Source organism: Paenibacillus sp. FSL M7-0134 (assembly GCF_038007865.1).
In the GTDB taxonomy this organism is placed as follows: Bacteria; Bacillota; Bacilli; order Paenibacillales; family Paenibacillaceae; genus Paenibacillus; species Paenibacillus polymyxa_B.
Genome location: NZ_JBBOXV010000001.1, coordinates 748,529 through 863,871, shown reverse-complemented (window position 1 = coordinate 863,871; position 115,343 = coordinate 748,529). Strand labels below are relative to the sequence as shown.

General features: G+C 47.3%; 101 protein-coding genes and 1 riboswitch (1 of these 102 cut by a window edge). Of the genes, 64 read left to right on the top strand and 37 right to left on the bottom strand.

Going from position 1 to position 115,343, the window contains the following annotated elements; translation table 11 throughout:
• Positions 1 to 24: 24 nt before the first annotated feature.
• A complete protein-coding gene (locus NSQ58_RS03720; RefSeq protein WP_010347020.1) occupies positions 25 to 138 on the top strand; it encodes a putative holin-like toxin in 114 nt (37 codons plus the stop codon).
• 169 nt (positions 139 to 307) lie between these two features.
• Here the strand turns inward: NSQ58_RS03720 and NSQ58_RS03715 are convergent, their stop codons facing one another.
• The 3 genes from NSQ58_RS03715 to NSQ58_RS03705 all read right to left on the bottom strand — a co-directional run bounded on the left by NSQ58_RS03715 (position 308) and on the right by NSQ58_RS03705 (position 8,623).
• Positions 308 to 3,901, bottom strand: a complete 3,594-nt coding sequence (locus tag NSQ58_RS03715; RefSeq protein WP_341056921.1) for a family 14 glycosylhydrolase — start codon at positions 3,899 to 3,901, stop codon at positions 308 to 310.
• 319 nt (positions 3,902 to 4,220) lie between these two features.
• On the bottom strand, positions 4,221 to 6,389 hold the full coding sequence (locus NSQ58_RS03710; protein ID WP_341056920.1) for an alpha-glucuronidase family glycosyl hydrolase: 2,169 nt from the start codon (positions 6,387 to 6,389) through the stop codon (positions 4,221 to 4,223).
• A 35-nt stretch (positions 6,390 to 6,424) separates the two neighbouring features.
• Entirely contained in the window at positions 6,425 to 8,623 is a 2,199-nt protein-coding gene (locus tag NSQ58_RS03705; RefSeq protein WP_341056919.1) for a glycoside hydrolase family 52 protein, read from the bottom strand.
• Between the two features lie 161 nt (positions 8,624 to 8,784).
• Between NSQ58_RS03705 and NSQ58_RS03700 the strand changes: the two genes are divergently transcribed.
• Both NSQ58_RS03700 and NSQ58_RS03695 read left to right on the top strand, forming a co-directional pair.
• Positions 8,785 to 9,729: a helix-turn-helix domain-containing protein gene (locus tag NSQ58_RS03700; protein ID WP_076264558.1), complete on the top strand. Its 945-nt coding sequence runs from the start codon at positions 8,785 to 8,787 to the stop codon at positions 9,727 to 9,729.
• A gap of 59 nt (positions 9,730 to 9,788) precedes the next feature.
• Positions 9,789 to 10,496 carry an SDR family oxidoreductase gene (locus tag NSQ58_RS03695; protein ID WP_076264557.1) on the top strand — a complete coding sequence of 236 codons (708 nt, stop codon included), beginning with the start codon at positions 9,789 to 9,791 and terminating at the stop codon, positions 10,494 to 10,496.
• Positions 10,497 to 10,597: 101 nt separating this feature from the next.
• Here NSQ58_RS03695 and NSQ58_RS03690 read toward each other — a convergent pair whose 3' ends face one another.
• Positions 10,598 to 11,776 carry an MFS transporter gene (locus NSQ58_RS03690; protein WP_341056918.1) on the bottom strand — a complete coding sequence of 393 codons (1,179 nt, stop codon included), beginning with the start codon at positions 11,774 to 11,776 and terminating at the stop codon, positions 10,598 to 10,600.
• A 156-nt stretch (positions 11,777 to 11,932) separates the two neighbouring features.
• Between NSQ58_RS03690 and NSQ58_RS03685 the strand changes: the two genes are divergently transcribed.
• The gene (locus NSQ58_RS03685) at positions 11,933 to 12,376 is read left to right on the top strand and encodes an Lrp/AsnC family transcriptional regulator (protein WP_028540848.1); all 444 of its coding nucleotides are present in this window, start codon (positions 11,933 to 11,935) and stop codon (positions 12,374 to 12,376) included.
• Here NSQ58_RS03685 and NSQ58_RS03680 read toward each other — a convergent pair.
• Positions 12,362 to 13,543, bottom strand: a complete 1,182-nt coding sequence (locus tag NSQ58_RS03680; RefSeq protein ID WP_341056916.1) for a serine hydrolase domain-containing protein — start codon at positions 13,541 to 13,543, stop codon at positions 12,362 to 12,364. The genes NSQ58_RS03685 and NSQ58_RS03680 overlap by 15 nt on opposite strands.
• Positions 13,544 to 13,800: 257 nt before the next feature.
• Here NSQ58_RS03680 and NSQ58_RS03675 point away from each other — a divergent pair, with 257 nt between their 5' ends.
• From NSQ58_RS03675 to NSQ58_RS03665, 3 genes are all read left to right on the top strand, one after another.
• Complete coding sequence (locus NSQ58_RS03675; protein ID WP_068939110.1) at positions 13,801 to 14,304, top strand: hypothetical protein; 504 nt, start codon at positions 13,801 to 13,803, stop codon at positions 14,302 to 14,304.
• A 484-nt stretch (positions 14,305 to 14,788) separates the two neighbouring features.
• A complete protein-coding gene (locus NSQ58_RS03670) occupies positions 14,789 to 14,962 on the top strand; it encodes a hypothetical protein (protein WP_023990932.1) in 174 nt (57 codons plus the stop codon).
• Positions 14,959 to 15,564 (top strand): zeta toxin family protein, encoded by a 606-nt coding sequence (locus NSQ58_RS03665; protein ID WP_028540845.1) that lies wholly within the window; start codon positions 14,959 to 14,961, stop codon positions 15,562 to 15,564. Before NSQ58_RS03670 ends, NSQ58_RS03665 begins: the two co-directional genes overlap by 4 nt.
• Positions 15,565 to 15,755: 191 nt before the next feature.
• Here NSQ58_RS03665 and NSQ58_RS03660 read toward each other — a convergent pair whose 3' ends face one another.
• The 5 genes from NSQ58_RS03660 to NSQ58_RS03640 all read right to left on the bottom strand — a co-directional run bounded on the left by NSQ58_RS03660 (position 15,756) and on the right by NSQ58_RS03640 (position 19,299).
• Positions 15,756 to 16,658: an AraC family transcriptional regulator gene (locus NSQ58_RS03660; protein ID WP_069081064.1), complete on the bottom strand. Its 903-nt coding sequence runs from the start codon at positions 16,656 to 16,658 to the stop codon at positions 15,756 to 15,758.
• A 131-nt stretch (positions 16,659 to 16,789) separates the two neighbouring features.
• Positions 16,790 to 17,086, bottom strand: coding sequence for a hypothetical protein (locus tag NSQ58_RS03655; protein ID WP_341056915.1), 297 nt, complete (start codon positions 17,084 to 17,086; stop codon positions 16,790 to 16,792).
• Between the two features lie 243 nt (positions 17,087 to 17,329).
• Positions 17,330 to 17,677: a general stress protein gene (locus tag NSQ58_RS03650; protein WP_341056914.1), complete on the bottom strand. Its 348-nt coding sequence runs from the start codon at positions 17,675 to 17,677 to the stop codon at positions 17,330 to 17,332.
• A gap of 123 nt (positions 17,678 to 17,800) precedes the next feature.
• The gene (locus tag NSQ58_RS03645; RefSeq protein WP_023990927.1) at positions 17,801 to 18,562 is read right to left on the bottom strand and encodes an ABC transporter permease; all 762 of its coding nucleotides are present in this window, start codon (positions 18,560 to 18,562) and stop codon (positions 17,801 to 17,803) included.
• Positions 18,559 to 19,299, bottom strand: coding sequence for an ABC transporter ATP-binding protein (locus NSQ58_RS03640; protein WP_023990926.1), 741 nt, complete (start codon positions 19,297 to 19,299; stop codon positions 18,559 to 18,561). Before NSQ58_RS03640 ends, NSQ58_RS03645 begins: the two co-directional genes overlap by 4 nt.
• A gap of 243 nt (positions 19,300 to 19,542) precedes the next feature.
• On the opposite strand from NSQ58_RS03640, the gene NSQ58_RS03635 reads away from it, so the two are divergent.
• Together NSQ58_RS03635 and NSQ58_RS03630 are read left to right on the top strand one after the other, a co-directional pair.
• Entirely contained in the window at positions 19,543 to 20,142 is a 600-nt protein-coding gene (locus NSQ58_RS03635; protein ID WP_053326378.1) for a TetR/AcrR family transcriptional regulator, read from the top strand.
• Positions 20,143 to 20,242: 100 nt separating this feature from the next.
• Entirely contained in the window at positions 20,243 to 20,884 is a 642-nt protein-coding gene (locus tag NSQ58_RS03630; RefSeq protein WP_053326377.1) for an SDR family oxidoreductase, read from the top strand.
• Between the two features lie 91 nt (positions 20,885 to 20,975).
• On the opposite strand, the gene NSQ58_RS03625 is transcribed toward NSQ58_RS03630, so the two are convergent.
• Positions 20,976 to 21,650, bottom strand: coding sequence for an SDR family NAD(P)-dependent oxidoreductase (locus NSQ58_RS03625; RefSeq protein WP_023990923.1), 675 nt, complete (start codon positions 21,648 to 21,650; stop codon positions 20,976 to 20,978).
• Positions 21,651 to 21,803: 153 nt separating this feature from the next.
• Here NSQ58_RS03625 and NSQ58_RS03620 point away from each other — a divergent pair, with 153 nt between their 5' ends.
• The 3 genes from NSQ58_RS03620 to NSQ58_RS03610 all read left to right on the top strand — a co-directional run bounded on the left by NSQ58_RS03620 (position 21,804) and on the right by NSQ58_RS03610 (position 25,126).
• Positions 21,804 to 22,358: a TetR/AcrR family transcriptional regulator gene (locus NSQ58_RS03620; RefSeq protein WP_023990922.1), complete on the top strand. Its 555-nt coding sequence runs from the start codon at positions 21,804 to 21,806 to the stop codon at positions 22,356 to 22,358.
• A 197-nt stretch (positions 22,359 to 22,555) separates the two neighbouring features.
• Complete coding sequence (locus NSQ58_RS03615) at positions 22,556 to 23,266, top strand: MBL fold metallo-hydrolase (protein ID WP_341056913.1); 711 nt, start codon at positions 22,556 to 22,558, stop codon at positions 23,264 to 23,266.
• Between the two features lie 99 nt (positions 23,267 to 23,365).
• Positions 23,366 to 25,126, top strand: a complete 1,761-nt coding sequence (locus tag NSQ58_RS03610; RefSeq protein WP_264454401.1) for a glycosyltransferase 87 family protein — start codon at positions 23,366 to 23,368, stop codon at positions 25,124 to 25,126.
• 131 nt (positions 25,127 to 25,257) lie between these two features.
• On the opposite strand, the gene NSQ58_RS03605 is transcribed toward NSQ58_RS03610, so the two are convergent.
• The 4 genes from NSQ58_RS03605 to NSQ58_RS03590 all read right to left on the bottom strand — a co-directional run bounded on the left by NSQ58_RS03605 (position 25,258) and on the right by NSQ58_RS03590 (position 28,662).
• On the bottom strand, positions 25,258 to 25,962 hold the full coding sequence (locus NSQ58_RS03605; protein ID WP_028540837.1) for a Crp/Fnr family transcriptional regulator: 705 nt from the start codon (positions 25,960 to 25,962) through the stop codon (positions 25,258 to 25,260).
• A 61-nt stretch (positions 25,963 to 26,023) separates the two neighbouring features.
• Positions 26,024 to 26,194 (bottom strand): rubredoxin, encoded by a 171-nt coding sequence (gene rd / locus NSQ58_RS03600; RefSeq protein ID WP_007432984.1) that lies wholly within the window; start codon positions 26,192 to 26,194, stop codon positions 26,024 to 26,026.
• Positions 26,195 to 26,196: 2 nt separating this feature from the next.
• On the bottom strand, positions 26,197 to 27,390 hold the full coding sequence (locus tag NSQ58_RS03595) for an NAD(P)/FAD-dependent oxidoreductase (RefSeq protein WP_264454402.1): 1,194 nt from the start codon (positions 27,388 to 27,390) through the stop codon (positions 26,197 to 26,199).
• Positions 27,391 to 27,426: 36 nt separating this feature from the next.
• Positions 27,427 to 28,662, bottom strand: a complete 1,236-nt coding sequence (locus NSQ58_RS03590) for an FprA family A-type flavoprotein (RefSeq protein ID WP_340981680.1) — start codon at positions 28,660 to 28,662, stop codon at positions 27,427 to 27,429.
• A gap of 224 nt (positions 28,663 to 28,886) precedes the next feature.
• On the opposite strand from NSQ58_RS03590, the gene NSQ58_RS03585 reads away from it, so the two are divergent.
• The 9 genes from NSQ58_RS03585 to NSQ58_RS03545 all read left to right on the top strand — a co-directional run bounded on the left by NSQ58_RS03585 (position 28,887) and on the right by NSQ58_RS03545 (position 41,935).
• Positions 28,887 to 29,228 carry a cupin domain-containing protein gene (locus tag NSQ58_RS03585; RefSeq protein ID WP_076264549.1) on the top strand — a complete coding sequence of 114 codons (342 nt, stop codon included), beginning with the start codon at positions 28,887 to 28,889 and terminating at the stop codon, positions 29,226 to 29,228.
• Between the two features lie 113 nt (positions 29,229 to 29,341).
• Entirely contained in the window at positions 29,342 to 30,115 is a 774-nt protein-coding gene (locus NSQ58_RS03580) for a class I SAM-dependent methyltransferase (protein WP_028540834.1), read from the top strand.
• A gap of 273 nt (positions 30,116 to 30,388) precedes the next feature.
• Entirely contained in the window at positions 30,389 to 32,020 is a 1,632-nt protein-coding gene (locus NSQ58_RS03575; protein ID WP_264454405.1) for a response regulator transcription factor, read from the top strand.
• Positions 32,017 to 33,780 (top strand): sensor histidine kinase, encoded by a 1,764-nt coding sequence (locus tag NSQ58_RS03570; protein WP_264454406.1) that lies wholly within the window; start codon positions 32,017 to 32,019, stop codon positions 33,778 to 33,780. The genes NSQ58_RS03575 and NSQ58_RS03570 overlap by 4 nt, the downstream gene beginning before the upstream one ends.
• A 211-nt stretch (positions 33,781 to 33,991) precedes the next feature.
• Positions 33,992 to 35,659, top strand: coding sequence for an ABC transporter substrate-binding protein (locus tag NSQ58_RS03565; RefSeq protein WP_023990912.1), 1,668 nt, complete (start codon positions 33,992 to 33,994; stop codon positions 35,657 to 35,659).
• Positions 35,660 to 35,673: 14 nt separating this feature from the next.
• Positions 35,674 to 36,654: an ABC transporter permease gene (locus NSQ58_RS03560; RefSeq protein ID WP_023990911.1), complete on the top strand. Its 981-nt coding sequence runs from the start codon at positions 35,674 to 35,676 to the stop codon at positions 36,652 to 36,654.
• 420 nt (positions 36,655 to 37,074) lie between these two features.
• Entirely contained in the window at positions 37,075 to 37,998 is a 924-nt protein-coding gene (locus tag NSQ58_RS03555; RefSeq protein ID WP_028540826.1) for a carbohydrate ABC transporter permease, read from the top strand.
• A 61-nt stretch (positions 37,999 to 38,059) separates the two neighbouring features.
• Positions 38,060 to 40,192: an endo-1,4-beta-xylanase gene (locus NSQ58_RS03550; protein ID WP_076264623.1), complete on the top strand. Its 2,133-nt coding sequence runs from the start codon at positions 38,060 to 38,062 to the stop codon at positions 40,190 to 40,192.
• A gap of 51 nt (positions 40,193 to 40,243) precedes the next feature.
• Complete coding sequence (locus NSQ58_RS03545) at positions 40,244 to 41,935, top strand: glycoside hydrolase family 43 protein (protein WP_028540824.1); 1,692 nt, start codon at positions 40,244 to 40,246, stop codon at positions 41,933 to 41,935.
• A 121-nt stretch (positions 41,936 to 42,056) separates the two neighbouring features.
• On the opposite strand, the gene hxlB is transcribed toward NSQ58_RS03545, so the two are convergent.
• Positions 42,057 to 42,614: a 6-phospho-3-hexuloisomerase gene (hxlB, locus tag NSQ58_RS03540; protein WP_023990908.1), complete on the bottom strand. Its 558-nt coding sequence runs from the start codon at positions 42,612 to 42,614 to the stop codon at positions 42,057 to 42,059.
• Positions 42,615 to 42,619: 5 nt separating this feature from the next.
• On the bottom strand, positions 42,620 to 43,255 hold the full coding sequence (gene hxlA, locus NSQ58_RS03535) for a 3-hexulose-6-phosphate synthase (protein ID WP_013312540.1): 636 nt from the start codon (positions 43,253 to 43,255) through the stop codon (positions 42,620 to 42,622).
• Positions 43,256 to 43,816: 561 nt separating this feature from the next.
• On the opposite strand from hxlA, the gene NSQ58_RS03530 reads away from it, so the two are divergent.
• Complete coding sequence (locus NSQ58_RS03530) at positions 43,817 to 44,692, top strand: DNA-binding protein (protein WP_076264544.1); 876 nt, start codon at positions 43,817 to 43,819, stop codon at positions 44,690 to 44,692.
• A 188-nt stretch (positions 44,693 to 44,880) separates the two neighbouring features.
• Here the strand turns inward: NSQ58_RS03530 and NSQ58_RS03525 are convergent, their stop codons facing one another.
• Together NSQ58_RS03525 and pepT are read right to left on the bottom strand one after the other, a co-directional pair.
• Positions 44,881 to 45,717, bottom strand: coding sequence for a methyl-accepting chemotaxis protein (locus NSQ58_RS03525; RefSeq protein ID WP_023990905.1), 837 nt, complete (start codon positions 45,715 to 45,717; stop codon positions 44,881 to 44,883).
• Positions 45,718 to 45,917: 200 nt separating this feature from the next.
• Positions 45,918 to 47,153 carry a peptidase T gene (gene pepT, locus NSQ58_RS03520; RefSeq protein WP_075154912.1) on the bottom strand — a complete coding sequence of 412 codons (1,236 nt, stop codon included), beginning with the start codon at positions 47,151 to 47,153 and terminating at the stop codon, positions 45,918 to 45,920.
• Between the two features lie 179 nt (positions 47,154 to 47,332).
• On the opposite strand from pepT, the gene NSQ58_RS03515 reads away from it, so the two are divergent.
• From NSQ58_RS03515 to gpmA, 5 genes are all read left to right on the top strand, one after another.
• On the top strand, positions 47,333 to 48,397 hold the full coding sequence (locus NSQ58_RS03515; protein WP_341056910.1) for a LacI family DNA-binding transcriptional regulator: 1,065 nt from the start codon (positions 47,333 to 47,335) through the stop codon (positions 48,395 to 48,397).
• Positions 48,398 to 48,597: 200 nt separating this feature from the next.
• Positions 48,598 to 50,892: a glycoside hydrolase family 2 protein gene (locus tag NSQ58_RS03510; RefSeq protein WP_341056908.1), complete on the top strand. Its 2,295-nt coding sequence runs from the start codon at positions 48,598 to 48,600 to the stop codon at positions 50,890 to 50,892.
• A gap of 243 nt (positions 50,893 to 51,135) precedes the next feature.
• Entirely contained in the window at positions 51,136 to 51,423 is a 288-nt protein-coding gene (locus tag NSQ58_RS03505) for a hypothetical protein (protein WP_023990901.1), read from the top strand.
• A 147-nt stretch (positions 51,424 to 51,570) separates the two neighbouring features.
• Positions 51,571 to 52,311, top strand: a complete 741-nt coding sequence (locus NSQ58_RS03500; RefSeq protein WP_023990900.1) for a Bax inhibitor-1/YccA family protein — start codon at positions 51,571 to 51,573, stop codon at positions 52,309 to 52,311.
• A gap of 134 nt (positions 52,312 to 52,445) precedes the next feature.
• Complete coding sequence (gpmA, locus tag NSQ58_RS03495; RefSeq protein WP_025721385.1) at positions 52,446 to 53,195, top strand: 2,3-diphosphoglycerate-dependent phosphoglycerate mutase; 750 nt, start codon at positions 52,446 to 52,448, stop codon at positions 53,193 to 53,195.
• A gap of 64 nt (positions 53,196 to 53,259) precedes the next feature.
• Here the strand turns inward: gpmA and NSQ58_RS03490 are convergent, their stop codons facing one another.
• Entirely contained in the window at positions 53,260 to 54,753 is a 1,494-nt protein-coding gene (locus NSQ58_RS03490; RefSeq protein WP_023990898.1) for an alpha-amylase, read from the bottom strand.
• A 264-nt stretch (positions 54,754 to 55,017) separates the two neighbouring features.
• Between NSQ58_RS03490 and NSQ58_RS03485 the strand changes: the two genes are divergently transcribed.
• Positions 55,018 to 55,851 (top strand): HNH endonuclease, encoded by an 834-nt coding sequence (locus NSQ58_RS03485; protein WP_068939086.1) that lies wholly within the window; start codon positions 55,018 to 55,020, stop codon positions 55,849 to 55,851.
• 24 nt (positions 55,852 to 55,875) lie between these two features.
• On the opposite strand, the gene NSQ58_RS03480 is transcribed toward NSQ58_RS03485, so the two are convergent.
• Positions 55,876 to 56,271: a rhodanese-like domain-containing protein gene (locus NSQ58_RS03480; RefSeq protein WP_023990896.1), complete on the bottom strand. Its 396-nt coding sequence runs from the start codon at positions 56,269 to 56,271 to the stop codon at positions 55,876 to 55,878.
• 500 nt (positions 56,272 to 56,771) lie between these two features.
• On the opposite strand from NSQ58_RS03480, the gene NSQ58_RS03475 reads away from it, so the two are divergent.
• Together NSQ58_RS03475 and NSQ58_RS03470 are read left to right on the top strand one after the other, a co-directional pair.
• A complete protein-coding gene (locus NSQ58_RS03475; protein WP_013312528.1) occupies positions 56,772 to 57,203 on the top strand; it encodes a DUF1641 domain-containing protein in 432 nt (143 codons plus the stop codon).
• Positions 57,204 to 57,230: 27 nt separating this feature from the next.
• Positions 57,231 to 58,412, top strand: a complete 1,182-nt coding sequence (locus NSQ58_RS03470; RefSeq protein WP_023990895.1) for an NAD(P)/FAD-dependent oxidoreductase — start codon at positions 57,231 to 57,233, stop codon at positions 58,410 to 58,412.
• 104 nt (positions 58,413 to 58,516) lie between these two features.
• Here the strand turns inward: NSQ58_RS03470 and NSQ58_RS03465 are convergent, their stop codons facing one another.
• Positions 58,517 to 61,072 carry a LamG-like jellyroll fold domain-containing protein gene (locus tag NSQ58_RS03465; protein WP_341056906.1) on the bottom strand — a complete coding sequence of 852 codons (2,556 nt, stop codon included), beginning with the start codon at positions 61,070 to 61,072 and terminating at the stop codon, positions 58,517 to 58,519.
• Positions 61,073 to 61,376: 304 nt separating this feature from the next.
• Here NSQ58_RS03465 and NSQ58_RS03460 point away from each other — a divergent pair, with 304 nt between their 5' ends.
• Positions 61,377 to 62,480: a hypothetical protein gene (locus NSQ58_RS03460; RefSeq protein ID WP_075154909.1), complete on the top strand. Its 1,104-nt coding sequence runs from the start codon at positions 61,377 to 61,379 to the stop codon at positions 62,478 to 62,480.
• A 183-nt stretch (positions 62,481 to 62,663) separates the two neighbouring features.
• The gene (locus tag NSQ58_RS03455) at positions 62,664 to 63,461 is read left to right on the top strand and encodes a copper amine oxidase N-terminal domain-containing protein (protein WP_068939081.1); all 798 of its coding nucleotides are present in this window, start codon (positions 62,664 to 62,666) and stop codon (positions 63,459 to 63,461) included.
• Between the two features lie 81 nt (positions 63,462 to 63,542).
• Here the strand turns inward: NSQ58_RS03455 and NSQ58_RS03450 are convergent, their stop codons facing one another.
• Entirely contained in the window at positions 63,543 to 64,589 is a 1,047-nt protein-coding gene (locus tag NSQ58_RS03450) for a stalk domain-containing protein (RefSeq protein ID WP_068939079.1), read from the bottom strand.
• Positions 64,590 to 64,844: 255 nt separating this feature from the next.
• A complete protein-coding gene (locus tag NSQ58_RS03445) occupies positions 64,845 to 65,021 on the bottom strand; it encodes a CsbD family protein (RefSeq protein WP_340857471.1) in 177 nt (58 codons plus the stop codon).
• 156 nt (positions 65,022 to 65,177) lie between these two features.
• Between NSQ58_RS03445 and NSQ58_RS03440 the strand changes: the two genes are divergently transcribed.
• The gene (locus tag NSQ58_RS03440) at positions 65,178 to 65,693 is read left to right on the top strand and encodes a DUF2179 domain-containing protein (protein ID WP_023990890.1); all 516 of its coding nucleotides are present in this window, start codon (positions 65,178 to 65,180) and stop codon (positions 65,691 to 65,693) included.
• Positions 65,694 to 65,812: 119 nt separating this feature from the next.
• The gene (locus NSQ58_RS03435) at positions 65,813 to 66,025 is read left to right on the top strand and encodes a cold-shock protein (protein ID WP_023990889.1); all 213 of its coding nucleotides are present in this window, start codon (positions 65,813 to 65,815) and stop codon (positions 66,023 to 66,025) included.
• Between the two features lie 155 nt (positions 66,026 to 66,180).
• Here NSQ58_RS03435 and NSQ58_RS03430 read toward each other — a convergent pair whose 3' ends face one another.
• From NSQ58_RS03430 to NSQ58_RS03420, 3 genes are all read right to left on the bottom strand, one after another.
• Entirely contained in the window at positions 66,181 to 67,194 is a 1,014-nt protein-coding gene (locus tag NSQ58_RS03430; RefSeq protein ID WP_023990888.1) for a substrate-binding domain-containing protein, read from the bottom strand.
• 247 nt (positions 67,195 to 67,441) lie between these two features.
• Entirely contained in the window at positions 67,442 to 68,641 is a 1,200-nt protein-coding gene (locus NSQ58_RS03425) for a glycoside hydrolase family 130 protein (protein WP_028540814.1), read from the bottom strand.
• Positions 68,638 to 69,813 carry an AGE family epimerase/isomerase gene (locus tag NSQ58_RS03420; protein ID WP_069080706.1) on the bottom strand — a complete coding sequence of 392 codons (1,176 nt, stop codon included), beginning with the start codon at positions 69,811 to 69,813 and terminating at the stop codon, positions 68,638 to 68,640. Before NSQ58_RS03420 ends, NSQ58_RS03425 begins: the two co-directional genes overlap by 4 nt.
• A gap of 235 nt (positions 69,814 to 70,048) precedes the next feature.
• On the opposite strand from NSQ58_RS03420, the gene NSQ58_RS03415 reads away from it, so the two are divergent.
• The 13 genes from NSQ58_RS03415 (at position 70,049) to NSQ58_RS03355 (ending at position 84,011) form a co-directional block, all read left to right on the top strand.
• Entirely contained in the window at positions 70,049 to 71,371 is a 1,323-nt protein-coding gene (locus tag NSQ58_RS03415; protein WP_069080705.1) for an ABC transporter substrate-binding protein, read from the top strand.
• 66 nt (positions 71,372 to 71,437) lie between these two features.
• Positions 71,438 to 72,322: a carbohydrate ABC transporter permease gene (locus NSQ58_RS03410; RefSeq protein ID WP_053326360.1), complete on the top strand. Its 885-nt coding sequence runs from the start codon at positions 71,438 to 71,440 to the stop codon at positions 72,320 to 72,322.
• Between the two features lie 2 nt (positions 72,323 to 72,324).
• Positions 72,325 to 73,158: a carbohydrate ABC transporter permease gene (locus NSQ58_RS03405; RefSeq protein ID WP_028540810.1), complete on the top strand. Its 834-nt coding sequence runs from the start codon at positions 72,325 to 72,327 to the stop codon at positions 73,156 to 73,158.
• Positions 73,159 to 73,218: 60 nt separating this feature from the next.
• A complete protein-coding gene (locus tag NSQ58_RS03400) occupies positions 73,219 to 74,268 on the top strand; it encodes a glycoside hydrolase family 130 protein (protein WP_028540809.1) in 1,050 nt (349 codons plus the stop codon).
• An 11-nt stretch (positions 74,269 to 74,279) separates the two neighbouring features.
• Entirely contained in the window at positions 74,280 to 75,239 is a 960-nt protein-coding gene (locus tag NSQ58_RS03395) for an acetylxylan esterase (protein WP_023990881.1), read from the top strand.
• A gap of 57 nt (positions 75,240 to 75,296) precedes the next feature.
• A riboswitch (purine riboswitch) is annotated at positions 75,297 to 75,396 on the top strand.
• 69 nt (positions 75,397 to 75,465) lie between these two features.
• The gene (locus NSQ58_RS03390) at positions 75,466 to 76,644 is read left to right on the top strand and encodes an MFS transporter (RefSeq protein WP_023990880.1); all 1,179 of its coding nucleotides are present in this window, start codon (positions 75,466 to 75,468) and stop codon (positions 76,642 to 76,644) included.
• Between the two features lie 80 nt (positions 76,645 to 76,724).
• Positions 76,725 to 76,868, top strand: a complete 144-nt coding sequence (locus tag NSQ58_RS03385; RefSeq protein WP_016822706.1) for an RAxF-45 family protein — start codon at positions 76,725 to 76,727, stop codon at positions 76,866 to 76,868.
• Positions 76,869 to 76,971: 103 nt separating this feature from the next.
• Positions 76,972 to 79,047 (top strand): ribosomal protection-like ABC-F family protein, encoded by a 2,076-nt coding sequence (gene abc-f, locus NSQ58_RS03380; protein WP_341056904.1) that lies wholly within the window; start codon positions 76,972 to 76,974, stop codon positions 79,045 to 79,047.
• 344 nt (positions 79,048 to 79,391) lie between these two features.
• Positions 79,392 to 80,120: an ABC transporter ATP-binding protein gene (locus NSQ58_RS03375; protein ID WP_023990878.1), complete on the top strand. Its 729-nt coding sequence runs from the start codon at positions 79,392 to 79,394 to the stop codon at positions 80,118 to 80,120.
• Positions 80,117 to 80,917, top strand: a complete 801-nt coding sequence (locus NSQ58_RS03370; protein WP_341056902.1) for an ABC transporter permease — start codon at positions 80,117 to 80,119, stop codon at positions 80,915 to 80,917. Before NSQ58_RS03375 ends, NSQ58_RS03370 begins: the two co-directional genes overlap by 4 nt.
• A gap of 154 nt (positions 80,918 to 81,071) precedes the next feature.
• On the top strand, positions 81,072 to 82,304 hold the full coding sequence (locus NSQ58_RS03365) for an ABC transporter substrate-binding protein (RefSeq protein WP_023990876.1): 1,233 nt from the start codon (positions 81,072 to 81,074) through the stop codon (positions 82,302 to 82,304).
• Between the two features lie 16 nt (positions 82,305 to 82,320).
• Positions 82,321 to 83,187 carry a carbohydrate ABC transporter permease gene (locus NSQ58_RS03360; protein ID WP_053326352.1) on the top strand — a complete coding sequence of 289 codons (867 nt, stop codon included), beginning with the start codon at positions 82,321 to 82,323 and terminating at the stop codon, positions 83,185 to 83,187.
• Positions 83,187 to 84,011, top strand: coding sequence for a carbohydrate ABC transporter permease (locus NSQ58_RS03355; RefSeq protein ID WP_341056901.1), 825 nt, complete (start codon positions 83,187 to 83,189; stop codon positions 84,009 to 84,011). The genes NSQ58_RS03360 and NSQ58_RS03355 overlap by 1 nt, the downstream gene beginning before the upstream one ends.
• Before the next feature lie 108 nt (positions 84,012 to 84,119).
• Here the strand turns inward: NSQ58_RS03355 and NSQ58_RS03350 are convergent, their stop codons facing one another.
• The 3 genes from NSQ58_RS03350 to NSQ58_RS03340 form a co-directional block, all read right to left on the bottom strand.
• Positions 84,120 to 85,805, bottom strand: coding sequence for a DUF4179 domain-containing protein (locus NSQ58_RS03350; RefSeq protein WP_341056900.1), 1,686 nt, complete (start codon positions 85,803 to 85,805; stop codon positions 84,120 to 84,122).
• Positions 85,765 to 86,325, bottom strand: a complete 561-nt coding sequence (locus NSQ58_RS03345; RefSeq protein WP_341056898.1) for an RNA polymerase sigma factor — start codon at positions 86,323 to 86,325, stop codon at positions 85,765 to 85,767. Before NSQ58_RS03345 ends, NSQ58_RS03350 begins: the two co-directional genes overlap by 41 nt.
• 286 nt (positions 86,326 to 86,611) lie before the next feature.
• Entirely contained in the window at positions 86,612 to 87,619 is a 1,008-nt protein-coding gene (locus NSQ58_RS03340) for an acrylyl-CoA reductase family protein (RefSeq protein ID WP_341056897.1), read from the bottom strand.
• Between the two features lie 357 nt (positions 87,620 to 87,976).
• Here NSQ58_RS03340 and NSQ58_RS03335 point away from each other — a divergent pair, with 357 nt between their 5' ends.
• Positions 87,977 to 89,386, top strand: a complete 1,410-nt coding sequence (locus tag NSQ58_RS03335) for an MATE family efflux transporter (protein WP_053326348.1) — start codon at positions 87,977 to 87,979, stop codon at positions 89,384 to 89,386.
• A gap of 224 nt (positions 89,387 to 89,610) precedes the next feature.
• The gene (locus NSQ58_RS03330) at positions 89,611 to 90,624 is read left to right on the top strand and encodes a LacI family DNA-binding transcriptional regulator (protein ID WP_023990869.1); all 1,014 of its coding nucleotides are present in this window, start codon (positions 89,611 to 89,613) and stop codon (positions 90,622 to 90,624) included.
• A 180-nt stretch (positions 90,625 to 90,804) separates the two neighbouring features.
• On the opposite strand, the gene NSQ58_RS03325 is transcribed toward NSQ58_RS03330, so the two are convergent.
• Positions 90,805 to 91,761, bottom strand: a complete 957-nt coding sequence (locus NSQ58_RS03325; RefSeq protein ID WP_034095119.1) for a sugar kinase — start codon at positions 91,759 to 91,761, stop codon at positions 90,805 to 90,807.
• 340 nt (positions 91,762 to 92,101) lie between these two features.
• On the opposite strand from NSQ58_RS03325, the gene kduI reads away from it, so the two are divergent.
• The 8 genes from kduI to NSQ58_RS03285 all read left to right on the top strand — a co-directional run bounded on the left by kduI (position 92,102) and on the right by NSQ58_RS03285 (position 100,707).
• A complete protein-coding gene (gene kduI, locus NSQ58_RS03320) occupies positions 92,102 to 92,932 on the top strand; it encodes a 5-dehydro-4-deoxy-D-glucuronate isomerase (RefSeq protein WP_023990866.1) in 831 nt (276 codons plus the stop codon).
• Between the two features lie 78 nt (positions 92,933 to 93,010).
• Positions 93,011 to 93,655 (top strand): bifunctional 2-keto-4-hydroxyglutarate aldolase/2-keto-3-deoxy-6-phosphogluconate aldolase, encoded by a 645-nt coding sequence (locus tag NSQ58_RS03315; RefSeq protein WP_023990865.1) that lies wholly within the window; start codon positions 93,011 to 93,013, stop codon positions 93,653 to 93,655.
• Positions 93,656 to 93,704: 49 nt separating this feature from the next.
• Positions 93,705 to 94,481, top strand: a complete 777-nt coding sequence (kduD, locus tag NSQ58_RS03310) for a 2-dehydro-3-deoxy-D-gluconate 5-dehydrogenase KduD (RefSeq protein WP_023990864.1) — start codon at positions 93,705 to 93,707, stop codon at positions 94,479 to 94,481.
• A gap of 247 nt (positions 94,482 to 94,728) precedes the next feature.
• On the top strand, positions 94,729 to 95,967 hold the full coding sequence (locus tag NSQ58_RS03305) for a CynX/NimT family MFS transporter (protein ID WP_023990863.1): 1,239 nt from the start codon (positions 94,729 to 94,731) through the stop codon (positions 95,965 to 95,967).
• Positions 95,948 to 97,099 (top strand): winged helix-turn-helix domain-containing protein, encoded by a 1,152-nt coding sequence (locus tag NSQ58_RS03300; protein ID WP_075154900.1) that lies wholly within the window; start codon positions 95,948 to 95,950, stop codon positions 97,097 to 97,099. Before NSQ58_RS03305 ends, NSQ58_RS03300 begins: the two co-directional genes overlap by 20 nt.
• A gap of 92 nt (positions 97,100 to 97,191) precedes the next feature.
• Complete coding sequence (locus NSQ58_RS03295; RefSeq protein WP_341056893.1) at positions 97,192 to 98,553, top strand: MFS transporter; 1,362 nt, start codon at positions 97,192 to 97,194, stop codon at positions 98,551 to 98,553.
• Positions 98,554 to 98,615: 62 nt separating this feature from the next.
• Entirely contained in the window at positions 98,616 to 99,206 is a 591-nt protein-coding gene (locus tag NSQ58_RS03290) for a GNAT family N-acetyltransferase (RefSeq protein ID WP_034095118.1), read from the top strand.
• A gap of 313 nt (positions 99,207 to 99,519) precedes the next feature.
• A complete protein-coding gene (locus NSQ58_RS03285; RefSeq protein WP_341056892.1) occupies positions 99,520 to 100,707 on the top strand; it encodes a cation:proton antiporter in 1,188 nt (395 codons plus the stop codon).
• Between the two features lie 158 nt (positions 100,708 to 100,865).
• Here NSQ58_RS03285 and NSQ58_RS03280 read toward each other — a convergent pair whose 3' ends face one another.
• Positions 100,866 to 101,501: an NAD(P)-dependent oxidoreductase gene (locus NSQ58_RS03280; protein WP_341056891.1), complete on the bottom strand. Its 636-nt coding sequence runs from the start codon at positions 101,499 to 101,501 to the stop codon at positions 100,866 to 100,868.
• 260 nt (positions 101,502 to 101,761) lie between these two features.
• On the opposite strand from NSQ58_RS03280, the gene NSQ58_RS03275 reads away from it, so the two are divergent.
• Together NSQ58_RS03275 and NSQ58_RS03270 are read left to right on the top strand one after the other, a co-directional pair.
• Entirely contained in the window at positions 101,762 to 102,715 is a 954-nt protein-coding gene (locus tag NSQ58_RS03275) for an alpha/beta hydrolase (protein WP_341056890.1), read from the top strand.
• A 206-nt stretch (positions 102,716 to 102,921) separates the two neighbouring features.
• Positions 102,922 to 103,479: a glycerol-3-phosphate responsive antiterminator gene (locus NSQ58_RS03270; protein WP_028540792.1), complete on the top strand. Its 558-nt coding sequence runs from the start codon at positions 102,922 to 102,924 to the stop codon at positions 103,477 to 103,479.
• Between the two features lie 378 nt (positions 103,480 to 103,857).
• Here NSQ58_RS03270 and NSQ58_RS03265 read toward each other — a convergent pair whose 3' ends face one another.
• Positions 103,858 to 104,604, bottom strand: a complete 747-nt coding sequence (locus tag NSQ58_RS03265) for an SDR family oxidoreductase (protein ID WP_028540791.1) — start codon at positions 104,602 to 104,604, stop codon at positions 103,858 to 103,860.
• Positions 104,605 to 104,816: 212 nt separating this feature from the next.
• Between NSQ58_RS03265 and NSQ58_RS03260 the strand changes: the two genes are divergently transcribed.
• The 3 genes from NSQ58_RS03260 to NSQ58_RS03250 all read left to right on the top strand — a co-directional run bounded on the left by NSQ58_RS03260 (position 104,817) and on the right by NSQ58_RS03250 (position 109,266).
• Entirely contained in the window at positions 104,817 to 105,653 is an 837-nt protein-coding gene (locus NSQ58_RS03260; RefSeq protein ID WP_028540790.1) for a helix-turn-helix transcriptional regulator, read from the top strand.
• A 190-nt stretch (positions 105,654 to 105,843) separates the two neighbouring features.
• Positions 105,844 to 107,334, top strand: coding sequence for a glycerol kinase GlpK (gene glpK, locus NSQ58_RS03255; protein ID WP_068939037.1), 1,491 nt, complete (start codon positions 105,844 to 105,846; stop codon positions 107,332 to 107,334).
• A gap of 228 nt (positions 107,335 to 107,562) precedes the next feature.
• A complete protein-coding gene (locus NSQ58_RS03250) occupies positions 107,563 to 109,266 on the top strand; it encodes a glycerol-3-phosphate dehydrogenase/oxidase (RefSeq protein ID WP_341057739.1) in 1,704 nt (567 codons plus the stop codon).
• Positions 109,267 to 109,381: 115 nt separating this feature from the next.
• On the opposite strand, the gene NSQ58_RS03245 is transcribed toward NSQ58_RS03250, so the two are convergent.
• Entirely contained in the window at positions 109,382 to 110,059 is a 678-nt protein-coding gene (locus NSQ58_RS03245) for a CidB/LrgB family autolysis modulator (RefSeq protein ID WP_341056889.1), read from the bottom strand.
• Positions 110,056 to 110,427 (bottom strand): CidA/LrgA family protein, encoded by a 372-nt coding sequence (locus NSQ58_RS03240; RefSeq protein ID WP_013312485.1) that lies wholly within the window; start codon positions 110,425 to 110,427, stop codon positions 110,056 to 110,058. Before NSQ58_RS03240 ends, NSQ58_RS03245 begins: the two co-directional genes overlap by 4 nt.
• 131 nt (positions 110,428 to 110,558) lie before the next feature.
• Here NSQ58_RS03240 and cidR point away from each other — a divergent pair, with 131 nt between their 5' ends.
• Complete coding sequence (cidR, locus tag NSQ58_RS03235; RefSeq protein ID WP_023990853.1) at positions 110,559 to 111,458, top strand: cidABC operon transcriptional activator CidR; 900 nt, start codon at positions 110,559 to 110,561, stop codon at positions 111,456 to 111,458.
• A gap of 105 nt (positions 111,459 to 111,563) precedes the next feature.
• Here the strand turns inward: cidR and NSQ58_RS03230 are convergent, their stop codons facing one another.
• Both NSQ58_RS03230 and NSQ58_RS03225 read right to left on the bottom strand, forming a co-directional pair.
• On the bottom strand, positions 111,564 to 111,737 hold the full coding sequence (locus tag NSQ58_RS03230; RefSeq protein WP_013312483.1) for an aspartyl-phosphate phosphatase Spo0E family protein: 174 nt from the start codon (positions 111,735 to 111,737) through the stop codon (positions 111,564 to 111,566).
• A 134-nt stretch (positions 111,738 to 111,871) separates the two neighbouring features.
• Positions 111,872 to 112,948, bottom strand: coding sequence for a GGDEF domain-containing protein (locus NSQ58_RS03225; RefSeq protein WP_279833484.1), 1,077 nt, complete (start codon positions 112,946 to 112,948; stop codon positions 111,872 to 111,874).
• Positions 112,949 to 113,116: 168 nt separating this feature from the next.
• Here NSQ58_RS03225 and NSQ58_RS03220 point away from each other — a divergent pair, with 168 nt between their 5' ends.
• Positions 113,117 to 115,343 carry the 5' portion of an ATP-dependent DNA helicase gene (locus NSQ58_RS03220; RefSeq protein ID WP_341057736.1) on the top strand. 146 nt of this gene lie beyond the right edge of the window, so the window shows 2,227 of its 2,373 coding nt (coding positions 1-2,227); it begins with the start codon at positions 113,117 to 113,119; its stop codon lies beyond the right edge, outside the window.

The window sequence follows — 115,343 nt, the reverse complement described above, 5'->3', positions numbered from 1 at the left end:
TCTCCCGGAAGGGAGGTGATGCCTGTGGAGGTTAAGGATGCTCTGACATTAATGATGATGTTCGGCACGCTATTAGTAGCGTTGATCGGATTAATCGTTACGATTGTTATTGCGTTGAACCAAAACAAAAAGAAATAGACCGCCCTGGACAAGGGAAAACGGTCTATTTCTAATAGAGCTAGCCCTGTTCAGCCGACCGCTCTTCAAAGCGGCTGTTGCCAAGAGTAGGGATGTTACCAGCATCCTTGCTCTTTTTTAGTATATCCTTCTATCATTTATTTTAGCACAATTGAATAATCGATGTAACTCATTTGGTGAAAACTTTAACTTCCTTTGGAGCGAGGGTCACGGTGATCGAACCGTTGTTAATCTGAATGGAGTCGTTGCTTAATTGGTTGGTCAGGCGAGTGCCGTTGGACAGATTGTCGAAGTTGCCAATCGTGCGGGTTTGACTGCTCCAGGAGTTGTTGATAAGTACGATGGCCTCGTCTCCATTTTTAGAGCGCTGGAAGCTGTAAAAGGAGTCGTCTACCCACTTTTCCTTTTGGCTCCCGTTTTGCAGGGCAGGGTGGCTGTTGCGCACACGGTTCAGCTTAGCGATGTACTGATACAGATCATGATTGGCGTTAAACACAACGTTTTCCCGGTTGGCAGGATCATCTCCGCCACTAAAGCCTTGCTCGGTGCCTTGATAGATGATAGGAATCCCGCGTGAGGTCAAAGTAAAGCCCAAGGCGGCCTTGAGCTGAGGCCATTTGTCATAGTTAGCACCCGGCTTGCCAGAGGCGTCATTCAGGAAACGTTTTACATCATGATTGTCGATAAATACGCCGTTGGTCTGGGCATCGCGATAGTGACGATCATCTGAGTAGCGTTCCTTGATTTTCCTCATAGATTGATCGTGTCCAAACACATCCTTGATTGTATAATACATCGGAAAATCCAGTGCGGCATCGAGATACCGGGTGTAATCACCCACATAAGCAGGATCGCCACTGTAAATTTCACCGAGAGTGAAGGTATTGGCGGCCTGGTCAAAATCCTTCAAAAACCCTTTGGGTACATGCTTCACAGTGTCCACCCGCAGTCCGTCGACCCCCGACTCGTTCAGCAGCCATTTGATCCAGTTTTTGAGTTCATTCGCTGTATCTGGGTTGTCCTGATTCAGGTCGTCCAATCCGGCAACGTCACCGTTTTCGATTTTCCACTGATTGTTTGAGTTGTAGTCTGCTCCTGTGATGTCGCCATTGTGATGATACCAGTCCGCTTTGTCAAAAGGAGCCTTGGCGATGCCGTTCCCAGGTTGAAAATCGCCAGTGTGATTGGGAACTACGTCCAGCATCACAGCGATATTTTTGTCGTGTGCCTTACCAACCAGCTCTTTGAACTTGTCCATGGTACCAAGATGCCCGTCTACCGCATAAAAATCATACGTATGATAGCCGTGGTAAGCGTATTCGCTCTTTTGCATCGTTACCGGAGTAATCCAGATGGCGGTAAACCCCATATTTTTAATGTAGTCGAGTTGGTTAATAATACCTTGAAAATCGCCACCATGCCACTTGCGCTGATCGTTGTTGTTGGAATTGAAGCCACCGTAATTATCGTTGGATGGATCTCCGTTGCTAAATCGGTCTGTCATGATAAAATAAATGCTCTGTTTGCTCCAGTCTGTGTTGAGGGGAGTGGGCTTGGAGAGGGTACCTAGATCTATAGGAGTGAAGGCGCCCGAAGGCGCCCCCGTTTGAATAGTTACTTCAACTCCGTTAGGGTTGGGTACGTACGTAGAAGTGCCTACGTTTAAGGATGCACCCGAAAGTTCCACTGTTTGGATAGGTCCTGCAACTTCGTTAAGGTTGGTTGTGTAGGTGGAAGTCCCTACGCTGAGGATGCTCCCCGAAGGTGCCCCCGTTCGGATAGTTCCTGCGGCTCCGTTAGAGCCGGGCGTGTAGGTAGAAGTTCCCGTGCTGAAAAGGTAGTTCTTCGTGTTATTGCTGTCCCAGCTGTTATTGCCGTCATTAAAAGCGGCTTCCAGTTGGGAGGCAGACCCGATATCGACGGTAATTTTAGCATAGCCGCTAATCTCGGCATCCTGCATTTTCACACCGGGTACGGCAGTCCAGTTTCCGCCAGCCGGGCGGTAGTGAATGTAAGGCGAGTTAAAGCCTTTTTTGTAGTATACCGTTACCTTATTAGTTGTACCGCCGCCATCCCCGGGAACCGTGCCCGATGGAGCGCCTGATGTGATCGTTCCCGCATTGCCGCTGTTACCGGGCGTGTAAGTAGAAGTGCCCGTGCTGAAGGAGTAGTTTTTGGTGTTGTTGCTGTCCCAGCTGTTATTGCCGTCATTAAAAGCGGCTTCCAATTGGGAGGCAGACCCGATATCGACGGTAATTTTGGCATAGCCGCTAATCTCGGCATCCTGCATTTTCACACCAGGCGCAGCAGTCCAGCTTCCGCCAGCCGGGCGGTAGTGAATGTAAGGTGAGTTGAAGCCTTTTTTGTAGTATATAGTTACTTTGTTGCCTGTACCGCCACCGTTATCGCCGGGCTTGGCCTTGTTTACAATATACTGTTTGAATCCACTCATCTCACCGGTTGGTGAGCCGTCGTTGTTGACGAGATTGTTGAGGCGTAAAAGTGTAAAGCCGTGATAACCGAACTTTGTGATTTTTTCTTCGATTTTTTGAAAGCCGCTACCGCCTGTTGGGAGTGCATTTTCACCATTTAGGCGAACACCCTTGGCATTAGCGATCGAGGAGACAGTATCTACTAATGTGGACGGCAAGGAATAATTCGGTGCTGTACCACTGTCGTTCATCTCCAGAGCAGTAAAGGTCAAATCCAGATCCGCATCTTTGAACTTCTCGATGAGACGGTTGTAATCATAATATCCACCTGCTTGCTCTGTGCTGTGAGGCATGGCAGGATTGTTCATCTGCCAGTGCAGACCGGAAATCTTGGCTCCGATACGGACACCGAACACGGAATCGAAGTTTTTGTGTGCAGCAGCTCCGATGACGCCCAGATGCTTCTCAAGCACGCTTTGGTACCACGACAGAAAATCCTTCCCATACGTGGAAGTATACCCGCCGTTCGTGTAAAATCCGTCCCCGTCGGTCGGTGGATTGATTTGGCCAAGGCTGCTCAGCTTGGTACCCCAGGCTGCATTAATCTTGTCCATTGATCCATACTTTTCATTCATGGCCGTGCGGAACGCATTTTTGGCTGTTTCAGTGTAGGCTTGGAATTTGCCCCGTGCAGGATAACTCCATCCCGCTGCCGGATAGTATGAAGGATATCGCAATTCTCCAGAGGGCCCACCGCTTAAATAAATTTTGGGAATGATGCTTTTGTAGCTAGCAAAGGTTTGAGCAAATGAGGCATATAGCTCGTCATATTGTTTACCAGTCCCGCTCCATAATGGAGAGAGGGCTTCGTTATTGGCAAAACCGCTTTCGTCCTTGAACTGCATTTCATCTGCACTGCCCTTGCTAGACAGCCAGCTTGGTAGCGGGATGTTGCAATCATCCCCCACATTTCCCCCACACTTATGCGTAGAGATAATAGGAACCCACTTCAATCCCACTTCTTTTACGGCATCTGCATAGGTCTTGTAGTAGCTCCAATCGAACTGGTTATCTCCTGCGCTCTCCACATGGCCCCACCAGACGTCGGTGGTAATGGCATACACACCGTTACTTTTCAGCGTTTGCAGTTGCTTTTTGAATGCACCCCAGTCACTGATTTTCGCCAGCGGCCCCATGACAGAAGCCTGAAAATCATCAGCAACCGCTGCGCTTGCCGTATTGGAGGGTGAGCCAATAAAGGCGGTCAGAGATAGCACAATGCTTAATAGCATCAGGCACCCTTTTTTCCATAGACTTCGATACAAGGTCAAACCGATCATCCTCCCCAAAGCATAGTCTAATTCGACAACATTTTGTAAACGTCTACAAAAATAGTATAAAGCAAGCGGTTGCATAAAAAGAAGAATTTATTGCACACTCAGGGTGGACAAATATGACATTTTACGTAAGCAACCGTGTGCTTGAAAGTTTCCAGACAAAAAAATAAGGCATAGGTCTGAGTAAGACGCATGCCTTTTAGTGATGTGCGAGCCAATGCCAGTATAGGAGAAAGTGAACCTAAGCGTATAAAAGCCTTGTTCCAGTCTGTATGAAAGTATTGCCGAGGCAGCTTGTTTAATAGTTGCTTACTTAATAAATAGGGCGATCCTTCTGGTCGGAAATGCCGCTTTTACGGTAGAAATACGTATTGATCCGATCCCGCCATTCTTTGGCATGCTCTGCCTGATGCTCCAGCCGCTCCAGCACCTGTTCATACATGGCAGCATTCAGTTGCCCTCGTAGACTAACCCATGTGTCTCGGAGATGGGCCGCACGTTCTGCACCTTCAAAATGGGTATCATAAATGTGCTGTATGACAGTTTGGCCGGAGTGGAGCAAGTGTGTATAAGGAACATGGTGAAAGAATAAGAGCAGCTCATCCGGGCAGGTGTCCGTAGATTCGTAGATATCAGTATTGGGAGAAAAATATTGTCCTGCATAGCCCGTTCCGGTTGCGGTCGTGCGATCTACCCCGATCCCCCTGCAATCAGCAAAATGGTAGGTGCCCCACATGGAATATTCGTACCCGTCTACATCCGGCCCATAGTGGTGATCGGGACTGACCATCCAGCCGACCCCGAGAGGGGCGGTGTAGGATTCGTAGACATTCCATGAATCGAGCAGCATCTGCTTAAGGGTAGAAATTAAATCTGTGCCGCCGTCGCTATTCCCTTGTCTGCCAAACGTCAGCCGAACCCACTCATCAGCGATTTCGTCTGCGGACAGATCCGGGTCCCATGCCAGCCGACCATAGCCATAAAGATTGGATTGGGCGAGCAAATGTCCGGTCCAATTGGTGTCTGCACCAATATTGGATACAGCGGCTATTCCATAGTTGGTATGCTTGGGAGAATGCAGAGCGCCACTCACGATACGCTTGATGGTGGAGCCTTTTCCTTGGGCGTAGGTGTCAAAATCCAATACTTCCTTCCATTGGGGAACAAGGTAACATAGATGTTTCTGTTGCCCGGTGTACTCTTGCGCAATTTGAAATTCCAGCAGTATCTGAGTGGATTCCAGCGCACCGAACAGGGGGGAGACAGGCTCCCGCACCTGAAAATCCATGGGACCATTTTTGATCTGTAAAATGACATTTTCCCGAAATAATCCATCCAGCGGTTTAAAATGGTCAAAGGCTGCGCAGGCCCGATCCGTCTTGCGATCGCGCCAGTCCTGCTTGCAGTTGTAGACAAAGCAGCGCCAAATCACACGTCCGCCATAGGGCTGCAACGCATCTGCCAGCATATTGGCTCCATCGGCGTGATGGCGCCCGTAGCTGAACGGTCCAGGCCGATTTTCGGAATCGGCTTTGACCACAAAACCACCCAGATCAGGAACGGCGGCGTAAACTTCCTGGGCTTTGGTCTGCCACCATTCAGCTACAGCTGGTTCCAGGGGATCGGCGGTGGTTAACCCACCGAGCTGAATAGGACTGGCATAGTTAATGCTCAAGTAGATCTGTATGCCATAGGCGCGAAATACCGCAGCTACTTTAGCCACATCCGGTAGGAATTTATCTGTAATCAGCTCGGTCTCTACCTGATGGACATTCACGTTGTTAATGGATAGTGCTTGAATGCCTACAGAAGCGAGTAGACGGGCATAGTCTCGCAGGCGCTCCATATTTGTAGTAAAGGCATTATTATCATAGAAAATAGAGCCACCCGCATACCCGCGTTCAATACTACCATCCATGTTATCCCAGTGATTGATCATGCGGATAGGATTAGCAGGGTTGGATAATTGGTCTAGAATGGGGACGTGCACTGATTCGGTGGTGGGCTTCAACTTCCCGTCTAGTCCTCCCTGCAGGTAGCGCAGCAGATGAAAGACTCCGTACAATACGCCTTTGGAGGTCTGCCCCGCGATTGTAACGTACTGTCCCTTGATATCATCGTTACCGTGCGAAGCTGAATATGCCGGATCTGGCATCTCTATCCCGCGAATTCGGTAGCCTTCTGCGCTCACTTCTGCCTGTTCTTTTGCGCTGAATCGTTCTGCGACCAAAGGATGCTCTGGGAACGTACCCAGCGCAATGAATGGCGTATTCACAGGAACGGCGCTGATCTTCGGCTGCTGTCCAAACATGGAGGTCAATCCGTGCTGAAGCTCACTCGCAGCCGATTGAAGCACTTCATCTGTCCCATGGACCACGATGACCCTGCACCAAGCGGGCAGCTTTTCTACCTTACTATTGCGGCTGTAATGCAGCCAAGCCGCATAGCCGCTCTCTTTTGGCATATCCATCAGCTTGCTCATATTGGAACCTCCTTTTGGGCAGGTGAAGATGATCCTCAGACATGCTGTTCCTGATCCTGACTCATATGCTCAGGGAGAGTCAGACGGTTGCCCTTGCCTTCATACATCCACAAAATAGCGGTAACTCCGCGCGGATAATATTTACTGCCGTGAGCAATACCGGAGAGTATCTGATCGCTCCAGCACCAATAGGATTCTTCAGGGTGAAGGAGCCATGAGGCATGGGCAGCGTCTGCGGCCTGCCCAGCTTCTTCCCAAGGCAGCTCCAGCAACTCGCGGGCAATAAACTGTGACAGATAGATTTTGCTCAGCCAGGAGTTGTTACTGGTCGAGGACAGCTTCCAGCCTCCGTCTTCAAACAGGCAAACTCCCGGTACCAGTACAGTTTCCAAATGACGCCGCAGTGCTTGGATATATCCACCGAACCGTCCATCAGGCTTAAGCGCAGCCTCACATCCTGTAAAATAAGGGAAGATCAGCCCCTCAATGGCAGGAATAATCTGCGAGTCATTGCCCTCCTTAATAACTGCAGGAATATAGCCTTTGTCTGTCATATGTGCTGTGATCGCTGCTGCGCATTTGTCCGCCTGTAAGCCAGCCTCCTGTGAGAGGGAGTTAAGCCCTTTTGAGGCAAATATCTTTTCCAGTGCAACATATACTGCCCAGCATTTGCTGCCTAGATAAATGTTGTTGCGAGACTGACCCAGAGATACGTCCAGACTGTCGTAGGTCGTAATTTCCGCGCCTCCCCGGGTTCTAGAGCTGTCCAAGCCCATCAAGCCGTTTCGTTGTGCCGGGTCGGGGTGATCCCGCCGCAGCATGCTTTCGAAGCAGTCACACAAGACAGGCAGCATACGTGTCGTAAATGACTGATCCTGTGTCTGCTCGATATATACCGTGGCGCAGCAAAGCCAGTTCACCAGTTCCTCATGGCTCATGTAAGAGAAGCAGTCGTCAATCCCAGCCAGCTCATAACAGGAGTACCCCTGCCGGGAGAACACGTTTGCGACGCCCATATCATGCGTAAACGTGATACCACCGGTATAGGTCTGTTCCTCTCCTGGAAAGCGTACCTCATCCCGATAGCTGTACCTTTGGACAAACCACTCCAGCTCGTTGCGTACCGTCCATGGATTTAAAATCAATTCATAGTAGAGCTGATCTGCCGTCAAATCGAGTGTATTCATCATCCGATACTCGCCTTCGTTCACAACCCAGATCGGTTCTCCATCCGCTTGGTGACTAAGCAGTTGGGTGCTGCCATAGTAGCTGTGGATCGCCTGAGCGAGCATAAATTCCTGGTCCGGGCTCAAGTCGGCCGACTCCATCCAGCGATTAGCCTGAACACAGGCTGCGGTCAGGTTTGAAAAATGCTTCAACGCATAGCTTCCCACGTCTTCAATATCCTTGAACAGCTGGGTATAGTAATACGACGCTTCAATGCCTGTTGTCACAATGCCGCCGCGATAGAAGCATATGGCGAAAGCATATGTGCGCTTCTCACCTGCGGGAACGTCCATCAGAAGCGCACCCGTCGCGCCCAGGCCAAAGGATAAATTCTCGGCCATGGTCTCCCCAAGCAGCTTCTCCATTGCAAATCCGCTGGCAGGTACCGCTTCACTGCTGTTGGTCACAATGGCTGTGCTGCGTCCTTGGCCGATGCCTGTAAGTCTTTCTTCTAATTGGGTAGAATCAGTAGCGTCCCTGCGCGGATCTTCTCCTATAATGCGTATGCCGCTATACGGATCACTGCCCTGATATCCGAAAAAAGCTCTTCGCGCTGCAGTCCCCAGTGTGTTATCGACGGTTAGCTCGGCGAATACCGCCGGGACCAACGCTGCCCGCAGCTCATCCATACCTGCGGTTCCCGGCTCGGGCACTGGGCGAACAGGAGAGTACAGCCGGAACGTCAAATCGCCAGCCTGCCATGTATCCGTTCCTGCTTTTAGCTCACGGGTAATGTCTGAATCGGCAAAGGCCATAAGCAGCGGTTCCGTTCGTTTACCCTTTTTCTCCACGTCGTAGCGGGCACTTTCATCCTGTGTGGATGTAAAAAAGGGAAGCGCCTCGTATACTCCGCCATCTCTGGATTGCAGCCCGATATATACATTTTCATCGGCAGGCTTGCCCAGCTCCAAACCAAGTCCGCCGCGATTGCCCTTAAACCCAAGCGTAAAGCTGGAAAAAGACCCGATAGGTGCATGCTGTGTGTTATAAAATATATTTTTAGACATATAATGAAACCCCTTTCATAATAAAGTTTAACTTTGACTAACTTCACTTAGAGCCTAGCATGTCATGTGGTGGGGAACCATTGTCAAATCGCTCAACTATTTATCCAAATCGCGCTAAAAGCGATATACTGAGTATATCGATATAAGCCAGGAGGGAAAACATGTCGACACCACGTTTACCGAAGAGCCCCCATCATCCAGACCTTACAGTTGCCGGAGAGGAATTCTTTTTTCCCGATGTGCGAACCACAGTCAATTTGTTTGCTATTCATACACGAAGTGTCGGAAGAGAGTGGAGCTATCCGCTACACGAGCATCCTCAATATGAGATTAACATCGTGCTTGCGGGAGAACAGATCATGGTTGTAGATGGTCGCAGCTATACCCAGCGACAGGGTGATCTGGTGCTGCTGCGACCGGGGATTGTCCACTCCAGTCATAGTAACGGAGAGGGATTTACGTATTTTTGTATGCATTTCGACATTGATGATAAGCTGTTTCTCTCGCTCCTGAGTCGTCTGGAGCAGGTGCTGTTTCCAGCTGAAGGAACAGTGGCAGGGCAGATGGGACCAGCGCTGGGCAAGTTGCTCGATCTTTCAGCGCCGGAAGACATAGGAGTAGGTAGTGATTCGGTGGCAAAGCGAATGCGGATTCAATCTGCTGTGTTTGAACTGTTCGCAACGTTGTGGGAGGCTGTATCCAGTGAAGCGGCCCATCTGCCGGGGCGTGGATATGTGCAGGCAGAGCTTGCCCATCAGATTGCCAGTCGTCTTCAGGGCAGAGTGAATCAGCCTTATGGACAGGCAGGCTCGGTAGAAAAGCAGGATGGGATCGAGGGGATTTCATCCGAGCTAGGTATTAGCGTGTCCCATTGTAATCGTGTATTCCGTAGCGTTTTCGGCGTATCTCCCCGTGTATATCTATCCGGGCTTGTGCTGCATGAGGCCAAGTTGCTGTTGGCTGATCCGCAATGGTCGGTGCAACAAATTGCCGATATGCTCGGCTATGGGGATATTGCGCATTTTAGCAGACAGTTCAAGCGCTGGTCGGGCCAATCGCCGACATCCTATCGCAAAAGCACGGTGCAGGAAAGCCCATTCCAATAAAAATAAGTATGCCTTTAAAATAGTTATGATATAATCCTTATAAAGGAGCTGAGAATAATATGAATTTACATAATCAACGTGTCGTCGTGATTGGCGGCAGTGCAGGTATAGGGCTGGCAACAGCCATAGAAGCAGCAAAGCAAGGGGCAAGCATTGTGATCGCTGGGCGTTCCGCGGAAAAACTGGAGCAGGCGAAGAAGGTCATCCCTGCCGAATCGGTGGAAACCTTCCAACTGAATAATCAGATAGAGGAAGAGGTTCAGGCGTTTTTTGAAAAAGTCGGAGCATTCGACCATCTGTTTACACCGGGTGCCAGCTACACGCGTGGTCCGATCACGATAGACACGGAAAAGGCAAGAACCCCGTTCGAAGGGAAATTCTGGCCGCAATATTTTGCTGCCAAGCATGCGGTACCACATATCTCCAAGGACGGCTCGATCGTCCTCATGTCCGGGGCCTTCAGTCAACGACCGATGGGATTTGGTGCTACATATGGAGCGGCTAACGGCGCGATCGAAAGTTTGGGCAAGGCGTTGGCAGTGGAATTGGCCCCAGTACGGGTTAATGTCGTATCTCCTGGCACGATCTGGAGAGACGGACCTGAGGGTGAGCAGCGGGCACAAGCTTTTGAGGAATACAAGGAAGTAACCCTGCTCCGTCGAGTGGGGTATAATGAGGAAATCGCACATACTGTGTTGTATCTGATGACGAACAAGTTTACCACCGGAAGCGTGCTGTTCCCAGATGGCGGTTATACGCTGATCTAATCCGACAGGCAGGAATCAATTTTTAAACAAAAACCGGTTCAACACCATACAAAGTGTTGAACCGTTTTTTTTATGATAACAGGCTTGCCTCTTGCAACTCTTTAGCTTTGCACATCTAACCCTTTATATTTTCGCAAAATACGTGGGTAAATCACTTTAGACCCGATGCATACCATCGCCAGCATGGCGAACAGCAAACCGCTCCACAGCGTCCCATGAATCCCCGCTCTGACCATAAACCACCCCCCTACCAGCGAGCCCAGTGAGACCCCTAGGTTAATAAACGAGATATAAAGACTGTTGGCAAACGCGGGAGCTTCTTTGGCCTCATCAATCACCCAAATCTGGGCGACAATCAGTCCGCTGGTATGAACGGCCCCCCACACGATAATGATGAAGAGCGTAGGGATAAATGAGGAACTGATCCCGTACAACAGCAAATAGGTGCCTCCCAAGGCTACTGGATGAAAAAGAGCGGTGCGTACCTTATGCAAGCCCATGAGCTTGCCAGCCAACAGATTGCCGAGCATTCCGCCGATGCCGAAAATAATAAGCAGAAAACTGATAACATTGCTGCTCATCCCTGTATTTTGCCCCAAATATTCGGCAGAATAGCTATACACCGAGAACATGGCTGCAAAAATAAAAGTAGCCGCCCCGATATTGAGCCACAGCGATACCTTACGCAAAATGCCAAGCTGCTTCCGATAGGAGGACATTTCGGCTTGTCGTGTATCCGGCAGCATAAATAAAATACCGATCCCTGCAATCCCATTCGCTACCGCAGTAAACCAGAAGGAGGCCTCATATGAAAATTGATTGGCGATATAGGCTGTAATTGGAATACCGAGTACCATTCCCATGCTCGTGCCGAGAAAGGCTTTGGCAGAAGCTTGCGTTGCTTTTTCCGGGGGATACAACGCAGTGGCAGCGACAAAGGCAAGCGAGAAATACACCGGGTGAAACAGAGCCGGAATGATACGTAAAATGACTAGTAGATAAAAGTTGGATGTATAGGCTGACAGCAAGCTTGTTATGGCAAAAACAAACAACGACATTGTCATGATTCGCTTGCGGTTAAACCTGGACATCCATAGCACCATGAAGGGACCGAACAGCGCGATGATCAATGCAAATGAACTGACAAGAAACCCGGCCTGGGCTGCCGTAATATGAAAACGTTCAATGATGACTGGCAAAATGCCAACCACACCGAACTCGATCGTGTATACACCAAATAGGCCAAGCGCAATGAAAAGCAGGGGCTTACTATATTTCATTAGTTTCATTCCTTCTCCACTTCTTCCTGCTTTACGTCCTTGATTTTGCGTGCTAATATTTCATTAAATCATAAAATAATAAGGCAATATTCGGAATAATACATAATAATAATTGTGTTTTTGTAATATTACCTTGGACTTAAGGAGATGGATTTGATGGATCAAGTGGATCATAAAATTTTGTTGTGTCTACAAAACCAGGCGCGTATCTCCATGACCGAGCTGGGTAAGGAGGTTGGGCTTTCCCAGCCTGCCGTAACGGAAAGAGTGCGGCGCATGGAGGATAAAGGTATTATCGCCGGGTATCGTGCCATAGTTTCACATGAGAAAGTTGGAAAGCCGATCATGGCTCACGTGCTCGTGCATACGAATCAATGCAATTCATTTGTTGAGTTTTGCCAATCTGCACCCGAAGTCATTGAATGCCATAGAATCAGCGGTGAGCAAAATTACTTACTGAAAGTCATGGTTGAGTCTATGCTCAAGCTGGAGCAGTTCGGGGATGAGTGTGGAAAGCACGGGCACTCTACCACGTTAATTGTCCTGTCCTCGCCTGTAGACCATAAACATGTAACCCCCACTTTATTAGACCCTATTTGAGCTACCGTAAATGGCTTGGCAAAGCTCAGTTGTAAACGGACCTGACATCCCTTCGAATGCTGTATTGGTAAAGGCGACCACACTAAGTCTTAGTGTGGGATCAACGAACCACGAATGGCCATAAGCTCCTCCGAGTCGCCACGTTCCGGGTGATTCTGCTGTTCCACTTTCGTCGGGATTTTGGAGTACGGTGAATCCTAGTCCAAAGCCCCGCCCCGGCCAGCCTGCCAAGGGAAGGTTCCCGGTCTGGATGGTGCCCATTTCACGGACCCATTCCTCTGAAAGTAACGGATTGCCGCCGTTTCGCAGTGTTTCCAGCAGCCGCATGAAATCTTTTGCGCTGCCAATCATACCCGAGCCACCAGAGTGGAAAGCCGTGGAATCAAAGGCTCGTGCAGGCTGAAAACGAAGTCCTGCGGTGCCTTCAAAAACCTGCGCAACCTCAAGCTCACGCATCCGCCGGGGTTCTGATATATCGTTGACATAAGGAGCCGCAAGCCGTCCAGCATCCGCGACCGCGAAACTGGTGTCGTGCATATCGAGAGGTTCTGTAACGAGCTTTTTAACAGCTGCATCAAGGGTTGTGCCACATACACGGCTAATGATCGCGCCTAGCACATCAGTAGCAATCGAATATCCCCATGCTTTACCCGGTGTATATAACAGAGGCACAGAAGCCAAACGTTGCAAGTTCTCTTCCAGCGTAAGATTTGAAAAATCCATGCCATCTGATACGCCTGCACGATGATAGGAACCGCCGCCTTCTTCCTCTAAAAAGCCATAGGTCAACCCGGCAGTATGTGTCAGCAATTGGCGTACTGTAATGGAGGGTTGCTCACCACTGATTAATCGGGGGCGAAAATCGGGCAACCAGCGTTCAATAGATTCATCGAGCTTAATCAATCCTTGGGCTGCCAAAACCAAAGCCGCAGTAGATACAATCGGTTTGGATACAGAAGAAAGCCGAAATAAAGCCTCCTCATGCATAGGACGTTGTTCTTCTCGATCAGCCAGCCCCGCCGCTCGGACATACACGGGTGAACCATCCATATATATCATGACGACTGCGCCGATCAGGCGCTTCTCGTTAAGGGTTTGATCTATAACTGCATTTACACGTCCGTCCAGATCAGCTTGTATCGCAAAAACTCTATTATCCAAACTCATAAATATCTCATCCTCTCTATGATCCAGCGGTTATCGCTTGATGGAACTTAGTTTACAGGATGGGAAGGCGACATTACATAAGGTAACAAAGGTGTTCAGTGAGTATTAACGTTAAAATAAAATTATATTAAAAGAATGGCTTTGGATTTAAATGAATGGGGTTTTACAAAAAGTTATACCGCGTTTTACAGTGGCTTTTTAAGTTGAGATACGTTGAAAATAGGTGGTAAAATTTACAACAAAGGGGGTTTTATTTATTGAGGCTTGTATCGCGTAATAAGTTGGCTTGCTTGGTTGTCCTCGGAGGGATTTTGACTGTAATTGCTACAGGTTTTGGAGGGGATAAGGAACCTTATAAACTTCCCGATAAGCCCAAAGAGGCTGCTGTCTCGACATTTTCAGAATATATGAACGCTTCTATGAGTCGGGATTACGATAAGATGCTTTCACTGTCTGATGATTATCGCTTTAAAACAGAACAGGCACGGCTTAACTTTCTAAAAGCTCAGGGAACACCGATTGATTATCGTATCGTGTCTGTGGATGATTCTAACCCTTCCAAGATTGTTGTTTCGTCGATAACGAAGTATGAGGATATGGAGTTACCTTCCATTAAGCATGTTCTTGCTTTTGAGGAAGGAAAGTACAAGCTACAAATGAGAAATGTTGTGATCAATATGATTCCTTCATCTTCTGACTACAGAACGGTCGAGTACGAGCCTGACAAAGTAAACGAAAATTTAGAAGGTAATTTCAAGTGAATTTAATTTTTCAATTTTCTAATCATACGGTCCAAAGCGTATCCAATGAGATACCAGAAAACTAGTGTAGTGAAGTAAACAATGGCTATGGGGATGTCTGCCTCTCGCACAAATCGAAATGATTCATACATCCAAACCAACGGACTAATAATAGCTAATAGTATATTATAGTCGTCGTACCCCGTAATATTTACAGTAATAACTAGACATGAGATTAGGACCAGCCAAAAACGAAAAGATTTCATTGCCTATACCTCCGCAAGTGTATTTGTTGTTATAGACGAATCAAAAAGCTGGAAGTAGCATTTATTCCAAATTTATTTATTAAAATGTATTAAAAAGAACGATATTTCGATCCTATTTACTTGTCACGATTTTTAGACGTACGGTATTCGTGTGGTTTTGAGTGACGCTGGATTCTTTCAGACTTTTCGATTTGTGATATACTCTCGATATATGAATTGTATGGGATGGTGATGACTGAATGAATCGTACACACGACCTAGGCAAGCTAATCAAACTAACTGGAGATAGAGCAAAACTGGACGCTAAAGCAAATGGCACATATATTGTCTACAAAACGCCGGATGGTCAATTTGTTAAAGAGTACAGTAATGGTCAAGTCGAACGAATTAAAGAACAGGATATTTTATCATGAGTGAGCCGTTTGCTACTATGTTTGTATTCGCAGGAAACAACGGAAGTGGTAAGAGTACAATTCGTAATCTAATCGTTGATAAACTTGGTGTAAGTGTTAATATCGATCCAGATGCGTTAGCGCGAGGGATTGATCGTGAAAACCCTGATCGACACAAAGTATCGGCAGGAAAGGAAGCGATTAAGCTAGCGCGGGATTGTATAAGAAATAAACGAGATTTTACCGTAGAGACGACACTTGCTGGTGGCAATGTGATTCGACAAATGCGAGTGGCAAAAGAAAAGGGCTTTGAAGTTATTATGTTTTATGTGGGCCTTGGTGATTATCGTCTTAATATCGAGCGAGTTGCTGCACGAGTTCGAAATGGGGGTCACCACATTGATACCGCTGATATTATAAGACGGCATCAGACCTCACTGGACAATCTTCTCTTACATCTTAAACTTATCGATCATTTAATTGTCATTGACAACAGCAGCTCAGATGGCGTGATTGTATTGGAATCAGATAGTGAAACGATAAAACACCATGTGGCGTTGTTACCGGATTGGGTTAAAATCATTGATAGTTACTTGCAAAATAAAAATACTGATCAAGAATAAACCGACAACTGTATGATTCAGTGATCGGTTTATTCTATATTTACATCGTATTGTGTCCACAATGTCAATTCGATGTGTATTGCACCTCAAAATGGGACCCGTTAGTAATAGACTGTTATTATTTTTCAACAGACTTTAGCAAGACGATGAACAGCACCCTGATCGTAGCGGCTTCTTCGGATTCTTTTTCTCTACACTTTTTTCACTGGACGTAACACTGCGTAGCCATATCCTTCTGGGAAATGCCGCTGATAATCCTGCTTCGTTTCCTCATCCCATTCATACCCCAGGCTGCTAGGGTCAAAGTTCCAAGCCTTCTCCTCCACCATTCTCATAACGTCTCCATTGTTTTTTAAATAATTAAAGGGCGGGTGAAAAAACACCAGGTAATCTGATTCGGGGATGTCCCGGCACTTCATTCCTGCGGGAATCTCTCCGGCATAGTCAGCGGCGACCGGTATTCCATAGAGATAGCCCTTCTGACCATCCTGATAGAACCAGCCCGCAGTTTGGCCCAATTGTTCGGGAAGCTTGAGATGAGACATGCTTTCCAATGTTCCGCAAATTTCATCACAATTGTGACCGTTTCTCCAGAAATCACCGTAGTTTCGTGAAGAAGTATCCCAAATTCCAATAAATTTGTGTGCTGGTATACGCTCGATTTTGACTTCAGCTTCTTGCAAATGATCCTTAACCATCTTATCCCGCTCCTTCAAATGGTAATGATAAGGAGAGAACACCTCAACGCGAATGGCTAACGGGATAGGTCGGGGCTCCTTCTGGTATACAGCCGGAGTTACCTCAAACGCTTTTACAAATGCCCGTGTAAAAGCCTCCTGTGAAGAAAACCCATACTTTACTGCAACATCGAGGATGCGGACATTGCTATCCCGGAGTTCCAGTGCAGCACGGCTAATCCGGCGCATCCACACATAATCCCTTAACGTCATTCCTGTAAGAGAATGAAACTGTTTTGTACAGTAGTAAGGGGAGTAGCCTAACTGATTGGACATTCTCAACAACGAAGGTGCTGAAGTAAGATTATTATCAATCCAATCGATCATGAGCTGGACCATTTCGTTCCATTCGTACACGAGGGTTCCCTCCTTTCGGCTCCATCTTAACAGCCGGAATACAGGAATATTTGACTTGAGTTGCATGCACTCTTTTGTATTCATGAAGCTTTAGTCAAGGGCTATGTTAGTCCTTGTTGTCTTGTTCTATTTTACTCCTCTACATAACGGATATATGGGCGTTGAAAGTACCTTTGATCAGACACGAAATAATATTGTTTGCCTATAACCAGAGGAGGGATTACAGACTTTGAGGAAATATATAATTCTTTATATTCACTTCCGTTAGCAGCATCTCTCTGTATGACCAAGTAATCATCTGTAGTTTTAACTAATTTAGCGGTTTCTGCTGAGTGATGACCTGAATAATAATAAATCCAGCTGAAAATCAGTGAAAAAAATATAATTCTTAGAATAGTTGCAGCCGTTTTATTCTTTGTAATCAGCATTCGCGCAAACCTCCGATAATCCATTCTTTCATTTGTAATAAAATATGTATGATTGGTTATTTAACCTGTTTATGTATATTGTAAGGCGTATAATCGGTTGGCGAAAGTAGATTTCACACAAAAAGCCTATCTGCCAAAACAACGGCAGATAGGCTTTTATAACATAAACGTCCACTATACTTCGTGTTTATACGCAGTCTGTGCCTCTACATTACAATTGCACCGACCACATATTCCCTATTATCAGTTATCCCTACGCTGACGTGCGCGGGCTTCGCCGCCTTTACGGCCAGCTTCTTCCCTGCTCATTTTCCCGTCGCTATCACTCTGGTCTGAATTGCCACGGGCTTCACCGCCCTTGCGTCCGATTTCTTGATAGAAGTCCTTGTCATGGTTTTTGGAAGTGGCTTCGCCGCCTTTTTCAACGATTTCCTGGTAGAAGTCCTTGCCATGATTTTTGGAAGTGGCTTCGCCACCTTTTTCGCCAATCTCCTGATAAAATTCTTTGTCGTGATTTTTAGCAGTAGCTTCTCCACCTAAACGTCCTGCTTCTTCGCGACTCAGTTTGCCATTTTGGTTGTTGTTAGCCATGTTCAATCACTCCTCATCGAATTTTAGTAAAGCGTGTTCGTGTATCTATTAACCTTCATGTCAGGAATTAAACATGTCTACTTTTTTATAGGAGATGTAAATAACTGGATATATTCACCTCGATCAGCGTTCCCATGCTTCTGTGTTCAATTGTTGCTGGCGGGTAAATAATGCCGGATAAATGAACAGGCTGAGCAGCACGCTGGTCAAAATAGCAGAGGTCATGGTAGTGAATACGATTAGCAATTGCAAACGCACGGCGGCAATCGGATTGGCACCTGCGATGATTTGTCCGGTCATCATGCCGGGAAGCTGGACAAGCCCCAGCGTTTTTTGCCCCTCGATGGTTGGAATCATACTGGAACGTATGCAATCCTTGAGTATAGGGAAGATGGCTTGTCTAGGCGTGCCGCCTAGCGCCAGAATGAGCATGATTTCAGGCTTGCGCAGCAGAACTTCCGACTTGAGCCGGGACACCAGCAGGCTGGACAAAATCATGGAGCTGCCAATGATCATGCCGCTAATCGGAATCATATATCGGGCTGTCGCCGGAATAATATGCAGGCCAATCAGGAACGCCTGCGTAACGATTTCCACACACAGCAGCGTCAGGAATGACTTCCACATGAGACCGGGGATAAATCGTCCTTTGCGCGCAACATTTTGTGAGGCTACGGTAATCATGAGCAGAATGAATAATACGATAAATCCGTAGCTCTGCATCCCAAAAATTAAATGTAATACATATCCAATCGCCAGCAGTTGAATCGACGCTCTGATTGTGGCGATGATAATGTCTCGGTCCAGACCGAGTTTGAAGGATTTGGACATGACGATGGCGATAAATACAAAACCGAGAGAGAGAATCAAGGCAACAATCGTCATACCCATTCTCCTGCTACAAACCTGCGGGTCTCACTATGCTGCGGAGCATTAAAAAACGTCTCCGTATCCGCTTGTTCTACCAGTCTTCCGTCGATCATCAGCCATGTCTCGTGGCCTACCCTGCGGGCTTGTTCCATATGATGCGTAATCCAGATCATCGTTGTTCCCTCTTCTTTGTTCATTTGCAGCAGCAGTTCCTCAACCTCTTTGACCGAGGCGGGATCCAGTGCAGAAGTAATCTCATCCAGCAGTAAAATATCCGGGCGGTTCGCGAGCGTCCGCGCCAAGGCCAAGCGCTGTCTTTGTCCACCGGACAGTTCCTGCGCCTTTTGTTCCAACAGATCGTGGGTGAGTCCTACGCGTTCCAACAGGCCGGCAGGATCATCCAGCACTGTACCGTGCAGCCGTTCTACGGTTTGGAGATTGTACAGGACAGTTCCCTGAAGCATGGGGGCATCCTGAAAAACCAATGCTACTCTCCGTCTTAGTTCAGGGATCTCCCACTCCGATATCGGTTTGCCGAGGACACGGATGTCCCCTTCATCCGGTGTCATTAGGAGGTTGCACAGTGAAAGCAACGTGCTTTTACCAGACCCCGATGGACCGACCAACGTGGTGATTTTGCCGGGGGAAACTTTTGCCGTAATCCCGTTCAGAACAGCACGTTGCTGTCCAGACCCGGCGAAATATTTGATAATGTGATTGAATTCAATAGCTGGAAGTGGCTTGGATTCCATAGATATAGCTAGCTCCTTTGTAGGGGATCGAGAAAGGGATCAGATCCGTTCTATGATCTTATTTTTTTATTATATCAGTAATCACTGCTATGCTCTTCTATAAAGGTTCAATGCAGGCCGGCTGTTGTAAACGGCATCTTCTTTGTATAAACTAACAGGATTAGTTAAAATAGAATCTGGATCAATTCTGTATAGGTATAAGGAACCGGATTACATAGAAATTCGATGAAAGGAGACAGGATGATGTCACCTAGAAACGGAGTAAAGTTGCAAGATATCCTGCGGGCTGCCGAGGACATTGCCAATGAACAAGGGATGGGGGATGTCACGCTCACCACGCTGGCTCAAAAACTCCACATTCGCCCTCCGTCCTTGTATAACCACGTGAACGGATTGAACGGACTGCGCCAAGTACTGGCATTGCACAGCCTCGAACAGTTGGAGGAAGCTTTGATGAGCGCAGCGGTGGGTAGAGCGGGCGAAGATGCGCTGACCGCTATGGGGAAGGCGTATATGCGGTATGCTCGGGAGCGACCCGGTTTGTATGAAGCGATGCTGTATGCAACAGATCGAAATGATACCGAAATGAGGCAGGCTGCGGATCGCGTGGCCGAGCTGGTCATTACCGTCCTGTCCAGTGGTTATGGCTTCAAGGAAGAAGATTGCATTCATGCAGCGAGGGGATTCCGTAGTCTGCTTCATGGATTCGCCTCGCTTGAACAAAAGGGCGGCTTTGGTTTACCTGTGGAGGTGGACCGGAGTATTGAGGTGATGATGGCTACCTTTTTGGCAGGTCTGCGTGTGCGGCAAAAGCGAGATGTCGAGCTTACCAAAGAAGTCTGATTTCAACCTGATGCAGCTAACATGATTGCGTCGCAGACCCGAAGGGTAGAATACATCTGTATAATGTAGATGAGAGACTGCGAATACAGGAGGGGTATGAGTGAACGTACTGGTGATTGGTGCAAATGGAAAAGTAGGCAGACATCTTATCCGTCTATTGGGGCAAAATGAATCGCATCGCGTAAAGGCGTTGATCCGAAATTCGGATCAGGCCGAAGCGCTTGAACGTTTGGGAGCAGAAACGGTGGTAGCTGACCTCGAAGGGACGGTTGGCGAAATTGCCGCAGCTATAAAAGGCAGCGATGCTGTCGTATTTACAGCAGGCTCCGGTGGGAAAACAGGTGCAGATAAAACGCTGCTTATCGACCTGGATGGAGCGGTCAAGGCGATGGAAGCCGCCGAACAAGCAGGTATCCAACGCTTCGTTATGGTCAGCGCCCTACATGCAGAGAATCGAAAGAAGTGGCCCGAATCCATTAAACCGTATTATGTGGCGAAGCATTACGCTGACCGCCTGTTGGAAGCGAGCAACCTAAACTACACGATTCTTCGCCCGGGTGGCCTGACGGATGATGTGGGCGCCGGCAAAGTTGCTACCGGTGAGGAGCTCACCAGCCAGACCATTTCCCGTGAAGATGTGGCGGCAGCGGTGGTAGCAGCGCTGGAGGAACAGCAGACGTATCATCGTGCAATTAATCTGGTGTCTGGCAGTACGCCTATTGCTGAGGCAATCAGGCTGTAATTACGGATGAAGTTGTTGCACAGAGGACGCTTATAAATGACAAAAAAGCGAGAAGACGGCCATCCATGGTCATCTTCTCGCTTTAATAATTTTACAGCTTGGTTGGATCAATTCCTTTTGGGAATGTTTCTTCAAAGCTATGCTTTTTCTCGTATAAGTTGTACCAAGCTTCTGCGATGATATCTGGATCTCCTGCCGTACCAGCTTGTATGAAAGTGCCGATTGAAAGGTGTCCTACAAAAACTCCTTTTTCTTTCAGTTCATTATGCAGGTTAGTCGCATAGTTTCGAAGGCCGGACATCACGATACCACCATTCCCAAGACTGGGCAAAGGGAACATGGCAGATATGCCCGTTGTAAATAGAATCGCGCCTGAACCATTGCTGATCATGTCAGGCAATACTTCATTGACGGATAGAACTGCAGGAAGCACAATGCTGTTGACTTGTTCCAAGACGCTTGCGGGCGTTGTTTCTAAAATATCTGTGAAATTACTCCATCCTGCATAAGGACTGAATTCGAGTACATCAATACTGCCTAAGTCTTTTTTAGCAGCCAGTAAGGCTTGTTTTAAAGCGTTCAAATCCGTAATATCCGCGACATAAGAGCGCGCTACAATATTCAGGCTTTTTAGTTCATTTGTGATGATTTCCAATTTTTCTGTATTACGAGAAACTAAAGCTACCTTAAACCCTTGCGCCCCGAATTTTTTCGCGATAGATAAACCTAACCCGAGTCCTGCACCAATTATTGCAATAGTTTTCATCTTATATGAACTCCTTATTTGTGGTATATTTTAAAGCAACATATGTTGTTTTAGTAAGTATAAGCCCGCTTAATATATGGAACAACCAACAATTAAATGAGAATGTTGTTATAGAAACAAAAATTGAAATGTGCCAAATAAGGAGGGCAGAACGTGGGGACAAAAGTAAAAAATATGCGAATGACACATACAAAGAGATCGTTGATTAACGCTTTTGTTAATTTAGTGAATGAAAAGGATTTTGAAAAGATAACAATAGCAGATCTAACAAAAGGGGCCCAAGTGAATCGTGCTACATTTTATGCACATTTTAATGATAAGTACGAAATGTTGGATTACATGATTGACGACTCTGCTTCGAACGTCATTGAAAAACGAACATTAGGAGTAGTAGAGTTCGATCAGGACACCATAAATCAACTCGTTCTAGCAGTATGTGACTTTCATCAACAACCGAAAATTCAATGCCGTCGTAGCTATTTAAGTCTTGCGCCTCTGTTGAAAGAAAAAATGTTAATTGAGCTGAAAAAATATTTAGTGAAAAGTTTAGATAACATATGTACAGACTCAGAGAAGAGTTTTTATGTACCTATTTATGCCAATATCATACATGAGGCTGGTTATTTATGGGCATCTGGAAATACTCCGTTTGATAAAGAGGAAATAGCCAAGAAGGCTTCGTTATTAATAACAGGAGGAAAAGGTTAATTCTCGTTTTGAGAGGCATCCCCGGGGGCAGAGCACCGAGGATGCTTTTTTGCTGTTTTCTCAGTATGATCGTCCCCGTAGCAGTTCCAAGCTCCAACTCTGGGTGAATAGCGGCAAAAATATTTGCTTAAAACTAATTATATTATTTATAATACTAATATGATTAGTTTATAATTAAGACAAGGAGATGAGCTAAAATGCGTATTGTTCAGGTGCAGCATGTGTATCAATTGACGTTTATGCCCCGGCTGTTCCCGGTGAACTGTTATTTGGTGGAGGAGAAAGAGGGGCTCACCTTGGTAGATGCCGGATTGCCATACAGTACCCGTGGTATAGAGCAGGCTGCGGCGCGGATCGGGCAGCCGATTATTCGAATTGTACTTACCCATGCCCATGGGGATCATGTGGGTGCGTTGGATAAGCTTAAGGCAAGGTATCCTGACGCGCACGTATTTATTTCAAGACGGGACGCACCGCTGCTACAGGGCGATGTATCGTTGGAGGCAGGAGAACCGGATACTCCTATTCGAGGCGATGTACCGAAGCATATCCTTACCCAGCCTGACGTTTTACTGGAGGATGGGGATCATGTAGGTTCGCTGTTGGCGATCAGCGCACCGGGACATACGCCGGGCTCGATGGCATTTTTGGATACTCGTACCCGTGCGTTGATTGCAGGCGACGCCTTCCAGACCCGAGGTGGTATAGCAGTATCGGGAAGGCTTAAGCCGCTGTTTCCTTTTCCGGCACTGGCTACCTGGAACAAGGGAATTTCGCTGAAAAGCGCCAAAAAGCTGGTGAGTTTCAATCCATCTTTATTAGCTGTCGGTCACGGTAACATGCTGAAGCATCCACAATCTCAGCTGGAAAGGGCGATTATGGAGCTGGAACGACAAACTTCAGTGTGATGATTCGGTATTCAGCCAACATTCAGCCAGAACTCACAAAGTCCTAAGCTAAGGCAGATACAATATGGGAAAATAGAAACAGAGAGAGGTGCATCGGATTTGAACGTTTGGAAAGCGAACGGTCTGAAATATATACTTCTATTTAGTCTCATATTGTGTGCTGTCGCTAGTGTCGTTTCGTTATGGAGTTATTCAGGTAGTTCTGCGTCCCAGTCTGCGGCTGTTAGGCAGGGCCCATCCGGCGGGTTCGGAGGAGGAAGCGGACCTGGTGGAGGTATGGGAGGACCGGGGCAACCTACCAACTCCTCCACTGAGGGAACATCGACATCGGGTGACAAAGGTACAACGGCCGGGAATGATACGTCTTCGGGCGGCAGTGGTGTTGCCAGAGACGGACAGCACAGAGGCCCCGGTGGCATGTCTGGTAACGGATCTGGTATGGGCGGTCCTGGCGGTGGTATGGGTGGTGGACGAAGTGGGAACTCCTCATCTGCTTATGCTACTCCGCTGGCGGTTTTCGCCGCTTTGTTCTTCGGTGCATTCGTGTTTATTGCATACCGTTTTCGGGCTCGTGAATGGAAGCTCGGGGAACGTAATCGGGGACTGATGCTGTGGACAGTGCTGGGTGTGGGGTTCTTTTTAAGAATGGCGATCGCCCCATGGATCTCGGGTCATATGGATTTAATGCTATTCCGGAACTGGGCTACGACAGCAGCGGATAGCTTATCGGGCTTTTACACGAATGGATCAAGTGATTATCCGCCGTTCTATATTTATATTTTATATGTGATCGGTCAAATCGGCTCTACGGATGCTTTCAGTCCCTACATGTCCGTACTGCTGCGGCTTCCCAATATATTAGCCGATATCGTGACAGCGTACATGCTGTACCGGTTGGCAAGCAAACGGGTCGGCTATGGAATAAGCCTTGGATTGGCTATATTCTACGTGTTTAACCCAGCTGTATTTATCAATTCGACCTTCTGGGGGCAGGTGGATTCTTTCTTTACTATGCTGATTGTGGGCATGATTGTGCTGCTTGTGGAAAACCGGGTCGGCTGGTCAGCCGTATTGTTTACGGTAGCCGTATTGATGAAGCCGCAGGGAATTATTTATGGGCCTGTTTTGTTCTTTGAGCTGCTGAGACAACGTAAAATACAGCCTTGGCTGTTGTCCATTGGCGGTGCTGTTGTGACGACCATTCTGGTCATATTACCATTTTCGTGGGGGCAGGAGCCGTTATGGCTACTTGACCTATACAAGGGAACGGTCGGCGAGTATCCGTATGCTTCGGTGAACGCATATAATTTCTTTGCACTGATCGGTGGCAATTATACGCAGGACACTACAACATTGTTCCTGTTCAGTTACCATACATGGGGTATGATCTGCATTGTGCTGGTGACTCTGTTTACGTGGTGGATGTATATCCGCAGTCGCAAACCACAATTTACAGCGGCAGTTGCACTGGTGCTCATTGCAGGTGTATTTACCTTCGCTTCCAGCATGCATGAACGGTACTTGTTCCCTGCGGCCGCGTTAGCTGTACTGGCGTATCTGTATTTACGAGACCGCAGATTTTTGTGGCTTGCGGGTGGATTTAGTCTTACGATTTTCCTAAACACCTTCGATATTTTCTATAGCTCCAACTCTCGGGATCAATACGGTATTATTTTGTGTGTGACATCATTGTTGAATGTGTTGTTGTTTGGGTATTTGGTCAAAGTAGTGTGGGATTGCTCCAAATCGACCACGATTGAGACTGCCCCTCCCAAGGACATGCTTCCATCGGAGTCACCTTCAGGGAAACTTATATGGGGTGCGTCTTCCCCAAGTGTGAACACAACAATTGATAGTTAGTGGAGTATAAAATATGCTAAAAAACCGCCCTTTAACGAAATGGAAGTGGTTGATAGATCAACTGCAATCCATAAGTTAAAGAAGCGGTTTTTTGTTGTCCTCATGTTAGAGTAACATTGTATCTATGTGTCTCAATCCATATATTCGTTCAGTTTCTGTACATCGCAGATGGTAATCTCTCTTGTACCCTTGCTATGAATAATCCCCAGCTGTTCAAATTTTCCGAATTTGCGACTGATGGTTTCGCGGGTAACACCCACATAATTAGCCATTTCCTCGCGTGAAAGGGGGAGGTTTATTTTAATGTAGGAACCATCCGGCTTGCCGTATTTATGTCCAAGCTCAAGAATCATATAGGCGATGCGGATTTCCGGGTCTTTGGTAGCTAGGCTTTGAGCCAGGTTTTCGGTATGTGCCAAGCGTTTAGTAATGGTTTTGAGCAGCTTCAAAGAGATATCGGGATTGTCGCGGATCAACTGCTCCATATCATCCTTGGTGAGCATACAAATATCAGTATCTTTTAAGGCATACGCACTAAAGTTACTCAGCTCATCGCTGTTAAAAATATTCAACTCGCCAAAAAAATCACCAGTTGTCAGAATGTGCAGAATTTGCTCCTTGCCCTGAGGCGTCATCTTCAGCAGCTTGACATGCCCGCTTTTAATAATGTACAGCGTATCGGAAGCCTGCTCCTCCACAATCAAGGCCTCGCCTTTCTGGTATTTTCGGTGTCGGATCATGGAGCTGACCTTACACAAATCTTCGCAGGACAAAGAGGAAAAGATAGGCACTTTGCGGGCACAGGGCTCCTTTTCGCACTGGCAGGGGCAGGACATCTCATTCACATTCATTCACTCCATTCATAAACCGGAAACTACAGGTTATAGCGCATGGTTGTTATTCTGTATCATCTATTGGGGCAAAATGACTTTGATCCTCACCACAGACTGGACAAACCCAGTCTTCTGGAAGATCCTCAAACGCTGTACCGGGCATAACGTCTTCATCGGGGTCACCGATAGCAGGATCATAAATGTATCCACAGGGCTGACATACATATTTTTTCATCTCTAGTTCTCCTTGTCATTCAAAATTTTTGTAAGCTCTGGTACGTCCGGTTTGAGTCCCTGCATGATGGCTGTTTTGTATGGTAGTGAAGCAAGGGCATCTCCAAAGCCAATCACGCCGCAGATAGAGCCGTTTTGTATGAACATACGTGTATAAGAAGCTTGATTTTTAGTAATCAGGCTGGTGTCGCAGACTTGTTCATCTACTAGCCCGATGGAAAAGAGAGGAGATTCATAGCAGTTCGAAAGGGTTACAGGGAGGGGAGGCTGATAGCTGACGGATGCGCCCGCCATATTAGCGCCTGCTATTTTTCCCTGCTCCATTGCGCTTTCCCATAACCCATCTACTCTACTCTGAAATTCGACTGCATCACCTGCTGCATAGATATTGGCGGAGCTGGTCTCCATCTGCGCATTCACCAGAATGCCTTGTCCAATATCAAGGCCGATTTGGCGAGCAAGCTCCGTATTCGGTACAATTCCGATAGAGTACACGACATGCTCGCAAGGGATAACAGAGCCGTCCTGTAGTTCCACACCTTCTACGTGATCTGTGCCTTTAATACGTTTTACGCCTTGCCCAAGGAGTACCTGAGTACCCCGTTCGGTCATCCGATCGGTCAAAATAGCGGAGGCCTTTTCATCTAGCTGACGGGGCATAAGCCGATGCGAAGCTTCCAGTATGGTTACAGCATACCCGGCTTGCTGGAAGGACCAGGCGGTTTCCACGCCTTGAATACCGCCGCCGATGATACATATCCGGTCTCCCTGTCGCAATTCCGCTTTAAGGCGATCCGCATCTTGTCGAAAACGGATATTGTGAACGTTCCTTAGAGAAGCCCCATCTAGCACAAGCTTACGGTTGTGAGCTCCTGTACACAGCAGTAGCTTGTCATAAGCAACGGTTTGTCCATCTATTGTTTTGATAGTACAATCCTCTGGATGTATCTCGGTTATCTTGATGCCGGAATACACATGAATTCGTTGATTGGCAAACCATTTTTCCTTTTTGATCAGGATTTTGTCGCTGTGCAAATCAGTGAATAGTCCCTTGGAAAGTTTGACTCTGTTATACGGAAAGGATGCTTCCTCCCCGTAAATAGAAATTTCGGCCAGATCATCATGATCTCTAATCGCTTTTGCCGCGTTGACGGCGGCGACACTGCCTCCGATAATAATGTAATGTTGGTTACCCATTCAGTATCTCTCCTATTCGCTATACGCTACTGTGTTTTAAATAACACTAAGCAGTAGATCTGAGACAAATTCAGCGGCATTTTTAATTTTTTTCACTTTTTCAACTTCTGTAGGAGAGAAACGAATACGTACCGGGAATTCCACATGGGTCATACCCGTTGATTTGATTACATCTGAAGTGCTTTGAACCTTCATATTAGTACCATTCAAGTAATCCTGTACAACTTCAATGGCTTCCCCGCTCCAGCCGTAGGAACCAAAGGCAGCAGCCAGCTTGCCTTCCAGATTCATCTTTTGCATTTGTTGCAATAGGTCTTCCAATTTGCCTGTCATGTCGGCATATTTGGTAGAGCTACCGACGAAAACAGCATCTGCTGAGGCAATACTCTTCAATATTTCCGTTCCATCCGCTTTATCCACGTCCCATAGCTCCACCTTGATTTGGTTCTCCAAAAAGCAGTCTTTCAGGATGTTTGCCATTTTTTTAGTGTTATTTTTGAGGGTGGCATAGACAATCGCTACTTTTTTATCCTCCTTGGTTTCGGTACTCATAGAGGCGTACAAATCAATAAACTTGGCAATATCATGCCGGATCGCGAAGCCGTGGGAAGGTGCAATCATCTCAATATCCAGATCGGCAACAGCTTCGATTAATGTGCGCACATATCTGCGATGTGGATGAATAATAGCCTGATAGTATCCGATAAAGTCCTCGGTGATATCAAAACCAGCCTCATCAGCAAATAGATGCTCTACAGCCACGTGTGTACTGAAAATATCGCAAGGGAACAAGATTTTATCTTCTATACAATACGTAATCATGGTTTCTTCTGTATGCAGATAAGGAGTTTCTTTGAATAGCAGCGTTTTGCCTCCAATGTCCAGTTGATCCCCATCCTTGATTACGAGGAAGTTGCGATGCTGAAGCTTGTACATTTGTTGAATTTCCGGAACGGCAATCTCAGTGCAGACAATCGTAGCGTTCGTTGCCTTGGAAGCAAGTGCCGCCAATCCGCCCGAGTGATCTGGTTCCGTGTGATTGACGATGATATATTGAATATCCAATGGATCGATCAATTCGGTTACAGCTTCGGCAAATTCTCTACCGAACGCCATATCTACGGTATCCACAATGGTTGGTTTTCCAGTTTTCAATAGATATGCATTATAGGTTGTACCCTTTGATAGTAGAAGACGATGAAAGGGAACCTCACGATTATCAATTTTTCCTACCCAATAAATATCCTTTGCCAGCTTGAATCCAGGCTTCATATGGAATAACCTCCTGCTTGTTTTGTTTATCTAACACAATTTGATTCTAGTTGGATGTGTCGATGAAAAAGATGATTGAAATCAAATTTTTAAATATTTTAAAAGTATTTTTACTTAAATTTAGTTTTGTGATTGCAATCACAAGGCGAGCGAAATAATCCAATACAATAAAGGTATTAATCCATCTTAAGCAAATTTAATTTCAAACAGGAGCGTGAACTAATATGAAAAAATCAAACCTCATTCAATTTCAGGAATATAAAGAAGCTGGGTTTACAAAACGAATTGTGCATAAGGAAGCCGACAATGTAATTTTTATTCTCAACTTTACTCCTAATGCCGAGCTACCAACACATAATCACCCAGGAGCGAATGTATATTTGCTTGTTCTTGAAGGCAGCGGGACTGTAACTGTGAACGGCGAAGCAACGGAAGTTGTCCAAGGGGATATCATTCATGTTACGGGAGATGAGCACTTTTCCTATCGTGGTGGTGCAGAGGTGAATTCCAGCCTGCATGTGGTGTTGACCAAAACGCCAAGTGAAAGCTATGCGCAAAACATATAAAAGAGGACACAGCAGCAACATGCTCATAAAAAAAAAAGAAAATAGTTATTTTTTTTCACTCGTATTGATAATGAATATCATTATCAAATTTTAAGGAGAGGTGTTAATAGCCAATGCAGACAGTAGATTACAAACAGGTGCCAGGGCACTGGATATTAGCAAGTCTCGGTAAGCGCGTGCTTAGGCCCGGAGGGTTAAAAACAACACGTTGGATGATAGAGGGACTTGACGTAACCGGGCAGGATGAGGTTATTGAGTTTGCCCCCGGATTGGGTATAACTGCCCAAATCACACTGCGGCTTAATCCCCGTCGTTATATTGCGATTGAACAGAATGAGAAGGCGGCTTCTATTGTAAAAACGTATGCAAGCGGAGCAAACCGGGAAGTTATTATTGCCGATGCTGAACAGGTTCCGTTGCCGGATGCCTCTGCGACGGTGGTATATGGGGAAGCCATGCTGACGATGCACACAAGAGCCAAGAAAGCGCAGATTATTTCGGAAGCCAGGCGGCTTTTGAAAACGGGCGGGAAGTATGCTATTCATGAGATGTGCCTTGCTTCTAACCATATTGAGCCTGCGCTCAGAAAACAAATTTACAAGGATTTGGCTACAGCCATGAGAGTTAATGCGACACCGTTGACGGTGTCAGAGTGGGAACAGCTGCTGAAAGAGGAAGGCTTTAAGGTCGTTAAAATCTATACGGTTCCCATGCACTTATTGCATCTGCCACGTATCATTCAGGACGAGGGCTGGTTGAGATTTGGAAAAATCGCCTTTAACCTTATGCGTAACCATGCTGCCCGGACAAGGGTTATGGGTATGCGCAAGCAGTTTGTAAAGTACGCCGACCATCTGCAAGCGGTCAGTATCATCGCTGAGCGATAGCCTGAATTCACGAATAAGAGAATAATAAAAGCTTTTTACGCAATAGCAAAAAAGGAGACGAACCCCTATTCAGGGATTCGTCTCCTTTTTGTATATTTACTGCTTTGGCTTGGCTGCTGGAGTGCGCATGCTTTGCACCCCTCTATTCGTCATATAATAGGTATAACGAAAATTTCCAATTTCTGATGTTTTACATTACCATATTGACTGAGATCATTGGAATAGTTAACTAAAATAATAAAATAGGCATACTTCAAAAGGAGGAAGCGTGTTATGAAGCTGCATCGAGCCATTGTGGTGGATGATGAAACCTTTACTCGCAAAGGGCTGCTTCAACTCATGGATTGGCAAGCCTGTGGTTTTGAAATCGTAGGAGAAGCTGATAACGGTGAGGATGCGCTGGAGCTAATCAGCCGTATTCACCCGGACCTGGTCATTACCGATATTCGTATGCCTGTGCTGGACGGATTAGAGCTGATCCGGTCTGTGCTCGAACAGAGTACAGAACATCCCGCGTTTATTATCTTAAGCGGTTATAGTGATTTTGCTTATGCGCAGCAGGCAATCCGCTATGGGGTTCATGATTTTATGCTTAAGCCGATTGATGAGGGTGACTTTTCGGCTACACTGCGCAAGCTGAGTGAAAGACTGCATCGTGAACAACAGAATGCACAACGATATCAGAATCACCATGCAGGTGGGCTGTTAGAGACTGTGATGATGAACCCAGTGGATGATGTAGTGGTGACACAGTGGGAGCAGCAGCTGCGGCTTGGGGAAGCCACGTATATGTACTATGTACTCGTCGAGCTGAATGACCAACATCCCTGGCGCTCCGGTGACGATGGTGTCATGCTATCACTTTTTCAGTTCAGGGAGCTTATAGAGCAAGCGCTTCATCGTTTAATGGATGGCAAGTACCCTCTCTATGTTCATGAGCATCGTAACCGGATTGGTCTTATCGTACCGGACTTCTTTTTGGGGTGTTTTGAAGGCAAGGTCGAAGTTTTTATGAAAGCGCTACAACGAGAGATAGAGGGGATGAAGACACTAAAAGGTCAGCTGGGAAGTCGGGTTTTCGTTTATGCAGGAAAGCCTGTGAATCGGTTGCAGGATATCCAGCAGTCCTACGCCTGTGCAAAGGAAGCAGTGCTCCATAAATACATTTATGACAATAGCGGTATTGTTGTATATCTACGGGAGGGAATGCCACCACTTCACTATAAGACCATCCCTCAGGACGTACTGGATCGCTTGACGGAACAAGTTGAGGAACTGCGGTTGGATGAGCTGCGTGTGGCCGTGGATTATTTATTTAGTAGTTTTCGGGAGGAGTGTTATGCACCTGAGGCTATGAAAATGAGTCTGCATCAATGCTTACTTAGTATCGTTCGGGTCATTCAAAACATGCAGGGAAATGAGCGCTCACTTCAGTCACTAGAACCGATGATGAACTGGCAGGACATGAACCTGTCCCTGGGTGAACTACAGCGATTGTTTACAGCTTTTGCAGAGGAAAGTGGAAGGTATATTGGGGTTCTGCGCAAGGATTGTCAGCAAGGAGGCATCCAGCACATCCGTGCTTACATTGAGCAGCATGCCGCCGAGAATATAAGCCTGAAAAGTATTGCGGCTCGCTTTTACATGAACCCGGTATACCTCGGTCAATTGTTCAGGAAAACGTATGGTGTGTACTTTAACGAATTTCTGCTGAAATTGCGTGTTCAGGAGGCGAAACGCTTGTTGCGGCAGACGGATCTGCGGATTTATGAAATTGCTGAGCGCGTGGGCTTCGGCAGTTCAGACTATTTTGTTACCCAGTTTGAAAAGATGGCGCACGCCACGCCTAGTGAATACCGCAATAGCCTGAGTATTGGCGACGAGCCAGAGAGGGCCAGCGAATGAAGATGCTGAGAACGACTCTTGATCATGTGCGATTGCGGGATAAAATGCTGCTGCTTTATTTTCTCTGTGTTTTCACGCCTGTAGTGCTGACCAATCTTATTTTTTACCATGTCACCTCGCAAAACGTGAAGGAACAGCGTATGCAGGATATTTCGCGCGCACTGGAACAGATTAAAATTGAATTTTACCGTGAATTTGAAGATGCGATGGAAATCTCGTCTATCTTTTATACTGATCATCAGCTCAATGAGGTATTGGAAGAAACATATCCCCACCCTGCTGACTATATCGCCGCTTATGACTCTTATTTACGTCATATCTTGAACAACACTTACAGTCCTGCATACCATTCCGTAGGTGGAATTACGATCTACACCAATAATTCAACGCTGCTGAATTCCGGGGGAATCAGCTTTATAGATGAGGGAGTCAGAAGTTTGCCCTGGTATACCAAAATCTCGCCTGGACGCCAGTCCAAGCCTATATTTGTACGTACCGATGACAGCACAGGTGAACAGATGTACCCTTTTAGCCTGATTCGGCGGATGAACTACTTTTATTCCCAAAATGGTCGTGAAAAAATACTGAAAATAGAACTGCGAATGTCGTCCATTCGGGAGATTTTCAATAACCTGAATTTGCAGGGAAGTCTCTTTCTGCTGAACGAACGAGGGGGAATCGAATATACAACGGACCCCAAAGTGGATATAAACCACAAACATGTAGCCTATAACACTCTCAAGCTGCCCGAGGACACGATGGAGTTCAAGACGAATTATGTGCTTACGAGCAATCTGAATGGCTGGAGCATTGTGGCTGCGGTATCGAGAGATGCAGTGCTGTATGAAATGCAGGAATCTCGCAATTTTGTGCTCTTGTTAACCTGTGTCAATATGCTGCTGCCTACATTAATCATTATTTGGATTACACGTTCGTTGAACGTGAGGATTCATCGTATTTTAAAGCACATGAAGAAGGTGAAAAACCAGCATTTTGAGCTGATTCGCGGTACAGAGTCGCGAGATGAAATCGGGCAATTAACAGGTGAGTTTAATCGGATGACGCTGAAAATAAAGCGACTGATTAACGATGTCTATATGGCCGATATACAGCGAAAAAATCTGGAAATTCAGCGCAGACATGCTCAGTTGAATGCACTTCACAGCCAGATCAACCCGCATTTCCTGTTCAATGCGCTGGAGACGATTCGCATGCGGAGCTTGATGAAGCATGAGGATGAGACAGCGCGCATTATTCATAACATGGCACGGATTTTCCGCAATTCGCTGGTGTGGAACAAGGATCGGGTTACTTTGCGGGAGGAGCTGGAGCTGATCCGTTGTTTTCTGGAAATCCAGCAATATCGCTTTGGTGAGCGAATACAGTACGAAGTGCAAGCGCGCTCTGAAGACCTGGACAATCTGCTTCCCAAAATGGTCGCGCTGACACTGGTTGAAAATGCAAGCATCCACGGCATTGAGCCGCTAAAGCATGGGGGACGCATTGAGATACATTTTGAGCATGAGGAAGGACAACTGATTCTAACGGTTCGGGATGATGGGGTGGGCATGTCTGAGGAACAGGTACAACGCTTATATGGTTACATGCAAAGGCAGGAAGAAATGGGTGAGCGTATAGGTCTACAAAATGTCATCTATCGTCTTAAACTTTACTACGGGAGCCGCTTTGAGCTTGCCATTCGCAGCGCACCCGGCGACGGTACGGAGATTCGAATTAGGATTCCTGCGGATCGGGAGTGAGGGTAGACAGCAACGCCTATTTCGCTTTGAAGGACCTTTACCTATAGTTTTCTAAGTAACACCTTTAGATTGACAGGTGAACGAAAAGAACGGCATTTTATAAAATGAAAGTGCTTACAATTTAGGGCGTACGGGATTCTCAGTGCTTGAGGTACGTGCGCACGATATTCACACACAATCGACAAAAGAGGACGAAAGGGGAGGGGCTGGCATGACAAGCAAAAGGTTCGGAATCATCACTCTGGTAATGGTTATGATGGCGTCTATGATCGCTGCTTGCTCAGGGAGCTCGGGCAAGGAGCCGGCGTCAGGAGATAGCAAGGAGAAGGTCACATTCACGTATTTTAATGCCACTGCGGGGAGGGACATTAATACCAAAGAAACGCGGATCGGCAAAATCCTGGAGGATCAGACGGGGGTAAACTGGAAGCTGGAGCATTTGGTGGGTGATTCCAATACGAAGATCGGTACATTTATTGCCAGTAACGATTACCCGGATGTGATAGTACCGGATGGCACGATCGATAAGCTACTGGATGCCGGGGCTTTTATTCCCCTGAATGATTTGATCGACAAATATGGACCAAATATTAAGCGTGTATATGGACCGTACTACAACTTGATGAAGGCGGAGGATGGGAACATTTACTTTCTGCCGCTCAGTGCGGTGGTAGGCGATTATTTACCTGCACCTAACTTAGAGCAAGGAGCCTTTTGGGTGCAACGCAGGGTATTAAAAGAAGCGGGATATCCAAAAATCAAAACACTTGACGAGTATTTAGCCCTGATTCGTAACTATGCAAAAAAGCATGCAGATGAGGGATTGACTGGGTACCTGGCGTTAACCACGCAGGATAGGTTTTATGCTCTTACGAACGCACCGATGCATCTGGCAGGCTATCCGAATGATGGCGGCACGATTATTGATATGAAAACACACCGGGCCACGGATTATGGAGATATGGAAATCACAAAGCGGTATCTGAAAGAGCTAAATCAACTCAATGTAGAAGGCCTATTTGATAAATCGTCCTTTGTGGACAATTACGATCAATATCTGGCGAAGCTGACTTCGGGTAAGGTGCTGGGCTTTTTCGACTACCGCTGGCAGGCGGGGCAGGCCCTGAATAATCTGCAGGAGGCTTCCAAGCAATCGGGCAATGATGATATGGAGTATATAGGGCTGCCTGTTGTATACGACCAGAATATAAAGGATCAGTACATTGATCCGTCGTCATTCGTTAATAACCGAGGCATAGGAATTACGGTCAGTGCCAAGGACCCGGTACGTATCATCAAATTTTTTGACAACCTGCTGACCGACGAAAACCAGGTGTTATCCAACTGGGGAATCAAGGGAGAAACCTATGATGTAGATAAAAAAGGACGCTTTTACCGGACTGAGGAGCAAATTAAGCAGACTGGTCAGGACGCGTTCCGCGAATCATTCGGGTTCAAATATTTTGAATACAGTTGGCCGCGATACGGTAGCGGTTCTACCCTGCCTGACGGCAACTCCGTTGGTGCCGGACGGCAGCCGGAGGTTGCGCGTATGTCCTACACCGAGGGAGATAAAAAGCTACTAAAAGTCTATGGTGTAGAGTCCTTCTCGCAAATGTTTTCCGCACCAGACGAGCGCCCATGGTATCCGGCCTGGAGTATCCCAATTGCTCAAGGTTCACCTGCGCAGCTCTTCCAGCAAAAGAAGGGGGACCTGCAGCGCAAATATTTCCCGCGTTTGGTGCTGTCTGCACCGGAGCAGTTTGATGCGATTTGGAGTGAATACACTACTGAATTTAACAAGCTGGATGTAAAGGCGTATGAGGAGCTGATCACGAAGGAGGTTGCCAAAAAAATCGAGAATCCCGGTAAAAAATAAAGGAGGAAGCAGCTATGGGCCACTCGTCACCACCAGCAGTCACGATCTCCCCGGATCAGTTGCCGCCCTCGCGGCGAACCGGCTTTAGGGGATTTATGCACAAGCTGAATCAGCAACGGGCACTGGTATGGATGTCCGTCCCTTTTTTAATCTGGCTGTTTATCTTCAAGTATTTGCCCATCTGGGGCTGGACAATTGCCTTTCAGGATTTTAAGCCTGCCCGCAAGTTGCTCGATCAGCAATGGGTCGGATTAAAACATTTCCATTTTCTATTTCAGGATGAACACTTTCTGCGGGTCATGCGCAATACGCTGGCGATGAGCTTTATTAATCTGGTGCTGGGCTTTGTCACCGCTATAACATTAGCGATTTTGCTGAATGAGCTTCGCCAGCTCGTATTTAAGCGGGTGGTACAGACGATCAGCTATCTACCGCATTTTATTTCGTGGGTGGTCGCGGCTAGCATCATCAGTACGGCGCTGTCTGCGGATGGCGGCATCATCAATGAGGTGCTGATGTGGCTGGGGTTGATTAAAGAGCCTATTCTGTGGCTGGGCGAGGGAAGCTATTTTTGGGGCATTCTCGGTGCATCGGAGGTATGGAAAAATGTCGGCTGGAACACCATCATTTATTTGGCCGCGATGACGATGATTGATCCCTCGCAGTATGAAGCGGCCGAGATGGATGGAGCAGGGCGTTTTCAGCGAATTTGGCATGTGACATTACCCGGATTGAAGCCTGTATTTATCATCCTGCTCATTATGAACATCGGCAATCTGCTGGAATCCGGCTTTGAGCCGCAATACTTACTGGGCAACGGCATGAACGTGGATTATTCGGAGAATCTGGATATTTTCGTACTGAAATATGGTATCCAGATGGGTAATTTCTCGCTTTCCATTGCTGCTGGGATGTTCAAAACGGTAGTCAGCTTCATCTTACTGTTTAGTGCCAATCATATTGCGAAGCGGTTAGGGGAGGAGAGATTGTTCTGAGAAAAGAGTGAGTTATGGTGGGGGGACGGCCGCTTCGCGTGCGGATTGTTCTTCCGATCGCTGTTATCCCCGTATTCCTTTTTATCATAAAACATTAGAGGTTGGAATCCGGGGCTAGCTTATGCTTACGATGCGAGCTTTCCTCTGGAAAGCTTTTAGCCGAACGCTCCGCTTCTTCAGAACAATTCCGCCCGCTCCGCTGTTGCCCGCCATAAAGTCACTTTTTTAAGAACTGAGGGTAGTGGCAAGGGGAGAGCTTAAGGAAGACGCGTGACTCGCGCTTCCTTGGGCGTCATGATAGCTGGCTCAGCTTCGCTATCGCCATTAGAGGCTGTTTTTTAGGACTGTGCTATTCGAAGGAGATAGCAGAGGGTGCGCGATCCAAATGCCTAAACTATTTTTTAGAAAGGAGCGGAAGTCATGGGCAAAGGGAAGGCCGTACACGGGCGATTTCGGGCCCCCTCGGATCGAATTTTTGATGCGTGCAATATCGTGTTTATGCTCTGCCTGATGGTGTTCACGCTGTATCCGTTTTTAAATACGCTGGCGGTTTCGTTGAATGAAGCGAATGATTCGATTCGGGGCGGGATCTATTTGTGGCCGCGTGAATTCACGTGGAGTAATTATGAATATGTGTTCAAGGAAGCGACGATTTTCCATGCTACGCTGATTTCTGTATTACGTACGGTTGCGGGTACGGTGACCTCTGTGTTTTGCTGCGCGATGGTGGCGTATACGATCAGCCGGCCGGAATATGTGCTGCGCAAATTTGTTTCGATTGCTTTTATTTTAACAATGTATTTTAGCGGTGGATTGATTCCGAACTTTCTCCTGATTCGTGAGCTTGGGATGCTGGGGACTTTCTGGGTGTATGTCGTGCCGGGATTGATCGGGGTGTTTAATGTGATTGTCATTCGCTCCTTTATTGAGGGATTGCCGGAAGGGATTTTGGAGTCGGCGCGTATTGACGGGGCTGGGGAGTTTGCCACTTTTATGCGCATCGTTTTGCCGCTGTGTGTTCCCGTACTGGCGACGGTGTCGCTGTTTACAGCGGTCGCGCAATGGAATTCCTGGTTCGATGTGTTTTTGTACAATTCGTCATATGAGCAATGGAGCACTCTTCAATATGAGCTGATGAAAATACTGCAAAATTCCAACACGTCTGTTAACACTCAGGACTATGCGAGCCAATTCGCTGGTTCGGAAAATCTGGCGAAGTCGGTCACGCCTACCTCGATTCGGGCCACGATGACGATTGTCGCTTCAGTGCCTATTATTTTAGTTTATCCTTTTTTGCAAAAATACTTTGTGAAGGGTATGACCTTGGGAGGTGTCAAAGGATAGTAACTGAAATCCAATGGTGCCCAATACGAATTCAAAAAATTTGAGTGCGGGAGGGATTGCTTTGCGGCCATGTTGGGTTAAGCCTTTTTGTCTGGTGCTGGCTGGAGCGCTGTTGTTATCGCCTGTTGGTTGGTGGGGAGCGTCTGTAGCGAAGGCAGCTACGTCTATAGAACATTCCCCGCCCGTTGCGGATACGGTGCTGTCAGCGGGTAATATCCATAAAACCATTGGAACGTATGGATTTGAGCAAGGAAACAGCGATGGCTGGAAGCCTCGGGGAACTTATACCCAAATTGCATCCGTCACGGAAGCAGCATATGGCGGCACGCACAGTCTGAAGGCAACCGCCCGCACAGCGGCTTGGAACGGGGCGGAGCTGGATGTGAAGTCGCTGTTGCAGCCGGATGTAGAGTATGAAATTAGTGGCTATGTGAAGCTAGATGGTCATTCTGCGGTTCCGAGCATGGTTAAACTTACAGTGGAGCAGCAGCCGACAGGTGGGACTACGACATGGAAGACGGTAGCGCAGACGGAGACGGCGGATACATCGTGGATCAAACTTCAGGGGAAATATACTTTTACCGGGGGGATGGATGCATTGAAGCTGTATGTGGAAAGCTCGAATCCCGCGCAGGCCTACTATGTGGATGAGGTAGAAATAACACAGGTATCGAAGACGCCAACGGAGCCGGCCAATGGTATCGTATCCGGGTTTGAAGATGGTACGGCTCAAGGATGGGTGTCCCGTATGGGAGCCGAGACCGTGCAGGTTTCGAATGCCGATGCACGAACCGGCTCATACAGTCTGCTGACAACAGGCAGACAAAAGACATATGCCGGCCCCAAGCTGGATGTGACTGCTACGATGCAAAAGGGCAGCCGATATACGGTCAGTGCCTGGGTGAAGCTGGCGCCGGGTGAGCAGCCTGCCAAGGTGAGGCTCAGCATACAGCGTGATCACCAAGGGGATAGTGCGTATGAAACTGTTGTAGGCGACACGGCTACTACGACAGGGGGATGGATGCATTTGTCTGGTACGTATACGCTTGCGCATGATGCAGACACCGTTTCTATGTATTTGGAAACGGCAGAAGGAACGTCTTCCTTTTATATGGATGATTTCGAGCTGTCACTTGTACCGCCGCTGGCTATTGAAAAGGACATTCCTTCTTTGCATGGATTATATGGGGGACAGTTTAGCATTGGCACGGCGATTGAAGCTTTCCAGACCGAAGGGGCTTACGGAGAGTTGGTACAGAAGCATTTTAACAGCGTCGTTGCAGGGAATGCGATGAAGCCAATCTCCTTACAACCGTCCGAGGGACAGTTCCATTGGGAGGAAGCAGACCAAATTGTGCAATTTGCTAGACAGCATGGACTGGAAATTCGCTTCCATACTTTGGTGTGGCATAACCAAACTGGGGATTGGATGTTCAAGGATAAGAATGGACAGCCGATGACGCCGACTGCTGAGAATAAAAAGCTTTTGCTGGATCGGCTGGAGACGCATATTCGCGCTGTTGCAGCCCGATATAAAAATGTCATCACCGATTGGGATGTGGTGAATGAGGTCATTGATCCTGATCAGCCGGATGGCATGCGCCGCAGCAAGTGGTATGAGATTACTGGTACTGATTATATTGAAAAAGCATTCCGTGTCACGAGGGAAGCGGCGGGCCCGAACGCACGACTATTCATTAACGATTACAACACACATGAGCCGAAGAAACGGGATTTTCTGTACAATTTGGTACGTGATCTGCTCGCTAAAGGTGTACCGATTGACGGGGTAGGCCACCAATCGCATATCCGCCTGGAGTTTCCCGCTATTAGCGAGATTGAGCAGTCCATAGAAAAGTTTGCTTCGCTTGGTCTGGACAATCAGATTACCGAGCTGGATATGGGTCTTTATTCCAATGACACAGATCGCTATGAAACGATTCCAGAATCTATGCTGATCCGGCAGGCTCACCGCTATCGGGCGCTGTTCGATATGTTTTCAAGGCAGCAGAATCATATCAGCAATGTGACGATTTGGGGTACGGATGATGGAAATACGTGGCTCAGCACGTTTCCGATAGCCCGGCTGGATAAGCCGCTACTATTCGACGAACGGTTAAAGGCCAAATATGCCTATTGGGCACTTGCTGATTCGTCCAAAGTCCCGCCGTTGCCAGCGGGGAATAACCAATGAATAGTTTGAATGAAACAGAGGAATAGAGCTGTTCAAAAGGAGAGCTGGAGCATGGCTACCTTACGCTATACGAATCCGGTTGTCCCCGGATTTTATCCTGATCCGAGTGTGATACGCGTCGGAGAAGATTATTACATGGCGGCAAGCTCGTTTGAATACATGCCGGGCTTGCCCATTTTTCATAGCCGAAACCTGACCGATTGGCGGCAGATCGGGCATGCGTTGAACCGGCGCAGTCAGATTGATTTGTCCACTCGCAAAAGCTCGGAAGGCATATATGCGCCCACACTGCGCTATCATCAAGGTGTTTTTTATCTGATTACGACAGATGTGATGGGGATAGGTAATTTTTATATCACATCTGTGAACCCCGCTGGGCCTTGGTCAGACCCGATCTGTATTCCTTACGGGAATATAGATCCGTCTCTGCTATTGGATGACGATGGGAAAGTGTATGTGACCGTACAATCCGGGGCAGATGCCGAGTCGCATATTATCCAGTATGAGATTGATATCACTACAGGTCAGGCATTGACAGAGCCTATAGCGATTGCTCACGGGGATGGCGGCGTATGGACCGAAGGGCCGCATCTGTATCACATCGGCAGCCACTATTATTTGCTCTGCGCATGTGGCGGAACGGGGCGTGATCATCGAACACTCGTGTATCGTGCGGAGGGCCCTTACGGTCCGTTCGAGCGTATGACAGAGCCGATGCTCACGCATAACGCTCTCCCTGCACATCCGATTCAGAACACAGGTCATGCCGAATTGGTTGAGGACACTCGCGGGGACTGGTGGGCTTTTTTTCTCGGTGTCCGTCCGGTGGTGGACATCGAGCCTGTGGCTGACCGCTTGGAGGCTGTCGAGCCTCAGGCTGAGGTACCACCTTCGTATAGCGTGCTCGGACGCGAAACCTTTCTGGCCCCCGTCCGCTGGACAACGGACGGATGGCCTACGGCTGACAACAACGCAGGCACGGTGCAATTGCACATGTCTGTAGACCGTCAGCCATTCAGTCTGGCGGAGCAGGCTCGCCCGCCTGCTTCTGCGCCGCTCGCGCCTGCAAAGCGTCATAGCTGGCGCGATGACTTTGGTGGTCAGCGGCTGGACTTCCGTTGGGCTGCTCCGCGCAGGCTGTGTGAAGCCTGCATCAGCCTGGAAGCGTGCCCCGGATGGCTAACGCTCATCGGCAATCGCCACACGCTGCTGGACGAAGCGCCGAGCGTATTCCTCGGCACCCGGCTGCGGCATCATCAGATCGCCGTCCGTAGCCGGCTTTATTTTCAACCACAGCATGAGGGCGAGGAAGCCGGCCTTGCGGTACGACTTAATGAGCACGGTCACTTTACGCTTGGTATTCGTCGGGATGGAGAAGGCAACATGCTTACTGTAGTGGTCTCGGTCGCAGATCAGGGAAAACGAACCGAATGGGTCTCTGTACCGCTGGCGGCTCCTGATATACCAAGCGGTGAAGGTATGGAGCTTCGCATCCTATCCGATGCGTATCATTTCGCCTTATCTTATGCTGTGCGTCCAGGCAACTGGGTACCGCTCGCTACGGTTCCGGCTTTTGTAGTCTCATCTGAAAGCAATGGCGGTTTCACGGGAGCGCTGATTGGCATGTATGCTGTATCGACCGTCGCTGTAGATGAACCGGTATCTGTCGCCGCGACTCCCGCATACTTTCAATATTTCTCCTACGATGGCTTGGACTATATAAGCCATATAAGCCAAACCTGAAGAATAAACGTCCAAACGGTGTAGATAGGAAAGTCGCCTTATACAAGCATAAAAGCAGGCTGTCCTTCACATGTGACATGTAAAGGACGGCCTGCTTTGTTATCGTAAAGGAATTACATTTTTATTCCAAATTGGCGTGTTGGCCAAACATAGATTTGGAGGTCAGCTTGCGCAGCTCCATCGTTCTGAGTACCAATGCGTCACCGTATAACAGCAGGGTTTGCTCAAACAATGAGCCCATAGGCTGAATCGTTTGGTAGTCCTTGTTGGACGGGTCCTTGGCCGCACCAGGCAGCTTGACGATGATATCGGCCAGTTTGCCAATGGTGGAACCCGGGGAAGTGGTTAGAAGCGCCAGAGAGGCCCCAAGTTTCTTTGCTTTTTCTGCCATGGAGGTCAGGCTTTTGGTTTCACCAGAGCCTGAACCAATAATGAGTAGGTCGCCCTCGCCCAAACCAGGAGTTACGGTTTCCCCGACCACGTAAGCTTGAATCCCCATATGCATCAGCCGCATCGCCAGCGAGCGAATCATGAACCCTGAGCGGCCCGCACCTGCCACGAATACCTTATTCGCAGCGGCGATGGAGTGGATCAGCTGCTCCGATTCTGTATCACTGATCAATTGTGGAACCAATTGCAGCTCCTTGAGTACCTCGGATAAATATTGAGAGGTTTCCATTGGGATTAACCTTGTTTGATGAGCTGTTGCATTTGGGAAGCTACAGCCTTTTTGTCGTCCTCGCCAGTGATACCACCGCCGACGATAACCAGATCCGGTTGAGCCTTCACGACCTCAGCCAAGGTGCTCAGTTTAATACCGCCAGCCACGGCAGTTTTGGAGTTTTTCACGACTTTTTTGACGGTTTGCAGTGCTTCGAACGGGCTCTGTCCTTCAGCTTGCAGATCGTAGCCTGTATGCACACAGATGTAGTCAACGCCCAGAGCGTCGATTTCTTTCGCACGTTGCTCCAGGTTTTTAACACCGATCATGTCCACCAGGATTTTTTTGCCGCCTTGTTTTTTCGCTTCTTCTACTGCACCTTTAATTGTTGCATCTTCAGCTACAGCCAAAATCGTAACGATATCTGCACCAGCCTCGGAAGCTTTTAGCACTTCATAGCCCCCTGCATCCATAACCTTCAGGTCAGCCAGCACTTTCAGATTCGGGAATGCTTCTTTCATTGCTTTTACTGCATGAAGTCCTTCATTGATGACAATCGGTGTACCGATTTCTACGATATCAATATACGACTCTACTTCTTTTACCAATGCAATACCTTGCGGGATATCTACTAAGTCTAAAGCCAATTGAAGTTCCATGTTATTAACTTCACTCCTTAAGTGAATTTATATTTTGATGAACAGGTACATGCTCTGTTGAGTATTACTCTATACTTTGGTTTCATGCACAGGTTTGATTGTAAGGCCCCGATATCCGATTGAAAAGTACGCACTAATTCGTAACGTAGTTACCCCGACGATACTATAGCATCATAAAAACCATTCATGAGAGAGCCTGCATTTTGTCTTCTTTAGCATTATTTCTATAAGGGGAGTCGATTATTCGTAACCAAGGATTTTGCAAAAATCCCATAAGCGACTTCCAATGAACAAGATATAGATCGAAATGGTTTAGTTCGTCTATATCTTGCACTTCGGAGCGACTGGAATCGAATTTTGCAAAATCCATAACCATACACAGCAATGTAAGGTTGCAAAAAAAAGAAGGTAGCGATGATTAAATTGACTTCAAGTTAGGTTTTGACTATATTTGTAATATACTGGTATGCAAAAAATGGAGGCTAAGAGCATAACTACCCTGAAGAGTAGCCGCTGTGCTAAGGGGTAATCGCAATTTTCAGGATAGGGAGGCGGGTTTTAGTGGAAGAGGTCCTGAACCAAAGGGAAGCCATTTATTTGTTGTCGGACAGCCACGAACTCGATAAAGCTTGTGAGTTGTTTAGAATCAGCTACACACATAATGATTGGGATGAAGCGAACAAAGTAGCAGATTATCTGCATACGTTGGCTGAAAGCCTGTATCACACCCAACTGAGAAATGCTGCAGACGGCAAGTATGAGACATTGGACACCAAACACCCGCTAGTGTTTTATTATGCTTACAGTTATCTGGCGAAGTCTATTTACTATCAGAATATGGGAAAGTATGAGGAAGCCAGAAACTATATTATGAAGTATAGCGAAATGGGCTGGTTTATGGGGCTGGATCAGAGCGGTCACGAAGAAGTAGAGAGATTCCGTTTCCTCGCCAAGGCCAATTTATTTACGATTGAATTACTTTCGGGGAGAAGGGAACTTTTGCCTGAGTACGTTCAATTTCTTCACGACAATGAAGAGGAGCTACTTCCAGGATTGGTTGGTATTGCCGAAGCGGCTAACTTGAATAATTGGAATATAGACGACCTGCTGAACGATTTTGCTGATGATATTAAGATATTTGAAGGTTATGAAGATAGAGCAAACCGCGTATATTATTTAAAACTGGTCAACCAATTGGCCATTTACCATTTCAAGAAGAAGCAGTACTCCGCTGCCTTAAATTATGTCCTTGATTCTCTGCAATTCTCTGCCAGTGTAGAAGCGGATGCCGATTTCAGGACATTGGTTGCTCTGTTTGAAACTTATCGAGATTTGGCAACACCATCACAGCAAGAGCAATACCAAACCATTTTATTAAGGGGGCTTCATAATGAAAAAGGCATTAATCTCGGTAACTATGGTCTTGGCGTTTCTTAGTATTGCTCTTCCGGTGGGAAATATTTTGGGAGGGTTAGACCCAGTGTTTCCTTCAAATCATGGTGTTTTTTCTTATACTGCTTGAGTTTCAGATTTAGACCATCAAGCCCGATAGGGCTTTTGTACATAAGGGGAGCACACTTTTACGCATTTTGCGATCAGTGTGCTCCCCTTTTTTATCCCAAGATTTATTTTATGGCATACGAAGTCAGGTCATTGGCCAGATGTTGCATCGTTTCACTCGCCTTTTGCATACGCTCCATCACTTCAGTGAAGGAGCCTACCAGAGTCGCCTGCTCCTGAGAAGAAGAAACAATTTGCTCAATTTCCTGCTCCATTTGACGAATGGAGTTTTGTACATCCTTAAGGGCTCCTTCAATATCGACCGTCGCCTTTTTGGATTCTACGGATAGCTTGCGCACCTCTTGAGCGACGATACCAAAGCCTGCTCCTGCTTCTCCTACACGTGCGGCTTCGATCGCTGCATTCAATCCAAGCAGGTTGGTCTGATCGGAAATTTCCTTGATGAACACAGCTACCTGATTGATTTTACCCGAGTTTTGTACGGCGATTTGAGTGTTTTTCAAAATCTGTTCACTGGTTGCCTGAAGCTCCTCGGAATGAGCCGCTACATGCTGTACCATATCAATGAGCTGCTCGGTGATGGAGCGATTCTCGGATACGATTTGATCCAGTTGATTTTTGTTAGTCAAATTATAAGAGGCCGCAAATGCTGCGATGACTTCACCTTTCTCGTCAAATACAGGGATACTGATCATATCAAGAGGAAACCCTAGAATTTCAGCAGGAATGTGGGTCAGGCTGGCCTCACGTCCATTTTTAAGCATGGCAAAATCTTTATAGTCCTCGAGCAGCTCCGAGCCTGTTTCAAAGCCGAGATCCATACCCTCCGATTGGGTATACATAAGGACATGAGTGCGGTCGAAGAGAGCAAGGGTCACTTTCTCACGCATAATCTGTTGTATGTAGGGAATGGCTGCAATTAATGCATCTATTGTATTCAAATAGATAACCTACCTTTCTTTACTAGATATATTTTTTATAGTCTCGTATATAGTTGTCGGTCTAAAGACGGATAAAAGTTATAAAGATATTGAAAATTTAAAGGGAAATGAAAGCTTCAGAAAAAAAGGCATACCGTTTCCATTACGGAACGATATGCCTTCTATTTAATCTTAACGTGTCAGTGCTGTGTATAGGTAGTTCACTTGCCGCGTTGCTCGAACAGTTGTGCGATTTCCACAATAACCTTGGTAGCAAGTACCATGTTGTCCACCGATACATATTCAAACTTACCGTGGTAGTTCTCCCCACCTGTAAAAATATTCGGTGTAGGCAGTCCCATGTAGGATAGCTGTGAACCGTCTGTACCGCCACGAATCGGCTTGATGATGGGTTCGATATTCAGCTTCGTCATTGCTTCATAAGCGACATCGACGATATGCTTGACTGGCTCTATTTTCTCTTTCATGTTGTAATACTGATCTCTCAGCTCCAGTGCAATACGGTTTTCTCCATATGCGGCCTGCAGCTCTTTGACTACATTTGTTAAATAAGCTTTCCGGTTTTCAAAGCTCTCGCGGTCAAAATCACGGATAATATAGTACAGTTTAGCTTGTTCTGCCGTACCTGTAGACTCCAAGAGATGATAGAAGCCATCATATCCGTCTGTATATTCCGGGGCTTCGTTTGCAGGTAACCGACTATGCAGCTCCATAGCGATTTTGGCAGCGTGGATCATTTTGTTTTTAGCCGTACCGGGATGCACATTCACACCGTGAATGGTAATATGGGCGGCTGCGGCGTTAAAGCTCTCATACTCCAGTTCTCCGAGCGGTCCGCCGTCTACCGTATAGGCATATTCAGCGCCAAAAGCGGCTACATCAAAGCGTTCCGGTCCTCTTCCAATCTCTTCGTCCGGTGTAAAAGCAACGCGAATTTTGCCATGTTGAATTTCTGGATGGTCAATCAGGTAGTGGATAGCTGTCATGATTTCTGCGATCCCGGCCTTGTTGTCTGCACCGAGCAGGGTGGTACCATCTGTTGTGATCAGGGTGTGGCCTTTATATTGAGCCAGTTCGGGAAACTCACGTGGAGAAAGAACCACACCAAGCGAAGCATTCAGCGTGATATCGCCCCCATCATAGTTTTCCGTCAATTGCGGCTTTACCCCTGCGCCAGTCAGCTCGGTAGCCGTATCGAGGTGAGCGAGGAAACCAATGACGGGAACCTCTTTATCCGTATTGGAGGGAAGGGTTGCCATCACATAACCATGATCATCAATGGTTACGTCTGTCATACCAATGGCTTTCAATTCGCCCACCAAAAGGTTGCCCAATGTGAGCTGTCCGGGTGTAGTGGGGCAAGTGTGGCTGCTTTCATCAGATTGGGTATCTACCTGAACATATGTAGTTAGGCGGTCAATCAGTTCCTGTTTCATGTGTGTATCCTCCTTGGTGTCATTTCTATTATGGTACGTATTTTATCATGATTAGGCTTATAATATGAAAAAAATGGTTGACCCTTTTCGGAATGACGGGTTGTGTTGCACAGGGGAGACGAGTAAGATAATAGTAAAATAAAAGTAAAAATAGAGTAAAACCATTAAAGGAGTCTGCAATGCCTACGTTAAAAGATATCGCCCAGGAGGCAGAGGTTTCGATATCCACGGTCTCCCGAGTGCTGAATTATGATGAAACACTGTCTGTATCAGAGGAAACGCGACGTAAAATTTTTGAGGTTGCCGAGCGCATGAAATATACGACGGTTAAACGTAAAAATGGCGGTATTGGTCGTCAGCCCCGCAAGAAGGCAGAGGGACCCATCCGGTTGGGTATGGTGCACTGGTTTAGCGCGTACGAGGAACTGGAAGACCCTTATTATCTGTCTATCCGGTTTGGCGTGGAAAAAGAGTGCCGCCAAAGCGGGGCGCAGCTGGAGCGTATTTTCAGAAGAGAGGACCTGACTGCGCTGAAGGCGTCATCCGAAGGGCTACATGGGCTGATCGTGCTGGGGCATTTTAGCAGCGAAGAGGTAGAACGTATGCTGGAACTGCCCATTCCTTGCGTCTTTCTGGATCATCCGGTAGAGCGAACAGGGGCAGACTATGTGGTCATTGACCTTGCTCACGCTGCGGCTGATGCACTGGATTATTTGATGGGCGCAGGCCATCGTCACATCGGATATGTAGGTATGGGCAAGGATGAGCAGTCCCATGATTCCGAACGAGTCGAGTTAGATGCCCGCTATGAGACGTTTTTGCGGTATCAGGAACAGCACAGGCTGTGCACGTCGGATGATATTCATGTGTGCGGCGGAACGGCGGCAGACGGCTTCCGTGCGATGGAAGCGGCTATTCTGGCAGGAACAGAAAACCTGCCTACAGCCTTCTTTGTCGCGAGCGATTCGGTGGCTATTGGGGTGTTAAAGGCGCTGGAGCAGCATCACCTTGCGGTGCCGGAACGTATCTCAATTGTTGGCTTCAATGATATTCCGACAGCGGAATATTTGACCCCATCTCTGTCAACGGTCAAAACGCACACCGAACTGATGGGAGAAACGGGCGTTCAGCTCTTGCTGCATACAGTACGCAACGGTGCAAACGAGGTGGGGCGGAAGGTCATCATTCCGACCGAGCTAATGATTCGCAACAGCAGTGCGCCGCTACATACCGATACCCAATAAAATCGGCGTTATTGATTTGGACAGCCCCGGCTTACCGGGGTTGTTTTTTTGATATAAAAAGATACAAAAATGGATTGACAATTACCTTGTAAATGCTTACATTGAACATATATTTGTTTTACTAAGTTTTACTCGTTATTTTTACTTAAATATTTTACTATGGTATAAGAGTGGAAAATAAAAGGTTGAGGTGACTGCCCATGCGTACCATTTTGCCGTTGAATGACCAATGGTTTTATCTTTCTGAATATGTCGAGAGAGAAGTAAGTGCAGGCATTGATGCAAGTCGGTATGAGCCAATTCAGCTGCCGCACACCAATGTAGAGCTTCCGTATAATTATTTTGACGACCAGGCATTTCAGTTTATTTCTACGTATAAAAGAGAGTTGAACATTCCGGCAGATGCCAAAGGTAAGCGAGTGTATGTTGATTTTGAAGGAGTCATGACCTATGCCCAGGTATTTCTAAACGGGGTAAAAGCGGGGGAGCATAAAGGTGGATATACACCGTTCAGCGTTGAATTGACCGAACTTGCCGAATATGGCGGCCCCAATGTGCTCACGGTCATTGTCGATTCCACGGAACGGGACGACATCCCTCCCTTTGGGGCAGTCATTGACTATCTGACCTATGGCGGTATTTACCGCGAAGTACAGCTGCGAATAGTGGAGCCTGTACATCTCGGAACGGTATTCGTCCAAACACCGGAGCCGCTTGCGGCAAATAAGGCGGTGCGCGTGGTCGTGGAGCTGGAGGGCATCAGCGATCAGCAGGACGACTTGACGGTCGCGCTGCAATTGCTGGACGGAGCGAGCGTGAAGGCGGAGACCGGGCTGGAAGCGGTGACGGCGGCGGAAGTAACGCTGGAGCTGAAAGAGCTGGGCGGCCTGCAACTTTGGGATATAGATGATCCCAAGCTATATGAAGCGAAGCTGACGCTGCTACGAAGCGGAGAAGAGTTGGATCAGGTGACCGTGCGCTTTGGCTTCCGCGAGGCCGAATTTCAGCCGGACGGTTTTTACTTGAATGGGCGGAAGATCAAGCTGCTTGGCTTGAACCGTCACCAGTCCTATCCGTACGTTGGCTATGCTATGCCTAAAAGAGCGCAGCGTCGTGATGCAGATGTGCTCAAGGAGGAGCTGGGGCTGAATATGGTACGGACATCCCACTACCCTCAGTCCCGTCATTTTCTAGACCGTTGTGATGAGATCGGATTGCTCGTTTTCGAAGAGATTCCGGGTTGGCAGCACATTGGCGGTGAAGCGTGGAAGGAGCAGGCGGTGAGGGACGTAGAGGACATGATTGTCCGTGATCGTAATCATCCCTCCATTGTAATCTGGGGGGTACGAATTAATGAGTCGCAGGATGACCATGATCTGTACACGCGTACCAATGAGCTAGCACGAAAGCTAGATCCGACCCGTGCTACGGGTGGTGTGCGTTATATTGTAGGCAGTGAGCTATTGGAAGATGTATATACGATAAATGATTTTGTTCATGATGGTGGGCACAAAAAATATTTGGCTAAGGAAATCCGCAATTTTGATACGTATGACGATACAGAAGGCGTAGATGGCGAAACGACAGGCTTGCGCCAGCCGTCTCTCGTTACAAAGCTGGATCATCCGGTCCCTTATCTGGTAACGGAATATAACGGGCATATGTACCCGACCAAGCGCTTTGACCAGGAGGAACGGGTAATGGAGCATGCACTGCGCCATACGCGGGTCCAAAATGCTTCCTATGCCGATGAGGGCATTGCCGGGGCGATTGGTTGGTGTGCTTTTGACTATAACACGCATGCTGATTTTGGTTCCGGTGATAAAATCTGCTACCACGGTGTCATGGATATGTTCCGCCTGCCTAAATTTGCAGCGAGTGTGTACCGGAGCCAGAAGAACGTCGAACAGGAAATCGTTATGGAGCCGGTCACTTACTGGTCGCGTGGTGAGCGGAATATTGGAGGCATCGTGCCGCTGGTTGTGTTCACCAATTGTGATGAGGTGGAGTTCATCTACGGTCATGAGCGCAAAGGTGTTTATCGTCCGAACCGAGAGAAGTACCCGGCGCTTCCTCATCCCCCTGTCGTGATCGACGAGCTGACAGGCCACTGGGGCATGAAGTGGGAAGACGCTGTATTCATTGGATACGTAGATGGGCAAGAAGTGACCCGCAAATACTATTCACGTAATCCGGTGCCGACAGAGCTGCGGGTAGCTGCAGATGATATGGTGCTGGAAGTTGGCGATTGGGACGTAACCCGAGTAGTAGTGGATGCGCTGGACGAATACGGCAACGTCTTGCCGTTCTATGCAGATCCAGTTTCGGTGGAGGTCGAAGGGGTGGGTGAATTGATCGGTCCTTCAAGCTTATCCCTAATTGGTGGACGCATTGCATTCTGGATTCGTACGAAGGGGGAGGCTGGACAAATTCGTGTGAAGGTTTCTGCGCCTTCCCGTTTCGGTCCGCAGGAATTGAGCATTCACGTGCAATAAGGGAGCAAAGGCAACATATAATCCTACTAGCCGCTTGTATACCGTTTGAGACTTCCATTATTTAAAAAAGGAGTTGTCCGCAGATTCTGAAAGGGATCTGAGAGGGCAACTCCTTTTTGGCATAGCTTAGGGTATGTTAATCTATCAGTCTTTTAAATTGTGTCTTATTACTGAGTCACTTAACGTTACGCTCATAGATTGGAAGCATAGAATACACTATCAAACGCAAGGGAGGTGAGTTTTATGGCGATCCTTTTACCTTCGCAAATCTACAATCTCGCTGCGGGTGTGGGTAAATCCTTTTTTGAAAATTTGAAAGGCGGTAATAATGCTACAATTACCGTGAATAACACGGGTGCCAATCCGGTGGATCTGGTTGTTACACGTGTCAATGCTCCCGTGATCACGTATGTTATCCCGGCAGCCAATAGTCTGACGTTAGAAGTGGCTTTGTTGCTGGTAGCTGCTCTCCAAGCTACTCCAGCTGGAGCTGTGACAGGCACCATCCAAATTGCTACGGCTGATTTTTAACCTGTAACGACCTGACCCTCTAACTCTAGCTTTGCCGTATGGCAAGGTTAGAGTTTTTTTGTTTGAAATTTTCTGAAACTTTTTTCATATTGTGCCGATATATACATATAGCATAGCAAACAACAACATCGAAAAGGAGTACCCTGTATGAGCTTTAGCAATCCAGTTTTACGTGATGACATCTTTTTGCGCGAAGATGAAAGAGAAGCTAGTGAACAACGCATGACCATCGGAGGAACGGTGAACAAAACGTTGCTTCTGCTGGTTCTGCTCATCGTCTCTGGCAGCATTACCTGGTACATGACCTACGAGGGAACCGTAGAGGTGCTATCCTTGCTGACGGCAGGCTTTATTGGTATGGCAGGCGTAGCACTTGCGATATCCTTTTTTCCAAAAACCGCTCCGTTACTCTCTCCTGTATATGCGATTCTGAGTGGTTTTGCTTTGGGTGGCGTTTCAGCCTTTATGGAGTATGAGTACCCTGGAATTGTAGCCAATGCCATTTTGCTGACCGTGGGTATTTTGTTCTTAATGCTCTTTATGTACACACAGCGAATCATCAAGGTGACACGCGGCTTTATCTCATTCGTTGTCCTGTGTACGATGGCGATTTTTCTGGTGACGCTAGTTGATTTTATTTTGAACTTTTTCGGTATGAATGTTCCGTATATCCATGAAACGGGTTGGCTGGGTATTGGTATTAGTTTATTTATCGTGATCATTGCGGCTTTGAATCTGCTGGTTGATTTCAATTTTATTGAAGAGCAAGCAGATCAAGGTGCACCCAAATATATGGAATGGTATGGTGCTTTTGCATTGCTGGTGACTCTAGTATGGCTGTATGTACGGATTTTGGATCTGTTGGCCAAGTTCAGTAAGAGGGACTAAGTGCAGGGTGAGAAGAAAAGGATGGCTGAATGCCGTCCTTTTTTGTATTAAATAGACGGTTTAAAAATTGCATTTTACGTTAAATACATAGAAGTTGGGTAAAACATAAAGACAGACAGGAGAGGAGTGAGTGTATGTATCAAGTGGTGCTGGTTAGGCATGGAGAAAGCGTGTATAACCGACAAAACCTGTTTACGGGCTGGACGGACGTGGACCTGACTGAACAAGGGACTCATGAGGCCATTGAGGCGGGACGTATTCTCAAGGAGGCTGGATATACGTTTGATTTGGCATTTGCCTCTGTGCTAAAACGATCTATCCGCACGCTGTATCACATCTTGGATGAGCTGGATCATCTGTGGATACCTGTGCAGAAGTCATGGAAGCTGAATGAACGCCATTACGGTGCTCTTCAAGGGCTTAGCAAGCTGGATTCCGCCGTGCAATACGGCGAGGAGCAGGTTCATATCTGGCGGCGTAGCCTAACAGTGCGGCCACCCATGCTGGATGAGAAGGACGAGCGGAGTCCGCATCGGGAAGAGCGTTATCGCAATATTAAGCCAGAAGAGCTGCCGCTTGGGGAAAGTCTGGAGGACACAGTGCATCGGGTCGGTGAGTTTTGGAAGCAGCGGATTGTACCTTTGATTCTCAAAAAGGATCGAGTTATCATTTCTGCACATGGTAACACTTTGCGGGCCTTAATCAAGTATATGGAGAATCTGGACGAAACCGCATTGCTGGATTTGAATATTCCCACAGGCATTCCCCTGGTGTACGAGCTGGATGAGCATATAGATCCCATACGGCGCTTTTATCTCGGTGATCCGAGTCATGTAGAGGCTAAGAAGCAGGCTGTGGCCAACCAAAGCAAGGTAACGGAGTGACTTTCCATACACAAAGAGGACAGGGCGCTTCCTCGCATCCTGTCCTCTTTGTGTTGGGTATAGATTAAGCGTTCGCTTCTTCTTCTGTTTCCTGGCTGTCTTCCTCTGCGGGAAGTGCCCACACCGATACACTGCCGGCACGAACGGGAAATATGCCGTAGCCATCCTGCTCAATCTTTACGGTATGATCGTGACGCCCGGTCAAATCTATCCATTCTTCCGCTGCATGTTGTTTGCCTACGAACATGCGCTTTTCTCCGTCATTTGCGTTGGTGATCACCACAGCACATCCGGAGCCTTCCAGCTCAGGCACGCCTTGACGAACCCATCCAATCGTATGGGGATCATCGAAATAATCTTTTTGCTCACCATAAGCTTTATGGTATCGGGCATATAGAAGCGGGTCTAGCTCAGCCTGCTTGCCTTTGACGGGCGTTTGTCCCTGGATGCCGTAGTAATCGCCATAGAATACGCAGGGATAACCGTCCTTGCGCAGCAAGATAAGTGCATAGGCGCTGGGCTTGAACCAGTCCTCCACCCAGGATTCAAGCGCTTCATGCGGCTGGGAATCATGATTATCGACAAAAGTAACCGAGTTCAGGGGATGGGTATGAACAAGCGTATCCTCGAAAATGGTGCTTAAATCGAAATCCTTGCCACCCAAGGAAGCGCTATGTAGTTTGTAGTGGAGGGATACGTCAAATAGGTCGATTTTATAATCAATGGTATCCAGGAACTTTTGACACGATTCCAGATCCGGTTTCCAAAACTCGCCTACCATATAAAAATCCTGCCCGCGTTTTTTTATCATTTCTGTAGCAAACTCTCGTACAAATTCATGATTAATATGCTTGATTGCATCCAGACGGAATCCGTTGCATTGCAGAGTATCTACCAGCCATTTGCCCCAGCGGATCATCTCTTTGCGCACATCCTGATGATTATAATCAATATTGGCGAACATTAAATAATCATAATTGCCGAATTCATCATCTACATTTTCGCTCCAGCTTTTATTTTTACCTAAAATACGATAGATTCCTGTCCGGTCCTGGCTTGCATCGTAATCGGTTCCGTTAAAATGTTCAAAGTTCCATTGAAATGTGGAATACTGACCTTGACGGCCGGGGAACGTAAATTTAGTCCAGCCCTCGATATCAAAGGGCTCGGAAATGACCTCATTGCGGTTATCCGGATTGACCTCGACGACCTTGAACACTTCGGTTTCATCCGCGCCAGCCTTATGGTTCATAACCAGATCGACATAGACGGCCACACCGTGGCGAACGCAGGCGGCAACAGCCTCCAGCAGGTCTTCCCTGGTTCCGTATTTGGTGCGCACCGCACCTTTTTGGTCAAATTCGCCCAGATCATAAAGGTCATAGACGCCGTATCCCGTATCCTCGGGCGATTGGCCTTTGGTGACAGGTGGAATCCATATCGCGTCAATTCCTTTGGCCTTCAGTTCCGGTGCCAGGCGGGTAAGCTTCTTCCAGTGAGAACCGTCAGCTTCGACATTCCACTCGAAAAATTGCATCATCGTATGGTTCCTTTTCATGTGCGTCCCTCCTTCATATATAACAAGTTACCCACCAAGTGAGGGGGGCTAAACGTCAGACGGTCAATATGATGCTGAATGAAGAACAAGGATCGCTGTATAACGTATGCTAAATCATTAAAATTTGTTATACCTAAGTGTTCCCAACGACTCGGGTAGCTAGAAAAGGGAACGTGAAAACGGTAAAATGAATCTAACTTAACAATAGTTCGGGTTTTGGTGAAAACCGTAAAGCACGAGCAACAGAGGAAAGGAGGGGTGGACGTGACAGAACCGCAGCAGAACAAGGATGAAGCGAGCAAACCGCTGATTAAAAAATGTACGTATTGTCAGGAAATGAAACCTTTAACGGACTTTCAGCGCAGAACGGGTCGCCGGGCTGGTCCTTATTCACGGCGTGGTCCTTGCCGTTCCTGCCGAGGGTTGGCCCCGGCTCCGCAAGAACGTGCGGCTACGTCCGCTCCTTCCGGCGAGGAAACGAACCCCTCGGCTGCTCCCGTGACGCAGCATAGCCTTGAAGCAAATACGGCTGCGCACAGCCTGGAGGCGCCACTACCTATGGAGGCACAACGCCCCCGCAGGAAGCTGGTCACGGATAAAGCGCGTGAGCGCCACCGGCAACGGGTTCGGCATCTGCTTAGCAGGCTGAAGCCTGCGGATACCCGGGCATTGCGGCTCAATCGCAATGGCATGATTCGGCTAAGAGGCAAAACCGACCAGGGGAGACGCTGGCATCAAGAGATTGAGCTTGATCTGGCCATGACCCTGGTCAGAGAGCGTATGGCGGTGATTGTTAATCCATACACCGTGCGCAGACTGTATAGCAACAAGGAATTTCGTCAATATGTGCTTAAGCGTGACCGCTATACTTGCTTTTTTTGCGGAGACTACGGTGACACGATTGATCATTTACTGCCTCGGGCAAAAGGGGGGCACACGACGCCGGTCAATTGTGTATGTGCTTGCAATGAATGCAATCAAGTTAAGGCTGCCCGCGATGTAGATGAGTTCATTGAATCTGGTGTGCCGCAGCCGTCTCCTGATGATTTCGAAGCACCTGATAATCCTGATACTTCTGAAGACACCCTACGTACGTAGGGCGATTCTTGGAGCGTAGGTCCCTTAGTACAGTTCTACTTCAAAGCCGGATTCCTTCCAGGCTGTTGTTCCGCCTTCGATAAAAGCTACATTGGTAAAGCCCATCTGCTGGAGTGTATAAGCTGCCAATGCAGCTTGTCCGCCTGCCCCACAAGTGGTGATAATCGGGCGGTTGCGGTCACGTAGACGTTCGTCACGCAAATCCTGTGGAACCTCCAAGTCAGCGCGGATGGGCAACATGCCCAATGAAATATTGGCGCTTCCGCGAATCAGACCGCAAGCGCCTGCATCATGGGAGTCCTGTACATCGATAACGAATGTATCAGGATTTGCCTCCATTCGCTGACGTGCCTCCTGTGAATCAATGCCTTGAACGTGCTGTCTCGCCTCTTGAACCATATCTCCAAATGTTTTAGCCATCGTTTTAAACCTCCGTATGAATATATTTTGTGTTATTTTCATATTATCGAACTGAAACGTACGCTCTCTATTATCCTCCTCTAGCATAAAATGACCCTTTTTTTAAGGGAAACTTGGACAAAAATCGAGCTTATTCTAATTTTTATCTAAAATAACAATAAAAATTTTGCAGAAATTTGTGCAAATTTAAAATTTCTTCGACGATTGTGTTGTGAAAGGTGTAATATAGAGGTATAGGGTTCCGTTTCGGCCTGTTGTAGTCACGAAGGAGCGCTTCGTGGGATATTCCGCAGCAGTAACAACAGAATACCGTCTGAGCAATATACAATTGGCATCTGCGATAAATCAGTCTTGCCCTTTAGGGTATAGGCCGGTTTTAGCTGTGCTTCTTGCATGTTTAGGGCGTGAATTCAATGCACGTTTTATTGCTAGAGTTTATGGATACAGGTTACGAGAAAGGAATGGACTTCTATTTTCACAGTAAAGGAGGACGTTCACGCATGTCTGAAAACCAACAAGAGGTGGCAGTAACACAAGAAGCTACCAAAGAGTCTCGGGATGTATTGGACCAATTGATGAAACCGGAGGTTCAGCAATCGCTGACCGTGCTGGTAGAAAATCTGCCCAAGTTGACTGAGATGGTTACTTTGATGACCGACGCTTATGATGTAGCTCGCAGTCTGGCGACTGACCCTGTCTTTATCGGAGATATGAAAAGCTCCATGGGAGAGTTTGTGAAGCCTGTTACAGATTCGGCTAAAGGATTGGCTTCTGCTGCAATTGAAGCAAATGACCGTGTACAAACTACAGACGGCAGTGTAGGTCTGTTTGGCCTGCTCAAAATGCTTAAAGATCCGAATGTACAAAAAACGCTGCGTTTCAGCCAGGCTTTCCTGGATATTCTGAATGAGCGCCAACGCGAAAGCAAATAATTACCTGATCAAGAACGGAGGATGGACATGTCGAAGCAAATTTTGATCTTGGGCGGCGGATACGGCGGATTGCTGGCCGCTCTTACAGCACGCCAGCATATGGACGCTAGCCAAGCAACCATTACAGTGGTTAACCGCTTTGCGTCGCACCAAATTATTACGGAACTGCACCGTTTGGCGGCAGGTACAATTGCTGAAAAAGCTGTTGCGCTTCCTTTGGAAAAACTGCTGCGTAACAAGGAAATTATCCTGAAAGTGGATACTGTTTCCGAAATCAAGCCTGACGATAAAAAAGTAACCTTGGCCAGTGGCGCTACGTTGAGCTATGACGCTCTCGTTATTTCCCTGGGCAGTGAAACGGCTTACTTCGGTATTCCAGGACTGCAAGAGCATAGCTTCACGCTGAAATCAGTGGCAGAAGCCAATCGCATTCGCGCACATGTGGAAGCTCGTCTGGATGCTTACAAGCAATCCGGTAACCAAGCGGACGCTACAATCGTTATCGGTGGTGGCGGTCTGACTGGCGTTGAGCTGGTGGGCGAATATGCTGACAAATTGCCTGCAATTTGTCGCGAAAAAGGTATTAACTACGAAGATATCAACTTGTATTGCGTAGAAGCTGGACCATCTATTTTGGCAGGCTTCCCTCAACCACTGGTTGATCGTGCAGTAACAAGCCTTGAAAAACGTGGCGTTCAAATCGTAGCGGGTGTTCCGATTACAGAAATGAAAGCTGACGAAGTTCTCTTGAAAGACGGACGTTCGATCAAAACGAACACACTGATCTGGACAGGCGGCGTACAAGGTAATGCACTGGTTGGCGCATCTGGTATCGAAGTAAACCGTGGTCGCGCAACTGTGAATGGTGCGCTGCAATCGACTTCTCACGAAGACATCTTCCTCGCTGGCGACAGTGCAGTGGTGTTCCCGAGTGAAGGCGAGCGTCCATACCCACCAACTGCACAGTTGGCTTGGCAAATGGGCGAATTAGTTGGTTACAACATCTTCGCTTATTTCAACGGAGCGAAAATGGAACGCTTTACACCAGTATTCTCCGGTACACTGGGCAGCTTGGGCAGAACAGACGCGATTGGTACTGTAGGCGCGAATGGCACCCAACTGAAAGGCGCTGTAGCCACTTTGATGAAGGAAGGCAGTAACATCCGTTACTTGTCCCACATCAAAGGACTTTTTGCATTGGCCTATTAATATTTCTTACATTTTATATGGTTCATTGGAAGAGAGCGCTATTCAGCGCTCTCTTTTTTGTAGCTTTTCTTTTCGACACTAGCGATACTCACGATTCATTAGTCTTAATTCACTTTCATCTTCGCTAACTCCGCCACCTGTGCAGGGGGGAGCGCACCTTCAAATATACTCAGCTCATCAATAGATCCTTTGAACGCAGGGTCCCACCAGTTGACACCTAAGCTGAATGATCCAGATTTAGAGGTAAAGACATCTGGAAATCCTGAGCCGGTAAATTGAATCTTTCCATTCACATACACGGCTAACATTCCACGATCTACAGTGAAGGCGAGATGTGTCCATTCATTTGTTTTGATCTTTAGGCCGGTACTGCCAGTATACCAAGATGAGCTGCCGGACCAGACCATTGTGTTATCCTTCTCAGGTCCTCTGGGCAAAAGGCTAATCCAGTGATTACTATCCATAGCTCCAAAGAAAGTTGGTGTATGCAGAGTCAATTCGCTTGGTTTTACCCACAGTGACACGGAATATGCTGAGCTGGATATGAGTCCTTCAGGCAGAGCAATGCCCGACTTTCCATCAAGGACTACAGCTTGGCCTCTTACGCCTTCAGCGTAGGACACACTCCCTCCCTGGCGATCGATTCGGTCACCGATAACTTCGCCATTAGCAAAAGCATCTTGCTGATCCTCCAGATTATTTTCAAACGTGTATGACGCAGTCAATGTTGCCTTCTCATAAGGGGATACCGTGATGTTAAAAATTTTGTCCCGACTACGTTCTCCCTTGGTAATGGTAGCTGTCAAAGTGGCAGATGCAGCCTTTTCTCCGATTCCTGGACGCTTGATTTCACCTGTATCCGTAATGACGCTTTGGTCTGAAGTTTTCCAGGTAATCCGGGATTGCCGACTGCCTTCCTTCGGAAGATTCAGGCTAGCCGTCACCCGACTTGTATCGCCAAGATCTAATTCACGATACACACTGTGCACTACTGTCGTATCGGTCATATCAGGGAGCTTACTGCCCCAAGCCATCTCACCTTTATTCGATAAAACTGTAAACGCCAGGATGTATTGATTCGTAACCTGATCCCATTGTCTTAAGAACACCCCATCCAATACAGCACCATCCAGTGTTAATTGGATATTCGAATCCCCCGACTTGCGCCATGTTCCTTGCACATCGCCTTCAATGGTATGATCTGCTTTAAGCTGAATGAATTGCGTATTCTTGATCGTAGCCGAAGAATCACTGCCATGATTAATATATTGATAATCGCCAATGAATTGTTTCTCATCTAGCTTTGTAAGCGTCTCGCCACCGTAACGATAAGGAGCTACGACAGGCCAGTCCTCCTGATTCATGAACATTTGGTGTACACGCAGCTCATGTGTCTCCCCCTGATGAGGGAATCGGGTATGGAAGACGACAAACATTTGTCCAGTAGCAGGATCGGTGTATACAGAATTGTGTCCAGGGGAAACATAGCCGTAGCCAGTGCCTGTACCGGGGTCACCTATTTTACTATCGAACAAGAAATTACCTATTAACTTGTTGCCATAAGTTATATTTTTGGTATTTGCTGGCAAAACAGCATTCTGTCCTTTGGCATCTTTATAAGGTCCTGTCGGACTCTTGGAACGGAATAACCTCATGTTATACCCCCCGTCCGCTGCAAGACCGCCGTAGGTTACATACAAATAGTAATAACCCGTCTCCTGGTTGTATTCAATATACGGACCTTCCCCTGACTCACCGTATCCGCCTGCGATCTTGGTGCCAAAATAACGATCAATGAGCCGACCGTCTTCTGTAGTTCCATCTTTACCTGGGTACATGGGTTTGCCAGTTGCTTTATCTAGCTCCAGTAAAAATATTCCCCCGGACCATGATCCATACGTCATCCACAAGCGACCGTTTGCATCGTAAAAAACGCTTGCATCGATTGCATTTGGGAACATCCGATTCGCATAAGAACCATCGGTATTAAACCATCCCGGTCTGGGCCCCTCAAGCTTGCCTTCCTTAATAAGTTGTTGAATCGGCGTATTTGTCCATTTTTTATCTACCTTGCTATCTTTATCGAAAGCAGTATCCTTCGTAAAACCAGTGTGTATAATGGTATCCACATATTGATATGGACCCTCGATTTTGGGTGCAACTGCAATGCCGATCGCGGAACGAATGTAGGTGGAAGATGCACTATAATAAATCATATATGCCCCTTTTGTCCCATCCTCATTGACATAATGCTCATTCCAAAATACATCGGGCGCCCATACCGAGAATCCTCCCTTACTATCCGCATCATTCTCACCCGCCCAAGCGAAAGATCCGGCCAGATTCTTCGATAAATCCCCGTAAAGTGTGTTTCCAGGCGTGGTGTAACCGTTTGCAAAAGAAGTCCAGTTTGTAAGATCTTTTGACTTCGCCGCAGAGATATGTGACCCAAATACATAATAAGTGTCACCGTCTTTGACAATGGAAGGGTCATGAACCGATACATTAGAGAAGGTTGGCGCATCCTGCTTTTTGTTTTGGTCTGGCACCGTTGCCGCCGCGTCTATTGCACCTAATGGTGCGCTTGCGATTGCTAATAATAATGTTAGTGTTATTGCAATGCTTTTCCTGACTTTACGTTTAACAAAACTTCTCATCATACACATTTGCCCCTTTCTGAATTGGAGTACAGTGATATATTCTGCTTTCATTGCTAAATACCTTTATATTTATGAGTATTATTAATGTATTTATGAATTATATGGCTATAAGGAGGGTCTCAGCATCCAAGCGACTTTGACGCCACTGCTCCACACTTTCTTTTTTGATACGTAGTTGATCCTTCTATACACTACGATATGTAAAATACTATACTCTCTTTTTAGGTAAAATTTATAAATTATGGTTGACGTTATATATTTACGGGAGTATGCTAGTCTCGAAAAATAACTAGGAGGTTTGTGTATGTTTAGGAAAAAAAAGTTTTTAGGCATGGGGTTAGCAACCATTCTCATGTGCTCCTCACTTTCGGGAAGTCTTGCCTATGCGGAATCGAAATCTAGTACGTACGATGCTTCATTTTTTGAAAATCTCAAACAGCGGGCCATAGTCCATGAGCTTCAAGAACACAAGATCACCGTTAACCCGAAAGCATCTATTGCTGAACTACTGAATACAGCGGATAGCACATCACTAAAGAGTAAGAATAATAGTGATCTAAAACAAAATCTGGAGAAGCTTAACGAATCGGAATACATATATCTTACACTCGATGGAGAAGTATACAGCTCAGAAAAGGGTTATGTAGGCATGGCGGATAAAGTTGAATCAAAAGAAGATAGTGTAACGGATGCTACTTATATGAAAACAAACTCTTTGAGTGAACCAAGCAACAATCATGATGTTTCCATATCAAGTAAAAATAATCCCACTCCATCGCAAGTGAGTGGAGGGACAACGGGAACTTTCTCAAGGGTTCAATTGGATTATGATGGTTTTGATGGGGTTAATGCAAATGTGATTACGCCAAGGGCTAAGTACCTAGGAGCAAACGAACAGCCATGGATGTATTACGGTTTTGATGCAAAGAATGGACGGGGAATTGAGGGGGGATTTTCCTATCAAACAGGCAGAGAAGTATGGCAGGGGTATATTAGGAACAATAATGGTTTCAAATACTCTTTAGAGACGTGGAAAAATCACGACATAAATGATTCAGTTAAATTTTATATTGATAATAGTACCTATAACGCTTATCTGTTAGCAAAATACAGAGACATCGTCGTTATGCAAACCTCTTTTGACTCTTCAGACCTATCATCCATGTCGGTTAAGAGAGTGACGGCAATAGCGAAAAAAAACTTTGATGGCAGCAATATCTATGGAAGTTCTATCAATGGAGAGTTTTCAGAATTGGTAGTCTCAAAATTCAATTCAGATTATTATTATCCATGGGATGACTATCGGGATTACTCTTTTTGGGATGGAAGTCAGTGGTTCGGTACGATTGATTGGCCCGCCGATTATATTACTCATTATGGTCCAAGTGTGTGGATCAACAACCGATAAGAACAATTAGTTAAACAATGGCTCAAGCTAAAATATACTGAATAGCATCTGTCATTTCCTTTGTTGTTGGGTGAGACTTACAACAATGTGGTTTGGCAGATGTTTTTCCATGTTAAGCATACTCAACTGGACTCCTCTACCATAATTTTGGCTTTGAGCCTAAATAATAACAAGGAGGGCATTATGAAAATCAGGTTATTAATATGCCTTATGCTTGTACTAAGTCTTGCTTCTGCAAACTCGAATTTGGCATCAGCTCAAGCTCAAACCCCCATACACCTGAAGGTCAATGATCATTATGTTCTATACACCTACCCTGCATCACCCTTTGTGGATAAGAAGGGGAGACTGCTTATACCGCTCCAAGTGGCTGAAGATATACTGGGCGGCAAAGTAACTTATAATGCAGCGAACAAAACCGCTTCTGTTGATCTGTTGGACCGTAATGTAGCGGCAACGATTGGATCACCCGAAATATCAGTTAACGGTGAGCCGATGACAATGGACACAGTCCCCATCATGAAAAGCAACGCGATGTTTTTGCCGGTATCCATTTTGTTGAAGGATACAGATGCGAAGATGGAGTGGGATCCCAAACGTGGCTTATTGAAACTAAGACATGATAGCTTTACGGAAAGTCCAGTTCTTATGAGGTTTAAGGGACAAGACTTGGCCCAAGTCATTGATGCGAATGCGTTTGATCTTACTTCCTTTGATTGGGATCGCAGGAAAGGCATATTGAATATTTATGCTATGTACGAGGGCGACTTATCGCCCGCCTTCAAGCAAATTGACTTTAATCCTATGATTGTTTATAGCAAAGGGACCTATAGTGTAAATCCTTATTCTAAACCCAGTATGTTTTACAAAGTTAAAATAACCAGTCCTGGTAATCTGGTTTATACGAGAAATATAGATACGACCAATGCGGATGAAGATTATATAAAATATATTACTTCTGTTGGCAGATTAATTAAGTAGTGGAATGTATGTTTCTTGTACATCATAAAAAAGCGACAAAGGCTTTGTAGCCTTTGTCGCTTTTTTTGAAAAAAGTGCGATTTAGAACGAAGTTATCGTGTTGCTGTTTTCGCTAGACTTAATTTTACCCACTACTCGAGATACCGAGTTTCTGTTTTTAAGCTCATAAAGAACATTCTCTATAAGAGAGTTTCTTTGCGCATTAGTAAGTGTATTGTTCCAAGCGTCAGTCTTTACATATACATCCACGCTAGCTTCACTGCTGTCGCCTCTTACTGTGAAATCAAAGCCAACGCCAGCGTAATTGCCATATCTATTAACCAAATCGCGTTGAATCGTACTTGCATCCAAGGAAGAAGCTACATCCTTCAAAGTAACATCGCCTCTGCTATTGGTTGTAAAGGTTGCTAATTTATCTCTATTACTAGAGTTTTTAACCGTACCCTCTACATCGGCATCTTTATACTCTTTCAAAATATCTTCCACGATGTCCTCCAGGAAGCTTTCCTTTCTGCTGTCAGATAGCTCAGTCCATCTGGATTTTGTCATTTCGATGGTCACCGTAATATCGTTTTTGTTACCATCCAGAGTGATATCCGAGTTGGTATTGTAGTCATCCCTGTGATCATCGTTCAGCTTCTTTTGAAGATCCTTCAAGGAGCTAGAGCTATTTTTGCTTGCTTCATCTTTTAGCGTCTGGTTGTCTTTTTGCAATTGAGCAATGGTAGCGTCCTTCGTCGTGTTCGCTGCTTTCGCTGTGTTGAGCTCTTGAGTCAGCGTCGTAATCTGGTTGTTCAACGCCGTAACTGTAGACTGATCAATCGGAACGCCGTTGTCGGCAATGACTACGCGTTTGTTTGTACCATCCCATGTTACCTTTTTATCCAAAGCTGTACCTGCCAGCTTCAGTGGGATATACGTTACGCCATCCAGCAGGAACGGTTCTGTTTTGGCATCATAAGGAACCTCGGTTCCGTTGTAGATGATTTTGATATTGTTATATACTGCTTGGATCGGCTTAGTCACTTGTGCGGCATATGTGGATTGGCTGAAAAGAGCCCCGGATATGGCCAAGGCGGATACGGCAGTGATGATGACAGGTTTTTTGATAGATTTCAGTGATTTCATTCGTTGGTCTACCCCTTTATTTAAGAATTATAGCCTGGTTCATAGACTAGAGTAACATTAATGCCTACAAAATCCAACAGCTTGGAGAGTCATTATGGGTTGTGCTTATATTGGTTAGACGCAACAGCAACCGTAAAAGTTGCCCTGTTTGCGCAAAAGTTTTTCCAAAAGTATCCGAACAACACAAAACAAGCCCGCTGCACAAGACAGCGTGACTTGTTGGTAAAACAGTGCGTCGAGGTTATCCATTCAGGATTATTTGCCGTCCTTCAGTTTGCCTGCTGTTTCCTGAATATGGCCTTTGGCCTTATCCAGTTTACCTTCGGCTTGAAGGGACTTATTATCGGTAGCGTTCCCGATTTGGTCCTTGATTTCACCTTTGGCTTTGTTCACATTACCTTTGATTTTATCGCTAGTTCCGTTATCCTTCATGTTGTAGCCCTCCTTATGTGATCGAATTTTCATTCAGCATGCTGTAGTTAGTCATTACCCGAGCGAGGGTAATACGAAACCAGAGGCTGTATATCACAGACGGGGGTATAATGTTGGATACGGGTTAAATCAGAACGTGAAGTGGGGAGTGAGCGCATGCTCAAAATTTTATTGTTTATTCTTGTTATTCAAATTATTTACGTATCGGCGTATACACTACGCATGATTCTGACGTTGAAAGGACAGAAGTACATTGCTGCGCTCATTAGCACCGTGGAAGTTACGGTCTATGTGTTGGGCTTGAATGTTGTGCTTAAGTACCTGGATCAAGTGGCAAGTCTTGCAGTATACGCCATTGGCTATGCATTGGGCATTCTTATTGGAGCATGGATTGAGGAAAAAATAGCGCTTGGTTATGTCACCGTTAAGGTGATCAGCAATGAGATCAATGGAGGAATTGCCAATGCGCTACGGGACAAAGGATACGGTGTTACAGCCTGGCTGGGCAGTGGACGTGATGGAGAGCGCCTGGTGATGGAAATTTTGGCTAAACGGAAAAACCAGAATAAGCTGTATCAGTCCATTCTGGAGCTGGATCCTAAGGCTTTTGTCATTACGGTAGAGCCGAAGCAATTTCATGGCGGCTTCTGGACCAAGGCTATCCGTAAATAAACATTTTGGTAAATTGCGCATATTTTTTGGACGTTAGAGCATATTAATACCCGGACAGGTGGAAATTAACAGTAAGCCGACAGGGGATATTACCCTATAAAAACCGAGGGGGAATATAGATGTACAGACGCCAGGCCCCGGAAATCATTCCAGAGGAAAATACGGCTATTTGGTCGTGTACAAACGAGGGTTGCAACGGTTGGATGCGAACGGATTTCACCTTTTTGAACGAGCCTGCTTGTCCGCTTTGCCAAGCCTCGATGGGGCAAGAAATGCGGATGCTGCCGATTCTCAATCGGGCGGGCAATTCCTTTGTCGCCCAGCGCTCCTAATCCAGGATTTTGCAAAATCTACAATTGAATGTGAGTACGATGATCACACTGCAGAATTTATGAACGTCAAAAGCCGCTCCAGCGACATGCTGAGCGGCTTTTGGTTGTGGAAATTAGAGTAGGGGTGACCTGTCCCCAAGTAAGGTATGCATTGATCATGGTCTCTGGATGGGCTGCACGGAATCACGATATACAATATGTCCCTGCACCAGGACTCGACCAAAGCGGCTACCGGGATGGCTTATTTTTTTCATCATCGAATCAATCGCGGTACGTGCCATCTGCTCGATGTCTACTCCGACCGTGGTCAGTTGCGGAACAATAAGAGTGGCGTATACATCGTTGTCAAAGCCGACCACAGAGCAGTCTTCAGGTACGCGGTATCCCAGACCAATGAGCTTATGCACCAGATTGTGAGCGACCTGATCGCAGTTACATACAAAGGCAGTTGGTAGCGGCTGAGGAAGCTCCATTTCAACATAAGTACCTTCGTCGTCCCGGTCACTGAGCACCCACTCGTTACGGAGGGGCAACCTGTGCTCCAGCAAGGATTTATAGTAGCCGAGGAAACGATCCTGAATACTACTGGTGGAATAGATATTACCCACATATGCAATATCCCGGTGTCCCTGGGCGATCAAATAGTTGGTCAGCTCGTAGGCTCCGTAAAAATTATCCGTCACCACGGAGTCGATATCGGCATGCTCATCATAAAAATCGAGAAACATTTTGGGTAGGTCCATGGTTTGTACAAGCTCAATATATGGCTTGCTCACTTGGCCCAGGAGAATGAAGCCGTCCACCTTGCGGTCGTAATAGATACGTGGCAGATTAAGCTGTTCTTCGTCTTCGCGATGGAGGATGTGAAGGATACCGTAGTAGCCGTATGGCTCCAGTGCCCGTGAAATTTGCTGGTAGATGTGCAGATAAAACGATTGGCCAGGGCCGGTAAAACGTTCAGGGATGACAACACCAATGTTATAGGTGAGGCCCTCCTTCATGGACTTGGCAACGGTATTGAAACGATAACCCATTTCTCCTGCGAGCGTCTTAATACGCTCTTTTAGCTCCTCGCTAACCCCATCCTTGTCATTGAGCGCCTTCGACACGGTCACGCTGCTTACTCCCAGCTTATCTGCAATATCCCGCATCGTTACGTTGCTCTTCATTCCTGTTCCGCCTTCCAATTTTAAAAAGATAAGCATTTTGCCTAATCCAGAGAATGGATGCAAAATGCTGGGGAATATATCAGTAGCTTAGCCGCCTGTAAAAATCCAAAAGACTTAGCAGGGTTGCTGTCCTGTAAAGATACAAAGACTGGCAGCATGGCTGCCCATAGAACAACTATTAGCCTGCGGGTAACAGTTGTTCTATGGATAGTATACATGGTTCCGCAAGCAGGATAAAGCCTGCGGCTTATGTCCGCTGGGAAGGACGGGAGTGTGCTTGCAATAGCGCTTCATTGTGATGAATTAGCTCACGACGAACAGCGGCGCTGCTGAGAGAGCGCAACGGGTCGGATGGTGTATTGAAGGTGTAGTCCTCCAGTCGAGCGATGGTGGTCGTCGCTACGTGGATACGGGTATCACTGGATGCGTAGTAAATAAAGACTTCATCTTGTTCGTTAACGACTGCCCCATTGCAAAAAATAACATTCGAAACGTCGCCCACGCGTTCCTCATCATAAGGAGCCAGAAAGTGCCCGCCGGGCTTAGCGATGACGCGCGTAGGGTCTTCCAGACTGGTGGCAAAGGTATACAGCACATACCGCAGCCCAGCGGCCGTATTGCGTACCCCGTGAGCGATATGAATCCAGCCGCGACTGGTTTTGATCGGGGCAGGGCCCTGACCATTCTTGGCTTCGTACACCGTATGATAACAACGCTCATCAATGACGGTTTCGTGTTCAATCACGGGTTGTGTAATATCTTTGCACAGGCCGAAGGCGATGCCTCCGCCCGAGCCGGTGGAAATAAATCCGTCCTGGGGACGAGTATAGAAGGCGTATTGACCGTCCACAAATTCAGGGTGCAGGACAACGTTGCGTTGCTGTGGGGACTGGGTAGTGATGTTGGGAAGCCGGGTCCATGTACGAAGATCACGAGTACGGACCAGTCCGGCCTGAGCGACAGCACTGGAGGTATCGTGAGGTGGTGCGTCAGGGTCTTTTTTCTCTGAGCAATAAATACCGTAAATCCAGCCGTCCTCATGCTTCACCAGCCGCATATCGTACATATTTGTTTCTTCTGGGTCGATATCCTCCCATACTAGGGGGGCGTCAATGAATCGAAATTGATCAATGCCGTTATCGCTCTCTGCTAAAGCGAAAAATGATTTTCGATCCAGTCCCTCGGTACGCGAAACAAGAATGTATTTTCCTTCATGATAGATTGCCCCTGGATTCAATGCCGCATTTACACCCAGCCGCTCCATGAAAAAGGGATTAGTTTGCGCATCCAGATCAAACCGCCAGTGAAGTGGAACATGATGGCGTGTGAGCACTGGATAGAGGTAGCGTTCGTAGATACCATTATAAAAGGTAGTTTTAACCTCATTGGGGCGTGTAATCAGTTCCTCTTGCTGCAACCGCAGCTCATTGTATTTGCTATGGATCATTGGTTTTCCATCCTTTCTAGCATTTCTATGCAAAATCGGCTGTTGTGATAAGGGCACTTCCAGGGTCCTGCAATCTCTCTCGCATCAGGCTTACCATCCGCTTGAACTGACCAGAACCATTCGCCTCCGGGGCGCGGATCGATGATATATTGCCGGGTATAGGACCATAGATTTTTCACAATTTGCAAAAAACGTTCGTCTTTTGTACGTTGAAACGCATTGTAAAAACCAACCATCCCCTCGGCCTGTACCCACCAGATACGTGAGGTGTCTACTCGCTCTCCTTCCCGCTCATTGATGAGCGATCCGTCTGGCTGAACAGCGCGCTCTGCTACCGCATTGGCAATATCCATCACCATATCCACGTATTCTGACGGGTAATAACCCAGCACATTCATAGCGTCTTCAATCAACCAGCTGGCTTCGATGTCGTGACCATATGAGGTCAGGTCAAGCAGAGAGCGCCATTCACGATCGAAAAATACCCCCAGTCGCCGGGCAGAAGCATCGTAAACACGATGATATAAAATATCCAGTACGTTCGTCAGTGCATCTCGAACCTCTTCATTTGGCCAGACGCGCAGCAATTGGGTATACGCCTCCAAAACATGAATATGCGTATTCATGGTGATATGCGCGGTGACTCCATTTTCGCTGAGTAGCTCATTAGGCTGCGTGTTCCACAAGCGGTCATATTGTTCGCCGTATGCCTGTCGGATGCGATCATATCCTTTTTGCTCCAGCAGGTGGAACAGCTCCATAGCTAGTGGCAATGCATTCGGGTCGTCTGTGGCACGTGCATACTCTGCTAGCGCATAGATCGCGAATGCCTGTGCGTATACATGCTTGCACGTGTCTACGGGTTGCCCGGTGTAGTCCACCATCCAGTACATTCCTCCATGTAATGGATCAAGCAGGTGATCTCGCAGGAATGTGAATGCATGTCGTGCGGCTTCTGCATAGGTATTTTCCCCTGTTACACGGGTAGCCGCCGAGAATGACCAGAGTAGCCGTGCAGTGGCAATCCCGCCTTTGTCGGCTTGGTTATGAGTGTGCAGATCCACATCCACCTCGCCGTAAAACCCACCGTGTGTCTCATCCTTCAGTCCAAGCCAGAATGGGAGTATGTGCTCCTTCCATTCCTGTCTAATTTCGTCCAGTAATGTTTCCAAGAGACAAAGCCTCCTTCGGAAAATGAATTATTAGGTTATCGTTAACTTTACAGGATTATCATATCTAGCTGTTTGTAAACTGTCAACCATGCTAAATTGGTGTTTTTTTATAAGATGTGACCCATTCCACTTTACAAAAAGAATATTGCAATTGACATAGTAAGCGCTAACATAATAAAATGATTTTGTTACTTTAACGATAACCTTATTCGAAAACAACAGGAGGAGTCGTCTCATGAAGTTGTCCAAGGTTTTGATGTCATTACTATCCGTGGTTTTGTTAGCGGGGCTGTTTGCAGGCTGTGCTCCAAAAGCATCGGATACACCAGCAGCCAGCTCTGATCCAAAGGATGTGGAAGGTGAAATTACGGTTATCACACAGCGGACAGATATTGTGGATACGGTGTTTCAGGACTACGCCAAGGAATTTAACAAGCTTTATCCGAACGTGAAGGTCAATTTTCAGGCATTGGCCGACTATGAGGGCCAAATTAAAATCCGGATGGGGACCAGGGATTACGGAGATGTTTTGCTGATTCCTGGCAGTATTCCAGTTGAAGAGCTGCCCAATTTTTTCGAGCCACTGGGTACTTATGAGGAGATGAAAAACAAGTATACCGGCCTTGAAGAACGTACGGTGGATCATAACAGTTACGGTATTCCGATTGCGATGGTTTACTCTGGTGTGATTTATAACAAAAAGGTGTTCAAGGACGCAGGAATCACGCAGCTTCCCAAAACACCGGACCAATTCCTAACAGCGTTACAGCAGATTAAGGACAAAACCAAGGCAGTGCCGCTGTTTACGAACTATGCCTCTGGTTGGGCACTGACTCAGTGGGAGTCTAGTCTGGCAACATTGGCGGGTACGAAGGAATACGTGAATATCACACAGCCGAATACAGATGACAATTTCACGAAAGGACAGCCCCACTATGAACTGTATAAGGTCCTGTACGATGCAGCTAAAAAAGGCCTGATTGAAAAAGATCCAACGACTACGGATTGGGAGACCTCCAAGGCGGATCTCGCTCAAGGCAAAATCGGTGCGATGGTACTTGGCTCTTGGGCGATTGACCAGATCAAAAGCACAGCTCCTAACAAGGAAGATATCGGTTTTATGCCTTTCCCGACGAATGCCTCGAAGGTACTTGTACCGCTAGCGGGTGATTTTAATCTCGGTATTAACGTAAACAGTGAAAATAAAGCGGCGGCCCGTGCTTGGGTGGACTGGTTTACCGAAAAGTCCAACTATGCTGTAGAGCAGGCAGGCAGTATTAGTCCGCTGAAGGGTGCCCCAATGCCTAGCATTTTGAAGCAATACGAAGATCAGGGAGTCGTTTTTGAAACGCTTACTCCGTCTCAAAAAGGACAGGAAGGAATTGTTGATAAAATAGACAAAATGGGCGAAATTGGTTTGTGGCAGCCTGATTTCAAGAAACGCATTATTGAGGCAGCGGTTGGTAACCGCCCGGAATCGTATGACGCCATTATGAAAGACCTGAACGATGCATGGGTGAAGGCGCGTGCTGAAGTGGCTGCAAAGGAAGCAAAATAGCCATCTGAACTGACGAAAAAAAGGATCGACGTAGCAGTCGATGGACGGATAGCCAGGAGGTGCAGCATGTTAAAATTTTCGAATCTCAGCTACTCCAAACAAAGATTGGCGATTATTGTTGCCTTTTCATTTATTCCGCTAGCGCTGCTGATCACTTTTGCGTACTTGCCGGTGATCAATATGTTTAAGTACAGCTTTTCGGACTGGAACGGCTATAGTAAGCGTCTGGAATATGTGGGTTTTGAAAACTATATCAAAATCTTTACCGACCCCGAGTATTTCTCGGTGTTTAAGGTCAGTCTGTATTACTTTGTAGCCACGTTTGTACAGATGGGTCTGGCCCTTTATTTTGCAACCATTCTCAGCTTTCAGACCTGGTTTAAAAATTTCTTTAAAGGCGTTTTATTTTTTCCTTCCCTAATGAACGGGGTGGCCATTGGTTTTATTTTTCTATTCTTTTTTAAGCCAGACGGCACGCTCGATACCCTGCTTCAGGCAGTGGGGCTGGGTTCGTATGTCAAGCTGTGGCTGGGCAACCCGGAGATTATCAATATTTCGCTGGCTGGCACGTCGATCTGGAGATACATGGGCTTTAACTTTATTGTGTTTCTCGGTGCGATTTCTTCCATATCCAGTGATTTGTATGAAGCAGCCGATATCGATGGAGCCAACCGCTGGCATCAGTTCCGCTCAATTATTTTGCCGAGCATCAAGCGGATTTTGCAGTTGAATCTCATCTTGGCAATTAGCGGTGCGGTCAGTGCATTCGATATTCCGTATATTATGACCGGTGGCTCCAACGGTAGCGAAACATTCGTCATTCAAACGCTTGATGTGGCATTCAAATACAGCAAGGTCGGTTTGGCCTCGGCGATGGCGGTTGTTCTGCTGCTGATCGTAATCGCTGTTACGCTGCTTCAACGGTTGCTAATTCGGGGAGAGGAGGACTAATCATGTATAAGCTGAAAATAATACTGGCTAGCAGCATCAAGTATGCGGCGCTACTACTAGGTGCGTTCATTGCACTGCTGCCGATTGTCGTCATTTTGTTTGCATCTTTGAAGACGAAGACTGAATATGCGGCAACCAGTCCTCTGACTCCCCCCGTGAACTGGCTGAATTGGGCTAACTATACCAAAGCCTTTATTAATGGAAATATGCTGACCGGATTTGTGAACACAGCTTTTATCCTGTTGATTTCGATCATCGGAGCCACATTAACGGGTTCCATGATCGCGTATATTTTGAACCGTTTTAAATTTAAGGGCAAAAGTCTTATGCTCGGAGCGTTCCTGCTCGCGACCCTCATTCCGGGGGTAACGACTCAGGTATCGACATTTCAAATTATCAACAAGCTGGAGCTGTTTAACACGCCTTGGGCGGCAATCTTGCTGTATTTGGGAACGGATATTATTGCGGTGTATATTTTTCTGCAATTTCTGGATTCCATTGCGGTGGCGCTAGATGAATCAGCCATGCTGGATGGGGCCTCCTATCTGACGATCTACTGGCGCATTATCTTGCCCCTGCTGAAGCCTGCCATTGTGACGGTGATCATTATCAAAGGCGTTAATATTTACAACGACTTTTACACCCCGTTCCTGTATATGCCCAAAACAAGCCTTCAGGTTATATCGACGGCGCTGTTCAAGTTTAAAGGGCCATATGGCTCGCAATGGGAAGTTATTAGCGCGGGCATTATCATTGCCATTATTCCGACGCTGATTGCGTTTTTATCATTACAAAAATATATCTATAACGGATTCGCGCAGGGTTCAGTGAAATAGAATAACGGCGAAATAGAAAAATGATGAGATCAAGTATCTCGGTGAGAGGAGAATATACGTATGAGTAAATTGAATGTGGATTTGGATGTAGGTGACGTACGAATTTTGGGAGAAAGTCTGTCGAAAATGCCGTGGCAGGATAAGCCGGAAGGTAGCGAGGCTCCGGTGTGGAGGCATACTGAAAACCCAGTCATTGGACGCAATCCGGTGCCGGGTATTGCCCGTATTTTCAACAGTGCAGTAGCTCCGTATGAGGGACGGTTTGTAGGGGTATTCCGGGCTGAAACGATTAATGGACGTCCGCATTTGCATCTAGGCTGGAGTGACGACGGGTTGGCTTGGGACATTGAGACAGAACGTCTGCATTTGGTCGATGAGGAAGGAAGCGATTACCAGCCTAATTATGCTTACGATCCGCGTCTGGTCCGCGTGGAGGATACGTATTATATCATCTGGTGTACAGATTTTTACGGTGCAGCGTTGGGGATAGCACAAACAAAGGATTTTAAAAGCTTTGTACGATTGGAAAATCCGTTCCTGCCGTTTAATCGCAATGGTGTGCTGTTGCCCCGCAAGCTAAACGGAAACTTTATGTTGCTATCCCGTCCGAGCGACAGCGGACATACACCGTTTGGCGACATTTTTCTAAGTGAAAGTCCTGACTTGGTCTATTGGGGCAAGCACCGTCATGTCATGAGCAAGGGCGGACAGGGCTGGTGGCAATCGGTAAAGATTGGCGGCGGACCGGCCCCGATTGAGACGACCGAGGGTTGGCTGATGTTCTACCACGGGGTGACGGGCACGTGCAATGGGCTGGTATACAGTATGGGCGTAGCCGTTCTTGACCTGGATGATCCGTCTAAAGTTAAATATCGTTCCTCCAATTTCGTGCTGACCCCAGAGGAATGGTACGAAGAACGGGGCTTTGTGCCGAATGTGGTTTTCCCGTGTGCTACGCTGCATGATGCGGACACTGGGCGGATTGCGATTTATTATGGAGCCGCTGACACGTATGTAGGTATCGCATACACGACAGTAACTGACATTATGAAGTATGTTATCGCAACGGATGAAGTGGTCGCAGACGACCGCGAGTCGGGCCGGATGTAGGAGGAACTTGAATGCCAGAGGATATGTCTTTACAGCAATTGCAGTCATATATGGGGAGTAACCCGAAGCCGCCGGACTTTGACGCATACTGGGAACGGGCATTACAGGAGCTGGAGCGGCAGCCGCTTGATTATACACTGGAGCCTGCTGATTTTGTCTCTCCGATGGTGGAGTGTTACCATCTATATTTTACTGGAGTGGGCGGAGCGAAGGTTCATGGGAAGCTGGCTCGTCCTAAGCACCTTACGGAACAAGGTCCAGCGTTGGCCATGTTTCATGGATATTCCTGCGACAGTGGTGACTGGTTCGACAAGGTGAGCTATGCGGCACACGGATTCACCGTGCTGGCTATGGATTGCCGGGGGCAAGGAGGGCTATCAGAGGACAATTTGCAGGTTCAAGGAACGACGGTTCGCGGCCATATCATCCGGGGGATTGACGACCCGGACCCGGATCGGATGTATTACCGCAATGTATTTTTGGATACCGTGCAGACGGTACGCATTCTGATGTCTATGGAGCAGGTCGACCCTGAACGGATCGGCGCATTTGGCTGCTCCCAGGGAGGGGCCTTAACGGTTGCCTGCGCTGCATTGGAGCCACGTGTCCGTATGGCAGTTCCGGTATATCCATTTCTGTCGGACTATAAAAGAGCTTGGGCGCTGGATGCCACTACATCTGCATATGAAGAACTGGTTTATTATTTTCGTTGGTTTGATCCGAATCATATGCGCGAGGAGGAGCTCTTTCACCGACTAGGCTACATCGATATTCAACATTTGGCAGATCGTATTCGTGGTCGTGTGTTGTTTGTGACAGGGCTGTCGGACACCATCTGTCCACCCTCCACGCAGTTTGCGGTGTACAATAAAATCGTATCAGACAAGGAAATACTCCTGTATCACGAATACGGTCATGAGTATCTACCCTATCTGTCGGATCGTGCCATGAGCGAATTTTTGCGGCTGTAGGGGGTTGAACTTAGCCACAGGCTCCTTTATAGTAATAGCTATAACCTTCGTGAATGCGTAATAAATGAATGCCCCATTTGTATAACCTCAATAATATGGTTTGAGGGTCTCTACCAGGAACCGATAAATCCTGATTACAAAAAGTGTACGTCTTGTACATTTCTTGTGGTCAGGATTTTTTTGCGTAATACGAGGGAATTTACATGACAGCAAAGGAGCTAATGTAATGAACTTCAAAGTAGTTATTTTAACGATTGCGACCTTTACGGTGGGTTTAGTAGAGCTGATTATCGGTGGCGTGCTACCCCAAATTGCGCAGGATTTGAATGTCTCCGTAAGCACGGCAGGACAGCTTATCATGATCTATGCGCTCGTGTATGCTATTGCTGGGCCAACTTTGTTGGCGTTGACCGCCAAAATTGAACGAAAACGACTGTACCTGTGGTCGATGTTTATCTTTATTCTGGGAAGTCTGCTGGCCTTCTGGAGTCCGAATTATGCGGTCTTGTTTGTATCCCGTATCGTTACCGCTGCAAGCGGGTCGCTGATCGTGACATTGTCGTTGACCATTGCAGTCAAAGTGGTGTCCAAGGCTTATCAGGCCCGTGTCCTTGGTGTCATCTCCATGGGGGTTAGCTCCTCCATCGTTCTAGGTATTCCAGCCGGGGTGCTGATTGGAAATGCGTTTGGCTGGCGGGTGCTTTTCCTGATCATTGCCTTGTTGACGGTCGTTGCTATGATCGTTATCAACTTGTTTATGGAGCGGATTCCGACCGAACATGTTGTGCCTATGCGCGATCAGCTGAAATCCTTAAAAAATGTTAAAGTCATCAGTGCTCATCTGGTGACCACGCTGACACTGGCGGGCCATTACACGTTATATGCGTATTTCACTCCATTTTTAGAAAATATGATGGGCTTAAACGCTTCGTGGATTAGTGTGGCCTATTTTGTCTTTGGGCTGGCGGCAGTGAGCGGCGGATTTATTGGCGGCTCTTTGGCAGATCGGTTCGGCACAGCGAAAAGTATTCTAGTCGTCGTAGGCGTGTTTATCGCCGTGATGTTCTTGCTGCCATTCTCAATCCACTCGATTTATGTATTTGCGCCACTACTGATCATCTGGGGCATACTGAGTTGGGCCTTGTCGCCCCCGATGCAAAGTTATCTTATTGAAAATGCACCCGAATCGGGTAGTATTCAGCAAAGCTTTAATTTCTCCGCACTCCAGGTCGGGATCGCTCTCGGTTCTGCCCTGGGAGGAGTAGTGATTGAGAATAGTGAATCTGTTGCCACGAACGCTTGGGTGGGTGGGGCATTTGTGATTGTTGCTTTTGTCTGCGGCGTATTTTCGATTACCAGAGCGGGGACATCACAGGCTGTCAGAGGGCACCACTCTGTTTCATAATTCGCTGAACCATCGCCCTCTTTTATAATACGAGCAAACATGTTATACTACACACAATTATGAAGAAGGAGGTGAGGTAGGTGAATCACGAGATGCTGAACAACCGTATTAGCCAGCTGCCGATTGCTATGGCTGGCATTGTTCATGCTTTTCCATACAACGGGAGAAGTCTGTCCAATTTTAATCATACGGTTGTAAACATCGCGAGAAGACGCCTACCTTAACTCGAACGGATTGCTGTATCTTCCGAAGAGTCGCGGGGTTGCTCCTGCGGCTCTTTTTGTGTTACCCAGGTAAGGGTCTTCCTAAATAAAGGAGAGCCTGAACATGTATATAGTAAACGGTCAACAATTGAAAAAATACCACGCTGCCAATCTGATTTTGGATGGTGCATCGTTTGATATCCATACAGGAGAAAAGGTGGGACTCATCGGCCGCAACGGAAGCGGTAAAACCACCCTATTACGCCTAATCGCACGTTTGTCCCGCCCGGATGAAGGGCAGCTCGTCATCGCCAAGGATACGAAAATCGGCTATTTACCGCAAATTCCGGCGGAGTTTGAGAGTTTTACTGTGTACGAAACGCTGGCTTACGCCTATCGTGAGCTGAAGGATTGCCGCAATCAGATGAGCACACTGGAACGGGAAATGTCAGATCCGGTTGTGGCAGCAGACGTAGGCCTTCTGGAGAAGCTGCTGCAATCGTATGCTGCCTTGCAGGAACGGTTTGAGCGCAACGGCGGCTATGAAATGGATGCAAATATTGATCAGGTAGCGGATGGTCTGCGTATTCCCAAAGGAATGTATACGCGCAGCTTCGGGTCGCTGTCGGGTGGAGAGAAAACAAAAATAGCGCTGGCATCACAGCTCATTGGACGACCGGATTTGCTGCTGCTGGATGAGCCGACCAACCATCTGGATTTGAAGGGGCTGGAATGGCTGGAGCAATTTTTGCAGGGCTACACAGGTGCGTGTGTGGTTGTATCTCATGATCGTTATTTTCTGGATCGGATCGCCGTTAAAATGATTGAGCTTGAAGATGGCGAGGCGTTTACGTATTATACGAACTACAGCGGCTATGTTAAGGAAAAGGAAGAACGATTGCTACTGCAATTTGAAGATTATAAGGAACAGCAAAAGCGGATCAAAAAGATGAAAGAGGCCATTCGGCGTTTTGAAGAGTGGGGGCGCAATGGCGACAACGAAAAGTTTTTCAAAAAAGCAGCCTCCATTCGTAAGGCGTTGGAGCGTATGGAGCTGGTGAAGCGGCCTGTATTGGACCCGCAGGGGGCGGAATTTCACTTAAAGCTGGAGGATCGTTCCGGTCGCCGGGTGCTACAGTTTGAAGAAATCGTTAAAGCCTATGGAGAGCATCAAATATTAAACGGGGCAACGGGCAGCCTGGAATTCGGTGAAAAGGTGGCCTTGCTGGGCGATAACGGTTCAGGCAAAACGACGCTGCTCAAGCTGCTGCTTGGTCAGGAAAGCGCGGATGCAGGCTCGGTCCAGTGGGGTGCGCGCGTGGAGTATGGATATTTGGCGCAGCAAGAGAGAGAGCGGAATAGCCGAGCGACTGTGCTTGCTTACTTCAAGGAGGAAGCAGGGGTGGAAGAAGGCGAGGCGCGCGGGTTGCTAGCGAAGTATTTGTTTTACGGTGCCGATGTGTTTAAGCCCGTGAGCATGCTGTCCGGTGGCGAATGGTCCCGCTTGCGGCTGGCGTTGCTGGTCATGAAAAAGCCAAATTTGTTGGTGCTGGATGAGCCGACGAACCATCTGGACATTGACTCACGCGAGGCGCTGGAGGAAGCGTTAGACACCTACACGGGAACGGTACTGGCGATTTCACATGACCGCTATTTTGTGAATAAGCTAGCAGGACGCGTGTGGGAGCTGGAGGCTGGAAAGCTGACCTTTTATCTGGGCAGCTTTGATGAGTACCGAGCGAAGAAGCGGGAGATGGAAAACGCTCGTCTACAGAGCGAGGGGGGTACCGGGACGCGCCCGACATCTGCAAGCAGAGCCGCATCCGGTGGCGGCTCAGGCTCGGGCACAGCTGCACATTCCAGTGCAGCGAGCAATGGCACGGGGCCGGCTGCGCATACGGGAGCGACTGCGGGAGCCGATGCGAGCCGTGCACGCTCAAATCGCTTGGGCTCGCCCGCTGCCGGGTCTGGGGCCCGCGAAGCGAAGGCCGCGAAGCCATCACGCACGCCCGCTGCATCCAGCGAGCGGTTGGAGCGGGCCATCGCCGCCAAAGAAGCAGAATTGGCGACAGCGGATGCCGAGCTGGAGCTGCTCGGCACAAGCGGCGATACGATCCACATGGCGGAGCTGTGGGACGCACGTGAGCGGCTGCAAGCCGAGCTGGACGCGTTGCTCGGCGAGTGGGTTGAGCTGGAGTAGGTGACAGGCTAGTAGTTACTGGATAGAAAACAGTTTATTTTATATAGAGGGTAGCCCTGAGGTAGAACGTTTACTGAAGGGCTACCTTTTTTGCAGTGAAAAGACAAAGATATCATCACAAAAATTAATGACCATTAATTAAGATAAATGGTATTCATATATTATTGTTATTATATTTTACATATAAAGAAAGTTGTTTGCATTTCGCAACATATGATACTTTTTAAATTGAATAAATAATATGATTCATTGTTAAATGAAGTTTGTGTTATCCATCATGATCTTACATATCAAATGCACGCGTTGGAACTATGTTGTGATTTGTTATGGATGGAGGGAATAGTATGTCGGACTCCTTACTGGAGGTCAGTCAGGTAACGAAAAAAATGGGAAAAAGGCACTTGTTAGACCGTGTTTCTTTTAAGCTTCAGAAAGGGAAGATATATGGATTCATCGGACCTAATGGAGCTGGTAAAACTACAATGATGCGAATCATGACCGGATTAATGCAGCCAACCAGCGGTTCTGTAAAGATAGCCTCATATGATGTACAGACGGATCGGGAAAAGGCGCTGTCCAAGGTGGGGGCTATTATTGAATCTCCGGTTTTTTTTGATTATATGACAGGCAGGCAGGTTTTGCGCAATTTGTCACGGTTACACTTTGAGATTGCGTCCTCAGATCGGGAGACACATATTGAAGAGTTGCTTACAAAGGTGAGGCTGGAAACACGGGGAGATGACAAGGTGAAAACCTATTCGCTGGGAATGAAGCAAAGGCTAGGTATTGCGCAGTCCATGCTGGGGACTCCTGAGCTTTTATTGCTGGATGAACCGTCCAATGGGCTGGATCCTATGGGAATGCAGGAGCTGAAAGATATTGTGCTTCAGCTACGTGATTCAGCGAATTATGCCTTTTTTATCTCCAGTCATTTGTTGGATGAACTGCAACAGATGTGTGATGAACTCGTTGTTATCAAAGAGGGCAGGCTAGTTTGGCAGGGACCTACTGATCAATTAGTAGAGGACGGCCAACGGCTAGAGGATGCTTTTATGGGATTGATGGGACTATGAAATCATTAATATACAGCGAGTTCGAGCGATTGTGGAGACGGAAGTGGTTCTGGCTCATGGTATTATGTACACCGATTCTAGCCTGTTCGACAGGAGTATATTTTTTGCGCACGATGAAGGTTCCTGTAGAGGTATTATCCTTAAACTTTGTCGTTACTGGTCTGCGTGAGAATTTGTTTTTAGTATGCAACATAGCTGTGGCTGCTTTAGCTGCTGCTGTATACACAGAGGAATTTCGAAGCGGGCAACTGCGGTTGTTATTTATGCGCCGATTTACCCGCGGGCAGATTTTCTGGAGTAAACTGCTGGTTTTAAATGCTACTATTTTGTTTCTTCTCATTGTATTTGCAGTATCATCGCAGGTGATCGTTGAAGTATGGACTCTTTCCTATGATGTAAGTGATGCGGGGTTGTCCGGATCTCAAGGACTGCAGATGCTTAAATACTATGGTTGGGCGCTTGCCTCATTATTAGCAATAAGCTCCTTTTATTGTTTTATCGCTATGTATAGCAAAAGTGTAACGTATGCTATCGGTGTTTGTATGGTTTACAATCTGGGCTCTTTGTTGTTTGATTCATTGTATTTAAAATTGGTCTCTTTTGTTTCTCATATCCCATACCTATACAATGTGATCGCATTTATGATTATTCCATATATGCAGCATACAGGATTAGATAGATCCTTAATCGGGAATTCGTCTGTGGATAGGGCGATTATCACCGTGGTTAGTCTATATCTTATCTTTTTTACTTGGGGTGCATACCGCCGTTTTGTGACTGATGATTATCTGTATTAGGGGCATCCGTAGCCTGAACATCATAAAAGTAAAAGAAAGATCCAATCGACCGCTTGAGGGTCAGTTGGATCTTTTATCGTTTCTTTTCCATAAGGGACGGGTATTAATTGTCTAGTCCCGCATAGATTGACATAGGGGAAAAGGAGGTATGAGCATGTGGAGTTGGGTCAAAAAGCTGTCTACACTGGCGGCGATCCTTTTGTTGGCTGTTTTTGTAAGCGCATGCAACAAGGGCGATGCTTCAGGTAAGGTGAAAATTGAATTTTTTCAAAACAAGCCGGAGGCCAAGGGTTCATTCGATAAGCTAATCTCTCAATTCAATCAGGAACATCCCGGTATTGAAGTGACACAGGTCAACCCGCCGGAGGCAGAGACCGTGTTATTGACCCGGGTTGTCAAAAACGATGTACCTGACATTGTGGGGCTTGGGGCCACAGATACCTACTCCATTTTGGCACAAAGCGGTATTTTTACGGATCTGGCGAATACAGAATTGCCACGTACGATTGACCCGATTTACCTCAAAATGCTTAAGGATGTGACCGGGGTCGATCCCGTGTATGGAATTCCTTATGCTGCGAATGCGAATGGTGTGATGTATAACAAAACGCTTTTTAAGGAAATGGGATTACAGGTGCCTAAAACGTGGGATGAGCTGATTGCAACGGCGCAAAAGATCAAGGCTGCTGGGAAAATCCCGTTCTATTTTACATATAAAGATGATTGGCAAACGAACCTCCCCTTTAATGCGCTGGGCCCGAATCTGGTGGGCATTGATTTTTTCCTGCAACGGCGTGAAAATCAGGTCACCTTTCAGGACAAGTACCGCGAGGTTGCTGAAAAGCAGCTGGAGCTATTGAAATACGGACATGGTGATAATTTTGGCAAAAACTATGCCGACGGTAATCGTGCCTTCGCTAACGGGCAGGGATTGATGTACATTCAGGGCTCGTGGGCCATATCTGAAATTCGCAAAGCCAACCCGAAAGTGGAGCTTGGTTTTTTCCCATTACCGACAGGGAATGACGAAAAGGCGGTCAAACTGGTGTCCGGTATAGATACGCTCTTGGCCGTATCGGAGAGCACTCCGCATAAAAAGGAAGCCGAGGAGTTCATTGCCTTCTTGTTGAAGCCGGAGAACAGCAAGCAATACATTACAGAGCAAACGCTGTTTTCGGCGGTGAAGGGAGTTACGCAGGATGATCCGAGTGTGGCGGAGCTGTTGCCTTATTTTAAATCGGGCCGCGTCATTGATTTTGCCGATCACTATATTCCCAAAGCGGTCCAATTGAATTCTATTGTGCAGGCCTTCCTGCAAAACAGAGACATCGACGCTTATCTGGCCAAGCTAGACAGTGAGTGGAATAAGGTAGCTAACCGCCGATAGGAGAGGAGGAGGAGACATGAATAAGCGACTGACGACTTTTTACTGGATGACGGTGCCGGCGGTGCTATTGTTTTTTGTATTTTTGACCTTGCCTGCCTTGCAGGGCTTTTATTATTCGCTAACGAACTGGAACGGCTTTGGTCATCAGTATCACTTTGTTGGGTTTAAGAACTATATTAATTTGTTTCAGGACGACAATGTGGGGAACGCTTACTGGTTTACTTTTAAATTTGCGATTGTGGTTACCATTGCGACTAATATCCTTAGTTTGCTGATTGCGCTAGGGCTGAATGCTAAAATACGGTTTCGTAACTTTTTCCGCGGTATTTATTTTCTGCCTAATATTTTGAGCGTGCTAATCGTGGGTTACATATTCAACTACTTGTTCTCGAACGTGTTTACGATTTGGGGGCAAAATTTAGGTATTACCTCATTGTCGACGAACATTTTGGGCAGCGAACAACTGGCTTGGGTGGGGGTTGTCATCGTAGCTGTATGGCAGGGGATTGCCTTTAATACGATTCTCTATCTGGCCGGGCTGCAAACCATTCCGACAAGTCTGTATGAGGCGTCCAATTTGGACGGTGCGGGTAAATGGCGCGAATTCTGGAGCATTACCTTTCCGTTAATTGCTCCATTTTTTACGATCAATATGGTATTGGCGATGAAAAATTCCCTGATGGTGTTCGATCAGATCGTGGCTTTGACGAATGGCGGGCCGGGACGGGCCACCCAGTCGATTTCCCACCTGATATACACCGGAGGCTTTAGAGGCGGAGAATTTGCTTATCAGTCGGCTAACTCTGTTATTTACTTTATTGTGATCGCGATCATTTCCATCTTACAGCTGCGATTCCTCCAGAGAAGGGAGATGGATAACTGATGAAAACAAGCAGACGTACCAACTGGCCTGTGCTGCTTCTGGTAGCGTTGGGAACAATATTTATTCTGTTTCCCCTCTATATGACGGTGACGATAGCCCTTAAAAATCCCGAGCAGATGGCGCATTCCGCCTTTGCCTTTCCGACCGAGCTGCATTGGGAAAATTTTAGTCGTGCAGTGGAAATGACCAACTTCTTCAGCGCTTTTCAGAACAGTGTGATGGTCACGACATCGACGGTCATACTCACTTTGCTAACCAATTCGATGGTCGCTTATGCGATTGCCCGTAATATGCAGCGACGCTTTTTTAAGGGATTATATTTTTACTTTGTGAGCGCCATGTTTATACCGTTCCCGATCATCATGCTGCCGATTGTAAAACTGGCCTCGGGCCTTCATATGACTAATCTGTTGGGTCTTATTATGCTGCATACGGTGTATGGTTTGGCGTTTAATGTCTTCGTGTATGTCGGTTATATTCGCTCCATTCCGGTGGCATTGGAAGAGGCAGCCACGGTAGATGGTGCGACGACATGGGGTACTTTTTGGCGCATTATATTCCTGCTGATGGCGCCGATTAGTGCTACGGTGGGAATTCTCACTTGTCTGTCCACATATAACGACTTCCTGCTGCCGCTCATTATTATCAGCGATGCAGAGCAGTATACACTGCCGCTCGTTCAGTATGTGTTCCAGGGGCAGTTCAATACCGACTTTAATCTGGCTTTTGCTTCGTACCTGATGGCCTTGCTGCCGATGATTATTGTCTATCTGATTGCACAAAAATGGATTATCAATGGCGTTACGCAAGGTTCTGTGAAGTAGGGCGTGAGTCAATCGTCTCAGGCAGACTGTGCCTTACTAGGAAAATAAAAAGGGGTCCCCTATACCACGGTTCACACAGGTATAGAGGACCCTCTTTTTATAACATTGCTATTTAGATGCTTTGCTGTTGCTTGTCAGAGGCCGCAAGGGTATGGTTGTCTCTGCTTCTGGGTCGTCCGTTGTATAGTAGAACATATAAATAGAAGCTTCCTTCCCTTTGAAGTTCTTGTAGACATCCACGGCCTTGTTATTGCCGTCTCCGGCGAAATTGGCTGTGATTGGCTTGCCGATAATCCGTTCTTTACCCAGGCCAATATGCGTCTGGTTGATCCCTCCAAAGTGAGCATCCTCGCTTTCGGTTTCTACGAATAAGTCCGATCCCTGTTTGTAGTAGGTCCACTTCACAGGATAGCCACCGATTTGCGTCGTTAGCGTCTGCTTTTGCTCAGAAATATCAGTTAAACGCTGTGGCGTTTTGTCATCCGAATGGGTCGTAACCTTGTATTTGCCTGTAAAAGTAACAGGAGTGTCCTTGGTAATCACAAGACTGGACGGTCGTTCAAAACGGATCGTGTTCAGATCGTGTTCCTGATCAGGTGAAGACCAACGACTACCCTCCAGCGTTGTGCCGTTCACAGAAAGAAAGTATTTTTGATAAGGTAACATGGCGAATTTTTTTTCGCTTCTGATCGTGACACGGATTTGTGTAGGTGTGACAATCATTTGTTCTAGCGTAAAATTCGGATTGCCGTTCTCCAATGGGGTGTTCAGCACGCTTTTAATCGTTCCGCTTTCCATTTTCTTCTTGCTTAGCTGCAGATCAAGGTTTATGGGTTCATTTATACTTTTCTCAGTTTGCGCATATTGCAGTTTGAAAGTAGTCTGTCCTTCCGGTATATCTGCTTTAGTAAAATACTGCTGGGCTGTGTATTCCCCATTCTCTCCGGGTGTACCAAAAGCTCCTCCAGGCTGAGGCCGCACAGGTTCTCCACCTTTGTAGGCAATGATTTGTGGATTGTCCCATTCCTTCGGCTTGGACGAATCGAAGGTAATTGCCGAGGACAGCATTAGCTTATCCTTCCCTTGTTCGAATACCTGTACCTTCAAATCTTGTAAGCCGTTACGATCCAGCTTGAACGTCTGCATCTGAGGCGATTTGATATCGAGTGGCAAATCCAGTTCCTGAACGCTGGTGAGCTCAATATGATCTACGGTCAGTCGCACGTTCTCTGTTTCTTGCTGCGGTGTCCAATCGCTTTCAAAGTAGCCGTTATAACGTTGGTTTTTCTCGTCCCATTGTTGAAAGCTATGCTCGCCCGCACTGCTTTTCCCCGCAGCACTTTTAAGTGATACGCCTTTGACATTCCAAAACTCGTTGTCTGCGCGTTTTCCGACCTCCAAGCTGTACAGAATCACGGTCCGGTTCTCATCGACAATAGCGGTATGCAGCGTCAGCTTCACTCCGTCTCTGGTTACGGATTGCTCCAGCGGCTGTCCAAGGTCTTGATTTAGTGCCGTCTGAATGCCGCTTCTTCCGTGCAGCAGATCGCCCCAATTATAATGGATGGCGGCATAGACGGGAACGGCAACGAGAAGTGCACTCAGAGAGGCGGCGATAGCTATTTTGCGCCAATTTCTGTGTCGGTGCGGAGTGAATGAATCGGAAGTGTCGGTTAGCGTAGGGGCAGTATGCCCTGTCTGTTCCATCCGGTTCCACATCTCATCGAAGTCAGGATAGGCCATCTCCGAATCATCATTTAACTTGCGCTTCAATGCCTTTTCTATGTTGTTCATAGTTCTCTCCTTCCATCTCGGGAATTTGTACCCCTGCATCCCGCAGTATTTGCTCCAATAACTTTAGTCCTTTGTGAGTCCTCGATTTGACGGTTCCCAGCGGAATTTCCAGCAGTTTTGATATTTCCGCCAGCGGGAAATCATGCATATAGCGGAGTGTCAGAACAGCGCGGATTTTGGCTGGAAGACGATTCATATAAACGGCCCATTCCTCTGCCGATTCGCGTTCTTCCACCAGCCTGTCTACAGGCTTACCTTCCGCCCTGCTAAATAGATAGGGATTAGCCGATACCTTCAAATGCAGGCTTTTCTGGCGTTTAAGGAAATTCAGACAATGATTGACCGTAATTTTCATAATCCAGGCTTTTAGTTGTTCGATCTGTTCACGATTGCTGCGAAACAGGATGATAAACACTTCCTGTGTTAAATCCTCTGCATCCGATGCATTATGTACCATGTAGTAGCAGGTTCGGTATACATCTTGTTGATACAAATCAAACAACTCTCGATTACTCTCCAATGAATGTGCTCTCCTTTCTCGTGCAGTTTATCTATATAACAACTGAGGTCCGCAAAAGGTTCATTTGGTTGCGAAAAGTAAACCGTCTGCTTCAAATGTACCATGATGTATCTATGTTGTTTGCTCATCTATGGATAAGGAAGTAGCAATAAACGAAAAGAAGCCTGTAAATCTCAAAAAATGCAGATTTACAGGCTTCTTACATTTTCCGAAGCTAGAGCTTACGGAATGAACATTCCTTCACGCGAAACTGCGTTTACGGATTAGCTTGCGGACATACTTCTGCTTAGTCAACCAGTCGTACTAGCGTTCTTCCTTGCGAGCGGGCTGCAAGGATGTCTTCGAGCGCGCTTGGCAGGTCAGCCAATCCGACTTCGCGCTCAACGAGCTGCTCCAGCCGCTCCGGCTTCCATTCGCTGCCGAGTCGCTTCCAGATCGCTAGGCGGGTGTCGTATGGGCAGAAGACAGAGTCTATGCCCAGCAGACTTACGCCCCGCAAAATAAACGGCAGCACCGTCGTAGGCAGCTTGGTGCCTGCCGTCAGGCCGCTCACGGCTACAGAGCCATTGTAGGCGATTTGGCTGAGCAGCGAAGCGAGCGGCTTTCCGCCTACAGGATCAACAGCCGCTTGCCAAAGCTGCTTGCTCAGCGGGCGGATGCTCTCCGCACCGTCGTAGACCTCCTCGCGGGAAATGACCTCGGCTGCTCCGAGCGCCTTGAGGTAATCGTGAGCATCAGCCTTGCCACTGCTGGCTACGACATGATAGCCTCTCTTGTTCAGCAGGGCAATGGCTGCCCCGCCTACGCCGCCCGTCGCTCCGGTGACGAGTACCTTGCCCTGCTCCGGAGTAACGCCGTTTTGCTCCAGCCGATATAACGACAGGGCTGCGGTGAATCCAGCTGTCCCGAATATCATCGCCTCTCTCGGCGTGAGTCCGTCTGGAAGTGGAACCACCCAGTCCGCAGGCACACGTGCATATTGGCTGAATCCCCCGAATTGAGACACACCCAGCCCGTATCCGGTAACGAGCACCGCTTGTCCTTCGCTAAAGCGGCTGTCCTCCGAAGAGACGACGGTCCCCGAGCAATCTATGCCTGGTACGAACGGATAGGCTTTGACAATATTGCCATCCTTGCGGGCAGCAAGCCCATCTTTATAATTGATGCTGGAATAAGCGACACGAATCAATACTTCTCCAGCAGGTAAACTGCTAGCTTCCAGAGAACGTACCTCTGCTTGAACTTCACCGTCCTGCGTCTGATCGACGACAAGAGCTTGAAATGATTGAGTCATCTGTAAAAGCCTCCTTTATTACCTTTTAACCCTATGAATGTCCTATATATTCCATCTTTAATTCACAAATTATGCTTAGGAAGCATACAACAATCTTCACAACCTGTCAGCGGCAATGCTCACAGGCTCGTATTCTATTATACTCTTTAGCTCATAATTACGTCGAAAAGACCAGATTCCTGGTATATTCTTTCAATATTCTGTTTCAATAAAGTTCGATAATCAATTATAAAGAGGGTGATAAATGAATTCTTACGCATTTTGCAAATCATTTTACGTAAACGGGATGTATTTTCAGAATGACTGTGCTAACATACCTTTTGATCGTTAAATAAATCTATGAAGAAAGGTGAATGAATGACAACCAGAGCACTAAAAAAAGGTTCGGTATTGTCCGAAGCTAAGGAACTGAATTTGTTCCGTTTAACATGGCCTATTTTCCTTGAATTGTTTCTGTTTATGCTAATGGGGAGCGTCGACACGTTCATGATCAGTTCTGTATCTGATAATGCAGTGTCGGGTGTGGGCGCGTCCAATCAAATTATTTCAATTGCCATCCTTGTACTGGAGGTTATCGGCAACGGCGCTGCTATCGTCGTAGCTCAATATATCGGTTCTAAGAAACTAGTCGAAGCGGCCCAGGTTACAGGTACGGCCATTACGTTGAATTTGATGGTAGGTCTTTTACTTAGCGTAATTTTTCTTGTATTTGGTACGCACATGTTGCAATGGCTGAATGTCCAGGGTGAGATTCTGGCTTACGCGGAGTCGTATATGAGCATCGTCGGGGGTGCCATTTTTCTTCAAGCATTGATTAATGCGCTGGCGGCGACCATTCGTACACATGGTTTTACCAAAGAAACGATGTATGTATCGGTTTTTATGAACGTGATCCACGTGGTCGGCAACTATGTTTTGATTTTTGGGCATTGGGGAATGCCTGCACTTGGAGTAGAGGGTGCTGCTATTTCTACAGTAGGTAGCCGCTTTATTTGTCTCTTGATCTTCTTCTGGCTGATGTACCGGGTCACTGAGGTTCGTGTCGAGTGGAAATATTACGTCCAACTGTCCAAAAAGTTCATCTCTAAAATATTGCGCATTGGTGTACCATCCGCGCTGGAGTCCATTATGTATCAGTCGTGTCAGCTCATCTTCACACTGTACGTGACTTATCTGGGCGCAGAAGCAATGGCGACACGTCAATATGCGAATAATATTTCAAGCTATATTTACTTGTTCAGTATGGCAGTCGGTATGGGTACGGCTATTGTGGTAGGAAGGCTCGTGGGAGCCAAACAGAAGGATACTGCCTATAAACGTGTACTGACCAGTGTGAAATGGGCGTTGCTCGTGACCGTGATTATTGATGCGGTGGTCATCTTTTTCCGTGTTCCCTTGCTTGGTTTGTTCACGGAAAACCCTGAAATTATTCGTTTGGGAGCACAGGTCATTTTACTTAGCATTCTGCTAGAAACTGGCCGGACAACGAATATCGTCATTATTAACTCGTTGCGTGCTGCTGGAGATGCGAAGTTCCCGGTCTTTATGGGTCTGATCTCCATGGTCTGCATGAGCTTGCCGCTTGGTTATCTGCTTGTGTTCAAGCTGGACATGGGGCTCGCTGGTGTGTGGCTGGCGATTGCTGCTGATGAATGGACTCGTGCTGTCATCATGTATGCCCGCTGGAAAAGCCGGTTATGGGAAAAGCATGCGCTGGTCGAGCACGATACACCAGATCAGTCTGCAACGCCCGTTCCTGCACACTGATCCGAGCAGTATTTATGGTTACGTGGAGGCAGTTCAAGAGAACATCTTGAACTGCCTCTTTTTGCTGCTGGAGAACCATACTTCTACACGGTGGCACGATAGGCAACTTTGAAGTTCGACTTATATCATAATGGCATTCATAAATAGAAGTATGGTAAATTTACTAAAAAAAAGATATACTTTTGTTGCACTAACGCAGTACATGAAAGACAAGGAGTGTACCGATGAAGAAGCCGACGATTGAAGATGTTGCCCAGAAGGCAGGAGTGTCTAAAAGCACTGTCTCGCAATTTCTGAACAAACGATATAAATATATGAGCGACCAGACCAGAGACCGGATTGCCGAGGTTATTCAAGAGCTGAACTATCAGCCTAACGGGCTGGCCCGCAGCTTGAAGCAAAACCGGACGTTTATGGTCGGGGTCATTGTAGCCAACATTGACTATACCCTTTCGATCCAGTCTATCCGTGCGATTGAGGAGGAATTGCAGCGTTTTGGCATTCAGGTGATCATTTGCAACGCCGATGAAAACCCGGACAAGGAGGGCCAATATATTGAGATGCTCAAGGCTCGGCAGGTGGACGGCCTGATTATCTTCCCGACAGGCAAGCATGCAGATATTTACAACCAGCTCATTCGTGAAAAGTATCCGTTAGTGTTTTTGGACCGTTTGGTAGACGGGGTGAATACGCGCAGCCTGCTGCTGGATAACGAAATGGCGATTAAGCTGGCGATTCAGGAACTTGTGGCTCACAAACATGAGCGAATTGCGCTGATTACTTTGCCCCTTGGCTTGAATCGGATTACTCCACGGGTGGAGCGGCTCAGCGGATACAAAAAGGCGCTGGAGGAGCATGGCTTGCCATTTCGAGAAGAGTATATGCGCAGTGTGCCGAGAGAAGAAATCCAGCAGACACTGAAGGAGTTGTTCCAGCTGCCAGAGCCGCCGACTGCGCTGTTGGCCGGGAATGATATTGTGCTAGCAGAAGCGCTGAAATATGTGAATGCCCGTCGTATACGCATTCCGGTGGAGTTGTCTATTATCGGGATTGACGATGCGGAGTTTGCCCATATTTACAATCCGCCGATTACGACTATTACACAACCGATTGCGGATATGGGGAAGCAAGCGGCAAAGACGCTGCTGTCCAGCATTGAGGAGGGCGGCGAATCGGTTCCGATTATCTACCGATTTGTACCGGATATTAATCGGGGAGAATCCGTCAAAACGCTGTAGACGAGCAATGTGTCATGTATTATAAAAATAGCCCGTATTCCTTTGTACGATCTGAGTATGCGTATGCTGCTCAGATCGTACAAACGCGAATACGGGCTATTAAAAGTTAAGGCCGACTTCTTTCGGCCTTGTTGAGCTTGCGCTAATAGCGGTGAAGGCTATGCGGGGAATGAAACCGGATTAATTCGTGCTAGCGCTGAGCAAAAAGGATTCCAGCTCGGCTCGTGTCGGATAGCCGTCCATATCTCCAGCTGACATGACAGCCAGTGCGCCAAGGGCATTACCGCGTTTGACTGCCTCTGCCAGGGGCAAGCCCTCCAGTAGCGCACTGATAACGCCTGCGGCAAATCCGTCACCCGCGCCTACGGTATCAACGACATGCTCTACACGGAAGCGTTTGACGTATCCCTCAGCATCTGCGGATTTGTAATATGCACCTTCGGTTCCCAGCTTGATGATGACCAGCGAGGTACCTCGGTCAAGATAGAAGGAAGCGATATCCTCCGGTGAGGTGTAGCCTGTCAATATTTTACCTTCATGAATGCCGGGTAGAAGCCAGTCGCACCCCTCAGATGCTTCGTTAATCGCCTCCACCATCGTTTGCGTGTCAGGCCATAACTTGGGTCTGAGGTTCGGATCAAAGGATACGGTTTTGCCAGCCTTTTTCATAAATTGCCGCGCATGTCGTGCGAAATCACGGCACTCAGGGGAGAGGGCGACAGAAATACCTGTAAAATGCAGATGGCGAGCTCCGGAAAAGTAAGCCTCGTTAAAATCAGCGATGCTTAGTGTGGAGGCGGCGGAATGTTTGCGAAAGTATTCCACCTCTGGGTCCCCACTTGTAACTTTGGATTTAATCAGCATGCCAGTAGAGTGGTCTTTGGTAAACATGACGTTCTGGGTGTCGATCCCTTCTTGACGTAGCGCACTAGCAATGAACTTGCCGAACGTATCCTCGCCGAGTTTGGTCACGAGTCCCGCCCGTAGACCCAAACGCGCCAAACCGGCTGAAACATTCGTCTCTGCCCCGGCCAACGCTTTGGTGAATGAACGCACCTCATCCAGAGAGCCTGCTTCATTGGCATAAAACATGGCCATCGGTTCTCCGAAGGTAACAGCATCCAATGTTGCGGTCATTTGTATTCCTCCTTATGTTTAGTAAACTTAATCTGTAAGCGCATGCACCAACTGAATAAATTGAAATTATCACATAAATCGGTTTTTCACAATGATGAAGTTGATATATTTGCTAAAAACTTTTTGGGTAATATAGATAAAAAAATTCGATTCTGTTTATCAAAAGGTGAAAATCGTGTAAAACTTCGTGTGTATTAAGGGTTTTTCTAGGAATAGTGAAGTTTTGGGTTGACACCCTCTTAGATAATTATTACAATTCTAGCTAAGAAGTAGAGTTAGAAACCGCTTTTATAACAATTCCGTTGATAAAAAAGTTTATCTAAACAGGAGGAATGTTTTTATGGAAATGCGTTATTCAACTCATCCCGAACATGCCAAGCATTTTACGACTGAAGAGTTGCGTCAGCACTATCTGATCCAGGAACTGTTTGTACCTGAGGAGGTAAAGCTGGTCTATACGCATGAAGATCGTGTCATTATCGGGGGCATTTATCCCGTGAATAAATCTGTTGCACTGGAAGGTAACGATCAAATCAAAGCGGAAACTTTCCTGGAGCGCCGCGAACTGGGTATTTTTAATGTCGGGGGCAGCGGTACGGTCAAGGTGGACGGTGAAACTTACGAGCTGGCCACAAAAGACTGTCTCTACGTAGGTAAAGGTGGCAAGGAGTTGATCTTTGAAAGCGATTCCAGTGAAAAGCCTGCGAAATTTTATATCGTTTCAGCTTTGGCTCATACCACGTATCCGACGACAAAGCAGTCTTTTGCCGATGTACCGTCTGAAAGTCTGGGTTCGCAGGAAACAGCCAACAACCGTACGTTGCGTCGCTTTATCCATGATGAAGGCATTCAAAGTTGCCAATTGGTTATGGGGATGACGACGTTGGAGAACGGCAGTGTGTGGAACTCCATGCCGACACATGTTCATGACCGTCGTATGGAAGTGTATTTCTACTTTGAACTGGATGAGAATGCGAGAATGTTCCACCTGATGGGTGAACCGAACGAAACGCGCCATCTGGTGATGAAGAATGATGAAGCCGTTATTTCTCCACCTTGGTCTATCCACTGCGGTGCGGCTACGGGCAGCTATACCTTCATTTGGGGCATGGCCGGTGAAAATAAAACATACAAAGACATGGATCAGGTTGCCATGAGCGAGTTGCGTTAATCCGATCAGTGTATTGGAGCGTAGACCTGCAAGCGGCTGAGGTACATGGTCATCCCATTCGTGGAAAGGATCAGGAACATGACGAAAAAGAAAGTTTTGGAACATATCACTTCAGTAGGTGTCGTCGCAGTCATTCGGGGAAACACGGCGGAGGAAGCATATCTCATGTCTAAAGCCTGCATTGAAGGCGGCTTGGATAATATTGAGCTTACATTTACGACGCCGGATGCGGATCAGGTCATTCGAAGATTGAGAGACGAATTTAAAGATCAGGCAGTGATTGGTGCAGGAACAGTATTGGAGTCACTGACGGCGAGAATTGCTATTCTGGCCGGAGCAGAATTTGTTGTGAGTCCTTCTTTTGAAGAAGAAACAGCGAAGCTATGCAATTTGTACGCGATTCCTTATATGCCCGGCTGTATGACGCTGAATGAGATTAAGGAAGCCATGAAATTGGGTAGCGATGTCGTGAAGTTGTTCCCAGGAAGTGCAATGGGAGCGGACTTTGTTAAGGCCGTCAGAGGTCCAATGCCTCATGTACAGATTATGCCAACCGGTGGCGTTGATCTGGACAATATGGAAACCTGGCTGCGTAATGGATGTGTAGCCGTGGGAATTGGGGGTAATTTGACGGCTCCAGCCAAGGAAGGTCGCTACGACTTGATCACAGAAAATGCAGCACGTTATGTAGCTAAATATAAGGAAGTACGCGCAGCGCTGTAGGCTTCAGGAAATATAGGTTTTTATACTAATTTGTGATGGAGGCGTAGACATGGGTCTGGACAATTTTTCATTGGATTTTTTCAGTCTAAAAGGTAAAACGGCGATTGTAACAGGAGGCAACAGTGGTTTGGGTCAAGGGTATTCCGTAGCTTTGGCCAAAGCGGGTGCAGACCTGTTCATTGTAGCTAACAATGATGATTATGAAGAAACAAGACGTCTGCTCGAACCTACAGGTGTGAAGGTTGTCTTTCATGAGGCGGATCTGACGCAAAAAGAATCCATTAAAAAAATTGTAGAAGAATGCGTCAATGAATTCGGTAAAATTGATATCCTTGTAAACAATGCAGGTACGATTCGTCGCGCCCCTCTGCTCGAGTATAAAGATGAGGATTGGGACGCTGTTATGGAGATCAACCTGAATGCCGTATATCATCTGAGCCAGGGAGTGGCAAAGGTGATGGTAGAGCAAAAAAGCGGGAAGATTATCAATGTCGCTTCTATGCTTGCTTTTCAGGGTGGCAAATTCGTTCCGCCGTATACAGCGAGCAAGCATGCGGTAGCTGGTTTGACCAAGGCATTTGCGAACGAGCTGGCAGTTCATAACGTTCAGATTAATGCGATTGCGCCGGGTTATATTGCTACGGCAAATACAGCTCCAATCCGTGCGGATGAAAGTCGCAATCAAGAAATCTTGTCGCGTATTCCTGCGGGTCGTTGGGGCGATCCGTCTGATTTGATGGGAGTTGTGGTTTTCCTCGCCAGTCAGGGTTCCGACTACATGAACGGTCATATCTTGGCGGTGGACGGCGGCTGGTTGGTACGTTAAGCAGCGCTGGTCGCATCGAAGTTTATGAACTGAAAGCTGCCTCCAAAGGAAACTATCCTTTCAGGCAGCTTTTATTTTTTCAATGAAGCTATATGGTGAACTTGAAGACTTGGGGCGCTGTGTCGATCCGTCCTATGCATATGGCACGAATGCCTTTATAATTTAATGAGATAAAAATTGCTAGGCTCCAGCCGTACACTTGGTTGGAGCCTTTGAGCATAATACAGATGGATTGGAGAATGGAGAGATGAGTTCACAGCAACACCAACGAGCTTTGGTATACAAATCTTTGTGGCATGCCGGTCCTTGGGTGCTTGCCGTAGGGATCATTCTGGTAGGTGCCAATCTGCGCGCCTCGATTACCTCGGTAGGACCTCTTATCGGTTTGATTAAGGATTCTTTGCATATTTCGAATACACTGAGTGGCCTATTAACGACATTGCCGCTGCTGGCTTTTGCCCTGTTGTCGCCTTTTGTAGCCAAACTGTCGCGCCGCTTCGGGTCGTCTCTTATTATTTTTGCAGCCTTGCTGCTGTTGACCGCAGGTATTGTGGTGCGCTCAACGCTGGGGGTGACCGCATTATTTGTCGGGACCGCCATGCTGGGACTGGCTATTGCCGTGTGTAATGTGTTGCTGCCCAGTCTGATCAAAGAGGAGTTTCCTCGCAACAGCGGACTGATGACCGGCGTATACTCAGTATCCATGAATGTGGTCGCAGCAACCGCATCTGGCTTGAGTATACCGCTGGCTATAAATGGAGGTATGGGCTGGCGAGGTGCTTTGGGAATATGGGGGATTGTGGGTGTCGTAGGTATTTTACTCTGGGTGCCCCAGCTCCTTAAGGCACGCAAAACAGCCAATAAAGCGGCAGTGTCTGCCCGAACCGTGAATGTATATACATCGTCTTTGGCTTGGAAGGTGACGCTGTTTATGGGGCTGCAATCTGCTCTGTTCTATGTTCCTGCCGCCTGGTTTCCAGAAATGATGAGCGGACAGGGAATGGATTCAGAGACTGCGGGATGGATGCTGTCTGTGCTGCAGTTTTCGCAAATGCCATTTACCTTTATTGTGCCTATTTGGGCGGCACGGGTGAAGGATCAGCGGGTATTGGTTCTGATTATGGCTGTGCTGTATTTTATCGGTCTGGGTGGATTTCTGCTTGGAGCTACACAGTGGAGTGTGATTTGGGTCATTTGTATCGGTATAGCGGGTGGTTTTGCTTTCCCGTTAGTGATGATGTTCTTTAATTTGCGGACGCGGACACCACAGCAGGCAGCAGAGCTGTCTGGTATGGCGCAATCCTTTGGTTATTTGCTAGCAGCGACCGGGCCGACACTGTTCGGTTATTTGCATGATGCGACACAAGGCTGGACAATTCCGCTGCTGCTGCTCTTGTGCCTGAGTGTTCTGCTTATGTTTATAGGGCTAGGTGCAGCCAAGAAACGATATGTCGGAGGCGAGGTGGATGATCAGACTGCAATTTGATGCAGACGGTTACAGTGTGATCTGTAGTGCAGGTCGTGTTATGTTGTTGGCTAAAGAGTTTGCGCTGTTGCGCTTTCTGTACGATAACCGGAATCAGGTGTTCACCCGGGAACAACTGCTGGATCGTGTGTGGCCGCTGGAGTATCCGGTGGAGCGTACGGTGGATGATCATATCTACAGATTGCGCAAAAAACTTAAATCATGGGATGTGCTCCGTATTCATACGGTCAGAGGGTATGGCTACAGCTTGACCTTGACTGACGTGCAGCCACAGAATCATCCGTCCTTGCACGATCAGGAGGTGCAGGACGCCGTACATGGACTATTCCGGAAATACCAGCTGTTGGGGCAGGGGAACTCCATCGTAGCGTTGGCTGCCCAGCAGGAGCAGATGGGTTTTGAATTGTCTGTCTTTTATCAAATGTATACCCGTTTTGTACAGGCGGATGTGTCCTGGTTCTTGGAGCGGGAGGACTTTACACGCGCAGACCGACTGTATTGGATGCTGCTGCTATATATGTGCACAGCAGGGGTGACGGATGAGGGGCTTGCTCTATGTGAGTGTGCGCTTTCCAGCAGGCTGCTGTCCAGTGATCAGGAACGGGAATTACGCATTCTCAACATCCTGGAGGCTTATGTGGAAAATGGAAAACCTGAACGCGCACAGGAAGGTCTACCACTTACCTTGATGGTCATGGAGCGGGATGATCTCGATAAATTTGTGATGCCTGTTGCACTGATGGAGATGTACATGCATCTGGCTTCCAATCATATGGAAAAGGCTGCGGAACTGTCTGATCGTCTGGAAGGCATGCTGTCGGAGGCTCCGTATTTGCGCGAACTGGGCCGTTATCGCATGATGCGCGGACTTATGCTTTTACGTACTGGAGATGTGGGCAACGCCGAGCGGCTCATGGATGAAGGGCTGGGCACCCTTGATATGGCTAAACAGGAATTGCTAAAAATCAAAGCGATCTGCCAAATCCGCAGTTTTTTGAAGCTTTGCGGCTCCTATCCCATGCTGGAAGAGAAATATGCGGCTCAATATGATCGGCTTGACCGGGATAACAGTTTAACACTGCATCGTCCAGCGCTAAGGCGCTGGTTGGAACAAACACTTTCTGTCGTCTGATGTTTTTAGCTGTCTGATTTTCCTCTGATATAGACCCGCTAGAATGTTCTTATTGCTAAAGAAGCTGAAAATGAGAGCAGGGTGAGTAGATAATGAAGGAAAAGAAAGAACTGCAATCCACGCCTAGCATTTGGCGCAATGGCCGTTTTCGGCGGATGTTTGCAGCGCACACGGCTGCTTCCTTTGGCGATTGGTTTGATGCTATCGCCATTCAGGTGCTTGTTGCCTATCGCTGGGAAGCCGACCCTATGATGATTGCACTGATTCCGGTAGTGATGGCCCTACCGGGTCTGCTGCTGGGTTCCATCGCGGGCACGTTAGCCGACCGGGTACACAAGGCCAGGCTGATGATCGTCTGCGATGCAGCTATTGCCTTATTGACGCTGGCCATCCTCGCCGTCCCGGGCCCGGCGTGGCTGCTGCCTTTGCTTGGTCTGCGCGCGGCGGCTGGCGTATTCCAAATGCCTTCACAGCAAGGCTTGACCCGCACGGTAGTCACCAGCGACGACCTATTTCGGGCAACCTCGCTGAATGGGTTGGTCAATCAGGCCTCCAAAGTGGCAGGGCCATTACTGGGTGCTATGACCTTGACTGTGTTGTCCCCCCAGGCATGCATTATTCTCAATGCATTGCTGCGTCTCTGTTCTGGCCTGCTGCTGTGGCCGCTGCGCGGAATCGGTCCGGCGCTGGTCAGCGCAGACCAACAAGCTGTTGCAGCCGAGCAGCAAGGAAAGTCGGCTGCGCATACAGCGCCTGAGGCTGATGAAGCTAAAATGCGGGAGGAGCATGTCCGCGCATCTCGTTTTTTCAACCAATGGCGTGAGGGCTGGGCGTTCTTATGGCGCAGTCGAATGCTTTTGCATACGCTCATATTCGGACTTTTCGGCTTAATCGCCATTCTCATGATCGACTACCAGTTCCCTACATTGCTGCGAGTGCTCGCTCCGGGTAATGAATCGCTGCTTGGCTGGCTGGTTTCAGCCATTGGGGCTGGCGCCGTCGGCTGCATGCTTGTGCTTAATCGCTTGAATCGCATAAGCGCAGGCTGGGGGCTCGGTGGTGGATATGTGCTGATTGGCGGAGCTATTGCTGCTTTAGGCTGGGCGCAACCTGGAACTGGATTGCCTGTACTGCTTATGATCGGGGCTGTGCTGGGCGTGGGCAACGGCCTGTACATTATCACCCAGAACTATATATTACAAGCCAAAACCCCTGCTGATATGGTAGGACGCGTCTTTGGTATCCAAAGTACCGTGATTGGAGCAATCATGGTCGTTTCACCGCTTGCCGGAGGAGTATTAATCCGAATAGCAGGGGCGGGCACGGCTTTTGTCTGGATCGGAATGACTGTTGGAATCCTGGGTTTGACGGGACTGCTGCTTCAATCTGTAATTTGGCGCGAGTCCCTCGCCGATTCTAGCCTGACTACGGAGCAAAATGCAGACCTTGCGTAGTAGATCTTGCGCAATAATTTGCTTTGATTTTCGTCATTTATATTTTTAGCATGGGAGAGATCATGATGACTCAACAAACTTCATCCTCAGAGCCTGTGGCACGGTTACTTGAAGGATCACGGGTATACTTGCGTCCCGTTAACGTAGAGGACACCGAGCTATACTATAATACATTGTTCGATCAGGATGTGCGGCGGCTGACAGGCACACAACGCAGCTTTACCAAGGATCAAATTGCCCGTTATATTGAAGCTAAAGGACAGGAAGCCTCAAGCCTGCTTCTGTTGATTGCGCTTCGCGAAGATGATCGTGTCATTGGGGATATAGCCCTGCAGGATATGGACAGCTTGAACCGCAGCGCCAACATCCGTATTGCAATCAATGAGCAGGGAAATCAGGGGAAAGGCTACGGCACCGAAGCGCTTGTACTCATGCTGGGTTACGGATTTGGTATCTGTAATCTGCATCGGATTGAGCTGAATGTATTTGATTTTAATGAACGTGCCATTCGTTGCTATGAAAAAGTAGGCTTTCAGCGTGAAGGTGTACAACGGGATGCTTTATTCTACAATCATGAATACCATGATTCGATTCTGATGAGTATGCTGGACCACGAATACCGCGACCGCTATGTGAAAAAAGCAGAAAGTTAATTCAACACGTTTACACGGGTTTACAGAAGAGATATAATTAAAGGATAAAGTTGCTTGTTTGCGCAGGTATGACCGACAACATCAAATGAATATATGAATTACCGGAGGAGCCTGTCACCAAGGCTCCTTTATGTCTTTTTTAGGGGAACCTGTGCTGTATCTCGGGTTCCCCTTTTTATTTTGCGAGTTGTCCGTTAAGGTCAGACACATATTTTGCACGTTTGTTTTACACTTTATGATTATCAGTTTTCTTCAATATCGTGAATTATGCGCAGATGAGTTCAAGGATTAAACCAAAGGAGGTTATCAGCCTATGCAATTTATACTATATCTTCTGCTGATTCTGTTGTTCACAAAAGTCGCGGGTCATTTGTCTGTCAAGCTCGGTCAACCAGCGGTGTTGGGAAAGCTGATCGCAGGAATTGTCCTGGGTCCAGCCGTATTGGGATGGGTTCAGAATGATTCGCTGATTCATAATATGTCTGAAATCGGCGTGCTGCTGCTGATGTTCATTGCTGGACTGGAGACGGACCTGGATCAACTTCGACGTAACTGGAAGCCTGCGGTAGCTGTGGCGGTTGGAGGTATTATTTTACCGCTAATTTGCGGTTTTGGTGTAGGGGAAGCCTTTGGATTCTCGGTGCATGAAGGCTGGTTTCTAGGAATTATTCTGAGTGCTACCTCTGTAAGCATTACGGTACAGGTACTCAAGGATATGAATAAGCTGAATACCCGGGAAGGCTCGACCATTTTGGGTGCGGCAGTGCTGGATGATGTGCTTGTCGTGGTGCTACTAGCGGTAGTAATGAGTATATTCGGTATGGGTGGAGAAACTTCGCTGGGGCTTCTTGTTGGCAAAAAGCTAGTTTTCTTCGTAGTAGCTATTCTGGGTGGCTGGTTCGTTGTTCCGTGGATTATGAAAATACTTGCTCCACTCAAGGTGACTGAAGCAGTCATCACGACTGCGTTGATTATTTGCTTTGGGTTTGCGTATTTTGCGGATATGTTGGGGATGGCAGGTATTATCGGGGCTTTTGCGGCCGGGATTGCCATTGCACAAACCAGCTTTAAGCACGTCGTAGAAGAAAAGGTGGAGCCCATCGCTTATTCCATCTTTGTTCCTGTATTTTTTGTCAGCATCGGATTAAATGTTTCCTTTGAGGGAGTAGGGCAGCAGCTCGGATTTGTTGTTGTTTTGACACTGATTGCGCTGGTGACAAAGCTAATCGGGGGAGGTCTCGGGGCGCGGCTGACGGGCTTCGATAACCGTTCTGCCCTTGCGATCGGCTCCGGGATGATATCTCGCGGCGAGGTTGCACTTATTATTGCAGCTACCGGTCTACAGACGGGTCTGTTGGCACAGCAATATTTTACATCGGTGATCATTGCCATCATTCTGACGACCTTGGCTTCGCCTCCGATTCTCAAGCTGTGTTTTAGCGATAAGAGGGAGAGTTCCGCTCACGATATAGAAAAGAAGGTCAGTACTGACAAGTCATAACGAGAGTATCAACAGGTCATAACAAAAAGACCCTTCGGGTTCAGCTTCTCATGGCGTGCATGGAAAGTCTGATTTAGAGTAAAGCGGACTTTCCATGCAGCATGAGAAAATGGGCGAAGGGTCTCTTTTATGCTATAAACGCTTCAAGAATAGAAAAATTAAGACTCGGACACCACTGTGAAACGTTGGTTCAGATGTTGCGGTTTTTCGATTTCGTCCACTACGGCAACTGCATAATCTTCATAGCTGACATAGCTTGCACCTTTGGAATTAACCAACAGCGTTTCTTTTCCCACTTGGTAAGAGCCTGTACGTTTGCCCAGTGCAAATTCAGCGGAAGGACTAATGAAAGTCCAGTTCAGGTCGCGGGTACCACGCAGAATTTCCAGGTTTTTTCCTTGGTTATTTGCTGTAGGGTATACGAAATCCGGGAAGCCAGGAGTATCTTTTACCAAAAGTGTTTGGGATTCGTCAGTGAACAAGCTGCCTGCACCACCTACGACAATTAGGCGAGTACCGGATGCATTACGCAGGGCTTCAATCAGTACGTTACCTGCATCGACATGCAGATGCTCTTGTCCGAGTGGAGCGGCAAAAGCATTAACGACTACGTCAAAACCTTTCAGATCATCTGTTTTCAGATCAAAAACGTCTTTTTGTACTACAGTAGCACGGCTTTCCGTTACTTTAGCCAAGTCACGGACGATTGCGGTTACTTCATGTCCTCTGTCTAATGCTTCTTTTACGATATTACTTCCTGCTTTACCGGTTGCACCAATAACTGCAATTTTCATAATAGATAGCCTCCTATAAATATGATTTGGATGATTCATCAGTTTGATCGTAAATGTACCTGGTACATTTAAGAACTTTAACATGTAACTATTATAGTTACAATATAAAATAAAAGTCAAGCTCTTCTGTTGGGCAAACTAAAGTCCTCCGATTGGAAAGAGAGGAACTCGTTTAAATATATAAGGTGAAACTGAATGAGCAAACTTAAGCCATATTGGATATATGTAGAGCACAGATAAGAAAGGAAGAGTGAAACGATATGAGTAAAAAAGTGCAGCTTGAACCCGCAGCGCAGAAATTTGCAGACGACAATGCCAAGCCTCCGTTTCTATATGATTTGGGTCCTGAAAAAGGACGTGAAACGGTCAATGAAGTTCAATCCGGTCCAGCAGACAAACCCGCCGCAGATGTAGAAGATCTGTCTATTCCAGGTGGGCCTGGCGGTGAGGTGAAGGTCAGAATTGTTCGTCCACAACAGGTGACAAGCGATCTCCCGGTCATTGTATATATTCATGGAGCAGGCTGGGTATTCGGTAATGCCCATACGCATGATCGTCTGATTCGTGAATTGGCAGTCGGCTCACAGGCAGCAGTTGTATTCCCGGAATACAGCTTGTCACCTGAAGCTAAATATCCGACGGCAATTGAGGAAATTTACGCGGTCGTTCAATGGGTGGCACAGCATGGGCGCGAGCATGGATTGAAGCCCGATACGCTGACGATAGCCGGAGACAGTGTCGGCGGTAACATGACCGCGGCCGTAACGCTGCTGGCCAAAGAACGCAGTGGTCCTTCCATCCGGCAGCAGTTGTTATTTTATCCGGTGACGGACGCTTCCTTTGACACGGAATCATACCAGGAGTTCGCCACAGGATATTTCCTGAGCCGCGAAGGAATGCAATGGTTTTGGGATCAATATACGACGGATCCCAACGAACGAGCGCAGATCACGGCGTCCCCGTTACGTGCCACCACAGAACAGCTCAAAGGGCTACCGCGTGCGCTGGTCATTACAGGCGAGGCCGATGTGCTGCGCGATGAAGGTGAGGCCTATGCGAACAAGCTGCGTGAAGCGGGGATAGATGTGACCGCTGCACGCTTTCAAGGCATCATCCACGACTTTGTGATGCTGAACCCATTGTCGGAAACAGCGGCCAAGCGCGGTGCGATCACGCTCGCTACCTCATGGCTGCGCCGAGGGTTTGAAGGCTAGTACACTATAGAGCATTTTAAGGGTGCCGTCGTGTGATTTGATCCAGTTTTTTGAACGATTAGGCTGTCTTCTTCCTGCTGACATCTATTGCAGGGAAGGCAGCCTTTATACATATCTGCAATGAAACCGCTTCACCTTCGTCGAACAGAGTGATAATATAAAATTTGAACGAGTTTGACCGACATTCAGCTTTAAGGGGGATATCCATGCCATTTCAGGGACAACGCATTTTACCTGCAGCTAAGCATATGAAGCAGCTGGAGGGTATTTTGGACAGCTCTTATGAGTATGCGGTTTTTCTGGATACGCATGTAGCGCAGCTGCGCAACCTGTACCAGATGGCTAGGAGTCGCAGCAAGCAAATGCTTCTGCATGCCGACCTGGTGCAAGGCTTGAAGAATGACGAGTATGCGGCTGAATATTTGTGTCAGGAAATTAAGCCGTTTGGGATTATTTCGACCCGATCCGGGGTGATTGCAACTGCTAAAAAGAAAGGGATTCTTGCTGTACAGCGGGTGTTCCTGCTCGATACGATTGCGCTGGAAAAAAGCTACGCGCTGGTGGAAAAAACACGACCTGATTATATTGAGGTGCTGCCCGGTGTTGTTCCACCTATGATTAAGGAAGTCAGCGAACGCACGGGCATTCCCATTTTGGCGGGCGGACTTATTCGCACCCCAGAGGATGTGGAAGCGGCGTTGGCTGCGGGAGCTACAGCAGTTACAACCTCCAATAAACAACTGTTCGAGCATTATAGGCAATAGATTAGATTTGATCATATGTATTTTGCATAAATTCAAAAAAACTCATTTTGTATCTTGGGTATTTCTGCAAGATGTTTGTTTAGTCCTATCACGAGGTTGATCTAAATCAGTAGAATTCTGATTTTCAAGATTTTGGTCGAGGACTTAAGCAGTCCCGTATATAAAGAAGTTATTTGGTGGGAGGCCACCTAGGAACATGATCATGCTCTGGTGACCTCGTACAGTCTTTTCATTGCTGAATGGTAATGGGTTAAAGCATGCTGACATTAAGAGTACCCTTGTTGTTGGAGGCAACTCCATGATTGAGTCTGTAGTGACTCGATGTGAAATTCATTGGAGCGTAAAGTATAGACATATTACACTTCTTGTACAATTAAATCACACCAGTGTAGAACCGCCATCCACGACAATGGTCTGTCCGGTGGAATATTTTCCACGCATTAAATAAAGATAAGCCTCAGCTGCGTCTTCGGGTTCTCCCGCTCGGCCAGCAGGGAGGTCTTTTCCGGCAGTTTCATACATCGCGTTTAGGTCTTCCTCAGGAATACTGTCCCACATCTCAGTACGTATTAGCCCTAAACTAACGGTGTTGACACGAAGAGGACTGAGTTCAACAGCCAGCGCCCTGGCTAGAGATTCAACAGCACTACATACGCTGGCTGCGACCGTCAAACCCTTCTGAGGTCGGACTCCGGCAATGCCAGAAGTTAAAATGATGGAACCGTTCTGTCTGATGTTCTCACTTCCGTATTTTGCGGCCATAAACGCTCCCCAGTACCGCAGGTTAAAGGATCGCCGTGCAGTCTCCACGTCAATTGAGCTGAGATTTTTGATTAGTAATGAATCGCCTGCCGAGAAAACCAAGTGGTCTAATTCACCAATTTGGCTGAAAAATGTTTGAACCTGCTCCTCGCTAGATAGATCAACCACATGTCCTTCCGAACCTTGGGGGAGGCGCAAGATCGCATTGTGAACCTTCTCTTTTCGACTGGATACTACGACTACGGACGCTCCTTCCCGTGCAGCGGCTTCGGCTGTCGCAAATCCAACTCCAGAAGTTCCTCCGAAGAGAATAATGCGTTGGCCTCTCAAAGTACTGCTACGATCGTTCTGTTCTGGTTTCACCCTAAATCCTCTCTTCTTCGATTATTTGTTATGGAACGGAAGTACAACCTATTCAGCCTTGACTGCCGATTCCTCCTACACTGTAGGCGACAAATCGATTATAATCAGTTTTGTAAACGCCCAAATAGGTCTGTATTTGTAGTACTGTTCTGAATGCTAATTGTACGGATACTGTTATAAATTCTATCAGGATATAGAGGTGTATCATTGTTATGAATTCTGAAAGAAGACGAAAAGAACTAGCTGATTTTCTTCGGACTCGTCGCACACGTCTATCCCCGCATGATGTGGGATTTCGGGTTGAGACCTCACGTCGTCGTACGCCTGGTCTGAGGCGAGAAGAAGTGGCAAGTCTATCAGGCATTTCCTTACCATGGTACACCGCATTGGAGCAGGGGCGGGATATTCAAGTGTCGGAACAAGTACTGGAGAGTTTGGTGCGAACACTTCGACTCAGTAATGACGAACGCAACCATCTATTCGTATTGGCTAACCATTCTGTACTTCCAAACGTAACAGAAGATGAATCCATTTCTCCAGCCCTTCAACAGGTTCTCGACAAGCTGGGAACATACCCTGCCTATGTCATCGACAGGCGATGGAACCTTTTTGCTTGGAACAAAATGACAAGTATATTGTGTGGAGACTTTAACCAAATAGCAGAAATTGAAAGAAATATTCTTTGGCGCATCTTTATGATGAAGGATAACAAAGCTCGCATAGTTAATTGGGAAGACGTCGCCACCATGCTGTTGGCCCATTTCAGAAGCCGATACGCCTTACACATGAATGATTCGTGGTATCAGGATTTAGTTAACATGTTAAGTGACAGAAGCGAGGAGTTTAGAGAGTGGTGGGGACGCCATGATGTTTCCAGAAACTCGGAAGGGGAAAAAGTGATACATCATCCTCAAGCAGGACTATTGACATTTCGTTACAATACTTTTACAGTCTCTGAAAGTGGTGAGTTCGTGATGGGGATATATACGCCAATCGAAAACACAGGAACTAATGAGCTGTTAGAAGATTTATTACAGGGATCTCTTTGAGGACGATAGAAAGTCAGGTCATTTCGCTAACGGGAAACGTTAGTTCAATACAAGCAGCGGCAGTCTAAGACTTTATTTTCTTGTCTTAGCTCGCCGCTTTTTCATTATTGGGCCAAGGATTTTTAGAATAAGTCTGGATAAGCCTAAAAAGTGGGCATCATAACATTATAAGCAAGGAGATCGGGAAGTGATGGAGCAATACATTCTTGCCTTGGATCAGGGCACAACCAGTTCGCGGGCCATCTTGTTTGATCGGCAGGGAAAAGTGGTATACAAGGCACAACGGGAGTTCCCACAGTATTTTCCCCAGCCGGGGTGGGTAGAGCAAAACGCAAATGAAATATGGAGCTCTATTTTGGCCGTCATCGCCTCCTGCCTGTCGGAATCAGGTGTGAAAGCCAGCCAAATTGCCGGGATTGGTATTACGAATCAACGGGAAACCGTAGTGGTGTGGGATAAACATACAGGTCTGCCTGTATATCATGCGTTGGTATGGCAGTCACGGCAAACAGCCGGGATTTGCGAGGAATTGAAAAGTCGTGGATTTGATCGTATTTTTCATAGCAAAACGGGACTACTCATTGATCCCTACTTTTCTGGCACCAAGGTCAAATGGATACTCGACAACGTCGAAGGAGCACGAGCTCAAGCGGAGCGCGGGGATTTGCTGTTTGGTACGATTGATACCTGGCTAATCTGGAGATTGTCCGGTGGTAAAGCACATGTAACGGACTACTCCAATGCGGCCCGCACACTCATGTACAACATTTATGAGCTAAAATGGGATGAGGAGCTGCTGGATATTCTCGGCGTTCCTGCGTCTATGCTACCAGAGGTGAAATCATCTTCTGAGATATATGCGCATACGGTGGATTATCACTTTTTTGGGCAGGAAATTCCTATTGCCGGAGCGGCGGGCGATCAGCAAGCAGCTCTGTTCGGTCAGGGATGCTTTGACAAGGGCATGATTAAAAATACATACGGTACGGGATGCTTTATGCTGATGAATACCGGAGATGAACCCTGTGACTCGGAACATGGACTGATTACGACCATTGCATGGGGGCTGAATGGTCAGGTAAAGTATGCGCTGGAGGGCAGCATTTTTGTAGCGGGATCTGCTATTCAGTGGTTGCGTGACGGGCTGCGCATGTTCCGCGAGGCCACAGATAGTGAAGCGTATGCGGCGCGTGTGACCTCGACGGAAGGGGTATATTTTGTCCCAGCCTTTGTGGGTTTGGGCAGCCCGTATTGGGACAGTGACGTGCGCGGCGCGACATTTGGTTTGACGCGGGGAACGACCAAGGAGCACTTTATACGAGCGGTACTGGAATCGCTGGCCTACCAGACTAAAGATGTCCTAACTGCCATGGCGAGCGATTCGGGTGTACCTGTGCGTTCATTGCGTGTAGATGGAGGCGCAGTGATGAACGAGTTCCTGATGCAGTTCCAGAGCGATATTCTCGATCTGCCTGTAGAACGACCTGCTGTGAACGAGACAACTGCACTCGGTGCGGCGTATTTAGCGGGACTGGCAGTTGGGTTTTGGAGCAGTCTGGATGAAGTCCGGGGATATGCTCAGAGTGATCATACCTTTACTCCGTCCATGAGTGAGGACATGCGGACTGAGCTTTATGGTGGTTGGAAAAAGGCAGTTCATGCCGCAATGGCGTTCAAGTAGAGACGGTTATGCGATAGAAGGCAGCCATCTGGCAACAGGCAGATTTCCCTTTTCATAGCGTACCGTGTGTGCTACGATATAGATAAGTTAATACTCGTCAGGAGACTTGGAGAGACCATGAACCGCTCGGCATCCGCCGCAGCGATGTTCGTGGTCTTTTTTTGTACCTTATGATGATTCGGTTGGCAGATTGCATCGTGAATATATACAAAGCTGGAGGGATAAATGATGGGAGAACAGGGATTTGCTGCGCAGGAGAGAACCGCTGTTTTGGAACGTATGGGACATGAGCATTTTGATATTTTAATCATTGGCGGCGGCATTACAGGGGCGGGTATTGCGCTGGATGCGGCGGATCGTGGTTTGAAGACAGCATTGGTGGAGATGCAGGATTTCGCAGCGGGTACGTCCAGTCGCTCGACCAAGCTAGTGCATGGTGGTCTTCGTTATTTGAAGCAGTTTGAAGTTAAGATGGTAGCCGAAGTCGGGAAGGAGCGGGCAATCGTATTCGAAAATGGTCCACATGTGACCATACCCGAGCGTATGCTACTTCCTTTTCACAAGGGCGGCACGTTTAACGCATTCACCACCTCTGTCGGGCTGCTGGTATATGATTTCCTTGCTGGTGTTAAGCGTAGTGAGCGCCGCCGCATGCTGGACATCCAAGCTACACTAGAGCGCGAGCCTTTGCTGAAGCGTGATGGACTGAAGGGAAGCGGCAGCTATGTAGAGTACCGCACAGATGACGCTCGCCTGACGATTGAGGTCATGAAGGAAGCTGTTACACGAGGGGCGCTGGCGGTGAACTATGCCAAGGCTGACAAGCTGCTGTATGACGAAGGACGAATAAGCGGTGCAAGCGTAACGGACCGGGTAACGGGAAAGCCATACGAAATTCGAGCTTCGCTGGTTATTAATGCAGCCGGACCATGGGTAGACACGTTACGGGAAATGGATCGCTCCAAAGAGGGCAAGGTGCTTCGCCTGACGAAAGGTATTCACCTGGTGTTCGATGCTGAGCGCTTTCCGCTCAAACAGGCAGTGTACTTCGATACACCGGATGGACGCATGGTATTTGCCATCCCACGTGATGGAAAAACCTATGCAGGTACGACCGACACGGTGTATGAGGGGGATACGGCGCATCCCCGGATGACCGCCGAAGATCGGGCCTATGTGCTTCAAGCGATCAACGGAATGTTTCCGGATGTAAAGCTGACTGTTACGGATGTAGAATCCAGTTGGGCAGGGGTACGGCCGCTCATTTATGAAGACGGTAAAAGCCCTTCGGAAATTTCACGTAAGGACGAAATTTGGGAATCCCGTTCAGGTCTGATCACGATTGCAGGCGGCAAGCTGACGGGCTACCGGAAAATGTCCGAACTCGTCGTGGATCGTGCGGTACGGGAGCTGGGGCGCTTGCATGGGCAGCGCTTCCGGGCATGCCGCACCAGACATATCCCGATTTCGGGTGGCAGCGTAGGAGGCTCAGCGGGCTGGGACGTGTACGTAGGTAAGCAAACTGCAGCAGGTGTTGCGCTCGGCCTGTCGCCGGATATAGCTAGAGCATGGGCTACCCGCTATGGCTCCAACACAGAGCGATTGTTTGCCATAGCGGCACAGAGCATGAAGGAGGCTAACGAGAAGGAAGCGGCGCTGCCTGTGGAGGTGCGTGTCCCGCTCCTGTATGCGATGGAACAGGAAATGACAGTGACACCGTCTGATTTTTTTATACGCCGAACTGGGGCTCTGTTCTTCCAGATTGACGAGGTGAAGCGCTGGAAACAGCCCGCCATCGCATGGATGTCCGAACATGCAGGCTGGAGCGCCGCGCAAGAACGACAATATACGGCTGAGCTGGATGCTTACCTGTATGAAGCTGTAACGCCTGTAGAGGTAGAGGTGAAACCCGGTGACGTTAAAGCTATTTGAGGCCGCGAGGGATATATATCCTTGAGCCATCCATTGCTTTGAGACATGGACTGAAAGCAAAGAAGCAGCGATTCTTCATAACAAGAGAATCGCTGCTTTTTTGTATACAGATGGCTTACAGCATCAAGTGGAACAGGAACGGGGCAGCCGCCAAGGTAATGAGAGCGGCGAGCACCATCGAGATGCTGGATATCGTCCCCGTCAGCGAACTGAACTCGAATGCTTTGGAAGTGCCTGTACCATGAGCACCGGTACCGAGCAGCACCCCACGTGAGACTTCATTTTCGATACGGAACAGTTTTACAATCATCGGACCGATAATAAGACCGCTCAATCCGGTCAGAATAACGAATACAGCCGTGACCGTCGGATTGCCGCCAATCGTTTGCGATACATTCATCGCAATGGGTGTCGTAATGGAGCGAGGAATCAGGCTGCTCAGCAGCGAAGAATTCAGGTGCATCCACTTAGCAAGCGCCATGGAGGACAACACGGCTACAACAGACCCAGACAGCACGCTAAGCACGATTTGGGTCGCGTGTTTTTTTAACACAGGGAAATATCGGTACAAAGGGACAGCAAATGCAATCGTAGCTGGCTGTAGCAGCATGGACAGCAAGTGAGCGCCCGAATTATAAGAACGGTAGTTCACACCCGTCAGCGTCAAAATCAAAATGATAACAATAGGTGTAATGAGCAATGGAGACAAATACACCTTGGGTAGTGTGCGGTACATGCGTTTGGCCATCCAGTAAATAGCGAGTGTCAATACAATACATAGAAGACCGGTCATGATGATTTATGCTCCTTTCGTTTACCAAGCAGACTAGCGACCATACCTGTGCAGGCCATCACCAGAAAGGTGCCGAGCAACACGACCAGCATAATGCTCATACCATCGTGTTCCAGCATCGGCCAATAATTCATAACGCCGACAGCGGAGGGGATAAAGAATAATAGCAGCTCGGCCAGCAACCAATTTGCACCAACTTCAATCCAGCTTAGCCGGACCAAGCCGGTTTGCAGCAGAATAAAAAGGATCAGCATACCAATGATACTACCGGGTACAGGCAGGTGGAGCCAAGAGACTACCGCGTTCAGGATGAGCGAAAAGGCCATCAGGACGGCGATCTGGAGGACACCGCGTATGAAGCTTTTCATATATAATGGCTCCTATCTTTGAGATCGGTTATTTTCAAACTGTAATGAAATTTTACATCACAAGCTTTCATGAGTAAAATGCATATAAAGAATGTAATCTATTCCGTTTGTCTATGGGAGAAGGTGTAGCTTTGGATATCCGACATTTACAATACTTTTTGGAAGTCGCGCGGTTGCGTAGCTTTACAAAGGCAGCCCAGAGCATGTTTATTACCCAGCCGACGATCAGTAAGACGATTAAAAGTCTGGAAGATGAATTGGGGGTCGCTTTGTTCGACCGAATTGGCAAAAGAATCGAACTGACGGACGCGGGAAAGGTAATTGAGCTTCAAGCACAAGCGATTGTAAAGTCCTTTCAAAGCCTGTCCTCGGAGCTGAGTGATTTGATGAACCTGAAAAAGGGACATATCCGTATTGGCCTGCCCCCTATGGTCGGATCAAGCTTTTTTCCGCGTGTCATTGGAGAATTCCATAAGGCATATCCTGATGTGACCATTCAATTATTTGAGGACGGGGCGAAGAAAGTGGAACAGGACGTAGAAGCCGGGGCATTGGATATCGGGGTGATTGTGCTGCCTGCGGTTGGAGATATGTTTGAGACATTTCTGTTTGTGGAGGAAAAGCTGAATTTGCTCGTTCATCCTACGCATGCATTGGCAGAGTGCAAGGAGGTACCGTTATCTGCGTTGGCGGAGGAGGCGTTTGTACTGTTCCGTGAGGATTTTACGCTGCATGACCGTATCATTGCGGAATGTGTTCGTGCTGGCTTTCAGCCGCGTGTAGTCTACGAAAGCTCACAATGGGATCTGATTAGCGAAATGGTTGCTGCAAACCTGGGAGTAGCGCTGTTGCCGGAGGCCATTTGCCGAGATCTGGATTCCGAGCGCTTGCGTGTTCTTCCATTGGTGGACCCCGTCATACCTTGGCATTTGGGGATGATCTGGCGGAACGATCGTTATCTGTCCTTTGCCGCCAGAGAATGGATATCGTTCACACAACAATTGTTGCGGACGGAATATGGCGGAAAATAGTCAGTCAACAAGAAGGTGAGTACGATGCAGAGGTGCACCGAAGGAGGACGAATACTGCTTACATCATAAAAAAGCTGCCCTGAGGGGCAGCGATGTAGCTTGCTTCTATGAGTGTGTTTGGTTTATTGCACGCTTGGTGTGAAGGTACTTGTCCATAATACGGTCAAGTCTGGAGGATTTGTCCAATACACGTTCATCTTTTAATCCGTGTAAGTCAGCCATGCGATTCAGTTCACGGCGTTCTTTTTCCATGAGTTTTTCCAATTGTTCGAGGTTCACAAAGCCCACCCCCCATGTCGATTGTAAGGCATGTCTCCACTAGCGGCAGAAGTTTTTTTGATAACGATGTTATTTCCATTTTACCACTTTTTATTAACAATAATCCAGCTTTCCTGACATTTAGCGACTAATATTTATGGTTTTGCCAGTTTCACCTGATTGCGTCCTGAACGCTTAGCTTCATATAATGCCTCATCTGACTTTTCCAGTAAGTGCCTCGATGCAATGACAGGTGAACTGCCTGCTCCGATGGATACGGTTAGAGAGATCGAGGTTCCGTCATTCAAAAGAAAACGTTCATTTTCCACAGCTTTCCGAATCTTTTCGGCAAAGCTTGCTGCTTTCTGACTATCGCAATTTCCAATCAGAATGGCAAATTCCTCTCCGCCTTTACGGGAGGGGTACGCCCTCGTTGTAGATTCCCGGATTAACAGCATTCCTAATTGGCTTAAGACGGTATCTCCGTTCAAATGACCATACGTATCATTAATATTTTTAAAGTGGTCAATATCCAGCATCACGAGTCCAAAGGGCTGTTTTGTAGTCTTGGAAGTATGAAAGACCTCTTCGAATAGCGCATCGAAAGCACGCGGACTGTAGAGTCCGGTTAAATGATCCCGATTTGCAGCTTCTTCCAGCAGATGAACAGCCCGTTCTGTTTTTTTGATATGGGACATCATAAAATAAGTGAACAGGCCGCCAAGTAACTTAACGGTTGTGATTATTATCATAGATTCATTATCAGGAGGATTAACCACATAGAAAGTAGATAACAGTGACACTACAGCAGCTCCAAGCACAGCCGACATCCACATGCGGAGTGTTAGGCTTTTTTCTCGAATAAAAATAAGTGAAATGCCCAGTGTCATGAAGCAATTGACGGTAGCAGTCAGAGAAACATCTGTCCAACCACCTGTGATGTAAATACGGTACAGGCTTATGATCAAGGTAGTCAGCAGACCGGATACCGATCCTCCCATATAAACAGAAATGATAATCGCCAATTGGCGCAGATCGACCACAAAGTGCCCACGGATCCATAAACCGGTCATCATTAACAGAATGCCAAACAGACCCAGCATTAAACCGTTCATTACCCGATAAATGAATACATGTTTTTTTAGGTAACGCTCATATTTCCGGAAAAATAAATTTCCAAAGAATAAGAAGCTTGTTAATAACGCAAAATTGTTAATTAATTCTTTTAACATATCCCTATCCTTTATGCTGAAATGAGAGTTGTAGTATCGTGGGGAATAAAGCAAAAGGCCTCGTTTCTATATTTCGGTAAAAAGTAGGCATGAGTGAATACCAATCGACCACAAACGATTCTTATGTCCCTTACGTTTCGTTTATCTACGTGGTACAGTGAAAGGACTATGACCGGAACGGGTGATCGTATGAAGGAACCAATTCACATATCGGTGCGTCCACTTGTGGAATATGTGCATCGGAGCGGCAGCATTCATAGCGGCTTTCGCTCGAATAGCAGTATGCTCGAAGGAACTCGCGTGCATCAGGTTATCCAGAAAGGTTACAAGGAGCATGACCGCAAAGAGGTACATTTACGTACAGAAATTTTATATAAGGACGAATTGTTTATCATTGAAGGCCGCTGTGACGGACTGATTGAGCTGGATGGCGTATGGACAGTTGATGAAATTAAATCGATCTCTTTGCCCCTCGAAGATATTCAGGGTGACGGTCAACCCGTACACTGGGCACAAGCATTTCTGTATGCCTATATGATTGCTCGTGAGGAACAACATCATTCCATGCAGGTCCAGCTTACTTATGTACAGGCACACAGTGAAGACATTCGCCGATTTAGGCGCGAGCTATCCTTTGCTGAGCTAGAAGCTTTCGCACAAGAGATGATTGCTGGTTATGCACCGTATGCATTCCTGCTGAGAGCACATGCGGAAAAGCGGGATGCCAGCATTGCTATGTTGAACTTTCCCTTTGACACATATCGTTCGGGTCAGCGAACTCTCGCGGGTTCGGTGTACAAGACGATTGCCGAAGGGGTTAACCTGTTTGCCAAAGCGCCTACAGGTATTGGTAAAACGGTATCCACCTTGTTTCCTGCGATCAAGGCTATCGGTGAGGGGCAGGTTAGGCGAGTATATTATGTGACGGCTCGTACCACCACTCGGGCAGCAGCCGAAGAAGCTTACGCTAGAATGCAGGCCCAAGGGCTGCACATGCATGTGGTGACTTTGACTGCGAAGGATAAAATTTGCTTTAAGGATGAAAATGATTGTGATGCTGGATCATGCAGCATGTGCGAGGGCTATTACGACCGGATCAACGGTGCGGTATCCGATATTTTGGCGAATGAGACGTTAATGACCCGGGCGGTAATTGAGCGTTATGCGCGCAAGCATAAGGTATGTCCCTTTGAATTTTCGCTGGATGTGGCGTATGCCTCGGATGGTATAATCAGTGATTATAATTATGTTTTCGATCCACGGATTTCTTTGAAAAGATTACTGGAGGAGCACAAGCGAAAAGGTGTCGTACTGGTGGATGAGGCGCATAATCTGGTAGAACGCGGTCGGGACATGTTTTCGGCGGAAATTTTGAAATCTTCTTTTTTAGAACTGAAACGAGAATTTAAGTTGCTAAGCCCAGAGATTGCTGCGGCTGCGAGTGCAGTGAACGCACATATGATTACGCTGCGCAAGCAATATGCAGATACAGGAAAAGCAGTGGAGACAGCAGCACCGCAAGAGGTGCTGGAGCTGTTGGCGCCTTTTGTGGAAGCAGCTGAACGTGAACTGGTGACGGGGGGCAGTACAAGCCACGCAAGCGGTGAGAGTACGGCTTATGCATTGCTTCTAGATACGTATTTTACCGCTCAGAATATGCTGCGCATTGCTGCTTTATACGATGAACGATACGTTACTTATGTGGAAGCGGGGCGCAGTGAAGTGAGGGTCAAGCTGTTCTGCCTCGATCCTTCTCACTTGCTGGGACAAGCTATTAAGGGCTACCGCTCAGCCATTTATTTTTCCGCAACGTTGACACCGCTTGCTTATTACCGGGACATGCTCGGAGCAAACGAGGAAGATTATACGTTACAGGTTCCTTCCCCCTTCCATCAGGAGCAGTGGGATGTACGTCTGTTGCCGCTCTCCATCCGTTATCGGGATCGTGAGCGTTCCAAAGGGGCGATTGCGGATATGCTGGCTGCATTGGTTGTAGAACGGAAAGGAAATATCCTTGTATTTTTCCCGTCCTATCCATATCTGCGTGAGGTATATGAGGAGTTCATGCTTCGGGACGTGTCCGCAAATACGTTGGTACAAAGTCCGGGGATGACCGAACCAGAGCGGGATCGATTTCTAGAGGCTTTCCAGCCTGGGCAAGAGCACACCTTGCTTGGCTTTGCCGTACTGGGTGGTGTGTTTGCTGAAGGTGTCGATTTACCTGGGGATCGCTTAAATGGGGTAGTGGTCGTCGGCGTCGGCTTGCCGCAAATTGGAGCAGAGCGGGATGTGCTGCGGGATTATTTTTCCGAACAGGGACGGAATGGTTTCAACTATGCGTATGTATATCCAGGGATGAACAAGGTTCTTCAGGCAGGTGGCAGACTTATTCGCA

Excerpts from the sequence above, each read along its gene's own strand:
- NSQ58_RS03710 (WP_341056920.1), bottom strand. The coding sequence starts at position 6,389 with ATGAGCAAGCTGATGGATATGCCAAAAGAGAGCGGCTATGCGGCTTGG.
- NSQ58_RS03705 (WP_341056919.1), bottom strand. The coding sequence starts at position 8,623 with ATGTCTAAAAATATATTTTATAACACACAGCATGCACCTATCGGGTCT.
- NSQ58_RS03700 (WP_076264558.1), top strand. The coding sequence starts at position 8,785 with ATGTCGACACCACGTTTACCGAAGAGCCCCCATCATCCAGACCTTACA.
- NSQ58_RS03695 (WP_076264557.1), top strand. The coding sequence starts at position 9,789 with ATGAATTTACATAATCAACGTGTCGTCGTGATTGGCGGCAGTGCAGGT.
- NSQ58_RS03690 (WP_341056918.1), bottom strand. The coding sequence starts at position 11,776 with ATGAAATATAGTAAGCCCCTGCTTTTCATTGCGCTTGGCCTATTTGGT.
- NSQ58_RS03685 (WP_028540848.1), top strand. The coding sequence starts at position 11,933 with ATGGATCAAGTGGATCATAAAATTTTGTTGTGTCTACAAAACCAGGCG.
- NSQ58_RS03680 (WP_341056916.1), bottom strand. The coding sequence starts at position 13,543 with ATGAGTTTGGATAATAGAGTTTTTGCGATACAAGCTGATCTGGACGGA.
- NSQ58_RS03670 (WP_023990932.1), top strand. The coding sequence starts at position 14,789 with ATGAATCGTACACACGACCTAGGCAAGCTAATCAAACTAACTGGAGAT.
- NSQ58_RS03665 (WP_028540845.1), top strand. The coding sequence starts at position 14,959 with ATGAGTGAGCCGTTTGCTACTATGTTTGTATTCGCAGGAAACAACGGA.
- NSQ58_RS03655 (WP_341056915.1), bottom strand. The coding sequence starts at position 17,086 with ATGCTGATTACAAAGAATAAAACGGCTGCAACTATTCTAAGAATTATA.
- NSQ58_RS03650 (WP_341056914.1), bottom strand. The coding sequence starts at position 17,677 with ATGGCTAACAACAACCAAAATGGCAAACTGAGTCGCGAAGAAGCAGGA.
- NSQ58_RS03645 (WP_023990927.1), bottom strand. The coding sequence starts at position 18,562 with ATGACGATTGTTGCCTTGATTCTCTCTCTCGGTTTTGTATTTATCGCC.
- NSQ58_RS03640 (WP_023990926.1), bottom strand. The coding sequence starts at position 19,299 with ATGGAATCCAAGCCACTTCCAGCTATTGAATTCAATCACATTATCAAA.
- NSQ58_RS03635 (WP_053326378.1), top strand. The coding sequence starts at position 19,543 with ATGTCACCTAGAAACGGAGTAAAGTTGCAAGATATCCTGCGGGCTGCC.
- NSQ58_RS03625 (WP_023990923.1), bottom strand. The coding sequence starts at position 21,650 with ATGAAAACTATTGCAATAATTGGTGCAGGACTCGGGTTAGGTTTATCT.
- NSQ58_RS03615 (WP_341056913.1), top strand. The coding sequence starts at position 22,556 with ATGCGTATTGTTCAGGTGCAGCATGTGTATCAATTGACGTTTATGCCC.
- NSQ58_RS03605 (WP_028540837.1), bottom strand. The coding sequence starts at position 25,962 with ATGTCCTGCCCCTGCCAGTGCGAAAAGGAGCCCTGTGCCCGCAAAGTG.
- rd (WP_007432984.1), bottom strand. The coding sequence starts at position 26,194 with ATGAAAAAATATGTATGTCAGCCCTGTGGATACATTTATGATCCTGCT.
- NSQ58_RS03595 (WP_264454402.1), bottom strand. The coding sequence starts at position 27,390 with ATGGGTAACCAACATTACATTATTATCGGAGGCAGTGTCGCCGCCGTC.
- NSQ58_RS03590 (WP_340981680.1), bottom strand. The coding sequence starts at position 28,662 with ATGAAGCCTGGATTCAAGCTGGCAAAGGATATTTATTGGGTAGGAAAA.
- NSQ58_RS03585 (WP_076264549.1), top strand. The coding sequence starts at position 28,887 with ATGAAAAAATCAAACCTCATTCAATTTCAGGAATATAAAGAAGCTGGG.
- NSQ58_RS03580 (WP_028540834.1), top strand. The coding sequence starts at position 29,342 with ATGCAGACAGTAGATTACAAACAGGTGCCAGGGCACTGGATATTAGCA.
- NSQ58_RS03575 (WP_264454405.1), top strand. The coding sequence starts at position 30,389 with ATGAAGCTGCATCGAGCCATTGTGGTGGATGATGAAACCTTTACTCGC.
- NSQ58_RS03570 (WP_264454406.1), top strand. The coding sequence starts at position 32,017 with ATGAAGATGCTGAGAACGACTCTTGATCATGTGCGATTGCGGGATAAA.
- NSQ58_RS03565 (WP_023990912.1), top strand. The coding sequence starts at position 33,992 with ATGACAAGCAAAAGGTTCGGAATCATCACTCTGGTAATGGTTATGATG.
- NSQ58_RS03560 (WP_023990911.1), top strand. The coding sequence starts at position 35,674 with ATGGGCCACTCGTCACCACCAGCAGTCACGATCTCCCCGGATCAGTTG.
- NSQ58_RS03555 (WP_028540826.1), top strand. The coding sequence starts at position 37,075 with ATGGGCAAAGGGAAGGCCGTACACGGGCGATTTCGGGCCCCCTCGGAT.
- NSQ58_RS03545 (WP_028540824.1), top strand. The coding sequence starts at position 40,244 with ATGGCTACCTTACGCTATACGAATCCGGTTGTCCCCGGATTTTATCCT.
- hxlB (WP_023990908.1), bottom strand. The coding sequence starts at position 42,614 with ATGGAAACCTCTCAATATTTATCCGAGGTACTCAAGGAGCTGCAATTG.
- hxlA (WP_013312540.1), bottom strand. The coding sequence starts at position 43,255 with ATGGAACTTCAATTGGCTTTAGACTTAGTAGATATCCCGCAAGGTATT.
- pepT (WP_075154912.1), bottom strand. The coding sequence starts at position 47,153 with ATGAAACAGGAACTGATTGACCGCCTAACTACATATGTTCAGGTAGAT.
- NSQ58_RS03515 (WP_341056910.1), top strand. The coding sequence starts at position 47,333 with ATGCCTACGTTAAAAGATATCGCCCAGGAGGCAGAGGTTTCGATATCC.
- NSQ58_RS03510 (WP_341056908.1), top strand. The coding sequence starts at position 48,598 with ATGCGTACCATTTTGCCGTTGAATGACCAATGGTTTTATCTTTCTGAA.
- NSQ58_RS03505 (WP_023990901.1), top strand. The coding sequence starts at position 51,136 with ATGGCGATCCTTTTACCTTCGCAAATCTACAATCTCGCTGCGGGTGTG.
- NSQ58_RS03500 (WP_023990900.1), top strand. The coding sequence starts at position 51,571 with ATGAGCTTTAGCAATCCAGTTTTACGTGATGACATCTTTTTGCGCGAA.
- gpmA (WP_025721385.1), top strand. The coding sequence starts at position 52,446 with ATGTATCAAGTGGTGCTGGTTAGGCATGGAGAAAGCGTGTATAACCGA.
- NSQ58_RS03490 (WP_023990898.1), bottom strand. The coding sequence starts at position 54,753 with ATGAAAAGGAACCATACGATGATGCAATTTTTCGAGTGGAATGTCGAA.
- NSQ58_RS03480 (WP_023990896.1), bottom strand. The coding sequence starts at position 56,271 with ATGGCTAAAACATTTGGAGATATGGTTCAAGAGGCGAGACAGCACGTT.
- NSQ58_RS03475 (WP_013312528.1), top strand. The coding sequence starts at position 56,772 with ATGTCTGAAAACCAACAAGAGGTGGCAGTAACACAAGAAGCTACCAAA.
- NSQ58_RS03470 (WP_023990895.1), top strand. The coding sequence starts at position 57,231 with ATGTCGAAGCAAATTTTGATCTTGGGCGGCGGATACGGCGGATTGCTG.
- NSQ58_RS03465 (WP_341056906.1), bottom strand. The coding sequence starts at position 61,072 with ATGATGAGAAGTTTTGTTAAACGTAAAGTCAGGAAAAGCATTGCAATA.
- NSQ58_RS03460 (WP_075154909.1), top strand. The coding sequence starts at position 61,377 with ATGTTTAGGAAAAAAAAGTTTTTAGGCATGGGGTTAGCAACCATTCTC.
- NSQ58_RS03455 (WP_068939081.1), top strand. The coding sequence starts at position 62,664 with ATGAAAATCAGGTTATTAATATGCCTTATGCTTGTACTAAGTCTTGCT.
- NSQ58_RS03450 (WP_068939079.1), bottom strand. The coding sequence starts at position 64,589 with ATGAAATCACTGAAATCTATCAAAAAACCTGTCATCATCACTGCCGTA.
- NSQ58_RS03445 (WP_340857471.1), bottom strand. The coding sequence starts at position 65,021 with ATGAAGGATAACGGAACTAGCGATAAAATCAAAGGTAATGTGAACAAA.
- NSQ58_RS03440 (WP_023990890.1), top strand. The coding sequence starts at position 65,178 with ATGCTCAAAATTTTATTGTTTATTCTTGTTATTCAAATTATTTACGTA.
- NSQ58_RS03435 (WP_023990889.1), top strand. The coding sequence starts at position 65,813 with ATGTACAGACGCCAGGCCCCGGAAATCATTCCAGAGGAAAATACGGCT.
- NSQ58_RS03430 (WP_023990888.1), bottom strand. The coding sequence starts at position 67,194 with ATGAAGAGCAACGTAACGATGCGGGATATTGCAGATAAGCTGGGAGTA.
- NSQ58_RS03425 (WP_028540814.1), bottom strand. The coding sequence starts at position 68,641 with ATGATCCATAGCAAATACAATGAGCTGCGGTTGCAGCAAGAGGAACTG.
- NSQ58_RS03415 (WP_069080705.1), top strand. The coding sequence starts at position 70,049 with ATGAAGTTGTCCAAGGTTTTGATGTCATTACTATCCGTGGTTTTGTTA.
- NSQ58_RS03410 (WP_053326360.1), top strand. The coding sequence starts at position 71,438 with ATGTTAAAATTTTCGAATCTCAGCTACTCCAAACAAAGATTGGCGATT.
- NSQ58_RS03405 (WP_028540810.1), top strand. The coding sequence starts at position 72,325 with ATGTATAAGCTGAAAATAATACTGGCTAGCAGCATCAAGTATGCGGCG.
- NSQ58_RS03400 (WP_028540809.1), top strand. The coding sequence starts at position 73,219 with ATGAGTAAATTGAATGTGGATTTGGATGTAGGTGACGTACGAATTTTG.
- NSQ58_RS03395 (WP_023990881.1), top strand. The coding sequence starts at position 74,280 with ATGCCAGAGGATATGTCTTTACAGCAATTGCAGTCATATATGGGGAGT.
- NSQ58_RS03390 (WP_023990880.1), top strand. The coding sequence starts at position 75,466 with ATGAACTTCAAAGTAGTTATTTTAACGATTGCGACCTTTACGGTGGGT.
- abc-f (WP_341056904.1), top strand. The coding sequence starts at position 76,972 with ATGTATATAGTAAACGGTCAACAATTGAAAAAATACCACGCTGCCAAT.
- NSQ58_RS03375 (WP_023990878.1), top strand. The coding sequence starts at position 79,392 with ATGTCGGACTCCTTACTGGAGGTCAGTCAGGTAACGAAAAAAATGGGA.
- NSQ58_RS03370 (WP_341056902.1), top strand. The coding sequence starts at position 80,117 with ATGAAATCATTAATATACAGCGAGTTCGAGCGATTGTGGAGACGGAAG.
- NSQ58_RS03365 (WP_023990876.1), top strand. The coding sequence starts at position 81,072 with ATGTGGAGTTGGGTCAAAAAGCTGTCTACACTGGCGGCGATCCTTTTG.
- NSQ58_RS03360 (WP_053326352.1), top strand. The coding sequence starts at position 82,321 with ATGAATAAGCGACTGACGACTTTTTACTGGATGACGGTGCCGGCGGTG.
- NSQ58_RS03355 (WP_341056901.1), top strand. The coding sequence starts at position 83,187 with ATGAAAACAAGCAGACGTACCAACTGGCCTGTGCTGCTTCTGGTAGCG.
- NSQ58_RS03350 (WP_341056900.1), bottom strand. The coding sequence starts at position 85,805 with ATGAACAACATAGAAAAGGCATTGAAGCGCAAGTTAAATGATGATTCG.
- NSQ58_RS03340 (WP_341056897.1), bottom strand. The coding sequence starts at position 87,619 with ATGACTCAATCATTTCAAGCTCTTGTCGTCGATCAGACGCAGGACGGT.
- NSQ58_RS03335 (WP_053326348.1), top strand. The coding sequence starts at position 87,977 with ATGACAACCAGAGCACTAAAAAAAGGTTCGGTATTGTCCGAAGCTAAG.
- NSQ58_RS03330 (WP_023990869.1), top strand. The coding sequence starts at position 89,611 with ATGAAGAAGCCGACGATTGAAGATGTTGCCCAGAAGGCAGGAGTGTCT.
- NSQ58_RS03325 (WP_034095119.1), bottom strand. The coding sequence starts at position 91,761 with ATGACCGCAACATTGGATGCTGTTACCTTCGGAGAACCGATGGCCATG.
- kduI (WP_023990866.1), top strand. The coding sequence starts at position 92,102 with ATGGAAATGCGTTATTCAACTCATCCCGAACATGCCAAGCATTTTACG.
- NSQ58_RS03315 (WP_023990865.1), top strand. The coding sequence starts at position 93,011 with ATGACGAAAAAGAAAGTTTTGGAACATATCACTTCAGTAGGTGTCGTC.
- kduD (WP_023990864.1), top strand. The coding sequence starts at position 93,705 with ATGGGTCTGGACAATTTTTCATTGGATTTTTTCAGTCTAAAAGGTAAA.
- NSQ58_RS03305 (WP_023990863.1), top strand. The coding sequence starts at position 94,729 with ATGAGTTCACAGCAACACCAACGAGCTTTGGTATACAAATCTTTGTGG.
- NSQ58_RS03300 (WP_075154900.1), top strand. The coding sequence starts at position 95,948 with ATGATCAGACTGCAATTTGATGCAGACGGTTACAGTGTGATCTGTAGT.
- NSQ58_RS03295 (WP_341056893.1), top strand. The coding sequence starts at position 97,192 with ATGAAGGAAAAGAAAGAACTGCAATCCACGCCTAGCATTTGGCGCAAT.
- NSQ58_RS03290 (WP_034095118.1), top strand. The coding sequence starts at position 98,616 with ATGATGACTCAACAAACTTCATCCTCAGAGCCTGTGGCACGGTTACTT.
- NSQ58_RS03285 (WP_341056892.1), top strand. The coding sequence starts at position 99,520 with ATGCAATTTATACTATATCTTCTGCTGATTCTGTTGTTCACAAAAGTC.
- NSQ58_RS03280 (WP_341056891.1), bottom strand. The coding sequence starts at position 101,501 with ATGAAAATTGCAGTTATTGGTGCAACCGGTAAAGCAGGAAGTAATATC.
- NSQ58_RS03275 (WP_341056890.1), top strand. The coding sequence starts at position 101,762 with ATGAGTAAAAAAGTGCAGCTTGAACCCGCAGCGCAGAAATTTGCAGAC.
- NSQ58_RS03270 (WP_028540792.1), top strand. The coding sequence starts at position 102,922 with ATGCCATTTCAGGGACAACGCATTTTACCTGCAGCTAAGCATATGAAG.
- NSQ58_RS03260 (WP_028540790.1), top strand. The coding sequence starts at position 104,817 with ATGAATTCTGAAAGAAGACGAAAAGAACTAGCTGATTTTCTTCGGACT.
- glpK (WP_068939037.1), top strand. The coding sequence starts at position 105,844 with ATGGAGCAATACATTCTTGCCTTGGATCAGGGCACAACCAGTTCGCGG.
- NSQ58_RS03250 (WP_341057739.1), top strand. The coding sequence starts at position 107,563 with ATGGGAGAACAGGGATTTGCTGCGCAGGAGAGAACCGCTGTTTTGGAA.
- NSQ58_RS03245 (WP_341056889.1), bottom strand. The coding sequence starts at position 110,059 with ATGACCGGTCTTCTATGTATTGTATTGACACTCGCTATTTACTGGATG.
- NSQ58_RS03240 (WP_013312485.1), bottom strand. The coding sequence starts at position 110,427 with ATGAAAAGCTTCATACGCGGTGTCCTCCAGATCGCCGTCCTGATGGCC.
- NSQ58_RS03225 (WP_279833484.1), bottom strand. The coding sequence starts at position 112,948 with ATGTTAAAAGAATTAATTAACAATTTTGCGTTATTAACAAGCTTCTTA.